This is a genomic window from Aeromonas sp. sif2416 (genome assembly GCF_019218665.1).
Lineage (GTDB): Bacteria > Pseudomonadota > Gammaproteobacteria > Enterobacterales > Aeromonadaceae > Aeromonas > Aeromonas encheleia.
Genome location: NZ_JAHUXC010000002.1, coordinates 115,344 through 228,410 on the forward strand (window position 1 = coordinate 115,344; position 113,067 = coordinate 228,410).

Here is a 113,067-nt window from a genome sequence, read left to right on the forward strand (position 1 = left end):
CCTTCGCCGAAGACAAGGAGGTGCCGGTGCAGTTCCGCGCCACCCTGGCGGACTACAAGGGATCGGGTTATGACAGGGGTCATCAGGCGCCGGCGGCGGACATGCGCACCAGCGCCACCACCATGAAGCAGAGCTTCCTGCTGACCAACATGACGCCGCAGTTGCCGGCGCTCAATCAGGGGGCCTGGCGCATCCTGGAGGAGAAGACCCGCCAGTGGGCCATCGCCTATGAGGAGGTTCAGGTGATCACCGGTCCCATCTTCACCAACTCGGATGCCGCCATCGGCAACGGCGTGACCGTGCCCCATGCCTATTACCGGGTGGTGATGGACGTGGCCAATCGGGAGGCCATCGCCTTCATCCTGCCCCAGGAAAACGTGTCGGCCAGCCGGCTTGCGGACTACATAGTGACGGTGGATGCGGTGGAGGAGCAGACCGGGCTGGACCTCTTCGGCGAGCTGCCGGATGAGCCGGAGGAGGCCATGGAATCCCAGCTGATGGCGATGTGGTAATGGTCAGTCGCAGCTAACACAACAGGGGCCAAGGCCCCTGTTGTCATTTACTGATCTCATCGCCCACCTTCTTGACGGTATCCCGGGTGCCGTGACCGATCTCCCGGGTCACGTCCCGGGTGGTGTGGCCAATCTCGCGGGTCACATCGCGGGTGGTGTGCCCCACAGTCCGGCCCGCCTCCTTGATGTCGGCACAGCCGCCGGTCAGGGCGCCAAGGGCCAGGCAAAGTGCCAGCAGTGCCTTCCAGTTACGCATCATGCCGTACTCCTTCTCGTGTCATAGATGCTGCCATTCCGATGGGGCATTATGGCCAGCTGGGCAGCGGATGGGCAACCAGCAGGGTGTGGCCGGGCCCCGGGATCTCGTGCTCGGCCTCCACGTGGAAACCCGCCTCGCGCAAGCACTGGTACATCTGCTTGGAGTGGTAGAAGCGGCTGTCGCCGTTGGCGATGGCGGTGAAGTAGAGGGAGGTGGCGTTGAGACAGAAACTGGCGGCCTCGAAGCTCTGCCTATCCCAGAACAGCTCTAGGATGCAGACCCTGGCCCCTGGCTTCATGTGGCGGCGAATGCGTTTGAGGATGGCGACTATCTGCGGGTGGCTGAAGCAGTCGAGGAACTGGCTCATCCACCAGATGTCCGCCTCACCCGGCAGCGGCCCGTCGGCGTCGAGCATGTTGACGGCATGGCCGTCGACCCGCTCCGCCAGCCCGGCCTCTGCTATCCGGGGCTGGGCTAGGGCGAGCTGCTCCGGCAGATCCAGTATGGTGACGCTGAGTGCAGGATCCCGGGCCGCGCAGGAGAGGGCCCACTTGCCGGTGTTGCCACCCACGTCATAGAGCCGCCGCGGCCGGTAGCTCAGCACATGATCCTGAGCCTGGCGGAAGGCCCAGTCGGAATAGAAGTGATCGAAGGCAAACCAGCTGGCCCGCGCCGGCTCCGGCAGCTCATCGAGGTGGGGGTAGATGGTGGCCCAGTCGGGGTTGAACAGCTTGAGCCCCTCGGGCTTTCCCTCGCGAATGGCACTGAGCAGGTGGGCGAGGGGCTGATAGCAGACGTGCTGGGTGAAATCCATATTGACCCGGGTCATGGGGTCGTTCTGCAGGTACTTGCCGACCCTGCCGAGCACGTAGCGCTCGTCGGCCAGATGACAGAGCCCGCCGCCCAGCCCCATGTCCAGCAGCACCGAGACCGCATATTCGCTGAGCCCGCAGTGGCCGGCTATCTCGGCCGTGGTGGCGCCCGCCTTGCCGCACTGCTCCAGGTAGGCCAGCACGCCGGTCTCGCGCAGGCACCAGCTCGCCTGGAACAGCATGGGGGCGAAGGCGATGCGCTGGGCCTGACTGATGGCGTCGAGGGCATCATATTGCTCGCACTGATAATGTTTCACTGGGCGGCTCTCGTGGTGGGTGATGGGTGGTTGGGGCGAAACAGCCCGGCCTGGCTCGGGCCGCCATTGATGATTGTTCCGCGGTGCTGCTTCTTATTAACTGGAACAATAAGACATCATTATCTGGCGGCTTTCAATAAAAGGCGACTACAAACAAAGGGTTATATTTTATGCTGCCTACTCTTTCTGAAAAATAATGCTATGATGGCCGGCATCATCAATGGTGGTAATAGGTTGGCTATTCGCTCGGCATGGACTCGCTGTACCCTGTCGCCGGCTGAACCGCTTATTGCTCATGATCCCTAACGCCGCAACAGGACGGAGCGTCGCTATCATGCTCTCATTTTCACTCCTCGATGCACAGGCGCTCTCCCCCGGTCTGGACCAGACAGGCCAGTGGCGGCAGTGGGCCGAGCAGGGCCGCTGGCCCGCCGACGCCTCCATGCCGCCGACCCCGCTGCTGCCCATGATGATGGCCCGCCGCCTCAGCGCCGGCGCCCGGCTCGCGGTGCAGCTGGGGCTGGAGATGCTGGCTCGTCACCCCGTCGACAGCGTCATCTTCGTCAGTCGCCACGGCGAACTGGCCCGCTCCATGACGCTGTTGCAGGGGCTGGCGGCGGGCAAGCCCCTCTCCCCCACGGATTTCTCCATGTCGGTGCACAACACGGCGGCCGGGATCTGCTCCATTCAGGGCAAGGCGGCGCTGCCCATGAGCTCGCTCGCCGCGGGGGAGGGCAGCCTGATGGCGGGGCTGACCGAGGCGGTCGCCACTCTGAGCGTCAACAACGGTCGTGTGCTGCTGGTGGCCTTCGAGGGCGAGATCCCGGCCTTCCATCGGCGCTGGCTGCCGGCAACCCCGCCCTATGCGGTCGCGCTGGTGCTGGCGGACGAGCCGGGTGGGGAGCGCTGGCGTTGCGACAGCCGGCGGGCCGAGACCCGGCCTCCCGCATTGACCCAGCCTCTGGCATTCTGGCGCGCGCACCTGTTGCAACAAGCCGGCTGCCTGCTCGGGGATGGGCGCCAGGAGTGGTCATGGCGGCGCGACTGAACCGGCTCTGGCGGCTGGCGGGCACCGCCCTCGGCTTCACCCTGTTTGGGCTGGGCGGTCTGTTGCTCAGCCTCTGCTGGTTCCCGCTATTGGCGATCTGCCTGCGGGGGGAGCGGCGCCGCACCCTGGCCCAGGCCAGCATCAAGCAGAGTTTCCGGCTGTTTATGGGGCTGCTCAGGGGGCTGGGGGTGCTCGACTACAGGGTGAGTGGCCTGCCGGACTCCCTGCGCGGCGTGCTGGTGGTGGCCAACCACCCCAGCCTGCTGGACTATGTGATGCTGGCCGCCGAGCTGCCGGCCTGTGACTGCATCGTCAAGCAGGCTTTGTGGCATAATCCCTTTCTCGGTGGCGTGGTGCGTGCCGCCGGCTACATTCCCAATGTGGAGGCCGAGCAGCTGCTGCCGCGCTGCATCGAGCGGGTACGCCAGGGGGGGCTGCTGCTGGTGTTCCCTGAAGGCACTCGCACTACCCCGGGCCAGCCGATCCGGCTGCAGCGGGGCGCCGCCCAGCTCGCGCTGCGTGGCCAGCTGCCACTGCAGCCCGTGCGGATCCAGTGCAGCGAGCGCTTCCTCACCAAGCAGGACAAGTGGTACCGGACCCCGGCCAACAAGCCCTGCTTCACCCTGGAGTTTCTGCCGCAGATCCATGCCGCAGAGGTGGTCGACGGCTCGCAGCACGGCGCCCTGGCCGCCCGCCAGTTAACCCGGTTTCTTACCCGGGTCCTGCAACCCGGGACCCCATGACAGCCTATGGAAGAGCAATGCAAGACCTGCAACAAGAGATAAAACGACTCATCATCGACAGCCTCAACCTGGAAGGGCTGAGCCCGGACGACATCGACAGCCAGGCGCCGCTGTTTGGCGACGGTCTGGGTCTGGACTCCATCGATGCGCTGGAGCTGGGGCTCGCCATCAAGGGGCGTTACGGCATAGTGCTCTCCGCCGATGACGAGAACACCCGTCGCCACTTTGCCAGCGTCGATGCCCTGGCGGCGCTGATCCAGGCGCAGGCCGGATCCCGTCCCCTCGTGGAGAAACCGTGATGAACAGAGACGACATCTTTGCCCAGGTGAAGGCCACCCTGATCGACTTGTTCGAAGTGGACGAGGCCGCGGTCACCCCTGATGCCCAGCTCTATCAGGATCTGGAGCTCGACAGCATAGACGCCATCGATCTGTTGGTGCACCTGCAGAAGCTGACCGGCAAGAAGATCAAGCCGGAGGAGTTCAAGTCGGTGCGCAGCGTCGGCGACGTGGTCGATGCGGTCCAGCGCCTGATGGATGAGGCCTGAGCCGGCGATGAGACCCAAGCCGCACGGAGCACGGCCATGAGGCGTCAGCTCTCCCGTCTGAGTCGGCCATGATGCTGCTCTCCCTCCTGAGTCGGGGGCGGCCGTCATGATCCGGCTGCTCTCCCTGCTGAGTCGGGGGCGGCCGTCATGATCCAGCTGCTCTCCCTCCTGAGTCGGGGGTGGCCATCATGATCCGGCTGCTCTCCTTACTGGCGGGCGGCCTGCTGCTGCTCTATCCCCTCGCCGTGTACTGGGGGCTGACCCATTGGGGCGGCTCCGCCCTGCTCGTCATCCTGCTGGTGACCTTCGCCCTGCGGCTGCTGCCCGGGGTTGCCCCGGTGCGCGAGTGGCTGCTGCTCGGTCGCCTGCTCGCCTGTGTCGGCCTGCTGCTGACGGGGCTCAGCGCCCTCTTCTCGGCCCAGCACTGGCTGCTCTACTACCCCCTCGTCGTCTCCCTGGCGCTGTTCGGCCTGTTTGGCTGGAGCCTGAACCAGCCCATGACGCTGGTGGAGCGGCTCGCCCGCCTGACCGATCCCGACCTGCCCCCGGCCGGGGTGCGCTACACCCGCACCGTGACCCGGGTCTGGTGCGGTTTCTTCGTGCTCAATGGCACGCTAGCCGCCGCCACCATCTGGCACGGGGATCTCGCCCTCTGGAGCCTCTACAACGGCCTGGTCAGCTATCTGCTGATGGGCTTGTTGATGGGGGCCGAGTATCTGGTGCGCCTGCGGGTCAAGCGGAGCTTTGCCTCATGAGGGGGCCAGCGAACCTGCTCGCCGCCATCTGGGGGCGGGGGGACGAGGAGCCGGTGGCGTTCGGCCCCCAGGGGGATTGCCGCTTCGGCACCCTGCGCCTTGACAGCGAGGCGCTGGCCAGCCGATTGGCGAGCCTGCCCGCCCGGCGCTGGGCGCTCTGTTTCGACGACAGCCTGCTGTTTGCCCAGGCGCTGCTGGCCTGCGCCCTGACGGGGCGCGAGGTGGTGCTGCCCGGGCACCAGCGACCGGCCGCCCTGGCCGAGCTGCAGGATCACTTCGATGGGGTGCTGACCGATAGCCAGCCGCTGGGGGAGGGGATCGCGAGCCCCTGGCTGCGGCTGCCGCTGTCCGGTGTGACCGTCTCTGAGGGCGCGCAGCCCTCTCGCTGGCCGGCCCCCACATCCCTGCAATTGACCCTGTTTACCTCGGGCTCCACCGGCGCCCCCAAGGCGATCCCCAAGGCCTGGCACCAGCTCGAGGCCGAGCTGCGGGTCTTGAGCGAACTCTGGGGTGAGCGGCTCGGCGGCGCCCGCCTGCTGGCGAGCGTCAGCCATCAGCACATCTACGGCCTGCTGTTTCGCATCCTGCTGCCCCTGGTGCTGAGGGTGCCCTTCGCCCGCACCCTGACCCTCTATCCGGAGCAACTGCTTGATCGGCCGGGCAAGTGGGGGCTGATCGCCTCCCCAGCCTTCCTCAGCCGGCTCGATCCCGGCCTCGGGGCGAGGGGCTGCTGCCTCATCGTCTCCTCCGGCGGCCCCCTGGCCCCGGCGGATGCAGCCAAGGCCCGCGAGCTGCTCGGCCAGTTGCCGGTGGAGATCTTCGGCAGCAGCGAGACCGGCGGCATCGCCTGGCGCCAGAGTCCGGTGCCGGACACCCCCTGGCGGCCCATGCCGGGTGTCCGGGTCGCGCTGGCGGACGAGGATGGCCTGCTGCTGCACTCCCCCTTCCTGCCCGATGACGCGCCGCTGCTCTGCGCCGATCGCATCCGGCTGACCGACAGCGGTTTTCATCTGCTGGGGCGAGGGGATCGGCTGGTGAAGATCGAGGAGAAACGCATCTCCCTCGATGAGGTCGAGAGCCGGCTCATGGTGCTGCCCTGGGTGGCGGCGGCGGCCGTGCTGCCGCTGACGGTAGGGAGCCGGCAGCTGCTCGGCGCCGTGCTGGTGTTGACGCCAGAGGGCCAGGCCCGGTGGCAGGCGCTGGGACCAGGCCGCTTCCTCATCGCCCTGCGCGAGCGGCTCAGACCCTGGCTCGAGCCGGTGGCGCTGCCGCGCCGGGTGCGCATCCAGCCGGCGCTGCCCCTCAACAGCCAGGGCAAGCGGCCCTGGGCCGAGCTGAAGGCGCTGTTTGACGAGGCGCCAGCTGATGTACAAAACACGGACTCGCCACAGGCTGATGTGCAACATAAGGACAAGATGGATCGACAGGGATCCGTCCCCATGCAGAGAAGCGGGCTACCCACCCTGCTCGAGCAGCGCTGGCTGGACGGCACCCTGGTGCTGCGCCTGCGGCTGGAGCCGGACTTGCCCTGGTTTGTCGGCCATTTTCCCGGCGCCCCCCTGCTGCCCGGGGTGACCCAGGTGCACTGGGCCATGCACTATGGCCGCGCGCTGCTCGGCCTGACCGGCGCCTTCGGCGGCATGAGCCAGCTCAAATTTCAGCGCCCCTTGCGCCCGGATCAGGAGTGCGAGCTGCACCTGAGCTGGCAGGTCGAGCGGGAGCAACTGCTGTTCAGCTACCGGCTCGGGGATGAGCATGCCAGCAGCGGTCGGGTGCGGCTATGTCCCTGAATCCCTGCCTCCTCATTCCCTGCTACAACCATGCGGCCCCCCTGGCCGGGGTGCTGGCCAGGCTGAAACCCCTGGGGCTGCCCTGCCTGCTGATCGACGATGGCAGCGAGCCCGTCGCGGCGGCGGCCCTCGATGCCCTGGCAAAGGAGCATGGGGATTGGCTCAGCCTGCTGCGCCATCCCGAAAATCTCGGCAAGGGGGCCGCCGTGATGACCGGGCTCAGGGCCGCACTGGCACGCGGCTTCAGCCATGGGGTGCAGATAGACGCGGACGGCCAGCACGAGCTGTCCGACGTGCCTCGCCTGCTCGCGGAGGCGGCGGCTCACCCGGCTGCCCTGGTGTCGGGTCGCCCCCTCTATGACGACTCTGTGCCCAAGGGGCGCCTCTATGGCCGCTATGTCACCCATGTCTGGGTCTGGATAGAGACCCTCTCCTTCGCCATCGAAGACAGCATGTGTGGCTTCCGGGTCTACCCCTTGGCGGCGAGCTGCGCCCTGTTTGACGAGGTGCGCCTCGGCCGGCGCATGGATTTCGACACCGAGGTGATGGTGCGCCTCCATTGGCGCGGGGTGCCGGTGCGCTTCGTGCCGACCCGGGTCATCTATCCTCAGGACGGCAGCTCCCACTTCCGGCTCTGGCGAGACAACCTGGCCATCTCCTGGATGCACACCCGGTTGGTGTGCCGCCTGCTCTGGGATCTGCTGTTGAAGGTACTGAGCTGGCCGGTCCGGCTCTGGCAACAGGGCAAGCGTTATTGGTCGGACTCCCCAGACAGGGAGGGCTCCCGCCCCCCTGGAATGGACGGTTCTCATACCGGTGTAAAAGGCTGGCTGGCCTGGGGCAAGCGCCACTGGTCACGCACCCCCGAGCGGGGCTCCTGGCTCGGCATGCAGATCATGCTGGCCAGCTATCGGCTGCTCGGTCGGGGCGGCTTCAAGGCGCTGCTCTACCCCGTCATCGGCTACTTCTGGCTGACCGGGCGCCGCCAGCGGGCGGCCTCGGAGCAGTATCTGGCCCGGCTCGAGGCGTTTGCGGCGGCCAATGACATTCCACTGCCCGCGGGACCGAGATCCAGCTTTCGCCACTTCCTGCGCTTTGGTGAGGCGGCGCTGGACAAGCTGGCGGGCTGGCGCGGCGACATCCCCCCGGATCAGGTCGAGCTGGTGGGGCGCGAGCATTATGAGGCGGCGCTCGCCTCGGGCCGCGGCCTGCTGCTGCTCGGCTCCCACCTCGGGGATCTCGAGCTGTGCCGGGCGCTCGGTACCCGGGACGGCCAGGTGCGCATCAATGCCCTGGTGTTCACCCGCCACGCGGCGCGTTTCAACGCCCTGCTCAAGCAGATCAACCCGGGCGCCAGCCTCAATCTCATCCAGGTGCAGGAGATGGGGGCCGATACCGCCATCCTGCTCAAGGAGAAGATAGAGGCGGGGGAGTGGGTGGTGATCGTCGGGGATCGCACCTCGGTGACGCGGGAGAAGCGGGTAGTCTGGGCCGATTTTCTCGGCCAGCCGGCCCCCTTTCCCCTCGGCCCCTTCGCCCTGGCCAGCGTCTTGGCCTGCCCCGTCTACCTGATGTTCGGCCTCAAGGAGCAGGGGCGTTTTCGCGTCCATTTCGAGCCCTTCGCCGAGCGCCTGCTGCTGCCCCGTGCACAGCGGGAGGCGGCCCTGCGCCACTGGGTGCAGGCCTATGCCGACCGCCTGCAGCACCACTGCCTGCAGGCGCCGCTGGACTGGTTCAACTTCTTCGACTTCTGGCAGCTGACTCATGATGAACCCTGATACTCCCCCCTCCCAGCAGGCCGATGAGGCCCTGGTCACCTTTGGCGCAGGCCGGCTCACCATAGAGCAGGTGGTGGCCCTGGCCGAGGGGCATGCCAAGCCGGTGCTCAACCCGGATCCCGCCTTTATGGCCCGCATCCAGCGCGGCGCCGACTTTCTCGACCGGCTGCTGGCGGAGGAGGGGGTCATCTACGGGGTGACCACCGGCTATGGCGACTCCGTGACCCGGGCCGTGCCGCCGGCCCTGGTGGCCGAGCTGCCCCTGCACCTGACCCGCTTCCATGGCTGCGGCCTGGGGGAGGATCTCGATGTGACGGCCGGGCGCGCCGTGCTGGCGACCCGGCTCTGCTCCCTGGCCCAGGGGGTCTCCGGGGTCAGCCCGGCCCTGCTGGAGCGGCTCTGCTGGCTGCTGGAGCAGGATCTGATCCCGCGCATCCCCGAGGAGGGGTCGGTCGGCGCCAGCGGCGATCTCACCCCGCTCTCCTACGTGGCCGCCGTGCTGGTGGGGGAGCGCGAGCTCTATCGGGACGGGCGGCTGGCGAGCACCGCGGAGGTCTATCAGGCCCTGGGTGTCAGCCCCCTGACGTTGAGACCCAAGGAGGGGCTGGCGCTGATGAACGGCACCTCTGTGATGACGGCGCTCGCCTGCCTGGCCTACGTCCGCACCGACTACCTGATGCGGCTGGCGACCCGGATCACCGCCCTGGTCAGCGTCGCCATGGCTGGCAATGCCTTCCACTTCGACGAGCGGCTGTTCGCCGCCAAGCCGCACCCCGGCATGCAGGGCATCGCCGCCTGGCTGCGCGCCGATCTGCAGGGCGGTGAGTTGCCGCGCCACAGCGACCGGCTGCAGGACAGATATTCCCTGCGCTGCGCGCCCCACGTCATCGGCGTGGTGGCCGACAGCCTGCCCTGGTGGCGCCAGCTCATCGAGAACGAGCTCAACAGCGCCAACGACAACCCGCTCATCGATGGTGAGGGCGAGCATGTGATGCATGGCGGCCACTTCTATGGTGGCCACATCGCCATGGCCATGGACAGCATGAAGACGGCGGTGGCGAACCTGGCGGATCTGCTCGATCGCCAGCTGGCGCAGCTGGTGGACACCAAGTTCAACGGCGGCCTGCCGAGCAACCTCTCCGGCGCCAGCGGCGAGCGGCGCATGATCAACCACGGCTTCAAGGCGGTGCAGATCGGGGTCTCCGCCTGGACCGCCGAGGCGCTCAAGCTGACCATGCCCGCCAGCGTCTTCTCCCGCTCCACCGAGTGCCACAACCAGGACAAGGTGAGCATGGGCACCATAGCGGCGCGGGACGCCCTGCGGGTGCTGACCCTCTGCGAGCAAGTCGGCTCCGCCTGCCTGCTGGCGGCGGTGCAGGGGGTCGAGCTGCGCCTTGGCGTGCAGCAACGCAGCCTGGAGGAATTGAGCCAGCCGTTGCAAGGGATGGTGCTGGCGGTGCGCGTCCATCACCCGGCGCTGGTGGAGGACAGGGCGCTGGAGCAGGAGCTCAGGGCGCTGATCGCCCGACTGCAAGCCCGCTATTATCCGCTTTATGGAGATGAGCCCCATGCAAAATGAACCCTGGATGCTAAGCCACAGCATCGACATCGACATCGAAATCCCGTTCCACGACATCGACATGATGGCTGCGGATGTCTGGCACGACCCGATGGAGAACCTGTATGCAGCATGAACCCTGGATGCTGAGTCACAGTATCGAAATCGAGATCCCGTTTCATGACATCGACATGATGGCGGTGGCCTGGCATGGCCACTACGTGCGCTACATCGAGCTGGCCCGCTGCGCCCTGCTCGAGCGGATCGACTACAACTACCCCCAGATGGCGGCCTCCGGCTACCACTGGCCCGTGATCGACCTGCGGCTCAAGTACATGGCGCCGCTGCGCTTTGGCCAGAGGGTGCGGGTCGAGGCCAGATTCAGCGAGTACCAGAACCGGCTCAAGATCGAGTACCAGCTGTTCGATGCCATCAGCGGGGTGCGCACCAGCAAGGGCTACAGCATCCAGGTGGCGGTGAACCAGGAGAGCGGCGAGATGTGCCTCGCCTCGCCCAGGGTGCTGCTCGACAAGCTGGGAGTGAGTGAATGAGGCGGCTCTTGATGAAGGGAATGCGCGGCTGGCTCTGTGCCTGTCTGTGGCTGATGTTGCCGGGGGTGGTGCAGGCTGCCTCCATGACCCAGGCCGAGGTGCGCGAGCTGCTGAGTGCGCAGCCGGCCCAGCGAGCTCGCTTCGAGCAGGAGAAGCAGGTGGCCGGGCTGGCCCAGCCCCTGAAAGCCAGCGGCGAGCTGTTGCTGGCGCGCGGCCAGGGGCTCTGGTGGCATCAGTTGCAGCCCTTTGAACTGGCGCTGAGTCTGACTGCCCAGCGCATGCGTCAGCAGGTTGGCCAGGGCCAGGCCGAGGTGATCGACAATCCCCAACTGCTCGAATTCAGCGGCATGCTGCTGGCCCTGTTCGGTTCGGATGAGCAGGCGCTGACCCGCTATTTTGCCCTCGACTTCCAGTCCACCGAGCAGAGCTGGACCCTGGTGCTGACGCCGCTGGCGGCGCCACTGAACAAGGTATTTGCCAGTCTGACGTTAGGCGGTGGCAAGCAGCTGGATCGGCTCGTGATCGCCGATCGCCAGGGGGATGAGACCCGCATACGCTTCTCTCACTGGCAGGCGGTGAGTCTCCCCCTCTCTGCCGAGGAGCAGGCCCATTTTGTCCCCTGAAAACCCTGGCGACGCCGCATCCTCTCCCACACGGCCATCCCTCGCCTTGGGCTGGAGCGAGCCGACCTGGCGCCGGCTCTCCTGCCTCTGGCTGCTGCTCAGCCTGTTGGCGCTGGCGCTGCTCGGCTGGCAGCTCTCTCACAGCCGCATCAATACCAGCCTGATGGATCTCCTGCCCCACGAGGAGAGATCCACACTGGATCCGGCCCTGCGCGGTGGCCTGCTGCGCCAGCTCGACAAACAGCTGGTCTGGATGCTGAGCCTGCCGGCGGGGCAGGATGGTCGCGTCGCGGCAGAGGAGTGGGCAACGGCCCTGAGCGCCTTGCCCGAGCTCAGCGCGGTGCGCGGTGCCCAGCCGGAGCTGGCCCCCGCCTGGCAAGGCTTCATCTATGACTATGCCTGGCAGCGCCTCGATGAGGGCAGCCGGGCCAGGCTGGCCGCAGGGCCCGAGGCCTGGAGCCAGTGGGTGCTCGGCCAGATCTACAGCCCCTTCGGTGGCGTCTCCCGCCCCGAGTGGCAAGCCGATCCCCTGCTGCTGACCCGCGCCGGCGTGCAGGGTCAGGCGGCCACGGCCCTGCGCCTCGATCAGGGCTGGCTGCTGAGCCGGGACGAGGCGGGGCGGCAGTGGTTTCTGCTGCGAGCCGAGCTGGACCTCTCGGCCTTCGATCTCTCTCGCAATAGCGAGCTGCTGAACCGCCTCAACGCGGCGGAGCAGAGCCTCAAGACCCAGTATCCCGGGCTGGAGCTGCTGCGCCGTGGCACCCTCTTCTACAGCCAGCATGCCAGTGACCTGGCTCAGGAGGATATCTCCACCATAGGGCTCGGCTCCACGTTCGGGGTCTTGCTGCTGATGTGGTTGGCGTTCCGCTCGGGTCGTGCGCTCTGGATCTCCCTGCTGCCCATCGCCATCGGCCTCGCCTGGGGGGTGTTGGCCGTGCTGCTGTGGTTTGGCGAGGTGCACCTGTTCACCCTGGTGATCAGCTCCAGCCTGGTCGGCGTCATCGATTACGGGATCCATTTCCTGACCGAGCGGCGCCTGCACGGGGACCAGGAGAGCCCCCACCAGACTCGCGCCCGCTTGCTGCCAAGCCTCTCGATGGCGCTGTTCGCCACCCTGGTAGGCTATGGCCTGCTCTGGCTCGCTCCCTTCCCCGGCTTGCAGCAGATGGCGCTGTGTGCCCTGGTGGGGCTGACGGCCTCGTTTATTACCGTGCTCTGCCTGTTCCCGCTCTGGCTCGGTGACTTGCCCCAGCGGGAAGCGCGCATCCTGGTGCCGATGGCGCTCTGGCTCAAGTGGTGGCGCGAGATCCGTGCCTTGCGCTGGGGCGTCCCACTGCTCTGCCTGATCCTGATAGGGGTGGGATTGAACCGGCTGGAGGTCGATGACGACATAGCCCGGCTGCAGCCGCTGCCCACCGAGCTGCAGGCACAGGAGCGGCAGATCCAGCACCTCACCGGCCAGCAGGGGGGCATGACGGGCTTCCTGGTGACGGCGGCGGATGGCGAGACCGCCTTGCAGCGGCTCGAAGCCATGAGTCATAAGCTGGCTCAGGCCAGGGCGCAGGGTCAGCTGGCAGGTTTCGTTTCGCTGGCGCAGTGGCTGCCGTCCCAGGCGCAGCAGCGGGCGGATCATGCCGCCCTCACTCGGCTGTTGCCCGAGGTGGTGGCGCGGCTCAATCAGGCCGGCGTGCCGGTCGAGGCCAAGCCGAGATCCTGGCATCCCCTGACTCCCGAGCACTGGCTGGCCAGCCCGGTCAGCGAGGGCAGTCGACTGCTCTGGCATGGGTTGCCAGATGGTCGGGTGGCGCTCTGGCTGCCGGTGAACGGGGTGACGGAGGTTGCCGCCGTGGCAAAGCTGGCGCAGGGGCAGGAGGGGGTCTTCTGGCAGGATCCGCGCAACCAGTGGAGTGAGCTGTTTGCCCACTACCGCATCAAGCTGACCGAGCTGCTGCTGGTGGCCATCGCCCTGGTGGGCCTGCTGCTCTGGGTCCGGTTTGGCTGGCGCAAGAGCGTGCGGATCCTGCTGATCAGCGGATTTTCGCTGGGGGCCGGTCTGGCCCTGCTCGCCGCCTGTGGCCAGCCGCTCACCCTGTTCGGGGTGCTGGCCATGAGCCTCATCTTTGGCATCGGCATCGACTACAGCCTCTTCTTCGCCTACAGCGGCGGGGATCCCCTGCGCCAACGCTCGACCATGTTCGCCATCTTGCTGGCGAACCTGACCACCCAGCTGTCGTTCGGCCTGCTGGCGCTGAGCCACACCTCGGCCATCGCCGGCTTCGGTCTGGTGCTCAGCGGCGGTATCTTTACCGCATTCCTGTTCTCACCACTGGTACTGGAGAGGCGATGACCCCATGACCACCAGCCACCACAGCTCTTCGGGAGCCATGATGAAGTTGTTCTTGTCCCTGTTGTTCGCCACCTTGCTGAGCGCCTGCGCCAGTCAGCCCGTGCCCGATAATCGAGCCTTCCTGAGCCCGGACACCAGCCTGCTGCTGCCGGCCCCGCTGCGGGCTCAGCCGCTCTATCGCCAGCAACTGCTCAGCGCCCACAGCAAGGGCGGCCAGCATCAGCTGCTGACCGTGCTGGAGGCCGACGGCCACCGGCTCACCCTGGTGGGGCTGACCCCCAGCGGGATCCGGCTGTTTCGGCTGAGCTATGACGGCGAGCGGATCCAAACCGAGCAGCTCTCCAGCCTGCTGGGAGGGGCGGCCCTGCCCCCGGTGGCCCAGGTGCTGGCCGACGTGATGCTGAGCTACTGGCCCATCGCCGCCTGGCAGCCACAGCTGCCCAAGGGCTGGCGACTCGAGGACGAAGGCATGGTGCGCCGTCTGACCGATCCCGATGGCAAACTGGTGAGCGAGATCCACTACCGGCAGATCGCCGGCGAGCGCGAGCCGGTGCGGCTGATCCAGCACGCCTTCGATTACCAGCTGCAGATGGAGAAATTGGCGCCATGAGCCCGAATCGGAAGGATCGCCCGCCGGTTGCCCCCTGCTACATCCGGGACTACGGCCTGATCTGCGCCCTGGGGGAGGGCAAGGCGGCGGTGTCTGCTGCCCTGGCCCGCTGGCAGGGGCAGGGCATCAGCCCACTGGATGCGGAGTCGCAGGCCCTGAGCGATGGCCGGCTCACCCCGGTCGGCCGGGTGAGCGCGGCGCTGCCCCCAGTGCCCGCGGCGCTCTCGGCCTACGACTCGCGCAACAATCGGTTGCTGCTGGCGGCCCTTACCCAGATCCGGCCAGGGTTCGATGAGCTCAAAGCCCGGCTGGGGGCGGATCGCATCGCCATCGTGCTGGGCACCAGCACCTCTGGGATCGCCGAGGCCGAGGTGGCGGTCGCCGCCGCACAAGCTGGTCAGCCGCTGCCGGCCGGGTTTGACTATTGCCAGCAGGAGCTGGGCTCACCGAGTGAATTTCTGGCGCGCCATCTGGCCCTGACCGGCCCGGCCTACACCCTTTCCACCGCCTGCTCCTCGAGCGCCCGCGCCTTCATCAGCGGCCAGCGCCTGCTGGCGGCCGGGCTGGCGGATGCGGTCATCGTCGGCGGCGTCGACAGCCTGTGCGGCCTGACCCTCAACGGCTTCGACAGCCTGGAGTCCCTCAGCCTGGCGCGCTGCCGCCCCTTCGCCGCCGAGCGGTGTGGCATCAACATCGGGGAGGGGGCCGCCCTCTTCCTGCTGAGCCGGGAGCGTGCCGGACTCGCCCTGCTCGGCACGGGCGAGTCGTCCGATGCCTGGCATATCTCGGCGCCCCATCCTGAGGGGCTGGGGGCCGAGGCCGCCATGCGCATGGCGCTGCTCCAGGGGGGCATCGAGGCCAAAGCGCTCGACTACATCAACCTGCACGGCACCGCGACCAAGCTCAACGACGAGATGGAGAGCAAGGCGCTGGCCCGGCTGTTTGGCGCGGGCGAGACGGCGCCCTGCAGCTCCAGCAAGATGCTGACCGGCCACACTCTTGGGGCGGCCGGCGCCATCGAGGCGGCGCTCTGCTGCCTGCTGATGGAGCAGGCACTGCCGCCGCCCCCGCAGGGGGAGGCACAGGATCCGGCCTTGGCCCCCATCCGGCTGGTGCGGGCAGGGGAGGCGGGCAGACCGCTGGCCCGGGTGCTGTCGAACTCCTTCGCCTTCGGTGGCAATAACGTCAGCCTGCTGTTGGGGCGTATCATCTCGGGGAAGGAAGGAGAACCGCCCCATGAATGAGATAGCCATCGCCGAGCTGCTGCCCCATCAGGCGCCCATGCTGCTGCTGGATCGGCTGCTCGAATACCGGGGGCAGCGGGTGCGCTGCGAGACCCGAGTCGGTGCGCGCCACGGCCTGCTGCTCGATGAACAGGGCAACCTGCCCGCCTGGGTCGGCCTGGAGCTGATGGCCCAGACCATAGCCGCCTGGGCGGGGATGCGGGGGCGTGAGCGGGGCGAGCCGGTGCGCATCGGCATGCTGCTCGGCAGCCGCCAGTATCGCTGCCAGGTGCCGGCGTTCGCGGCCGGGGAGCTGCTGGTGATCGAGGCCGAGTGCCTGCTGGAAGATGGCGGCATGGCCAGTTTTGAGTGCCGGATCCTGTGGGGAGACGAGCCCTGCGCCGAGGCGCGCCTCAGCACCTACCTGCCCGGCGATGCCGAGCTGGCCGAGTTGCTGGCACAGCCTTAGGTCCCGGCCAAAGCGCTGGGCGAAGAGACCGATTATCTGAATCTGTTAGAGAAGGATCGAATATGAGTTCCACCGTATTGGTGACGGGCGCCAGCAAGGGCATAGGCCGCGCCATCGCCCTGAAGCTGGCCGCCGATGGCTTTCACATAGTGGTGCACTATCACGGCGACAGCGCCGGCGCCGAGGCGACCCTGGCCGCCATAGTGGCGGCGGGAGGAGAGGGGCGGCTGATCCAGTTCGACATCTCGGATCGGGCGCAGTGCCGCAGCCGGCTCGAGTCCGACATCGAGGCCCATGGCGCTTACTACGGCGTGGTCAGCAACGCCGGGGTGATCCGCGATGGCGCCTTCCCGGCCCTGACCGACGAGGACTGGGATGGGGTGCTGCACACCAACCTGGACGGTTTCTACAACCTGCTCAAGCCCTGCATCATGCCGATGATAGGGCTGCGGCGGGGGGGCCGCATCGTCACCCTGTCATCGGTGTCCGGCATCATGGGCAATCGCGGCCAGGTCAACTACAGCGCCGCCAAGGCGGGCATCATAGGGGCCAGCAAGGCCCTGGCGCTGGAGCTGGCCAAGCGCAAGATCACGGTCAACTGCGTGGCCCCCGGCCTCATCGATACCGGCATGGTCAATGCCGAGGTGGAGGCCGAGGCCATGAAGATGATCCCCCTCAAACGCATGGGCCAGGCCGAGGAGGTGGCGGGGTTGGTCTCCTACCTGATGTCTGATATCGCCGCCTATGTGACCCGCCAGGTCATTTCTATTAATGGAGGCATGGCATGAAGGGTATGAAGCGAATGGGACTGGTCTCCTACCCGCAGTCAAATTCAGACATCGCCGGCTATGTCACCCGCCAGGTGATCTCGATCAACGGGGGCATGGTATGAGCGGGGATGTGAGACTATGGGGCCAAATTGAGCAGGCAGAGTGGAGCAGAGCAGCATGAAGCGTGTCGTAGTCACCGGCATGGCCGGGGTGACCGCCTTCGGTAACGATTGGCAGAGCGTGGGGCCCCGCCTGCGGCAGGAGCACAACGCCGTGCGCCAGATGCCGGAGTGGGATGTCTATGAGGGGCTCAATACCCGACTGGCGGCGCCCATCCTGGATTTCGCGCTGCCGGCCCATTACCCGCGCAAGAAGACCCGGGCCATGGGGCGGGTCTCGGAGCTCGCGACCGTGGCGACCGAGCTGGCCCTGACCCGGGCCGGGCTCATCGATCATCCGGTCCTGACCGGCGGTCGCACCGGCATCGCCTACGGCTCCTCCATCGGCAGCACCGGGCCCATCAGCGACTTTGGGGCCATGCTCAACGACAAGACCACCGCCAGCATCACGGCCACCACCTATGTGCAGATGATGCCCCACACGGCGGCGGTCAATACCGGCCTCTTCTTCGGCCTGCGCGGCCGGGTGATCCCCACTTCCAGTGCCTGCACCTCCGGCAGCCAGGGCATAGGCTACGCCTACGAGTCCATCAAGCACGGCTATCAGGATCTGATGGTGGCCGGGGGCGCCGAGGAGCTCTGCCCCTCGGAGGCGGTGGTATTCGACACCCTGTTCGCCACCAGCCTGATGAATGACAGCCCGGCGCTGAGCCCGCGGCCCTTCGATCGGGACCGCGATGGCCTGGTGATCGGGGAGGGGGCGGGCAGCCTGATCCTGGAGGAGCTGGAGCATGCCCTAGCGCGGGGGGCCCCCATCTTCGCCGAGCTGGTGGGCTTTGCCACCAACTGCGACGCGGCCCATGTCACCCAGCCCCAGCAGGAGACGATGCAGCTCTGCATGGCACTGGCGCTGGCCGATGCCGGCCTGCAGGCCGGGGACATCGGCTACATCAGCGCCCATGGCACGGCCACCGAGCGGGGCGACATCGCCGAGAGCCACGCCACCTCGGCCCTGTTCGGGGACAAGACCCCGATCTCCTCCCTCAAGAGCTACTTAGGCCACACCCTGGGGGCCTGCGGCGCCATCGAGGCCTGGCTCTCCCTCGAGATGATGGCCGAGGGCTGGTTTGCCCCCACCCTCAACCTGAACGAGCCGGATCCCGCCTGCGCCCCGCTGGATCATATCCGCAGCGGCGGCCGGGAGCTGAAGGTGGACTATCTGATGTCCAACAACTTCGCCTTTGGCGGCATCAATACCTCCCTCATCTTCAAGCGCTGGCCCTAGCCGCCGGCCAACAGGCTGGAAATAAAAAGAGGCGCCCAGGGGCGCCTCTTTTTATGGGTGATGAGCAGAGCTCATTTCTTGGGACGAAATGGCTTGATGACGCTCTCGTCGCACTCGAGATAGGGGCCGTCCATCAGATCGATGCAGTAAGGAATGGCGGGGAAGACAGCGTCCAGACACTCGCGGATCGACTTGGGTTTGCCCGGCAGGTTGACGATGAGTGAGCCGCCGCGCAGGCCGGCGGTCTGGCGGGAGAGGATGGCGGTGGGCACGAACTTGAGGGACTCGGCCCGCATCAGCTCGCCAAAGCCCGGCATCATGCGATCGCACACCGCCTCTGTGGCCTCCGGGGTGACATCCCGCTTGGCCGGCCCGGTGCCGCCTGTGGTGACGATGAGGCAGCACTGCTCCTCATCCGCGAGTGCAATCAGGGTGGCCTCAATCTGATCCTGCTCATCCGGGATGAGCCGATAGACGGGCTCCCACTCAGAGGTCAGGTAGCTGCCCAGGGTGTCTATGATGGCCTTGCCGGACAGGTCTTCGTAGATGCCCGCGCTGGCGCGATCGCTGACGGTGACGATACCGATTCTTGCCTTGCTCATGCTCTGCCCTTGCTCATTCGAAAAAGTGGTAAATAAAATAACATAATCAGATAGATATGTTAAATCAGCGGGGCGGGTATAGGGAGGGTCGCCAGAATGGAGAGCCGAACGAAAAACCGATCCGCCGCCACCGATGAATAGGGAATAAGGGCGGGTATATAAACATGTAAAATTTATAAAAAAACTGACGCAGGCCAGATACCGATAATTACATGAATCATAAAGAATAAATGTTCAGCCTCGCCAACATATCGCCCCACTGATAGGGAAATGGACTCCTGTGGCACGGGGCAGGCCGAACCAGAATCGCCGTCATCTTATATAACCATCCTTACGGACAGTGAAATTATGTGCTGAGCGTAGTCGTGGAAGTGTCACACATGAGGCTTCTGGCCAGGAGGGCATATGGAGCTGCCTGATTTCGATACTCTGAAACACTGGGCCCTCGACGAGCCGGAGCGGCTCGATGAGTTGCTGCACCAGCAAATCGATGCCCTGATCGCGCAGGTCGGGCCGGATCGGCAACGGCGGCTGCGGGGCCTGCAATTTCGCATCGATTGCCAGCGGCGTCTGGCCCGGAATAATCTGGATAGCTGCATCCGGATCGCCAACATGATGCACGACTCTTTCTATGCCATGCGCCGTCATATGAGCCAGCTGCAGGAGGAGTCATCGGCACGGGAGGAGGAGCGGCCGCCGCTGAATAATGTGATTCAACTGTCGGATCATAGGCGCAATAAATAAGGTATTGGCACCCGGCTCTCTTTATTCCCCCGCATATTCTTGCAGGCAAACCACCCGATGTTAATTAGTTGGGTGGTTTGTTTGTTATTTGCTGCCAAGCGGTGCTGGGCACCGGATAAATAACATCTGGGCTGGCTAAATCATCAGATATGGGTGAAGGACTATACCGTTTGGGGTAGTATCTCGGCACATTTCATCTTGCTACGACTCTAAGGGATTATGAGAAGTATCACGCCAAGAAGGGTGCTGTCACCGGAACAACAGACAGAGATCACCCGGATCATCGTCAAGGTTGGCCAGCTGCTGGCTCAACATGGGGCCGAGGGGCGCATCATAGAGCAGACCACGGTCCGGCTCGGGTTGGCACTTGGGTTGGAGAGCGTCGAGATGGCGATCTCCGCCAGCGCCATAGTGCTGACCAGCCTCTATCAGGGCAACTGCGTCACCACCACCCGCCGGGTGCGGGATCAGGGTATCAACATGCAGGTGGTGTGCGAGGTTCAGCGCCTCTGCATACTGGCGGAGAAGGAGCTTGTCGGGGTGCGGGAGGTACGCCAGCGGCTCGATGGCATAGTGCCATTCCACTATCACCCCTGGCTGGTGGTGCCCATGGTGGGGCTCTCCTGTGGGGCCTTCAGCCTGCTGTTCGGTGGCGACTGGCCCATCTTCCTGGTGACCTTCGTCGCCTCTGCGGTGGCGATGCGGGTGCGTCAGCTGATGGCCCGCCATCACCACAGCCCGCTCATCAACTTCGCCGTGACCGGGTTTGTCGCCACCCTGATCGCCTCCAGCGCCACCTACTTCCAGTGGGGAGACCAGCCCTATCTCACCATGGCGGCCAGCGTGCTGTTGCTGGTGCCGGGCTTCCCGCTCATCAACGCCGTGTCCGACATGGTGAAGGGCTACTTCAATCTGGGGCTGGCCCGTTGGGGCACGGCGACCCTGCTCACCGTCAGCGCCGTCATCGGCATAGTGCTGGCCATGTCGGTCACCGGGATCTGGGGCTGGAAGCTGTGGTGGGACTCGATATGAGGCGAAATGAAAGGGCCTGCGGGCCAGGGCCATCCCCCCTAGGTGCAGCGCTTATCCGCCGCCCGCGGCCGTCGGTCCGGCTGGGGGTTGCGCCATGATGGATCTGCTCCTGTTGCTGGCCAGGGATGCGTTCTGGTCGGCCATCCCGGCGGTGGGCTTCGCCATGCTGTTCAACGTGCCGCCGCGCATGCTGAAGTATTGCGCCATGGGCGGTGCCCTGGCCCACAGCCTGCGTACCCTGCTGATCCATCATGGCATGCCCATCGAGTGGGCCACCCTGGCGGCGTCCACCACGGTCGGCTTTGTCTGCGTCTACTGGTCGCAGCGTCTGCTGGCCCCCCGGCCGGTGTTCAGCGTCGCCTCCATCATCCCCATGATCCCCGGCAGCTATGCGTTCAAGACCATGATCGCCGTGGTGGAGCTCAACATCTCGGGGGTGACCACCGAGCTCATCCATCATGCGGTGACCAATGGCCTCAAGGTGTTGTTTATCGTGGGGGCGCTCAGTTTCGGTTTGGCGATCCCCTCCCTGGTCGTGTACCGTAACCGGCCCATTGTCTGAGACAGGCTGCAAGAGGCTGAACCCATGCAAATTTCCATGATTGCCGCCATGGCGCAGGATCGCGTTATCGGGCTGGACAACCAGATGCCCTGGCACCTGCCCGCCGATCTGGCCCACTTCAAGCGGGTCACGCTGGGCAAGCCGGTGCTGATGGGGCGCAAGACCTTCGAGTCCATCGGTCGGCCGCTGCCCGGGCGCCGCAACCTGGTGATCAGCCGCAACCCCGATTACCGGGTCGATGGGGTGGAGGTGGTCGATTCGGTCGAGGCCGCGCTGGCGCTGCTGGCGAGCGGCGAGGCGGTGGCGGAACTGATGGTGATCGGCGGTGGCCATCTCTATGCCCAGCTGTTGCCGAGGGCGGATCGCCTCTACCTGACCCGGATCGAGCTGGCGGTCCCGGGGGACACACGTTTCCCCGCCTTCGACGAGGGGGAGTGGCTGTGCCTCGAGCGCGAGGCTCATCCGGCGGACGAGAAGAACCCGCACCCCTACCGCTTCGAGACCTGGCAGCGACGTTAGTCCACTCGCACCAAGCAGGCCCCTCCCGTTGCGAGGGGCTTTTTTTTTGCGGCTTGGCCGTCGCACCCGGCATCGATTCTCGCTCTGCCCAACCCCCTCCGAGTGTTCCCCTTATAGCGATTAAATATAGTTAGTATTGTAATCATTTAAGGGCCCTTCATGGGAGGCAGCCATCCACCCGGGAATGGCCCTCCGCCATGACCTTCATTCGCTTGATTTTGCTCATCAAATGGAATGGTTATGGATTTTCATTGCAAGAACCTCATGTTTCTTCGGTGTTATTCGGTCATCTGTTGAATTTTTGTTGCTGTAAATAAGTTATAAAAATCAGTTATTTATGACTGTAGTGATTTCTTGGGACTCTTATGGTTCTTTTGTTGTTCATGGAAATTGTTTAGTGTGGAAAGTAATTGGTTCGCGTTCGGCAGGCTAATCACCCAGATGTCGACCATGAAAAAAGGACAGTATGACAGTCAAACTCGAAGTCAAATCACTCTATAAAATCTTCGGAGAACATCCGGAAAAGGCCTTCAAATTGCTGGCGAAAGGCCACGACCGCGCCAGCATCCTGCACAAGACAGGACAGACATTGGGGGTGCAGGGGGTCGATCTGGCCATCCACGAGGGGGAGATCTTCGTGGTGATGGGCCTCTCCGGCTCGGGCAAATCCACCCTGGTGCGCCTCTTCAACCGCCTCATCGAGCCGACCCGTGGTCAGGTGCTGATCGACGGCGAGGACATAGCCGCCATCTCGGACAGCGAGCTGCGCCAGGTGCGGCGCAAGAAGATCAGCATGGTGTTTCAATCCTTCGCCCTGATGCCCCACCTGAGCGTGCTGGAAAATACCGCCTTTGGCCTGGAACTGGCCGGGGTGCCGCTGGCGGAGCGCCAGCAGAGTGCCCGTCAGGCACTGCACCAGGTGGGCCTGGGGCAGTGGATTGACGCCTACCCCGATGCCCTCTCCGGCGGCATGAAGCAGCGGGTCGGCTTGGCCAGGGCGCTGGCCAATGACCCCGACATCCTGCTGATGGACGAGGCCTTCTCCGCGTTGGATCCGCTGATCCGCACCGAGATGCAGGACGAGCTGCTCAAGCTGCAGGCCAGCCAGCAGCGCACCATCGTCTTCATCTCCCACGATCTGGACGAGGCGATGCGCATCGGCGATCGCATCGCCATCATGCAGGATGGCCAGGTGGTGCAGGTCGGCACCCCGGACGAGATCCTGAACCAGCCCGCCAACGACTATGTGCGCGCCTTCTTTCGCGGGGTGGATCTCGCCAACGTGTTCAGCGCCCGGGATGTGGCCAGTCGCAAGCAGACGCCGCTCATCAAGAAACACACCACGGACGGGCCGGGCAACGCCCTGCGCCAGCTCAAGGAGCTGGAGCGGGAGTACGGCTACGTGGTGGATCGCAGCCGCCACTTCATCGGGGTCGTCTCGGTCGAGTCGCTGAGTCAGGCGGTGCGTGACAGGGGGAGCCTGGAGCAGGCGCTGCTGGCGGACATCCAGCCCATCCTGGCCGACACCTCCCTCAACGAACTCATCAGCCAGGTGGCCGCCGCACCCTGTCAGGTGCCCGTGGTCGAGCAGGATGGCACCTATCTTGGGCTCATCTCCAAGGCCAACCTGCTGAACACCCTGGACAGGAGTACCCCGCTATGAATTTGATCCCTCACCGTCTGCTGGCCGGCTTGCTGGCACTGTTGTTATTGGCGAGCGGCCCGGCCTGGGCCGACGAGGCGCAGGCCGATCCCTGGGGCGCCACGGCCACCACCGCCACCAGCGATCCCTGGGGCAGCACCGAAACCCAGGCCGCCGACTGGCAGAACCAGATCGCCACGGCGGATACCGGGGCGTCCATCGACTGGCTGGATCCCTTCCAGCAGGCCTTGGTACCGCTGGACCGCTGGGTCGAGAGCGGCATCGGCTGGCTGGTGGAGAACCTGCGGCCGGTGTTCCAGCTGGTGCGGGCGCCGGTGGAGCTGACCCTCAACGCCATGACCCACGTGCTGCAGACGGTGCCCTCCGCCCTGATGATAGGCCTGCTGACCCTGATCGCCTGGCAGCTGGTCAACGGCCGCATGGCGCTCGGCACCCTGGTCTCCCTCATCGGGATAGGCCTCATCGGTGCCTGGTCCGATGCCATGGTGACCCTGTCGCTGGTGCTGACCTCGCTGTTCTTCTGCGTCCTGATCGGGCTGCCGGTCGGCATACTGCTGGCCCGCAGCGAGCGGCTCTCCACCTGGACCCGGCCGCTGCTGGATGCCATGCAGACCACCCCGGCCTTCGTCTACCTCATCCCCATCGTCATGCTGTTTGGCATCGGCAACGTGCCCGGGGTGGTGGTGACCGTCATCTTCGCCCTGCCGCCCATGATCCGGCTGACCATGCTGGGGATCCGGCAGGTGCCCGCCGATCTGGTGGAGGCGGCCCACTCGTTCGGTGCCAGCCCCTCCCAGCTGCTGTTCAAGGTGCAGCTGCCGCTCGCCATGCCCACCATCATGGCCGGGGTCAACCAGACCCTGATGCTGGCGCTCTCCATGGTGGTGATCGCCTCCATGATCGCGGTCGGCGGCCTGGGCCAGATGGTGCTGCGTGGCATCGGCCGCCTCGACATGGGGCTCGCCTCCATCGGCGGCCTCGGCATAGTGCTGCTGGCCATCGTCCTCGACCGCCTGACCCAGGCGATGGGGCAGCCGGATCGCAGCCGGGTCGGCCGCTGGTATCAGCGTGGCCCCCTGGCGCTGCTGCTGCGCCTGTGCGGTCGCAGCAAATCCATTCATTGCAAAGGAGTAACCTCATGAGACGCATCACCAAGAGCCTGACCCTGGGCACCCTGTTGCTGAGCACGGTCGCCATGGCCAGCACCGAGCTGCCGGGGGAGGGCGTCAAGGTGCAGCCCCTGCAGAGCTCCTTGCCGGAAGAGGCGTTCCAGAGCCTGCTGGTCAGCAAGCTGATGACGCGGCTGGGTTATGAGGTGCGACCCGCGCAGGAGGTGGACTACAACGTGGCCTATGCCTCGGTGGCGCAGGGGGATGGCACCTTCCTGGCCTTTAACTGGATCCCGTTGCAGGACAACAAGTACGAGCAGGCGGGGGGTGACAAGGTGTTCTTCCGCCAGGGCACCTATGTGGCCGGCGCCGCCCAGGGCTATCTCATCGACAAGCAGACCGCGACCCAATACGGCATCACCAACCTGGGTCAGCTCAAGGATCCCAAGCTGGCGGCGCTGTTTGACGGCGACGGTGACGGCAAGGCGGATCTGGTGGGCTGCAACCCGGGCTGGGGCTGCGAAGGGGCGATCAACCAGCATCTCGACGAGTTCGGCCTGACCCCGACCGTCAGCCACAAGCAGGGCAACTACGCGGCCCTGGTCGCCGATACCCTGGCCCGCTACCAGAGCGGCAAGCCGGTGCTCTATTACACCTGGACCCCATACTGGCTCAGCAGCGAGCTGGTGCCGGGGCGGGACGTGGTGTGGCTGGAGGTGCCTGCCGATGCCAGGGGGGCGGACCAGACCCGCTTGCCGAACGGCAAGAATTACGGCTTTGCCGTCAATACCATGCACATAGTCGCCAACAAGGCCTTCACCGATACCAACCCGGCGGCCGCCAAGCTGTTCAGCATCGTCAAGCTGCCCCTCAACGACATCAACATCCAGAACGGGCTGATGAACAAGGGGCAGAACAAGCCGGCGGATGTGGAGCGTCATGCGGATGCCTGGCTCAAGGGGCATGAAGCCCTGGTCAATGACTGGCTGACTCAGGCGCGTGCCGCAGCGGCACAAGGCAACTCTGCGGGCTAAGGCCCCCTCGGCGCGGCCCAGCCCATGGATGTCAGCAAGCAAAACGCCCGGCCATTGCCGGGCGTTTTTTATGGTCGGAACGCAGCAACAGGCTGCGCTCCAGGCTCAGATGCCGGAGCCGTCGTGCTCGCCGCTCTCTTCGTGCAGGCCGCACTCGCGCTTGAGGCCGAAGAAGCGGGTCTGCTCCTCGCTCATGCCCGGCTCCCACTTGGTGGTGGTGTGCACATCGCCTACCGAGAGGTAACCCTGCTCCCACAGGGGGTGGTAGGGCAGCTCGAACTCCTTGAAGTAGTAGAAGACGTCCTTGTTGCTCCAGTCGATCACCGGCAGGAACTTGAAGCGGCCGCGCTGTATGGCCAGTACCGGCAGCTTGCCGCGGCTGCCCGCCTGCTCCCGGCGCAGGCCGGAGAACCAGGTGCGGGCGCCGAGCTCCCTCAGGGCGCGGTCCATGGGCTCCACCTTGTTGAGCTGGTTGTAGCGGGTGATCCCCTCCACTCCCTGCTCCCACAAGAGGCCGAAGCGGGCCTCCTGCCAGGCCGGGCTGAGCTCGGCCCGGTAGATCTTCAGGTTGAGGCTGAGGCGCTCGGTCAGCTGGTCGATGAAGTGGTAGGTCTCGGGGAAGAGATAGCCGGTATCGGTCAGCACCACGGGCACATCGGCCCGCTCGCGGCTCACCAGGTGCAGCATCAGTGCCGCCTGGATGCCGAAGCTCGACGACAGCACATGCTCTCCCGGCAGATTCGCCAGCGCCCAGCGCACCCGCTCGGGTGCGCTCATGGCGTCCAGCTCTCGGTTGAGGGGGGCCAGCGCCTCGCTCTGCTCCTCCCGGCCGAGGGAGAGCAGGGCGTCGAGGTCGAGCCTGCCATCGGCGGTCAGTGTCAGCCGCCCGCTATCAATGAGTTCAGGCTGCATAGAAGTCCCTCGCGGAGTCGATGACGGGGGCAATCACCCCAACCCGGATCACGAAGTCGCCGAAGCACTCGTTCGAGTTGCGCTCCTTGGCCCAGCGGCCGATCAGGGCATCGAGTTCGGCCAGGATCTGCGGCTCCGTGATGTTTTCCTGATAGAGGCGGGGGATCCGGGTCCCCTCCAGGTTGCCCCCCAGGTGCAGGTTGTAGCGACCAGGGGCCTTGCCCACCAGACCCACTTCCGCCAGCATGGCACGGCCGCAGCCGTTGGGGCAGCCGGTGACCCGGAAGATGATGGCGTCATCAGCCAGCGCGTGTTTGGCCAGCAAGGCTTCGATGTCGGTGACGAAGGCCGGCAGCATGCGCTCGGCCTCGGCCATCGCCAGCGGGCAGGTGGGCAGCGCCACGCAAGCCATGGACTGCTTGCGTTGCTCGCTCACGCCGTCGTCCAGCAGGCCATACTGGCGCGCCAGGGCTTCGATGCGCGCCTTCTCGCTGGCGGGGACGCCGGCGATGATCAGGTTCTGGTTCGCGGTCAGGCGGAAATCCCCCTGATGGACGCGGGCGATCGCCAGCATGCCGGTCTTGAGCGGCTTGCCCGGGAAGTCCAGCAGGCGGCCGTTCTCGATAAACAGGGTGAGGTGGTGCTTGCCGTCTATCCCTTCCACCCAGCCGAAGCGATCCCCACGGCTGGTGAACTCATAGGGGCGAACCGGCCCGAACGGGATGCCGGCGCGGCTCTCCACCTCGGCCTTGAAGGCCGGGGCGCCGACGCGCTCGAGGGTGTACTTGGTCTTGGCGTTCTTGCGGTTGACCCTGTTGCCCCAGTCACGCTGGGTACTGACCACGGCGGCAGCCACTTCCAGCACGTGGGAGAGCGGGATGAAGCCGAAATCGCTCGCCTTGCGCGGGTATGTGCTGGTGTCGCCGTGGGTCATGGCCAGACCCCCGCCCACCAGAACGTTGAAGCCCACCAGCTTGCCGTGATCGCTGATGGCCACGAAGTTGAGATCGTTGGCGTGGATGTCCACATCGTTGTGGGGCGGGATCACCACTGTGGTCTTGAATTTGCGCGGCAGGTAGTTGGAACCGAGGATCGGCTCCTCGTCACCCCCCAGCTTCTCGCCATCCAGCCAGATCTCCACGTAGGCGCGGGTCTTGGGCAGCAGGTGCTCGGAGATCTTCTTGGCCCACTCGTAGGCTTCCTGGTGCAGCTCGGACTCCACCGGGTTGCTGGTGCAGAGCACGTTGCGGTTCACGTCGCCGGCGGTGGCTATGCTGTCGATGCCGGTGCTGTTGAGGGTTTGGTGCATCAGCTTGATGTCGCGCTTCAAGACCCCGTGGAACTGGAAGGTCTGGCGGGTGGTCAGGCGGATGCTGCCGTACAGGCTGTGCTCCTCGGCGAACTTGTCGATCACCTGCCACTGGGCCGGGGTGATGATGCCGCCCGGCAGGCGGGCGCGCAGCATGACGTTGTGCAGCGGCTCCAGCTTCTGGGCGGTGCGCTCGGCGCGGATGTCTCTGTCATCCTGCTGATACATGCCGTGGAAGCGGATCAGCTGGAAGTTGTCGCCGTTGAAGCCACCGGTGAGGGGATCCTGCAGATCCTGCTCTATGGTGCCGCGCAGGAAGTTGCTCTCGCGCTTGAGGCGCTCGTTGTCGGACAGTGGCCCTTCAACCGGTCCTGCTTCTTGTTTCGAGATTGTTTGCTTGCTCATCAATAGACATCCCTTTGATAACGTTTGGCACGACGCAATTCGCTCAGATACTCTTCTGCTTCCTCATGGCTCTTGTGACCATGTTCGGCAATCACCTCCAGCAGGGCCTGCTGCACATCCTTCGCCATGTGGTTGGCATCGCCACAGACGTAGAAGTGGGCACCGGCTTCCAGCCACTGGAACAGCTCGGCCCCCTGCTCGCGCAACTTGTCCTGCACATAGATCTTGTGGCCCTGATCCCGGCTGAAGGCCAGGGAAATTTTCGACAGCAGGCCGGATTTCACATAGCGCTGCCACTCCACTTGATAGAGGAAGTCCTGGGTGAAGTGGGGGTTGCCGAAGAACAGCCAGTTCTTGCCCTCTGCCCCTGTGGTTTCCCGCTCCTGCAGGAAGGCGCGGAACGGCGCTATGCCGGTGCCCGGGCCCACCATGATCAGCGGAGTCTGCGGGTTCGCCGGCAGGCGGAAGTTGTCGTTGTGCTCCACGAACACCCGCACCTCGGCCTCTTCCGGCAGCCTGTCCGCCAGATAGGAGGAGGCGCCGCCGCTGCGCAGGGTGCCATCGGCCTGGGGATGGCGCACCACGCCCACGGTCAGGTGCACCTCCTCTTCCACCTCGCTCTGGGCGGAGGCGATGGAGTAGAGGCGCGGGGTGAGCGGGCGCAGCAGCGCGACGAGTTGTTCGGCGCCGAGCTTGGCGGGGAAGCGCTTGAGCACATCCACCACCTGGGCCGCGGCGACCAGGGCATTGACCTGGGCCTTGTCCCCCGCCAGGTCCTTCAGGGCGGCGTTGCCAGAGATGTCGGCCAGGCCTGTGATGAAGCCGCCGTGCAGCCGGGTCAGCTCGAAATGCTGGGTCAGCGCGGTGCGCAGCGGGCCCTGGGCGGTGGCTTCATCGCCATTGAGGCCGGTCAGGGTCAGCACCTCGCTCACCAGCGCGGCATCGTTGTCGAACCAGATCCCGAGGGCATCCCCCGGCTGGTAGCTGATACCGGACTCCGCCAGGTCGATCTCGATGTGACGGATATCCTTGGTGGAGTCGCGGCCGGTGATCTTCTGGTTGAGTGACAGCCGGGCCGGGAAGGGGTTCTCCTTGTGATACTGGCTGTGACCGACGGCACTTTGTACCGCACCGGCCAGGCTGGCGCTGGCCGTGCCGGCCTTGAGGGTAGTAGCGGCGGCATTGACCGCCTGCTCGCCCCAGGCCTTGGCGGCCGCCTGGTAGTCCACGTCCAGGCTGGCGAGTTCATGCAGGCGCTCGGCGCCCGCCTTTGCCAGGAAGTCGTCGAAGTCCTTGCCGGTCTGGCAGAAAAATTCGTAGGAGCTGTCGCCCAGCCCCAGCACGGCGAACTTGAGCCCCTCCAGCTTGCCTATCTTGCCCTTCTTGAGCTGCTCGAACAGATCCACCGCGCTCTCCGGCGGCTCCCCCTCCCCGTAAGTGCTCACTACCACCAGCAGGTGGCTCTCTTTCTTGAGCTGCTTGGGCTTGTAGTCGGCCATGGAGATCAGGGTGACGGGCAGGCCGAGGACCTGCGCCTGTTGCTGGATGACGCACGCCACGCCCTTGGCGTTGCCGGTCTGGGAGCCGTAGAGGATGGTCAGGCTGCCACCCGCCGCCGGGCTGGCCGCGGCGCCGGTGACCGGCTGGCTGCCGGACTGGGAGAGGCCATAGAGATAGCCGCTCACCCAGGCCAGTTGCTGGGTGTTGAGGGTCGCGAGGACCTGATTCAGCTGGCGTTGCTGGTCGCCAGAGAGGGGAGAGATATCCGTAAGTTGCATCACACACGTCTTCCATGGTCTGATTTTTGGTCAGGTTAAGGGGCGCGATGGATAACAACAAAGAATAAAAATGTCTTCTTTATGCGATTTGTGAATTTATAAAGTCAGGATCCGGCTCAAGCCGCCCTTGACCCGTGTTATAAAAGCGCAGTGATGAGTCCTCCCGCCAGCCACACAGGATAGATGTCGATGACCAGATTGTTTCATGTCAATGCTTTCAGCCAGCGCCCCTTCGGTGGCAACCCCGCCGTGGTGGTGCTGGGGCCCGAGCGGTCCGATGCCGAGCTGCAGGCCATGGCGGCGGAGTTCAACCTGTCGGAGACCGCCTTCCTCAGCCCCATCGGGCCCGCGCACTACCGGCTGCGCTGGTTCACCCCGGCGGTAGAGGTGGATCTGTGCGGCCACGGCACCCTGGCGGCCGCCCATGTGCTGTGGCAGACAGGGACGGTGGCCCGTGCGCAGACCCTGCGCTTCGAGACCCGCAGCGGCGAGCTGCAGGCTTGCCGTGAGGGGGAGTGGATCCGGCTCGACTTCCCGCGCATCCCGCTGGCCCCCCTGACGCTGGATCCGGCCTACGCCGCAGCGCTCGGTTGCCGGCCGCTGCAAACCCTGGCGGCCGGCGCCAAGTTCCTGCTGGAGCTGGGGAGTGAAGAGGAGGTGAGGGCCCTGGCGCCGGATTTCCACGCCCTGCGCGCGCTGCCCGGTCGCGGCCTGATGGTGACGGCGCCGTCCAGCCGCACGGACGATGACTTCGTCTCCCGCTACTTCGCCCCCTGGGTCGGGGTGGAGGAGGATCCGGTCACCGGCTCCAACCACTGTGCCCTGGTGCCGTTCTGGGCCGAGCGTCTCGGCAAGACGCAGCTGAGGGCGCGCCAGATCTCCGCCCGGGGCGGGGAGCTGGTGCTCCAGTTGCAGGGGGATAGGGTGTGGATGTCGGGTCAGGCGCTGACCCTGTGGCAGGGGGAGTGGCTGCTGCCACCCGGCGCGTAAGCCGCAAGCCGGCAGTTTCTCTTCGCCATAAAAAACGCCCCGCAGTTGCGGGGCGTTTCTAGTGCTATCGAGCATTCAGGCCAGGCCCGAGGCGATGGCTTATTTCTGTTGTGGGCGGAGGGCCGGGAACAGGATGACGTCGCGGATGGTGTGGCTGTTGGTGAACAGCATCACCAGACGGTCGATACCGATACCCTGACCGGCGGTCGGCGGCAGACCGTGTTCCAGCGCGGTCACGAAGTCGGCGTCGTAGAACATGGCTTCGTCGTCACCGGCTTCTTTCTGGTTCACCTGATCCTGGAAGCGCTTGGCCTGATCTTCCGCATCGTTCAGCTCGGAGAAGCCGTTGGCCAGCTCGCGGCCACCGATGAAGAACTCGAAGCGGTCGGTCACGTCAGGGTTCTGGTCGTTGCGACGGGCCAGCGGGGAAACGGCGGCCGGGTACTCGGTGATGAAGGTCGGTTGCAGCAGCATGTGTTCCACCGTCTCTTCGAAGATGGCGGTGATCACGTGACCCAGCTCCCAGCCCTTCATCAGATCGATGTGCAGACGCTTGGCGACGGCCTTGGCGCTCTCCAGGGTAGACAGATCTTCCAGCGTCACGCCCTCGGCGTACTTCAGGATGGAGTCCACCATGGTGAGGCGCTGGAACGGCTGACCGAAGTCGATGGTCAGGCCCTCTTCGCCCTCTTTGGCGTAATGGATCTTGGTGTCACCCAGGATGTCCTGGGCCAGGGTGCGCAGCAGCTCTTCGGTCAGGTCCATCAGATCGATGTAATCGGCATAGGCCATGTAGAACTCGATCATGGTGAACTCGGGGTTGTGACGCACCGAGATGCCTTCGTTACGGAAGTTGCGGTTGATCTCGTACACGCGCTCGAAACCACCGACCACCAGCCGCTTCAGATAGAGCTCGGGGGCGATACGCAGGTACATGTCGATGTCCAGCGCATTGTGGTGAGTGACGAACGGACGCGCGGAGGCACCACCCGGGATGACCTGCATCATGGGGGTTTCCACTTCCATGAAGCGCTTCTCGTTGAAGAACTTGCGGATGCCGGAGACCACCTGGGTGCGGATCATGAAGGTCTTGCGGGACTCTTCGTTGGCGATCAGATCCAGGTAACGCTGACGGCAGCGCGCTTCCTGATCGGTCAGGCCCTTGTGCTTCTCGGGCAGCGGACGCAGCGCCTTGGTCAGCAGACGGATGGTGGAGACGTGGACGGAGAGCTCGCCGGTGTTGGTGCGGAACAGGGTCCCTTCCACGCCGACGATATCGCCCAGATCCCACTTCTTGAACTGCTCGTTGTAGAAGCCTTCCGGCAGATCGTCACGGGTCACGTAGATCTGGATCTTGCCAGCCATGTCCTGCAGGGTCGCGAAGGAAGCCTTACCCATGATCCGACGGGTCATGATACGACCGGCAATCTTCACCCGTTTACCCAAGGCCGTCAGTTCGTCGGCGCTCTTGTCGCCAAACTCGGCGTGCAGATCGCCGGACAGGCTGTCACGACGGAAGTCGTTGGGGAAGGGATTGCCCTGGGCGCGCAGGGCGGCCAGCTTGGAGCGACGCTCGGTCATCTCGTTGTTCAGTTCGAGCTGATTCTCGACTGCCGGAGTGGTGGTTTGTTCAGACATGGTGATTCCTGCTGCTCTGTTTACAGGCCTGATTTCAGGCTGGCTTCGATAAACTTGTCCAAGTCGCCGTCGAGTACCGATTGGGTATTACGGGTCTCGACGCCGGTGCGCAGATCCTTGATACGGGCATCATCGAGCACGTAAGAGCGGATCTGACTGCCCCAGCCGATATCGGACTTGGTCTCTTCGAGGGCTTGCTTCTCAGCGTTCTGCTTCTGAATTTCCAGCTCGTAGAGCTTGGCCTTCAGCTGCTTCATACACTGATCTTTGTTCTTGTGCTGGGAACGGTCGTTCTGGCACTGCACCACCACCCCGGTCGGGATGTGGGTGATACGCACCGCGGACTCGGTCCGGTTGACGTGCTGACCACCGGCGCCGGAGGCACGGTAGACGTCGATGCGCAGATCGGCCGGGTTGATGTCGATCTCGATGTCATCGTCGATCTCGGGGTAGACGAACACCGAGCAGAACGAGGTATGACGACGGCCACCCGAGTCAAACGGTGATTTACGGACCAGGCGGTGCACGCCGGTCTCGGTGCGCAGCCAGCCGAACGCATACTCGCCGGTGAACTTGACGGTGGCGGACTTGATGCCGGCCACGTCGCCGTCAGACAGCTCGATCAGCTCCGGCTTGTAGCCGTGGGCATCGCCCCAGCGCAGGTACATGCGCAGCACCATGTTGGCCCAGTCCTGGGCCTCGGTGCCACCGGAACCGGACTGGATGTCGATGTAGCAGTCGGAGCCATCGTGCTGGCCGGAGAACATGCGGCGGAACTCGAGATCCACCAGCTTGGCTTCCAGCTGATCGGCTTCGGCCACGGCTTCGTTGAAGGTCTCCTCGTCTTCGCCTTCGACCGCCAGGCTGACCAGCATCTCGACGTCCTCAGCACCTTGTGTCAAGACGTCTATGGTGTTGACCACGTTGTCCAGCGACACGCGCTCTTTACCCAGCGCCTGTGCGCGCTCTGGCTCATTCCAGACATCCGGCTGTTCCAGCTCGGCATTGACCTCTTCTAGACGCTCTTTCTTGGCGTCATAGTCAAAGGTACCCCCTAAGCAGCTCGGTCCTCTCAGACAGCTCCTTAAGCTTGTTTAATACAGGATTGACTTCAAACATCGTGAAAACTCTCGGGGTCGATGTGATTTAAAAACGGGATATTCTAGCCAATTGCGGAAGGAATAGACAGGGTTGGCTGCCCCTGACCGGCTTTGGAGGCCGATTTCCGCGCTCATTTGCCCCGCATCAGCGGAAAATATCGCCTGTTACCACATTCTCAGCTTCAGTTTCGACTGGATTGGCCGCTAACAATACATGGTGCTATGCGCCGTCCTGGTAATCCTGTTCCTGACTCACAAGAAGAAAACACGATGAAAAACCTATCACTCAAGCAGAAGATACTGTTGTCTGTGGTGATCGCCCTGTCGCTGGTGATCCTGCTGCTCTCCTGGCAGAGCTATACCAGTCAGAAGTCACTGCTGCTGCAAGGCAGTCAGGAGCAGGTACAACGGCTCGGCAGCCAGCAGGCCGAGCGGATCAGCGACTGGCTCTCCGCCCGTCGCGATGTCATCCAGGCGCTGGGCAACAAGGCCAGCCCCGAGCCCCTCAACGCGCTGCAACAGGCGCAGGTGTCCGGCCGCTTCCAGCTCACCTATTTCGGTGAGGGCAGTGGCAAGATGAACGACTCGGATCCCTCCATCAACCGTGACGGTTACGATCCCCGCTCCCGCGGCTGGTATCAGGAGGCCATGGGCAAGGGCGGCATGATAGTGACCAAGCCCTATCTGGACGTGGCCTACAACATCATGGTGGTGACCCTGGCCCAGCCGGCGCAGGGCGGGGTGGTCGGCGGCGATCTCTCCATCGCCTCCCTGGTGGAAGACGTCACCAAGATGAAGCTGCCCGCCGACGGCATCGCCATCATGATGCACAAGGACGGCACCGTCATCGCGTACAAGGACGCGGCCAAGGCGATGAAGCCGGCCACCGAGATCGACAATGATCTCTCCAACGCCCTGATCGAGCAGAGCAAGAGCAGCGCCAGCCTGGTGCCCGCCTATTTTGACAACGAGGGCCGCGACAAGCTGCTGTGGGCCATGGATATCCCGGACACCGACTGGGAGCTGGTGCTGGTGCTGGACAAGGCCACCCTGGAGGCGCCGCTCTCCTCCCTGCTGATGACCCAGCTCGGCCTGGCTCTGCTGGTGCTGGTGGGCAGCATCCTCGCCATCTCCTGGCTGGTCAGCCTGCTGCTGGGCCCGCTCGGCAAGGTCTCCCAGGCCCTGGCCCGCATCGCCGACGGTAACGGCGATCTGACCCAGCGCATCAAGATCGACGCCAACGACGAGGTGGGTCAGCTGGCCAACAGCTTCAATCGCTTCGTCGGCAGCCAGCATCAGCTGATCGGCAACATCCGCCAGCTCGCCAACGAGCTGAACGCGGATGCCGAGCGCAGTCTGGTGACCAACCAGGCCGCGGTGGAAGAGCTGCAGCGGCAACAGCAGGAGGTGACCATGGTCGCCACCGCGGTGACCGAGATGGCGAGCGCCACCATGGAGATCGCCGGCAACGCCGAGAACACCGCCGCCGCCGCCCAGCAATCCGCCCAGAGCAGCGAGCAGGGCAAGATGCTGGTGAACCAGACCCGTCAGTCCATCAACAGCCTGGCCGAGGAGGTGGGGCAGGCGACCGGGGTGATCGGCGAGCTGAGCCGCCATGCCCAGGCCATCTCCGGCATCCTCTCCACCATCCAGGGCATCGCCGAGCAGACCAACCTGCTGGCGCTGAACGCGGCCATCGAGGCGGCCCGTGCCGGTGAACAGGGTCGTGGCTTCGCCGTGGTGGCGGACGAGGTGCGGGTGCTGTCGCGCCGCACCCAGGACTCCACCCAGGAGATCCAGTCCACCATAGAGACGCTGCAGCAGACCACGGCCCGTGCGGTCAGCCTGATGCAGACCAGCCAGGGGCTGGCGGACAACAGCGTGAAGGACGCCGATGCCGCCGCCGCCGCGCTGGAGGAGATCACCCAGGCGGTCTCGCTCATCTCCGACATGGCGGGTCAGATCGCCACCGCCGCCGAGGAGCAGACCCAGGTGACCGGCGAGATCACCCAGAACACCACCGCCATCAAGGATGTGAGTGACGAGATCACCGCCGCCGCCATGCGGGATCTGGATCAGGCGCAGGGCCTCAAGGGCCGTGCCACCAACCTGAACCAGCAGGTCTCGACCTTCATCCTGTAAGAAAGGCTCAGGAGGCGGCGCCATTCCGGCGTCTCATGAAAAAAGCCCCGCACGAGAGTGCGGGGCTTTTTGTTGTCCGCCATCCGGCCAATGCTTTGATGGGATGCGTCCTGGCTGTCGCTGGTGGGGGGGGCTCGTCATGGGCTGCCCGCTCGGCCGCAATGGATGCCGTGTGGCGGGAGCCAGCAAGCAAAGAGCCCACCATAAGGTGGGCTCTGTTCATATAGTGTCTAGCGCGGCGCGTTACAGGAAGGGCAGTGCCAGGAACAGCTTGATCACCATGGCATTGATGATGTCGATGAAGAAGGCGCCGACCATGGGCACCACCAGGAACGCCATGTGGGACGGACCGAAGCGCTGGGTGATGGCCTGCATGTTGGCAATCGCCGTCGGGGTGGCACCGAGGCCGAAGCCGCAGTGACCCGCCGCCAGCACGGCCGCGTCGTAGTTGCTGCCCATGACCCTGAAGGTGACGAAGACGGCGTAGAGCGCCATCGCCACGGTCTGGACGGCCAGCAGGACGAAGATCGGCAGCGCCAGGCTGGCCAGATCCCACAGCTTCAGGCTCATCAGGGCCATCGCCAGGAACAGCGACAGGCTGACGTTGCCGAGCAAGGAGACTTCCCGATCGCTCACCTCGTGCCATTTCAGCAGGGAGAGCAGGTTGCGCAGCAAGACGCCGGTGAACAGCACGCAGACGAAGACCGGCAGCTCGAGGGCACCGCCCTTGAGGTAGAGGGAGATCAACTCGCCGCCCTTCAGGCAGATGGCGATCAGCGTCACCGTCTCGATCAGGCTGTAGGTGGTGATCGGGCGCTCTATTTCGGGCATCTCGAAGCCCTGGGGGGCTTCGTCCCTGTTGTGCTCCTCACCGGGCACCTGCACCTTCTTCACCAGGTAGCGGGCGACCGGGCCGCCGATCAGGCCACCCAGCACCAGACCGAAGGTGGCGCAGGCCATGGCGAGTTCGGTCGCCGATTGCAGACCGTACTTCTCGCTGAAGATGGCGCCCCAGGCCGCCCCGGTGCCGTGGCCGCCGGAGAGGGTGATGGAGCCGGCCAGCAGCCCCATCAGCGGATCCAGCCCGAGCAGGGTGGCCAGGCCAATCCCCAGGATGTTCTGCATCATCAGCAGGCCGGTCACTACCAGCAGGAAGGTGAACACCGCCTTGCCGCCCCGCTTGAGGTTGGCGAGATCGGCGGAGAGGCCGATGGAGGCGAAGAAGGCCAGCATCAGCGGTGTCTGGAATGCGGTATCGAAGCGCAGCTCCACGTCCATGCTGGCGCGCAACAGCACCAGCACCAGGGCGACGACCAGGCCACCGGCCACCGGTTTGGGGATGCTGAAGGTGCGTAGCACGCCGATCCGGTTGACCAGCGAGCGGCCGAGCAGCAGCACCAGGGTGGCTGCGACCAGGGTGGCATAAGGATCAAGTTGTATCATTCGGTACTCCCATGTTGATTGGCTGTGTCTTCGCTGATGAAGACGCACAGATTCAGCCGGGATGAAAAACAGTGTGGCTAAGACGCCAATTTCAGGAGGGGCGACAGGCCCCACCCCATGTGGATATGGGGTTTATACGAGCCTGATTCCATCAGGCATCCAGAGGTGATTTAATCAAAATCCGCCGGATAGTAGCAAAAAATACCAACTCCATCCATATTTGTCAGATTAATGGTTGTTTTTTAACATTGTTGTGATATTTATCACTTTTTAAGAAAGCCGGATCCGGCCCTAAAAAACCTGCCGGCGACGCTCCTTTTTGGGCGTCGACTTTGATGCTCAGACGGCTTAGACGCCCTCGACAAAGTGGCGATGACGAGGCCGATTGCTCACCATGCCATTTACCTGTTGCCGGCTCATCGCGAGGCGAGCGACATGATGCGAAACGGCCGCGTTGCCAGCGGGTGGCGACTCGCCGCTTTCCCGTCTGGGAGAGGAATAGGAAGTGAAGAAATCGGGTGATCCCTATATGATTTGCCGGTTTCCAGCCCATAGAGAGGAGAGGGTGTGAAGAAGTCTATCTACATCGCCTACACAGGCGGCACCATAGGGATGCAGCGTTCCGACCACGGTTATGTGCCGATGGCGGGCTTTATGGAAGACTGTCTGGCACGGATGCCCGAGTTTCATCGAGCCGAGATGCCCGATTACCACATTCATGAATATGCTCCCCTCATCGACTCCTCCGACATGACCCCGGCGGACTGGCAGCGCATCGCCGAGGACATTCGTGACAACTACGAGAAGTACGACGGCTTCGTGATCCTGCACGGCACCGACACCATGTCGTTCACCGCCTCGGCGCTCTCCTTCATGCTGGAAGATCTGCACAAGCCGGTCATCATCACCGGCTCCCAGATCCCGCTCGCCGAGCTGCGCTCGGACGGTCAGCAGAATCTGCTCAATGCGCTCTATATCGCCGCCAACTACCCGATCCACGAGGTGACGCTGTTCTTCAACAACCAGCTCTATCGTGGCAACCGCAGCAAGAAGGTGCATGCGGACGGCTTCCACGCCTTCGACTCGCCGAACTACCCGCCGCTGCTCAACGCCGGCATCGCCATCGCGCTGGAGGCGGGGGAGCTGGGGGTGCCGTCCGAGCGTGCCCTGGTGCTGCACGACATCACCCCCCAGCCCATCGGCGTAGTGACGCTCTATCCCGGCATCTCCAGCGAGGTGATCGCCAACATCTTGCAGCAACCGGTGCGGGCGCTGATCCTGCTGTCGTTCGGGGTGGGCAACGCGCCACAGAATCCGGCCATGCTGGCGCTCTTGTCCGAGGCCTCGGCCCGCGGCGTCATCATCGTCAACCTGAGCCAGTGCCTGCACGGCAAGGTCAACATGGGCGGCTATGCCACCGGCAACGCGCTCTCCCGGGCCGGGGTCATCTCGGGCTTCGACATGACCGCCGAGGCGGCGCTGACCAAGCTGCACTTCCTGCTGAGCCAGGACTTGCCGGCGCCGCGTATCCGCGAGCTGATGCAGCAATCCCTGCGCGGCGAGCTGACGCCCTGAAAAACTGTCCACGATCTTACTGCGAAGCCGTGATCAAGGCTCATGTGCTGCTCGGAATCCTCACGTATATCTATACGCTCCGGTTCCTGCGCTGCTCTTCACCTTGCTGACGTCTTCTCGCGACAGGTCGTGAACAGCTTCTGGCCTCCTCACCATGAGGGGGAGGGAAAAGAGAGGGGAGCCATTATGGCTCCCCTCTTTGCTATGGCGTGCGAGCCAGGGCTCGCGGCAAGGCTCAGTGACTGATCTCGATACGGACTATCTCTTCCTCGTCACGATACTGACGCTTGAGCTCGCCCTTGCTCTTCATGACGATCTCGCCATCGCGGCCTATGTTCATGTGCTCGGGATTGTCGAGGTGCATCGCCTGCCAGGCCATCACGGCCTGCAGGGAGGTGGCCTTCTGCTCCTCGGTGAGGGGCTGGCCGTCCGGCCACTTGCCGAGCTCGACCGCGGTCTTGAGCCGCTCGTACACTTCCTTGGGCATCTGCCCTATCACCTGTTGAAACGACATCGGCCTCTCCTTGCAAATTGAGCCATGAAGGGATCAGGCAGGCAGATCCTGGCGTACCACGCCGGCCATCTGCTCCATCACCCGTACCACCTGACAACTGTACCCGAACTCGTTGTCATACCACACGTACAGCACGCAGTGATCCCCCTCGGCGATGGTGGCCTGGGAGTCCACTATGCCCGCGAAGCGGGAGCCCACCATGTCGGAGGAGACCAGCTCGGTGCTGGCGCTGAAATCGATCTGGCGATGCAGGGCCGAGCTCAGCGCCATCTGCTGCAGATAGGCGTTGAGGCTGTCCCGGTCGGTAGCCTGCTCCAGCGACAGGTTGATGATGGCCAGCGATACGTTGGGGGTCGGCACCCGGATGGCGTTGCCGGTCAGCTTGCCCTTGAGCTCGGGCAGCGCCTTGGCCACCGCCTTGGCGGCGCCTGTGCTGGTCATCACCATGTTGAGCGCGGCACTGCGGCCACGGCGCTCGCCCTGGTGATAGTTGTCGATCAGGTTCTGATCGTTGGTGTAGGAGTGCACCGTTTCCACGTGACCGTGGCGGATGCCGTACCTGTCTTGCATCACCTTGAGCACCGGGGTGATGGCGTTGGTGGTGCAGGAGGCGGCGGAGATGATGCGATCGTCCAGGGTGATCACCTGGTGGTTGACCCCGAACACCACGTTCTTCATCTCCCCCTTGCCGGGGGCGGTCAGCAGCACCCGGGCGGCGCCGCGGGCCTTGAGGTGTTCGCTCAGGCCGGCCTCATCGCGCCAGACCCCGGTGTTGTCGACGATCAGCGCATCCTGGATGCCATAGGCGGTATAGTCGATGTCGCTCGGGCTGTTGGCGTAAATCACCTGGATGAAGGTGCCGTTGGCGATGATGGCGCTGCGCGCTGCATCCACCTCGATGGAGCCGTTGAAGGGGCCGTGCACCGAGTCGCGGCGCAGCAGGCTGGCGCGCTTCTCCAGATCCCCCTCGCGGCCGCCGCGCACTACTATTGCCCGCAGGCGCAGGGAGTTGGCGGCGCCGGTGCGCTCGATCAGCAGCCGGGCCAGCAGGCGGCCGATGCGGCCGAAGCCGTACAGCACCACGTCGGTCGCGGGGGGCACGGCGCCGTGCAGCGCCGGTGCCAGCTGGGCGCGCAGGTAGTCGTCGAGGCTGGCCTCGTCCTGGTGATCCTGCCAGTAACCGACGGCCAGCTTGCCGATGTCTATCTCGGCGGCGGTCGGGTTCAGGGCGAGGATGGCTTGCAGCAGGGGGAAGCTCTGCTGGATCGGGAGGGGAGTGCCCTGGTGGCGGCGAACGACCCTGTGGGCCTTGAGGATGTCGATGGTGGAGGCGTTTTGCAGGGGGCGTCCAAAGATGGTGATCTCTATCCCTTGCTGGCGGTAGAGACGACCGATCAAGGGTTGCATGGCTTCGGCGAGCTCCTGGCTCTCCTGCCACGCCTGCAAGTAGTGCTCGTGGGTCATTAACCAGATCCTTTATTTCACGTTGTTGAAGCAAATTGCCGGGGCAAATTGAAATTCGTCGAATGCAGATCGGTGTAGGGCCGTTCATTTCGTTATATTATTCTGCAGTCGCGGCCTTATACGGCGCGCGCATTGTAATGGATATGTAGCCTGTTTGCTAGTTGGCGGTGGCCATGGCGGGTTGCGATTGTTACCAATCAGAAGTGAGCCATGACCCCATTTTCCCTGCGTCCGTTACTGCTCGGCCTGTCCTGTTGTCTGACGCTGATGGCCTGCGACGGCGACCGGACCAACGACATCTGTGCCAAGAATCAGCAGCTCTGCGTGGATCTGGTGGACGACGGCTGGTGTCGCCCCGAGCGCGGTGAGGTCATCCAGGCCCGCTACCGTCTGCAGGAAGAGGGTTCGGACCGGGACAGCTACGCGCTGATGCTGGGTCTGGAGCGCTACCTGCAGTGCGCCGAGCACTCCACCAACGTCGAGTACAAGCGGGCAAGGGAGCAGAAGAGCCCCAGGGTGGAGGGCATGCTGGCCGCCGGCACCCAGCTGGAGCAACTGGCGGTGCAGACCCGGGCCTCCCGGGATCCTTACCTGCTGCTCTGGCACTGGACCCATCATCGCAACCCGCAGGCGCGGGCCAGCTTCCTCGCGCTGGAGGGCAGCCCCGCGCTGGAGGAGCCCGAGCTGCAGCTGGCATTGGGGGGCATCTATGCCCAGCGCGAGCCGCGCAAGGCCATCGCGCTGATGCACCACGCTCTCAGCCTCTATCGGGAGGGGGACAAGGTCAACGGCCGCATCCTCACCTCCCTCAGCACCCTCTACATGAGGCAGCAGGAGTTCGGGCTGGCCTATCAGTGGGGCAAGGTGAGCGAGTCGTTTCAGGACAGCCCCGAGCTCTCGGCCAACCGGCTCGGGCTCTACCACGCCATCGGCAAGGGTGAGCAGGATGCCGGCGATCGGCTGGCCGCCACCATAGTCCAGCAGCTCCAACAGGGGGTCTACCGTCCGCTATGAACGTGCTTGAGTCATCACAGGAGTGGAGCGATCCCTTCGACATTCGTCTGTTCCATGCGCAGGTCGGCGGCGACGGGCGGGTGCTCGAGCGCACCACAGTCCGGGCCGTGGTGCTGCGCGGCGATGAGCTGCTGCTGGTGCACTCCAGGGTCAATGGCGATCTCATGTTCCCGGGCGGCGGCGTCGAGGCCGGGGAGTGCCACGGCACCGCGCTGGCCCGCGAGCTGCGCGAGGAGTGCGGCGCCGAGCTGCTGGAGGTGGGGGTGCTGCTGGGGGAGACGCGGGAGTTTCGCGCCGCCCGCGAGGCGGATTATGACGCCTACTGCATCCACTCCTTCTACTACCTCTGCCGCTTGGGGGAGGCGTGGAGCGAGCCGCGGCCCCAGCCCTACGAGATCCGGCTCGGCTTCACCCCCGGCTGGTTCGCGCTGGATGAGGCGCTGCAGCGCAACAAGACCCAGCTGGCTGGCCCCTGTCCCCAATGGACGGTGCGGGAGACCCGGGTGCTGGCCGAGCTGCAGCACTGGGTCGACGCCGGCCTGTTGTGAGCCGGGCCGCCTGGCCCAAGTTCGCAGATAAAAAAACCGCCAGAAGGCGGTTTTTTTGTTGTCGCTGCCGGCTCAGGGCTGGCAGACCGGGCAGAAGGCATAGGTGCCTTGCGGATCGTTGAAGCGGGTCAGCGGATCGAGACCCCGGTTGAGCTCCAGCATGGCCTTGCCCAGACCGGCGGGCAGCCAGCTCTGCAGATGGGGGGCCAGCGCGCGGGCGCTGCTGTCGAACAGCTCGCGCAGGAACCTGTCCCTCGCCGACTCTTCCTGTTCGATGGGGGTCACCTGCCAGCTCTTGAGGTTGGCCAGCTCGGCGGCGGCCTTGAGGGCGTCGTCCAGATTGCCGAACTCGTCCACCAGGCCAAGATCCTTGGCATCCTGGCCGGTCCAGACCCGGCCTTCGGCGGCTTTCTCCGCCTCTTCCGGGCTCAGGCCCCGGCCCTTGCCGACCAGGCCGACGAAGCGCTGGTAGGTGTCTTCCACACTCAGCTGGATGGCCTGACCGACGTGCTCCGGCAGGGCCCGGGTCAGGCCGACGCCGGCGAAGTCGGTGGTGCCGACGCCGTCGGTGTGCACCCCGTACAGGGAGAGCGCCTTGTCGATGGTGGCGAACATGCCAAACACCCCGATGGAGCCGGTGAGGGTGGTGGGGGAGGCGAAGATCTTGTCCGCATCGGCGGAGATCCAGTAGCCCCCGGAGGCGGCATAGCTGCCCATGGAGATGACCACCGGCTTGCCCGCCTGTTTCAGGGCCAGCAGCTCGGCGCGGATCTGCTCGGCGGCGAAGGCGCTGCCGCCGGGGCTGTCGACCCGCAGCACCAGGGCCTTGACCTGATCGTCGCGGCGGGCATCGGCCAGCAGATCGGCCAGGCTGTCACCGCCTATGGTGCCGGCAGGCTGGACCCCATCCATGATGGCGCCGCTGGCGACGATGAGGCCCACCTCATCCTTGCCGCTCTGGGGATATTGCTCGGGGAGGGCGGCCAGATACTCCTTCAGGCCGACCCCTTTCCAGCCGTGCTCCTCGTCTTCCCCCACTTCCTTGATGACCGCCTGGGTCATCTCGTCGCGGGTGGCGAGCTGATCCACCAGGCCGTTGTCGAGGGCGTAGCTGGCGGCATTGCCACCGGCCTTGCGCAGCAGCTCGAGGAAGCGATCCTTGCTCGGGGCGACGGCGTCGGGCTCTATCTCCCGCTGCCCGGCCACGTCGGTTACATAGGATTGCCACAGTTGATCCAGCCAGCGCTGGTTCGCCTCCTTGCTCTCCGGGGACATCTCATCGCGGATGTAGGGCTCGACGAAGGACTTGTAGGTGCCGACCTTGAACACGTGGGGGGTGACGTTGAGCTTCTCCAGCGCCGACTTGAAGTAGGTCTGGTAGACGCCGAGCCCCTCGATCAGCACGGCGCCGCTCTGGTTGAGCAGCACGTGATCGGCGTGGGCGGCGATCAGGTAGGCACCCTGGCTGTAATAGTCGGCCATGGCGATGACCGGCTTGCCGCTCTCCTTGAACTCGTCGATGGCGTTCGCCACCTCCTGCAGCTTGGAGAGGTTGGAGCCTTGCAGCCCCTGGGGCTTGAGCACCAGCGCCTTGATACGATCGTCATCCTTGGCGCTGTGAATGGCCCACAGCAGATCGGCGAGGACGATTTCGCTCGGCTGATCGTCGCTCTTGTCCACCTGCTTGAGCAACTGCACGGTCGGATCGGTTTGGGTGCGCTGTTCGACCAGCACGCCGGCGAGATTGAGGGTGAGGGCGCCCTCGATGGGGGTATTGGGCGCCTCTGTCTGGCCGACGCTGAAGACGATAACCAGCACTATGATGAGAAACAGCAGATTGACCAGCATCAGCCGGGTAAAATTGAGCAGACGCCAGAGGCTGCGAAACAGCCACCCCAGACCTTTGAAAATAGACATAGCCGCGTTATCGCCCTGTTAATGGGTAGAGAAGGGCCATTATTAACCAGTTGGCCCGTCAATTGCCATTTCCGCTTGGGGGCGATCCACACCCCACTCTTCGGAACACGGCTGTTCGCTGAAAAAATGTCCAAACATTTGTTTGAAAAAGAAATTTCGATTCTTTACTCTAGCCTCAGTTTGATAACAAAAAATTAACTGGAGGCCCTGTGAGCCGCTACCCGACGTTGCCGACCCCCCTAGATCCAGCTTGTACCCCCTCGCGTCGCAGCGTGCTCGCGATCCCCTGTGCCTCGGTCTTGCAAGGAGCCGCATCATGAGCCGCTACCCGAACCTGCTGGCCCCCCTCGATCTCGGTTTCACCCAGTTGCGCAACCGGGTGCTGATGGGCTCCATGCACACCGGCCTCGAAGAGGAGAAGGGCGGCTTCGACAAGCTGGCCGCCTTCTATGCCGAGCGGGCTCGCGGCGGCGTCGGCCTCATCGTCACCGGCGGCATAGCGCCGAATCTGCGCGGGCGCCTGGTGCCGCACGGCTCGCAGCTCAGCTTCCCCTGGCAGGTCGCCAAGCACAAGAAGGTGACCGCGGCCGTGCATCAGGAGGGGGGCAAGATAGCGCTGCAGATCCTCCATGCCGGGCGCTATGCCTACCATCCGTTCAGCCTGGCGCCGAGCGCCCTCAGGGCCCCCATCTCCCCGTTCAAGCCGCGCGCCATGAGCGAGCGCCAGATCCGTGGCACCATCCGCGACTTCGCCACCACCGCGGCCCTCGCCAAGGCGGCGGGCTATGACGGGGTCGAGGTGATGGGGTCGGAAGGCTATCTCATCAACCAGTTCATCTGCGAGCGCACCAACCAGCGCAGCGATGGCTGGGGCGGCAACAATGACAACCGCATGCGCTTCCCGCTGGAGATAGTGCGCGCCATTCGCGAGCGGGTCGGCACCGACTTCATCATCATCTTCCGCCTCTCCATGCTGGATCTGGTGGAGAAGGGCTCCTCCCTGGAGGAGGTGATTGCCCTGGGCAAGGCGCTGGAGCTGGCCGGGGTGAGCCTCATCAACACCGGCATCGGCTGGCACGAGGCGCGCATCCCCACCATAGCCACCAGCGTGCCGCGCGGTGCCTTCAGCTGGGTGACGGCTGAGCTCAAGAAACATCTGAGTGTGCCGCTTATCACCACCAACCGCATCAATACCCCCGAGGTGGCCGAGCGCATATTGGCCCAGGGGGAGGCGGACATGGTCTCCATGGCGCGTCCCTTCCTGGCCGACCCCGAGTTCGTCATCAAGGCCGCCGAGGACAGGGCGGACGAGATCAACACCTGCATCGCCTGCAACCAGGCCTGCCTCGATCACGTGTTCAAGCAGAAACGCGCCTCCTGCCTGGTCAATCCCCGCGCCTGCTTCGAGACCGAGCTCAATTTCGGTCGGGTGCCCCAGCCCAAGAAGCTGGCGGTGGTGGGCGCCGGCCCGGCCGGGCTGGCGTTCGCCTGCTACGCCGCCGAGCGCGGCCATCAGGTGAGCCTGTTCGATCAGGCGCAGACCATCGGCGGCCAGTTCAACTTCGCCAAGCAGATCCCGGGCAAGGAGGAGTTTCACGAGACCCTGCGTTACTTCGCCAGGCGGCTGGAGAAGTGCGGCGTCGAGCTCTATCTCGGCCAGCGGCAGAGCGCCGAGAGCCTGCTCGGTGGCGGCTTTGACGAGGTGATCCTCGCCACCGGCATACGCCCGCGCACCCCCAACATTCCCGGCATCGATCATCCCAAGGTACTGAGCTATATCGATGTGCTGCGGGATCACAAGCCGGTGGGTGACAAGGTGGCGGTGATCGGGGCCGGTGGCATCGGCTTCGATGTGGCGGAGTACCTGGTGGAGGGCAAGGGGGATCGCAGCCGGGATCACTGGCTCAAGGAGTGGGGCATCGACAAGAGCCTCGGTGAGCGTGGCGGTCTGATGACTCCGGTGATCGACGCCCCCGAGCGTCAGATCTGGCTACTGCAGCGCAAGGAGAGCAAGGTGGGGGATGGGCTGGGCAAGACCACCGGCTGGATCCATCGCACCGTGCTCAAGAACCGCAAGGTGCAGATGCTCTCCGGCGTGCAGTACCTGCGCATCGACGACGAGGGGCTGCACATCCAGGTGGGCGAGGCCCAACAGTGCCTGCCGGTGGATCAGGTGATCATCTGTGCCGGTCAGGAGCCCCTCAAGGAGCTGCAGGCCGGGTTGCAGGCGGCGGGCAAGCCGGTGCACATCATCGGCGGTGCCGACGTGGCCGCCGAGCTGGATGCGAAGCGGGCCATCCGCCAGGGGGCCGAGCTGGCCGCCGTCATCTGAGCCGACTCATCGGGTAAGGAAGGGACCAATGGGTCCCTTTTTTTATGGCTCACCCCGGCCCGGGCAGTTTCACCGGGGACTGTATTGTTGTATTTGTGGTATTCAAACGTTCTCTGTTTGTATCCATTGCATGGGCGAATGCCATTGGGGCAGGGCGCAGATGGGAATGTCGGCCAGATCCCGGCGAGCCCCGGAAGCGGGCAATGGGCGCCGTCTATCAATGGGAACTCTCTGTCGGGTGTCGGATGCACCTGGATTTGGTAAAGGAAACCAAGCAAATGAGCCTAGCTAAATCACGGATGCCTACTCAGGCGTCGGGTCGTCGCCTGAGTGCCATCGCCTTGGGCATGGCGATGACTCTGCACGGCACCACCGCCAGCGCCGACCCTGCGGGACGGCTCATCTTCCTCGGCTGGACCGCCGATCAGCAACATTCCGTCTGGCTCTCCGCCATCTCCCCCGGCCAGTTCGAGGTCGAGTCTGCCAAACAGAGCCAGGTCTATGACAGCTGGCGGCAGGATCACAAGGGGCTGCACCTGACCGTCTCGCCGGAGGCGCAGAACGGGGGCACGCACAAGCTGTATGCCTACGTCGACTCGAGCGGCAAGCGGGTCCTGCTCGACACTGATAACCAGCAATCCGGCCACTTCACCTTCCCGGACCACTTCACCCCGCCGAACTTGCCCTCCAGGCCGACCTCACCACCCCAGGGACTAATGCCGACCCGGCCCCCCCTCGGTGGCATCAACCGACCCGGTGGCGTGCAGCCGCCGATCGGCACCCTGCCACCTCAGGGGGTGATGCCGACCCGGCCCCCCCTCGGTGGCATCACTCGGCCCGGTGGCGTGCAGCCGCCGATCGGTACCCTGCCGCCTCAGGGGATGATGCCGACCCGGCCTCCCCTCGGTGGCATCACCCGGCCCGGTGGCGTGCAGCCACCGATCGGCACCCTGCCACCCCAGGGGATGATGCCGACCCGGCCCCCCCTCGGTGGTATCACTCGACCCGGTGGCGTGCAACCGCCGATCGGCACATTGCCACCCCAGGGGATGATGCCGACCCGTCCCCCCCTCGGTGGCATCAGCCGGCCCGGTGGCGTGCAGCCGCCGATCGGCACCCTGCCGCCGCAGGGCGTGATGCCGACCCTGCCCGGTGGTGTACAGCCGCCGATCGGCACCCTGCCGCCGCAGGGCGTGATGCCGACCCTGCCCGGTGGCGTACAGCCGCCGATCGGCACCCTGCCACCCCAGGGGGTGATGCCGACCCTGCCCGGTGGCGTGCAGCCGCCGATCGGCACCCTGCCACCCCAGGGTGTGATGCCGACCTTGCCCGGTGGCGTACAGCCGCCGATCGGCACCCTGCCGCCACAAGGTGTGATGCCGACCCTGCCCGGTGGCGTGCAGCCGCCGATCGGCACCCTGCCGCCTCAGGGGCTGATGCCGACCCTGCCGGGAGGCGTGCAGCCGCCGATCGGCACCCTGCCGCCTCAGGGGCTGATGCCGACCCGGCCCCCTCTTGGCGGCATCACTAGACCCGGTGGCGTGCAGCCGCCGATCGGCACCCTGCCGCCCCAGGGGCTGACGCCGACCCGCCCGCCTCTGGGGGAGCGGCCCTTTATTCCCCTCCCGGCTCCCGTCACCTTGCCGGGCCGGATGACGGCGGGCCAGCAGGCGAGCGAGCGAGCCCTGAACGAGCGCACCCTGTGCGTGATGGCCGACGAGCGGGACCAGCTGACTCCCGAGCAGCGAGATCAGTATCCCGCCTGCCCCTTCACTCGTGCCGAGCTGGCGGCGGGCCAGGTGGCCAGCCAGAGCCAGCCCGTCCCCTTGCCGGAGGGACGGCGTTGGAACCTGTGGGCGGACGAGGTCTATTACGACATCTCGGATCACCGGGAGGGGCTGGACATGTCGGGCTCGACCAATGTGTTCAGCCTGGGGGCGGATACCCGGCTCGACAACGATCTCATCCTCGGCCTTAGCGTCGCCCGGGTCGACAGCAAGGTGGACTCCTTCAATGGCGGCATGCGGCTGTCCGCCGGCGGTTACAACATTGGCCCCTATCTGGCGTATCCGGTATCGGCTAGCTGGATGCTGGATGGCAGCCTGGTGTACGGCTGGATGGATAACAATCAGGACCTCCTGTTCCTGTCCGGCGACTACGGCTCGACCTCCGTTGGCGGCAGCCTGGGGGCCACCGGCCAGTACTTCTGGGAAGAGACCTCGGTGCGCCCGCGGCTGGCCGTCAACTACAGCCACAACCGCAGCGATGGCTACCGGATGGAGGGAGATTACCAGGGGCTGGCACTGCGGCTGAACCAGGACAGCGACAGTTACAACCAGGGCAACATGACGGGGACGGTCGAATTCAGCCGCGTCTATTACACCAGCAAGGGGCTGCCGCTGATGCCTTATGGGGAGCTGGGGCTGGATTATGGCTTTGAGCGGCCGAACGATGGCTATATCCTGACGGGCGATCTCAGCTCGGCCCGCACCGAACCGCTCAGCGGCACGGTGCGACTGGGGATGCGTACCCTGATCGGCGGCGAAGCCACCCTGACCACCAGTGCCGGATACACCAGCATTGGGCAGGATGGGCTCAACATCTGGGAATGGCGTATCAACCTATCCAAGCCGTTCTGACCCTATCGACAGGGCGGTTCACCGCCCTCATGACCAAGAAGGAGCATCGAATGGATGCACTGACACTGCTGCTCAACCGCCACTCCTGTGGCCGCCTGACCACCCCGGCGCCGAGCGGCGAGGTGCTCGACAACATCCTCAAGGCGGGCCTGCGCGCGCCGGATCACGGCACCCTGACCCCCTGGCAGTTTATTCTGTTTGAAGGGGAGGGGCGTGAACGGCTGGGGGCCGTGCTGGCCGAGGCCGCCCGTGCCCGTGGCGAAGACGAAGAGAGCATCAAGAAGAGCCGGGAGGCGCCGCTGCGGGCCCCCCTGCTGGTGGCGGTGGCGACCCGTCATCAGGATCACCCCAAGGTGCCGAAGCTGGAGCAGGAACTCTCCGCCGGTTGCGCCCTGATGGCGATGCAGATGGCGGCCCAGGCGCAGGGGTTCAACGGCATCTGGCGCTCCGGCTGGTTCATCTTCGATGAGCGGGTCAACGCCGGGCTGGGCTTGGCACCGGCGGATCAGCTGGTGGGCTTCCTCTACCTCGGCACCCCCATGCTGGAGGCGCGCAAGCTGCGCGAGCTACCGCTAAACGAGTTCATCCGGCACTTCTAAACGAGGCCTGTTGAAGCAAAAAGCCCTGATCAATCAGGGCTTTTTTCATCTACTGACAGGACCATCAGGCTGTGCGCATAAATAGGCGCTTGCCAAGGGGGGAAAAGAGGTTGGCTGGGAATTTTTTGAATAGTGAGAGGCCGTTCTCAATCCTGGTCGATTACGCTACGTAAAACGTTTGCGCCCCGTTATTATCCCTCTCGCCAGTTTAGAAGGCGACCCCTTCTAATTTTCTGCGATGAGAGTCGCAATTCCGTAGCACCTTTTTATAGCCCAACGTCTTGATGACATTGGGCTTTATTTTTATGGGCGTTTTTTGACCTGTGTCCCTGGCATCCGGCAGCCCCTTTTTACAGTCCAATGTGGCTCATGACATAGGGCTCTATTTTTATGGGCGGATTTTGAGCTGTTCCCCTAGGTCACTGGCATGGCTGCCTTGGCGGGCAGGATGCGGGCCGGGTTGCCCACCACTCGTGCGCCGGCCGGCACGTCCCGGGTCACCACGGCACCGGCACCGACGATGGCTTCCCGGCCTATGGTGACCCCCGGCAGCAGTATGGCGCCGCCGCCGATCCAGACCCTGTCCTCTATGGTGACCGGCAGCGCCGTCTCCACCCCCTGGATGCGCTCATCGGCCGCCAGGGCGTGGGCGGCGGTGTAGATCTGCACGTTCGGCCCTATCATGACCGCGGCCCCGATGCGGATCGGGGCGTTATCCAGCAAGGTCGCCCCCATGTTGATGTAGGAATCTTTCCCCAGGCTGATGTGGCGGCCATAGGTGCAGTAGAACGGCGGGCAGATGAAGGCCCCCTCCGCCAGCTCGCCGATCAGCGCCCGCAGCAGGATCTGCTGTTCTGCCTCCTCCTCGGCCCGGTTGAAACGACGGTACAGGCGGGCCGTCTCCCGGCGCAGGGCATCCAGCTCCGGCGCCATGCAGTTATAGGGCTGGCTGCTGATCATCTTCTGGTAGTCGCTCATATCTGGCCTCCGGTCGGGCTGGCATGGCTGCCGGCTGATGCCTCATCTCTGGCTCCGGAATGGGAGCGGATGGGGCACCATCGGCTGTCGGGAAGGGCATTCTACGCGGTTATGGGCGAGAGAAGAGTGAGCCCGGGCTCAGCCTTGGCATCCTCATACAGCTCCGTGGGGGGGAGGGCAGAGGAGCCGAGCCGGAAAACGACAAGGGCACCCATGGGTGCCCTTGTCGTTTCAGAGATCTCAGCGCCTTGCCGGCGGCGCCCTAACCATCAGCCCTGCTTGCGGCCGCAGAGTTGATTCAGTATCAATCAGCCGTGCTTGCGGCCGGAGAGGCGGCACCACTCCTCTTTCACCGCGGTCGGGTCCATGTCGAACCACTGGCCGTAGATGGTCTCCAGCTCCGGGGCCTGGCTCTCCAGCACGCCGGAGAGGGCCATCAGGCTGCCCGCTTTGCCGTGGCCGGCGATAAGCGGCGCCAGCTCGCGCAGCGGGCCGGCCAGGATGTTGGCGACCACCACGTCCGCTTCGACATCTTGCGGCTGATCAGCCGGCAGGTAGAGTTCGATCTGGCCGGCGACGCCGTTGCGTTCGGCGTTGTCATGGCTGGCCTGGATGGCCTGGGGATCGATGTCGATACCGATGACACGGGCGGCGCCCAGCTTCAGGGCGGCGATGCCGAGAATGCCGGAGCCGCAACCGAAGTCGACCACCGTCTTGCCGGCCAGATCCAGCCCGTCCAGCCACTGCAGGCAGAGCGCCGTGGTGGGGTGGGTGCCGGTGCCGAACGCCAGGCCCGGGTCCAGCATGACGTTGACCGCATCCGGGTTGGGCACATCGCGCCAGCTCGGGCAGATCCAGAGCCGCTCGCCGAACTGCATGGGGTGGAAGTGATCCATCCACTCGCGCACCCAGTCCTTGTCTTCCAGCTGCTCGACCTTGTAGCCCACGTCTTCCCCGAAGATCTGCTGGAAGAAGGCGATGGTGGGGGCCGGGTCAGTTTCGGCGTCGAACAGACCCATTACCTCGGTCTCACCCCAGAGCGGGGTCTCGCCGGGCAGGGGCTCGTAGACGGGAACATCCTGGGCATCCATAAAGGTCACGGCCTGGGCTCCACGCCCCAGCAGCATGTTGCTCACCTTGTCCGCGGTCTTGGCGGTGGCGTTGATTCGAATTTGTATCCAGGGCATGGCGTCGACTCTTCATAAATGTGAAACCGCGGGAGTCTATCATCATGGGCCTGTGCTGTCGTGGTTTGCCCATGTCGGCATGGCGCAGGAAGAGAACTCTGCCGAGTTGGCACGGTTAATGTATTCCTCATTGGGTGACGGGAAGCAACCTGTTCCCGCTGAATGCTTTGCTCTATGAAAGTTCCGTCATCTTTTTTCAGCCACCTTCGGGTGGCTTTTTTTTGATGGGCGCTGATGGCCGGGAAAGGAGGGCGATCGGGCGGGATAGCGGCGGGTTGGCACGCAAGCTGCAACGCTTAGTCTGTCCTGCTTAAGGATATGTGTGTGATTGTTACCCCAACGTTCAGGTATTTAGGGCCATCCCGGCGGGATGGCCCCTTTTTATGCCGCTTTCGCGGGGAGGCTGGGTGGTGAGGGTCTGGCGCTAGGCCGAGCTGTGCACTCTTGGGGCCTGCCACTGGTGAATCCACCCCATGATGGTGCAGTTTTTACCCATTAGGGATTAGTCTGCAAACCCGGCCATGTCGATCACCAGCTTGCCCACCATGCGACCCGCCTCCACCTCGGCATGGGCCTGAGCCAGGGTAAGCGCGGTCAGCTCGGGGATCGTCTTGGTGAGCGTGGTCTTGAGCGTGCCGTCATCCAGCAGCGCGGCGACCCGGCCGAGCAGATGGTGCTGCTCTATCATGTCCGGGGTCTGGAACAGGGAGCGGGTGAACATGAACTCCTGGCTGAAGGTGGCGCTCTTGGGCTTGAGCAGGCCGAGATCCCAGGGCTCGTTGGACTCGGCGATGGTGCAGATGTGGCCGAACGGGCGAATGAGACTCGCCATGGCGGCCCAGTGCTGCTCGGTGGCGTTGGTGCAGAAGATGGCATCGAGCTGGCTGATGCCGAGCCCCGCCAGCTCCGCCTGCAGGTTGTGATGACTCACTACCTGGTGGGCGCCCATGGCCAGGCACCAGTCACGGGTTTCAGGCCGTGAGGCGGTGGCGATCACCTCCATCCTGGTGAGCTGGCGAGCGAGCTGGATGGCGATGGAGCCGACGCCGCCGGCGCCGCCGATGATCAGCAGCCGTCCCTCGCTCTCGCGGTTGAGGCCGATGCGCTCGAACAGCGCCTCCCAGGCGGTGATGGCGGTCAGCGGCAGGGCGGCGGCCTCCACATCGGTCAGGCTGGTCGGAGCCATGGCGACGATGCGCTCATCGATCAGCTGCAGCGCACTGTTGCTGCCGGGGCGGCTGATGTCGCCGGCATACCAGACTCTGTCGCCGGCCTTGAACAGGGTCACCTCGCTGCCGACGGCCACCACTTCTCCCACCGCATCCCACCCCAGCACCCGCGGGTTCGCCTCCACCTTGGCCTTGGGGGCGCGCACCTTGGTATCGACCGGGTTGATGGAGGTGGCCTTGACCCTCACCAGCAGATCCCGTGGGCCCGGGGTCGGGGTGGGCAGGTTGGCCTCGATGAAGCAGTGGGGGTGATCGCTGGGCAGATAATGGGTGAGGGCGATGGCTTTCATGGCAATTCCTTTCAAATCGGTATGAGTGGGATTGCTTGCCAGTCTAGTCTGGTTAATTATCCTCATTAAGATGGGTAATCAAGAAAGACTGTTTGAATATATGAACAATGTCGAACTGGAGTTGATGGGGCTGTTCGCCACAGTGGTGGAGCAGGGCAGTTTCACCGGGGCGGCCGAGGTGCTCGGCATGCCCAAGTCGTCGGTGAGCCAGAAGATCTCGCGCCTCGAATCTCAGCTGGGGGTGCGCCTGCTGCAGCGCACCACTCGCAGGCTCAGCCTGACCCCGCAGGGGGAGCTCTATGTGGAGCACTGCCGGGGGCTGTTGACCCTGGCGCGCAGCGCCAATCTCGCCATGGCCAGGCTGCGCAGTGCGCCGGCCGGCCGGGTGAGGGTCACGGCACCGGAGGCGACCGGCACCCTGCTGCTCGGCAAGATACTGGCGGAGTTTCGCGCCCTCTACCCCGAGGTGGTGCTGGAGCTGACCCTGAGTGACGAGCAGTTGGATCTGGTGGGGGAGGGTTACGATCTGGCGCTGCGGGCGGCGCCGCTGAAAGACTCCAGCCTCATCTGCCGGCGCATCGGCCAGGTGGCGCGCCATCTGGTGGCGGCCCCCGGCTACCTGGCCAGCCACGGTGCGCCGCAGCAGCTGGCGGAGCTGGGGCACCATGCCTGCCTGGTGCACTCGGCGCTGCCGGTGTGGCCGCTGCAGGAGGGAGGCTGGCGGCCGCAGGGGGCCTGCATCAGCAACAGCCTGCTGGCGCTGCGGGAGCTGGCCCTGCATCAGGGGGGAATAGCCTTGCTGCCGGATCACGTCTGTCGGGACGATCTCAGTGCGGGGCGGCTGCTGAAGGTGCTGCCGGATCACCCCATACCGCCCAACCCCTTCTACCTCATCTACCCCAGCCGGGAGCACCTGGCGCCGGCCCTGCGCAGCCTGATGGACTTCGTCGCCGAGAGGCTGCCCTTCGCCTGATCAGAGGCTCTGGCTGAGGGGAGCCTGGCTGGGCTCGAGGCCGAGCGGCACCGACTGACGCTCGGCCAGCATGCGGATCTGCCCCTCGATCAGGCTGGCGTTGGGGCCCAGCACCAGCACCAGCTGATGCTCGTTCAGCTCGATCCAGGAGAGGCAGCCGAGCCCGGTCAGGCGGAGCTGATCCACCAGCGTCATGTCGCGCACCCGCAGGCTGAGACGGGTCAGACAGACGCTCATGGCCTGCAGGTTGTCCATCCCCCCCAACACCTTGAGGTACTGGATGGCCAGCATCTGCGGGTCGGTCGGTGCCACGTTGGCGAGCCGTGGTAGCTCGTCGGCGATGGGCTTGCTCGGCAGGCTGAGGGGTGCGTGATCCAGCAGCAGGGAGAAGATCAGGGCATAGGCGACGAAGAACAGGATGCCGAGCGGGATCAGCCAGAAGCTGTGCTCGCCGGCAGAGTAGCTGAGCACCAGATCCAGCAGCCCGGCGGAGAAGTAACTGCCCACCTTGATGCCGAGTGAGCTGCAGATGCCCAGCGAGATCCCGGTGAGCAGGGCATGGGTCAGAAACAGCCAGGGTGCGACGAAGGCGAACAGGAATTCGATGGGCTCGGTGATGCCGACCAGGGCCGAGGTGAGCGCCAGGGTGAGCAGCAGGCCCCCCTGCGGCAGCCGCTGCAGGCGCTTGCGGTGCAGCCAGATGGCGAAACAGGCGCCGGGTAGACCAAACATGATGACGGGATAGAGACCCGCCACATAGCCCTCGTGCAGGGGCTGGGCGGTGGCGAGCGCCTGCAGATTGCTCTCGCCGAGACCCACCAGACTGCCCAGTACCTGGTGCAGACCGAGGGGGATCAGCAGCCGGTTTAGCACGCCGTAGCAGAAGGCGCCAAACGGCGTGGTGAGCAGATCGGAGGCGACCAGTGTGATGCCCTGCTCCAGCAGCGGCCAGAGGAGCGAGAGGGGGATGACCAGCAGCAGGCAGATCAGGGCCGAGAGTAGCAGGCCCGGCAGCTCCCCCTGCAACTGTTGCAGCCAGGCGGGCAGGGGCAGGCTGCGGGTCCAGGAGCAGACCAGCGCCGTGGTCAGCCCCGCCAGCAGGCCGCAGATCATGTCCGCATGCAGGCCGGGGGCCAGGGTCGCCAGGGCCGAGCTCAGCAGCAGGAAGTTGACCGCCCCGGCCATCGCCTGGGCGCCTTGCCCCTGTCGGCTCAGACCGAAGGCGATGGCCACCGCATAGATGAGCGGCATCTGGCTGAACAAGGCGCGACCCGCGAGGGAGAGCACCGCCAGATCCAGCACATCCGGCTGGCCGAGCCGATAGAGCAGGGCGGCCAGCGGCAGGATGGAGACCGGCAACAACAGGGCATAGCCGAGTCGTTGCAGGGATTGAGTCAGGATCTGTCTGGCGTTCTGTACGGGCATAAACGGGCGCTATTTTGTGATGCAGCGCACAGTTTACCTGCAAGGCACCCATTTGGGGATAGGTGCCTGCCTTTTATCGAGCCATTTATTATTTCTGATCAAATAAACGGCGCACGGCCTGATCCGGTGGCGGCGTCAGCAGGCTGACCAGGATGAAGGCGACCAGCCCCAGCCCCAGGCTGGGCACTATGGCGTGCAAGCCGGCCAGCTTGATCCCCCACTGGCTCAGGCCCCCATAGCAGAGGATGCCGCTCAGCATGCTGGCCAGCGCCCCCGGGCCATTGGCCCGCGACCAGTAGAGGCCGAGCACCAGCGGCCAGAGGAACACCGCCTGCAGGCCGCCGAAGGCGAGCAGGTTGAGCCAGATGATCATCTCGGGCGGCTGCAACGCCGCCATCAGCACCAGGGTGCCCAGGATCAGGGTGCAGAGCAGGGAGAGGCGTGGAATGCGCACCTCCAGCTTCTCTTGGCGAGGATTGAGGTAATTGAGGTAGAGATCCTTCACCAGGGTCGCCGAGGCCTGGATCAGCTGGGAGTCGATGGTGGACATGATCGCCGCCATCGGCGCCGCCAGGAAGACCCCCGCCAGCCAGGGCGGCAGCACCTCCATCATCAGCGAGGGCATGATCTTGTCCGGGCTATCCATGCCGGGCAGGATGGCGCGCCCCAGGGCGCCGGCCAAATGCATGCCGAACATCAGCAACGCACTGACCACGGTGCCGATGAGGATGCCTCTGTGCAACGCCTTGCTGTCCCGGTAGCCGAAGCAGCGCAGGGCCGAGTGGGGCAGGCCCACCACCCCGATGCAGACCAGCACCCAGAAGCTCAGCATGAAGGGCTGGGTCAGCATGTCGCCTGCCCCCTGCGGGCTGACCAGCTTGGGATCGATCACCTTGAGTTGATGGATGAGGTTCGGCAGGCCGTCACCGGCGATCAGGATCCCGGCCAGCAGGGCGCCGGTGCCGATCAGCATGATGATGCCCTGCAGCGCATCGGTCATCACCACGGCGCGAAAGCCGCCGATCACCGTGTAGAGCAGCACGCAGCTGGCAAACAGGAAGAGTCCCTGCTGATAGCTCAGGCCGGTGGCGGTCTCCAGCAGGCGGGCCCCGCCGATGAACTGCACCACCATGGTCGCGATAAAAGCGAGGATGATGGTCACCGAACCCAGCACCACCACCCACTTGCTGCGGTAGCGGGCCCACAGCATGTCGTTGATGGTTACCGCATTGACCCGGCGGGCAATGATGGCGAATTTCTTGCCAAGCACCCCCAGGGTGAGCCAGACGGTGGGCAGCTGGATCATCGCTAGCAGCACCCAGCCTAGGCCTATCTTGTAGGCGGCGCCGGGCCCGCCGATGAAGGAGGAGGCCGAGGTATAGGTGGCCACCAGCGTCATGGCCAGCACCAGGCCGCCCATGCTGCGGTTGCCGATGAAGTACTCCTGCACGAAGTCCCCGTTGCTGCGATGGCGGCTGGCCCAGAAGCCGACCCCCAGCACCAGCACCAGATAGATGACGAGGGGGAGCATCAACTCAAGATTCATGTGATGACTCCTCGGTATCCAGCGGGATTTCGATGAACAGGCGATCCACCATCAGCCCGCACAGGCCGATGAACAGCAGTGGCATCAGCATGCAGCTGAGCAGGAACCAGAGCGGCATATCCCAGAGTTCTATCTCTTCCGGGATGAAGTAAGCGGTGCCATACCAGGCAACGAAGTAAAGCAGGGTGAGCAGCAGGCAGAAGGCTGCTTCCCGACGGGCGAGAGCGAAACGGTTCACCTTGGCCTCCGACGATTGAGAGGGGCGCAAGAATAACAAAAAAGGGCCATGTCGCCATGGCCCTTTTTCAGTTGCGGATCCTTGAGGAGCCGAGTTCCGGCACAGTGCGGCGCAGAGTGCCTGCCGCCGTGCCGGAAATGGGAGGTTCTTACAGACCCAACTTCTTGTGCAGATAGTGGATGTTGGTGCCACCGTGCTGGAAGTTTTCGTCCTTCATGATCTCTTTTTGCAGGGCGATGTTGGTCTTGATCCCTTCCACCACCAGCTCGTCGAGGGAGTGACGCATGCGGGCGATGGCGATGTCGCGGTTCTCACCGTAACAGATCAGCTTGCCGATCATGGAGTCATAGTAGGGCGGCACCTTGTAGCCCGCATAGATATGGGACTCCCAACGCACGCCCAGACCACCCGGCGCATGGAAGCGCTGGATCAGGCCGGGAGACGGCATGAAGGTGGCCGGATCTTCGGCGTTGATCCGGCACTCGATGGCATGGCCACGGATGCGGATGTCCTGCTGGGTGATCGACAGGGGCTGGCCGGCGGCGATGCGCAGCTGCTCCTTGATCAGATCCACGCCGGTGACCATCTCGGTGACCGGGTGCTCGACCTGGATCCGGGTGTTCATCTCGATGAAGTAGAACTCGCCGTTCTCGTACAGGAACTCGAAGGTACCGGCACCGCGGTAGCCGATCTCGAGACAGGCACGCACGCAGCGCTCACCGATGAACTTGCGCATCTCTTCGGTGATGCCGGGAGCCGGCGCCTCTTCCACCACCTTCTGGTGACGGCGCTGCATGGAGCAGTCCCGCTCACCCAGGTAGAGGGCGGTGCCCTGACCGTCCGCCAAGATCTGGATCTCGATGTGACGCGGGTTCTCCAGGTACTTCTCCATGTAGACCATGTCGTTCTTGAAGAACTGGCCTGCTTCGGATTTGGTCAGGGCGATGGCGGCGGCCAGTTCGGCCTCATTGCGCACCACGCGCATGCCACGACCACCACCGCCACCGGCGGCCTTGATGATCACGGGGTAACCGATCCGCTTGGCGATGGTGGCGTTGCGCTTGGCATCGTTGTCCACCGGGCCGTCGGAGCCGGGTACGCAGGGCACGCCCGCCTTCTTCATCGCCTCGATGGCGGAGACCTTGTCACCCATCAGGCGAATGGTCTCGGCGCGCGGGCCGATGAAGATGAAACCGGATTTTTCGACCACTTCGGCGAAGTCGGCGTTCTCGGAGAGGAAGCCGTAGCCAGGGTGAATGGCGACGGCACCCGTCACCTCGGCGGCGGCGATGATGGCCGGCACGTTGAGGTAGGAGTCCCCACTGGCAGGCTTGCCGATGCAGATGGTTTCGTCGGCCAGCAGCACATGTTTGAGCTCCCGATCGGCGGTGGAGTGAACGGCCACTGTCTTGATCCCGAGCTCTTTGCAGGCGCGCAGGATCCGCAGGGCAATTTCACCTCGGTTGGCGATGACTACTTTGTCCAACATGGGTGGCGTCTTCCCTTATTCGATGATGAACAGCGGTTCGTCAAACTCGACGGCCTGACCATTTTCAGCCAGGATCGCTTTGATCACACCGGCCTTGTCAGACTCGATTTGGTTCATCATTTTCATGGCTTCGACGATGCACAGGGTATCGCCGACATTGACGTGCTGACCAACTTCCACGAACGGCTTGGCTTCCGGGCTGGAGGAGCGATAGAAGGAGCCAACCATGGGGGAGCGCATCAGATGACCACTCGGGGTGGTATCGGCAGCCGGAGCGGCGGCCGCTGCAGCTGTAGCGGCAGGGGCGGCAACCTGTTGCATGGGCGCCTGCTGCATCATCATCTGCGGGGCAACGCTAACCTGGCCGGAGAAATTACGGCTGATGCGAACAGATTCTTCCCCTTCGGAGATTTCCAGCTCGGCGATGCCGGACTCTTCAACCAGTTCAATCAGCTTCTTGATTTTGCGGATATCCATTAGCATTCTCTTTCTTCTTTATCTGATCAGTGATTATCAAGCCGCGCGCAACTGATGCACGGCCGCGGTTAAAGCGAATTGGTAGCCATCGGCACCCAGCCCACAGATCACCCCCTTGGCGACATCAGACAGATAGGAGTGATGACGGAAGGGCTCCCTGGCGTGCACGTTTGACAGGTGCACCTCGATGAAGGGAATGGCGACACCCAGCAGGGCGTCGCGCAGGGCGACGCTGGTATGGGTGAAGGCGGCCGGGTTGATGATGATAAAATCCACCTGGCCCATGGCCTGGTGGATGCGGCCGACCAATTCATGTTCGGCGTTGGATTGCAGGTGATCCAGAGTGACACCGAGTTCGCTGGCGCTTAGCTGCAGATCGGCGACGATCTCATCGAGCGTCTTGCTGCCGTAGATACCCGGTTCCCGCTTGCCCAGCAGATTCAGATTGGGACCGTTGAGCAGGAGAATTCGGTGATGTTGCGACATATTGAGTACATCCTCGATGATAATGCTGCTATCTATCAGCTATCTTGCGGATGACCAGAAATCTAGCCATTTTCTGCGCAATTCGGTGTGCACTGGCACACAGATTTCGCAATTATATTGATTTCGTGAAAATTAGCAGCACTTTACTGGTCTAATCTCTACATCTGTCTATTTTTTGAGCTTTTTGGCGCCTACCGGCAAAGGTGGGCGGCAGGGATGACAAAGCCGGCGCAAGGCCGGCTTTAGGGGTCGTAGGCAGGGACCTGCGTCAGGCCGCTTCGGACTTCTCGCGGATGAGCTTGTCGACTACGCCCGGATCCGCCAGGGTGGAGATATCCCCCAGGCTGTCGGTCTCGCCGGTGGCTATCTTGCGCAAGATCCGGCGCATGATCTTGCCGGAGCGGGTCTTGGGCAGCCCCTCGGCCCAGTGGATCACGTCCGGGGTGGCGATGGCGCCTATCTCCTTGCGCACCCACTCCTTCACCTCTTTATGCAGCTCGCGGCTCGGCTCTTCCCCGGCGATCAGGGTGACATAGGCGTAGATGCCTTGGCCCTTGATCTCGTGGGGAACGCCCACCACCGCCGCCTCGGCGATCTTGGGATGGGCGACCAGCGCCGATTCGATCTCGGCGGTGCCCATGCGGTGACCGGAGACGTTCAGTACATCATCCACCCGACCGGTGATCCAGTAGTAGCCATCCTCGTCGCGACGGGCGCCGTCGCCGGTGAAGTAGCGACCGGGGAAGGTAGAGAAATAAGTCTGCTCGAAGCGATCATGATCGCCGAACACGGTGCGCATTTGGCCCGGCCAGGAGTCGGTGATCACCAGGTTGCCCTCGGTGGCCCCCTCCAGCGGCTCGCCCAGATTGTCCACCAGCGCAGGTTGCACGCCGAAGAAGGGGCGGGTGGCCGAGCCCGGCTTGAGATCGGTCACGCCGGGCAGCGGGCTGATCAGGATGCCGCCGGTCTCGGTCTGCCACCAGGTATCGACGATGGGGCAGCGCTCGTCGCCTATGGTGCGGTAGTACCACTCCCAGGCTTCCGGGTTGATGGGCTCGCCCACAGATCCCATGATGCGCAGGCTGGAGCGGGAGGTGCCCTCGATCGCCTCCTTGCCCTTGGCCATCAGGGCGCGGATCGCGGTCGGCGCGGTATAGAGGATGCTGACCTGGTGCTTGTCCACCACCTGGCTCATGCGGTTGGTGGCCGGGTAGTTCGGCACCCCTTCGAACATCAATGTGGTGGCGCCGTTGGCGAGCGGGCCATAGACCAGGTAGGAGTGACCGGTGACCCAGCCCACGTCGGCGGTACACCAGTAGATGTCTTCTTCGTGATAGTCGAACACGTATTTGAAGGTGAGGGCGGCATAGACCAGGTAGCCGCCGGTGGTGTGCAGCACCCCCTTCGGCTTGCCGGTGGAGCCCGAGGTGTAGAGCACGAACAGCGGATCCTCGGCGCCCATCGCCTCGGGCGGGCAATCCGGGCTGGCCGTGGCGATGGCGTCGTGCCACCAGATGTCCCTGTGACCGTGCCAGGCGACGTTGCCGCCGGTGCGTTTGAGGACGATCACCTTGCTGATCCGGGTGTCCGGATTGGTGAGCGCCTCGTCCACGTTCTTCTTGAGCGGGATGGGGCGACCGCCGCGCAGCCCCTCGTCGGCGGTGATGACGACGGAGGAGCCGGAGTCGATGATGCGGCCGGCCAAGGCCTCCGGCGAGAAGCCGCCGAAGACGATGCTGTGCACGGCACCGACCCGGGTACAGGCCAGCATGGCGATGGCAGCCTCAGGCACCATGGGCATATAGAGGCAGACCACGTCGCCACGCCTGACCCCTTGCGCCTTGAGCACGTTGGCAAACTTGCACACCTCGCCATGCAGCTCGCGGTAGGTCAGCTTGCGATCCTCGGCCGGGTTGTCCCCCTCCCAGATGATGGCCACCTTGTCGCCGCGTTCCACCAGATGGCGATCCAGGCAGTTGGCCGAGACGTTGAGCAGGCCGTCCTCATACCACTTGATGGAGACGTGGCCCGGATCGTAGGAGGTATTCTTGACCCTGGTGTAGGGCTTCATCCAGTCGAGGATCTTGCCCTGCTCCCCCCAGAAGGCGTCCGGATCCTGTACCGACGCCTGGTACATGGCCTCATAACCCGTCTTGTCCAGCAGGGCGCCCTTGCTGATGTGGGCCTTGACCGGGTAGACCTTGTGCTCGCTCATCTGTCACTCCTTTGAATACATTCTCGTCATGATTAGATAACAACTTATACCTTTGGTGTGTGAGGGCAATTAGACTTTTGGATAGCGACGAGAGGATGAGGAGAGGGGCCCCTGGGCCAAGCGGGATGACAGCAGAAAGGGAGCCAGGGGCTCCCTTTTTCGCGCCATGGGGGCGCTAGCAGCAGAGGCCGCCGTCTGGGGCCAGCTTGCTGGCCAGGTGGGACTTTGACAGCGGGTGGCTGAACAGATAGCCCTGGCCCTCCTCGCAGCGCAGTGACTGCAAGAACTGGCGCTGGGACTGGGTCTCGATGCCTTCGGCGGTGACCGCCATGCCGAGGCTGCCCGCCAGATGGACTATGGTGCGGCACAGCTCCCGGCTGTGCTTGTCATCGGGCAGGGCCTGGACGAAGGTCCTGTCTATCTTGATGCGATCGATGGGCAGGCTTTTCAGCAGGCTCAGAGAGGAGAAGCCGGTGCCGAAATCATCGATGGCGATCTGCACCCCCAGCGCCTTGAGACGGGTAAACAGCTGCAGGCTCTGATCCACGCTCTGGATGATGCTCTCGGTCACTTCTAGCTCCAGCAACGCCGGCGGGAAGCCGGTCTCCGCCAGGATGGCGGCTACCCGCTCCACATAGTCGAGGGCGCGCATCTCCCTGACCGACACATTGACGGACAGGCGGGGCACCGAGAGGCCGTTCGCCAGCCAGCGCTGACCCTGCTGACAGGCGGTGCGCATCACCCACTCGCCGAGCCGCTCTATCAGGCCGCACTCCTCCGCCACCGGGATGAAGCGGGCGGGGGAGATGACGCCCTCGCTCGGGTGTTGCCAGCGCACCAGGGCCTCCAGCCCACTGAGCCGATCGCTGGCCAGATCCGTCATGGGTTGATACAGCAGGCGAAACTGCTGCTGGGCCATGGCCTTGATCAGCCCCTGCTCCAGCAGCATGCGCTCTCTGCACTGCTCGGCCATGGCGGGGGAGTAGAACAGATGGCCATTATGGCCCTGGCGCTTCGCCTCGTGCATGGCGCTGTCGGCCGCGCTGATGAGGGCGTCCGCGCTCTGGCCATGATCCGGGTAGAGCGCTATGCCGATGCTGGCCGAGACGGCCACCTGCTCCTGCCCCAGCTCGACCGGCTCGTGCAGGCTGAGCAGCAGCTGCTCGGCCAGGGCCACCAGGCGCTGTGGCTGCTCGACCCCGGGGATCAGCAGCAGAAACTCATCCCCGCCGAGCCGGGTGGCCAGATCGCCGGGGCGCAGGCGATGGCGGATGCGCCGGGCCAGTTGCTTGAGCAGTTGATCCCCGGCGTCGTGCCCCAGGTTGTCGTTGATCAGCTTGAAGCCGTCGAGATCGATAAACAGCAGGGCAAACTGGTGCTGGTTGAGCCTGGCCGCCTCGAGCTCCAGCGCGAGCCGCTCCTGCAACAGGCGGCGATTGCCGAGATCGGTGAGGGGATCATGGTAGGCGAGGTGCTGGAGTCGGGCCTCGGCCTGCTGCAGCCGCGCTTCCTGGCTGCGGCAGACGGCCTCCTGGTCGATGTTGCGCATGGTGACGAGGAGGCTCTCCGGGGCACCCCTGGCATCCAGCATGGGGCTGCAACTGGCCTGCCAGTATCGCGACCACGCCGGATGGAGGGGGTTGCTCCCCTTCAGGATCAGTGAGGAGTGCGGTAGCGCCTGAGTGATGGGGGGCGTCTGCAGGGGAGCGAAACCGGGGTTTATCTCGAGCAGGCTCTTGCCGAGCAGTTCCGCCAGGGGAAGGCCATGGATCTCGGCGAAGGTCCCATTGACGCTGCGGCATCTGAGCTCACGATCGAATACCCCTATGCCAAACGGCGCCAGATCGAACAACTGCTGCAATTCATGGAGGGACAGCTGCGGGAGACAGGGATCCTGAACCGATTCGGGTAGCGCTTTTGCCATGGAGGCTCCTGAATTGATGTTGTTGTCATTTACTGCTGAGAGTCAGTATGGCAGGAAGTCACCGGAGGGAAAGCAAGCCAGGGAATGGAGTCAAATCAAGGGGATGTCAGCCTTTCTGGCGACCGAATGCCTGGATGCCGCGCACCAGTACCAGCAGGCCCAGCAGGTGAAAAGGCAGGGCGAGGGCGAGCAACAACAGCCAGTGGGCGGTGCTGCCGCTGCAGTTGATGAAATCGAACCAGGCCACCAGCAGGGTGAGCATGCCGGCTATCTGGAAGCGGCGGCGCAGCACGACCTCCACCCCCAGGTTGGCGAGATAGAGGGTCAGCAGTATGCCGGCGAAGCCGGTGAGCTGGGCGGCGCCGTAGAGCTCCCTGTCCGGGTTGAACAACAGGGCCGCCAAGGGAAGCAAGCCCTGGTCCATCGGAATAAAGGTGAGCAGCCAGCAGGCGATCAACAGCAGGGCCGTCTTCATGGCATCGAGCGCCGGCAGATCATGAGCAGCGGAGCCCTCTTCATCCGATCAGTCGGCGGCTTGCGCCGGCTTGATCAGGTTGAGGTAGTTGGCATCCATGCCGAGGAAGACCCCCAGCAGGCGGGCACTGGCGCCGTAGAAGCCAAACCGGTCGGCCTTGCGGCAAGCCTGCTCGAAGTCGGCAAACCAGCCGAGCAGGTGTTGATGTAGCAGCGCCTCCTGCTCCTGCAGCCACTGCGCTCGCTCGGCCGCGGTGCTGGCCTCGGCGGCGCGGATGATGAGACTGCCCATCAGGTCCAGCTCGATGGCCAGGTGATCGGCAGGTTCCTTGTACTTGTCGCTGACGTCTATGCCCAGCCGCTGCAGGCGAGCCTGCATCTCGGTCATGGGCGCCTGCATCAGCAGCCTGGCATCGCCCCGATAGAGGGACTCGTAGGGCAGGGCCCCCTGCTTGGGATCGACCAAGAACAGAGCGGCGAAGTCGGCGGCCAGCTCCCGCTGGCGATCCGGGCGCACCAGCAGGCGGGCGATGGCGTCGTTGAGCTCGGCCACGGCGTCGCGCATGGGATCCAGCGTGGAGAGACTCTTCAGGAAGCTGCGCACATCGTAGCTGTCATACTCGGCGATCTGATCATCGTTGAGCTCGGCGGCAAACAGGGTGGAAAACCACCAGTAGAGTTCGGCCCGGCGTTCGCTGGTAGCCATAAATTCCTGCATTTTTCCTCCGTGGATGACAATCGGGAGCCTGGATGGCCCCCGATTCTAACGACTTTAAAAATAAAGGAAACTCAAGGGGCGGTTTTGACCGGTACCGCTCACAGTGCCGGGAACATGGGATCGATGCCGGTGCGCCGATACTGGTGGGGGACTGCCGGCGCCTGGCCCTGGAATTGCTCGATAGCCTGGTGTGGGCCCTGGTGGTCTGGGCCACCAGGGCGCTTGTCCCAGAACATCGAAGCGCAGACGGGATCAGGCCGGTGGCCGGCTCTCGAACTGCGGGCAGTCGTCTCCGATCTGGTGCCAGGGCGCCTTGGAGCCGACGAAGATGTGAAAGGCCGGTTGCTGGCTCGGCACATCATCGAGCACGCCGAGCCGCAGGTTGATCTTGCCGCTGCTGTGCTTCTGGCTGAACAGGCTGGAGCCGCAGTGGCGGCAGAAGGCGAGGGAGGTCTCCGCCGACTTCTGGAAGCGCGCTATGGCCTCGGCTCCCCGCACTATGGTCACCTTGTCCCCGTCCAGCCCGCCGACCGAGGCGTAATCCGACCCCGAAAACTTGCGGCACTCGCTGCAATGGCAGTTGCCCATGTAGTCGAATCGATCCGGCAGGCTCAGGCCGACGGCCCCGCACAGGCAACTGGCGTGTAGCATCCTCATCTCTCTTCCTCGTATTGGGTTGGTGGCTCAGGCCATGTTAGTCGTCCTTCGCGCGAAACAGGACCCGCTTGCACTTGGCGCAGGCCCACTCGCGCCGAAAGTCGGCCAGATGGACCAGACCGACCTCCAGCTGCTTGTGGTGACCGCAGTGGCAGCAGAACACTATCTTGCCGTCCACCGCGTCCGGATGGGCCGCCAGGTATTGGGCCCGGGTGGGCAGCTCCTCCCAGTGGGTGCTCGGGACGCGCTTGCGTTGATGGGTGTAGTAGACCCAGTAGAACAGAAAGAAAGCAACCAGGATGATGAAGGTCAGCAAATGATCCATCGCGATGTTCCCCGTGTCGGTGTGCCCAGTATTCAATCAAAATTCGATTCGAATGAATATGTTACAAGAGCGGGTCTGCCCTGGTTGTGATCCGCTTCGGATTTTGACTCAGGGAGCGCCCGCCGCCGTGCCGACCCGCTAGACGGGGCGGAAGCCGCCATCGGAGCGGGCGTCGCCGGGTTCGCTCAGGGGGGCTGGATACCGATCTGGCCCTGCTCGGCCAGCCGAGGTCCGGCAGTTGATCGCGCTGGTGTTGTTTGCCGAACACTTCGTAAAACTGGAGACGAGCGGGTCTGAAACGGGGGCGCCAGCGCCACAATTTGCGGCTGAGGTGGGGGAGTGGCACGACGGGCTGGCAGGGAAAATGGCGTCGCCGACCTAAATTACTTTGCATTTTATAACATGGATTCAACATTTTTTTGGGTGGTCGGACTGTCTCTTTGATCCCGCTCCGGTTACAATGCGCGGGCCCACTTCATCTATCGCGCAAACGATTTTCAGGAGATAAACGGATGTTGAAACGTGACATGACCATCGCCGGCTACGATCCCGAGCTGTGGCAGGCCATCACAGACGAAACCCGTCGTCAGGAAGAACATATCGAGCTGATCGCGTCTGAGAACTACACCAGCCCCCGCGTCATGGAAGCCCAAGGCTCCCAGCTGACCAACAAGTACGCCGAAGGCTATCCGGCCAAGCGCTACTACGGTGGTTGCGAGTACGTCGATGTGGTTGAGACCCTGGCCATCGAACGCGCCAAGGAACTGTTTGGTGCCACTTATGCCAACGTGCAGCCGCACTCCGGCTCCCAGGCCAACAGCGCCGTCTACATGGCCCTGCTGCAGCCGGGCGACACCGTGCTGGGGATGAACCTGGCCCACGGCGGTCACCTGACTCACGGTTCCCCGGTGAACTTCTCCGGCAAGCTGTACAACATCATTCCCTACGGCATCGATGAGTCCGGCAAGATCGACTACGAGGAGATGGAGCGTCTGGCAGTCGAGCACAAGCCTAAGATGATGATCGGTGGCTTCTCCGCTTACTCCGGTGTGGTCGACTGGGCGCGCATGCGCGAAATCGCCGACAAGATCGGTGCCTGGCTGTTCGTCGACATGGCCCACGTGGCGGGTCTGATCGCCGCCGGCGTCTACCCGAACCCGGTGCCCCACGCCCACGTGGTCACCTCCACCACCCACAAGACCCTGGCCGGTCCCCGTGGTGGTCTGATCCTCTCCGCCGCCGATGACGAAGATCTGTACAAGAAGCTGAACTCCGCCGTCTTCCCGGGCGGCCAGGGCGGCCCGCTGATGCATGTCATCGCCGGCAAGGCCGTGGCGTTCAAGGAAGCGCTTGAGCCGGAATTCAAGACCTACCAGGCTCAGGTCGTCAAGAACGCCAAGGCCATGGTCGAGGTGTTCCTGGCCCGCGGTTACAAGATCGTCTCCGGCGGTACCGACAACCACCTCATGCTGGTGGATCTGATCGGCCGCGAGCTGACCGGCAAAGAGGCCGATGCGGCCCTCGGCAAGGCCAACATTACCGTCAACAAGAACTCGGTGCCCAACGATCCGCGCTCCCCCTTCGTGACCTCCGGCGTGCGCCTGGGGACCCCGGCCATCACCCGCCGCGGTTTCAAGGAAGCCGAGAGCAAGCAGCTGGCTGGCTGGATCTGTGACGTGCTGGACAACCCTGCCAACGACGAAGTGCTGGCCAACGTGCGTGAGCAGGTGCTGGACATCTGCCGCCGCTTCCCGGTCTATGCCTGATAAGTCGGTTGTGCCGATGTGAGACCAATGCCACCCTCGGGTGGCATTGTTTTTTGGGTCTCGGTGCCGCCATGGGCCGAGCGTCATAGGCAGACAGAGGAGGCCCCATGTCCCATGCCACCGATGAGGAGTCGATCCTCTCCATCCGTGCCCAGTACCACTTTCGCCCCGCGCCTGAGGGCCTGCTGGCGTGGGACGTGCGCAGGCTGGTGAGGCTCAGCCGTGAGCTGCCAGTGCGCCCTGTCCCCCTCTCGCAGATTGCGGAACTGGACAGCGTGCACTGGTACGGACATGGGAGCGTGAGGCCCACGGTGCGCAGCATAATAGAGCACTGTCAGCTGATGCTGGCCGCCGATCTCGTCTATCCCATCATCCTGGACAGTGCGGGACGGGTCATGGATGGCATGCACAGGGTGAGCAAGGCCTTGATGCAGGGTCACACCCATATCGATGCCGTACAGTTTGGGCAAGACCCCGTTCCAGACTATGTGGATTGCGACCCCGACTCCCTGCCCTATGACGACTGATTGGCGCCGCCGTAGCGAGCCCGATGCCACCCCTCGGGTGGCATTGTTTTTTCTGGGCTTTTACCGGTTTTGGGTGGCCGTGTTACACTGGCTGACCAAGATCCTGACCCTAGTGGCAGGTGACCCTTTACTTGCCATGAGTTTGCGCCGGAGGTCCGATGCATTGCCCTTTCTGTAGCGCCGTTGATACCAAGGTGATCGATTCCCGTCTGGTGGCAGAAGGCCATCAGGTGCGCCGTCGCCGCGAGTGTTTGCTCTGCCACGAGCGGTTCACCACCTTCGAGATGGCCGAGCTGGTGATGCCGCGCATCATCAAGTCCAATGGTTCTCGCGAGCCCTTCAACGAAGACAAGCTGCGGGGCGGCATCTTGCGGGCACTGGAAAAACGCCCGGTGAGCATGGAAGCCATCGAGAAGGGGGTCAATCACATCAAGTCCCGCCTGCGCGCCACCGGTGAGCGGGAGGTGGCCTCCCAGCTGGTGGGTAACCTGGTGATGGACGAGCTCAAGACCCTCGACAAGGTGGCCTACATCCGCTTCGCCTCCGTCTATCGCAGCTTCGAAGATATCCGCGAATTTGGCGAAGAGATCGCCAAGCTGGAGAAATAAGCTTCCCCAACGTCCGATTGCGCTGCGCCAATCGAACCTACAACGCCCATTTTCTCGCTTTGAACGGGAGCCCAGATGTTTAGTCAAGATGATTACCAATGGATGAGTCGGGCCCTCGAACTGGCCCGCCGTGGTCGTTACACCACGGCCCCCAACCCCTGCGTCGGCGCCGTGCTGGTGAAGGCCGGGGTGGTGGTCGGGGAGGGCTGGCACCAGCGTGCCGGCGAACCCCACGCCGAGGTCTATGCGCTGCATGCCGCCGGTGAAGAGGCTCGCGGCGCCACCGCCTACGTGACCCTGGAACCCTGTTCCCATCATGGTCGCACCCCGCCCTGCGCCGAGGCGCTGATCAAGGCCGGGGTGACCCGGGTGGTCGCCGCCATGGTGGATCCCAATCCCCAGGTGGGGGGCCGTGGCCTGCGCATGCTGTCGGAGGCCGGCATCAAGGCCGACTTCGGCCTGCTCAGCGCCGAGGCCGAGGCGCTCAACCCGGGCTTCTTCAAGCGGATGCGCACCGCCTTCCCGCAGGTGACGGTCAAGCTGGGCGCGAGCCTGGATGGCCGCACTGCCATGGCAAGCGGCGAGAGCCAGTGGATAACCGGCCCCCTGGCCCGCGCCGACGTGCAGCGCCTGCGGGCCCGCCACGACGCCGTGCTCTCCAGTGCCGAGACGGTGCTGACCGACGGCGCCTCCCTCAACGTGCGTTGGGACGAGCTGCCCGCCTCCGTCAAGGCGGTCTATCCCAAGGAGGCCCTGCGCCAGCCGCTGCGGGTCATCATCGACTCCCAGAACCGCTTGACCCCTGACTTGCCGCTGTTCAAGACCACGGGGCCCGTGCTGTTGGCCCGTCACAAGGTCGGCGGTGACTGGCCCGACTGGGTGCAGCAGCTGGAGCTGCCGCTGCTGGATGGCAAGCTTGATCTGGTCAGCCTGTTCATGCTGCTGGCCAAGCAGAACATCAACTCAGTGTTGGTGGAGGCGGGGCCGCGGCTGTGCGGCGCCCTGTTGGGCAAGGGGCTGGTGGATGAGCTGGTGCTCTATCAGGCCCCCAAGCTGCTGGGGGATGAGGGGCGCGGCCTGTTCCATCTGCCCGAGTTGACCCGCCTGTTCCAGGCACCCAAGCTCAACATCAAGGATGTGCGGCTGGTGGGGCAGGATATCCGCATCACGGCCCGGGTGGTCTGACTCTTCAACGCTTAGCCGGGGCTGATTGGGCCCCGTCATCATCAAGGTGATCTGCATGTTTACCGGCATTATCGAAGCGATGGGCACCCTGGCCGCCTTGCGCCGCCAGGGGGAGGACATGGCCCTCACAGTGCAGGCCCCTGGCCTGGACTTCAGCGACATAAAACTTGGCGACTCCATCGCCACCAACGGCGTCTGCCTGACGGTGGTGAGCCTGGGGGACAAGAGCTACACCGCCGATGTCTCCCTGGAGACCCTGTCCCGCACCGGCTTCGCCGCGGCCAAGGTAGGCGATCCCGTCAACCTGGAGAAGGCGCTGATGCCGACCTCCCGCCTCGGCGGCCACCTGGTCTCCGGTCACGTGGACGGGGTGGGGGAGGTGAAGAGCAAGTCCAGCAGCGGCCGCGCCATCGAGTATTGGATAGCTGCGCCGGCGGAGCTCTCCCGCTACATCGCCGAGAAGGGCTCGATCGCGGTGGATGGCATCAGCCTCACGGTCAATGCGGTGCAGGGCAACCTGTTCCGCCTCACCATAGTGCCTCACACCGCCCAGGAGACCACCATAGCCCGCTGGAAGCCGGGCCATCGCGTGAACCTCGAGGTGGATCAGATAGCCCGTTATCTGGAGCGACTGATGCAGGGCAAGGCGCAGGAGAGCGGCGGCTCTAGCCTGACCCTGGAGAAGCTGGCGCAATCCGGCTTCCTGTGAGGCGGTGGCGGGCAACGAAAAGGGATTTCTGTGATCCCGCCCCGGTTGAAATGGGGGCCAGCGCCCCCATCTAGGACAGAATGACGCAGTATCAAGTCGAGCCCGCAGGCTCAATCCCCGAAGCATGTTGATGGAGTAGCCCATGGCGCTGAGCACAACCCAGGAAATCATTGCCGATATCAAGGCTGGCAAGATGGTGATCCTGATGGATGACGAAGACAGGGAGAATGAAGGGGACCTCATCATGGCCGCCTCCTGTGTCCGGCCGGAAGACATCAACTTCATGGCCCGTTACGGCCGTGGGTTGATCTGCCTGACCCTGACCCGGGATCGCTGCAAGCAGCTGGCGCTGCCGCTGATGGTTGATCGCAACAACGCCCAGTTCTCTACCGCCTTCACCGTGACCATAGAGGCCGCCGAGGGGGTGACCACCGGTATCTCCGCCGCCGACCGTGCCGTGACCGTGCAGGCTGCGGTGGCCCCAAACGCCAAGGCCGCCGATCTGGTACAGCCTGGCCACATCTTCCCGCTGATGGCGCAGGATGGTGGCGTGCTGACCCGCGCCGGTCACACCGAGGCGGGTTGCGATCTGGCCCGGCTGGCGGGCCATGAGGCGGCCTCCGTCATCGTCGAGATCCTCAACGAAGACGGCACCATGGCCCGTCGCCCGGATCTGGAAGTGTTTGCCGAGCAGCACGGCATCCGGCTCGGCACCATCGCCGACCTCATTGAGTACCGCAACCAGCACGAGACCACGGTCGAGCAGGTGGCCGAGTGCAAGCTGCCCACCGAGCATGGCGAATTCGACCTCATCACCTTCCGCGACACCATTGACAACCAGGTGCACTTCGCCCTGAAGAAGGGGCATATCCAGGCCGATACCCCGACCCTGGTGCGGGTCCACCTGCACGACGTGCTGAGCGATCTGCTGCTGACCGACCGTCACAGCGCCCGCAGCTGGCCCTTGCCCAAGTCCATGGCGCGCATCGCCGAGGAGGGCGGCGTGCTGGTGATCCTGGGGGCGGAAGCCCAGGGTGATGAGCTGCTGGCCCGGGTCAAGGCCTTCGAGGCCGCCGACAAGGGGTTGCAACCGGAAGGGGCCAAGTGGCAGGGCACCTCGCGCCGGGTCGGCGTGGGCTCCCAGATCCTCAAGGCGCTCGGCGTCGGCAAGATGCGGCTGCTGAGCTCCCCCAAGAAATATCACGCCCTCGGCGGCTTCGGCCTGGAAGTGGTGGAGTACGTCGGCGAATAAGCGCCGGACGGAGGAGGAGGCGGCTGCCGTGCCCGCCCGGGGCATGCCATGCGCTCCCCTGGCGGATCAACGTGGCGGCCGCATGAATCGCCAAACCATGCTCGCCTCGTGCGGGCATGGTTTTTGTCGTGGGTCTGTTGTGCTAGAATGTGCGCACTTTTGACTCCGGCCCTTTTTGATTGCACAGAGACAGGATTTCCAATGAAGATTATCGAAGGAAATATCGCCGCTCCCGAGGCGCGTGTTGCTATTGTCGTTGCCCGTTTCAACAGCTTCATCAATGAAAGCCTGGTGGATGGTGCGGTGGATGTACTGAAGCGTCAAGGCCAGGTCCAGGACAGCAATCTGACCCTGGTACGAGTGCCGGGTGCCGTCGAAATTCCCTTGGCTATCAAGAAGCTGGCCAAGAGTGGTCAATACGATGCCATCATCGCGCTGGGCACCGTCATCCGCGGTGGTACCTACCACTTCGAGCTGGTGGCAAGCGAGAGCAGCAAGGGCATGGCCCAGGTAATGATGGAATATGAGATTCCGGTTGCCTTCGGTGTGCTGACCACCGAAAACATTGAACAAGCCATCGAGCGCGCCGGTACCAAGGCGGGTAACAAGGGTGCAGAGGCTGCACTGAGCGCGCTCGAAATGATCAACGTCCTGAAACAGCTTGAGGAATAAATACATTGAAACCGTCCGAGCGCCGTAAAGCCCGCCATTGCGCCACCCAGGCCATCTACCAGTGGCAGATGACCAAGGCCAACGTGGGCGACATCGAAGAGCAGTTCAAGATCGATCAGGACACCAAGGGTGTGGACCTGAGCTATTTCCGCGATCTGCTGTTCGGGGTAGCCGTTCACTGCAACGAGCTGGACAAGGTGTTCTCACCTTTCCTCTCCCGTCCGCTGGAAGAAGTGGACATGGTGGACAAGGCGATCCTGCGTCTGGCGACCTACGAGCTGACCCGTCGTGATGATGTGCCGCCCCGTGTGGTGATCAACGAAGCGATCGAGCTAGCCAAAGCCTTTGCTGCCGATGACAGCCACAAGTTTGTCAACGGTGTACTGGACAAGGTGATCAAGACGCTGAGCAAGCGTTGATCCTGCCGTCCATCAGCATTAAGAGAGGAGCCAGCCTAACCGCTGGCTTTTTACTGTATGGGTGAATTTGAGCTGATTGAGAAGTACTTCAAGGTCCCCCACGCCCGCAAGGATGTGGTGATGGGCCCTGGAGATGACTGCGCCCTGCTGACCCTGCCCGCCGATACCCAGCTGGCGGTGAGCACAGATACCCTGGTCAGCGGCGTGCATTTCTTTCCCGACATGGATCCGGTGGATCTCGGCTACAAGGCGCTGGCGGTCAATCTGTCCGATCTCGCCGCCATGGGCGCCGAGCCGCGCTGGGTCTCCATGGCGCTGACCCTGCCTGCCATCAACGAGGCCTGGGTCGCCGGCTTCGCCGAGGGTTTCCTCGAGCTCGCCGAATACTACAACGTGGCGCTGGTGGGCGGGGACATGACCCGCGGGCCGCTCTCCATCACCGTCTCGGTGAAGGGATCCGTGCCGACCGGGCGGGCGCTGCTGCGCAGCGGTGCCAAGGCCGGCGACGGCATCTATGTCACCGGTACCCTGGGGGATGCCGCCCTGGCGCTGTCCCACCTGCTCGGCAAGCGGGCGCTCAACGAGAACCAGCTGGCCGCGGTGCTGCCGCGCCTCGATCATCCCCATCCCCGCATCCTGGCGGGGCAGGCGCTGCGCGGGCTGGCGAACAGTGCGCTGGATCTCTCCGACGGCCTGGCCTCGGATCTCGGCCACATCCTCAAGGCCTCCGGGGTGCGGGCGCAGATCGATCTCGGCCTGCTGCCGCTCTCGCCGGTGCTGCAGGATGCGGTGCCCGAGCGGGACGCCTGGCAACTGGCGCTGGCCGGCGGTGATGACTACGAGCTCTGCTTCACAGTGCCGGAGGATCATCGCGGCGTGCTGGACACGGCGCTCGCCAACTGTGGCGTCAAGTTCACCCGCATCGGCCGCATCCTGGCGGGCGAGCCGGGCATCGACTACGTGCGGGGCGAGCTGCCGGTCGAGCTTCACCTCAAAGGCTGGGATCACTTCGCATGATAAAACCCGAGCTGAAGAAGCTGAACCTGAAGAATCCCCGCCACCTGCTGGCGGTGGGGTTCGGTGCCGGTCTGTCACCCAGGGCGCCGGGCACCATGGGGACGCTGGTGGCCATACCGCTCTACCTGCTGGTGAGCGGGCTCTCCACCCCCTGGTTCATCGCCCTGCTGGCGGTGGGCTTCGTGGTGGGGATCTGGCTCTGTCAGGGGGCCACCGACGCCATCGGCATGCCGGATCACGGCGCCATCGTCTGGGACGAGGTGATAGGTTTCGGGGTGACCATGATAGCGGCCCCCGCCGGTTGGGAATGGGTACTGGCCGGCTTCGTGCTGTTCCGGCTGTTCGATGTGCTCAAGCCCTGGCCCATCTCCTGGTTCGATCGCCGCATTCACGGCGGCGTCGGCATCATGCTGGACGATCTGATCGCCGGCCTGTTTGCCCTGCTGTGCATGCAGCTGCTGGCACTCTGGTGCCTGTGAGTCAGCGCCCTACCAGATGAGTGCAGGCCCGGCTTCATGCCGGGCCGATTTGCCCCCCTTGTTTTGTATGCAATTATGGCCGCTTCCTGTCCCTTGGGCCGATCGGCCCTGCGGCGGAACATGCTGCTTTCCCCCTATTTACCTCTGCTTACTTTTCCTTCATCCAGATATGCTGTCGTTAAAAAATCATTTCACATAAATATTCACTACTCATTCGAGCCTCGCCAGGCCAGGTGGAATAGTTGATACGGTTGCTTGTTGCGTCATTGTTGAAATTTAAATAAGACAATCGCTCGCATCGCCATCACAATCTCTGGTAATGTGATTTATATCGACATTTTACGCCTATGGTCAGTGTGTTATCTGCGCAAAGTATTGCGAAATTGTATAACTGGATCATTTACACCCGCGGGCAAACCGACTAACTTACTCGCGGGTTATTCCAAAAAAATGCAAAAAACCCGCCCGGATCGCTGGTTTGGCTGCCTCATGGATTGAGCGTTTCTTACTCACACTAAGCACTCAAGATAAGTACCCAAGGCACAACCAGCATCTGCGGCTGATTTACGGACGAATTATTTGGGACGGATGTCCCCCGCAGAGGTAACCATGTCCTTGCTCGAAGTGAAAAACTTGCGGATCGAGTACCCCTCCCGCTATGGGGTACTGGCCGCGGTCAAAGATCTCTCTTTCTCTGTCGAAAAGGGAGAGATCGTCGGAGTGGTCGGCGAATCAGGTGCCGGCAAATCCACCATCGGCAATGCCGTCATCGATCTGTTGAGCCCGCCCGGCCGCATCGCCCGGGGTGACATCTACCTCAATGGCGAGCTCATCTCCGGCAAGAGCCAAAACGAGATGCGGGCCATCCGTGGCTCCCGTATCGGCTTCATCTTCCAGGATCCCATGACCTCCCTCAACCCGCTGTTCACCGTCGAGCAGCAGCTGGTGGAGACCATACTGGCCAATACCGAGCTCTCCCGCGACGCCGCCTTTGCCAAGGCGCTTGAGCTGATGGGCGCGGTCGGGATCCCGCAGCCGGACGTGCGCATCAAGCAGTATCCTCATCAATTCTCCGGTGGCATGCGCCAGCGGGTAGTCATCGCCATCGCCCTGTCGGGGGATCCCGAGCTCATCATCGCCGATGAGCCGACCACGGCGTTGGACGTCTCCATTCAGGACCAGATCCTGCAGCTCATCCGCAACCTGTGCAAGGAGCGTCAGGTGGGCTGCATGCTGGTGACCCACGACATGGGCGTGGTCTCCAACGTCACCGACAAGGTGGCGGTGATGTATCGCGGCGATCTGGTGGAGTTCGGCACCACCGAACAGGTGCTGGGTAGCCCCAGCCACCCTTATACCCGCAGCCTCATCTCGGCGGTGCCCCGCTCCGACGTCAAGCTGGTGCGCTTCCCGCTGGTCTCCTACATCGAAGACGCCAGCGCGCCGGATCTCAGCATCGATCTCAAGACCCACTGGCTCGGCCAGAGCCAGGACGAGCGCAGCTATGAAGGCGCGCTGCTGCGGGTGGAGAACGTGGATCTGAGATTCGTCACCAAGAATTCCATCTTCCCGAGCCGTCGCCAGTATGTGCGCGCCTGCAACAACATCAGCTTCGAGATCTTCGAGGGGGAAACCTTCGGTTTGGTGGGGGAGTCGGGCTCCGGCAAGTCCACCATAGCCCGTGCCATCACCGGCCTCTATCCGCCCGATACCGGCAAGATAGTGTTCGAGGGGATCGACCTCACCGCCCTGAAAGGGGAGCATGAGCGCCGCCCGTTGCGCCGCCAGATGCAGATGGTGTTCCAGAACCCTTACTCCTCGATGAACCCGCGCATGAAGGTGCGTGACATCATCGCAGAGCCCATTCGCTTCCATAAACTCGCCAGCAGCGAGAGCCAGATCCAAGGGATAGTGAGCGACTTGCTCGATCACGTCGGCCTCGGCCGCGGTGCCGGGGTCAAGTATCCCCACGAGTTCTCCGGTGGCCAGCGCCAGCGCATCTCCATCGCCCGCGCCCTGGCGACCCGGCCGCGTTTCCTCATCTGCGACGAGCCGACCTCGGCGCTGGATGTCTCGGTGCAGGCCCAGATCCTCAACCTGCTCAAGGATTTGCAACAGGAGCTTGGGCTCACCATGCTGTTCATCAGCCACGACCTGCCGGTCATTCGCCAGATGTGTGATCGCATCGGGGTGATGCAGCACGGTCATCTGGTGGAGGTAGCCGAGACCGAGAAACTCTTTACCAATGCCGAGCATGAATACAGCCGCAAGCTGATCTCCCTCATGCCGGAATTTAAGGGAATGTCCCGCGAGGGGCTGGAAATCGCAAGCTAGGAAAGCACCGGCTCGCCGGTCTGTTTATCAACGATAGTGTCAATAAAAAAGCCAAAAGCATGGAGAAAGACATGAAGAAAGGATTATCCAAGATTGCCATGGCGCTGTTCGCCGCTGGTCTCGCGTTTAACGTCTCTGCCGCCAACATCACAGTGGCCGTCGCCTCCGACGCCACCTCGCTGGATCCGCAGGAGCAGCTCTCCGGCCAGACTCTGGAGATGTCGCACCTGGTGTTCGATCCGCTGATGCGTTACACCCAGGATCTACAGTTCGAGCCGCGCCTGGCCGAGAAATTTGAGCGCATCGACGACAAGACAGTGCGTTTCCACCTGCGCAAGGGCGTCAAGTTCCACTCCGGCAACGCGTTCACCGCCGATGACGTGGTATGGACCGTCAACCGCCTGAAGGCCTCTCCCGACTTCAAGGCCATCTTCGACCCCATCGCCGAGGTGAAGAAGGTCGATGACCTGACCGTCGATCTGATCACCGCCAAGCCGTTCCCGCTGGTGCTGCAGACCGTCACCTACATCTTCCCGATGGACTCCAAGTTCTACACCGGCAAGGATGAAGCCGGCAAAGACAAGGCCGAGATCGTCAAGAACGGCAGCTCCTATGCCTCCACCCATGTCTCAGGTACCGGTCCGTTCAGCGTCAAGTTCCGTGAGCAGGGCGTCAAGCTCGAGTACGTTCGCAACGCCAACTACTGGGACAAGGCTTCCAAAGGCAACGTCGAGAACCTGACCGTGGTGCCGATCAAGGAAGATGCGACCCGCGTAGCCGCCCTGCTGGGTGGGGACGTGGACATGATCTACCCGGTCGCCCCGAACGATCTGGAGCGCGTGAAGAACGGCAAGGATTCCCAGCTGGTCACCCTGTCCGGTACCCGTGCCATCATCATCGAGCTGAACCAGAACACCAACCCGGCGCTGAAAGACAAGCGCGTGCGCCAGGCGATCAACTACGCCATCAACCAGGTGGGCATAGTCGACAAGATCAACAAAGGCTTCGGCACCCCGGCCGGCCAGCTGAGCCCGAAAGGCTATGCCGGCTACAACGAGGCGCTCAAGCCCCAGTATGATCTGGCCAAGGCCAAGGAGCTGATGAAGGAAGCCGGTTACGAGAAGGGCTTCAAAGTGAGCTTCATCTCCCCGGCCGCCCGTTACGTCAACGACGTCAAGATCGCCCAGGCGGTCTCCGCCATGCTGTCCAAGATCAACATCAAGGTGGATCTGAAGACCATGCCGGTGGCCCAGTACTGGCCCGAGTTTGACAAGTGCGCCTCCGACATGCAGCTGATTGGCTGGCATGCGGACACCGAAGACAGTGCGAACTTCTTCGAGTTCCTGACCTTCACCAAGGATGCCAAGACCGGCATGGGTCAGTACAACTGCGGCGGTTATGCCAACGCAGAAGCTGACAAGATGGTGATGGAAGCGAACACCGAGACAGATCCGGCCAAGCGTGCCGCCATCCTGCAGAAGGTGGAAGCCATGCTGATCGACGACGCTGCCTATGTGCCGTTGCACTGGGAAGACCTGGCCTATGGCGCCAAGAAGAACGTCGACATCAAGCCGGTGGTCAACGTGATGAACTTCCCTTACCTGGGTGACCTGGTGGTCAACAAGTAAGTAGAGTCGTAAGGAAGGACCCGGCGGGGGCAGCCATCGGCGCCCCCGCCATTAACAGAAGCCTGTGCCAAGACACAGGCCACGTAGAAGGACAAGCATGTTTACATTCCTGCTGAAACGGTTCTATCAGGCCGTGATAGTGATGTTCGTCATCAGCCTGGTCGCCTTCTCCATCCAGGACAACCTGGGGGATCCGCTGCGCGAGCTGGTGGGACAATCCGTCTCCGAGTCCGTGCGCCATGAGTTGCGCGAAAAGATGGGCCTTAACGATCCCTTTTTGGTGAAATACAGCCGCTTCTTGCAGAACGCAGTGCAAGGGGATCTGGGCACCTCCTACTTCTTCAAGCGACCAGCCCTCGAGGTCATCCTCGACAAGCTGGTGGCTACTCTTGAGCTGGTCTTTGCCGCCGCGCTGATCATCGTCGCCGTCTCCATTCCGCTGGGGGTTTACTCGGCGATAAGGCCACGCAGCTTCCTGACCAAGCTCATCATGGCGGTGAGCAGCATCGGCATCTCGATCCCGGTCTTCCTGACCGCCATCATGCTGATGTTCGTGTTCTCCATCCAGCTCGGCTGGCTGCCGGCCTATGGCCGTGGCGAGACCTACAACCTGCTGGGCTGGGAGTCGGGCTTCTTCACCTGGGATGGCATCAAGCATTTGATCCTGCCCGCGGTGTCGCTCTCCTCCATCATGCTGCCGCTGTTTATCCGGCTGGTGCGCTCCGAGATGCTGGAGCAGCTCTCCTCCGAGTACGTCAAGTTCGCGCGCGCCAAGGGGCTGGACAACAACAAGGTCTACTATCAGCACGCACTCAAGAACACCATGCTGCCGGTGATCACCGTCGGCGGCGTGCAGATCGGCACCATGGTGGCCTACACCATCTTGACCGAGAGCGTGTTCCAGTGGCCGGGCACGGGCTTCCTGTTCCTCGAGGCGATCCACCGGGTCGATACGCCGCTGATCACCGCCTACGTCATCTTCGTCGGGCTGATCTTCGTGGTGACCAATACCCTGGTCGACCTGCTCTACGGGTTTATCAACCCGACCGTTAACTTGACCGCCAAGGGGTAACACATGACTAATGCTGTGACTGTGAGCCGCTGTTTGACATGGCGCAACCATGCTGGCCGTGTCATCAACCCGGCTGTCTACCTGGCTACGAAGGGGTAAGCGCATGAGTAATGCAGTAACTGCGAGCCCAAGCCGCTGGGCTCGATTCAAGAACTCCGACATCGTCTACTACTTCCTGCGCGATAAAGTCGCCATGTTCAGCTTCGCCGTGTTCGTGGTGTTCGTGCTGGCCGCGCTGCTGTCGCCCTGGATCGCGCCGCACAACGTCTACGACCAGACCAGCTTCGATCTGATGGATGCGGAGCTGCCCCCCTCCTGGCTGAGTGGTGGCGAGGAGCGCTTCTGGCTCGGCACCGACAACCAGGGCCGCGACATCTGGAGCACCATCCTCTACGGTGCCCGCATCTCGCTGACCATAGGCCTGTTCGCGGTGGGGCTGCAGCTGGTGCTCGGCATCGTCATCGGCCTCATCGCCGGTTACTTCGGTGGCCGCATCGACAACCTGCTGATGCGCTTCGCCGACGTGCAGCTGTCGTTCTCGACCATGATGGTGGCGATCATCATCTCCGCCATCTTCCAGGCCAGCTTTGGCTCCGAGGTCTACTCCGAGTTCGCCATCGTCATGCTGGTGGTGATCATCGGCATCGCCGAGTGGCCGCAGTACGCCCGTACCGTGCGCGCCTCCGTGCTGGCCGAGAAGAAGAAGGAGTATGTGGAAGCGGCGCAGGTGATGGGTTTCCGTGCCCCGCGCATCATGTTCCGTCACATCTTGCCGAACTGCCTGTCACCCATCCTGGTCATCTCCACTGTGCAGGTGGCGAACGCCATCATGAGTGAGGCCGCGCTCTCCTTCCTGGGTCTCGGCATGCCGGTGGATCAGCCGTCGCTCGGCTCCCTCATCAGCGTGGGCTTCAACTACATCTTCTCCGGCTCCTGGTGGATCACCGCCTTCCCGGGGATCTGTCTGGTGGTGCTGGTGCTGGTGATCAACCTGCTCGGCGACTGGCTGCGGGATGTGTTCAACCCGAAGATCTACAAGGGCTGATGGCCTGATCCAGATCGCATCAAGCAATAAAAAAGGGCGCCTGTTCGGCGCCCTTTTTCTATCTGTGTGCTGGCTCGTCAGGCCTGCTGCCAGGCCTGGATGCTGGCCAGGATGCCCGCGTCGTCGAGTCCCAGCAGCGCGTAGATCTCCTCCTGGGTGCCCTGCTCGATAAAGCGGTCGGGCAGGCCCAGGTTGAGCACCGGCTTGCACTGCTTGGTGCGCATCAGCAGCTCGTTCACCGCCGAGCCGGCACCGCCCATGATGGCGTTGTCTTCCAGGGTGACAAACTGGGCGTGGGTGGCGGCCAGGGAGAGCACCAGTGCCTCGTCCATGGGTTTGACGAAGCGCATGTCCACCAGGGTGGCGTCCAGCGTCTCGGCGGCGGCCTTGGCCTGATGCAGCAGGGTGCCAAACGCCAGTATGGCGGTGCCCTTGCCTTCACGAAGGATGCGGCCCTTACCCAGCTCCAGCGCTGTCATCTCGCTCATGATCTCGGTGCCAGCGCCGCTGCCACGGGGATAACGCACCGCCGCGGGTTGGTTGCACTGGTAGCCGGTGTAGAGCATCTGGCGACACTCGTTCTCGTCGGAGGGGGTCATCACCACCATGTTTGGCACGGTGCGCAGGAAGCTGATGTCGAATGCGCCCTGGTGGGTGGGGCCGTCGGCCCCCACCAGACCGGCGCGGTCGATGGCAAACAGCACCGGCAGCCCTTGCAGCGCCACGTCGTGGATCAGCTGGTCATAGGCTCGTTGCAGGAAGCTGGAGTAGATGGCCACCACCGGCTTCTGGCCGGCGATGGCGAGGCCGGCGGCGAAGGTGACCGCATGCTGCTCGGCGATGGCCACGTCGAAGTAGCGATCCGGGTACTGCTGGCTGAACTTGACCAGCCCAGAGCCCTCGCGCATGGCGGGGGTGATGCCGATCAGCTTCTCGTCTCTGGCGGCCATGTCGCACAGCCACTGACCGAAGATGGCGGAGAAGGTCGGCTTGCCGCCGCCGCTCTTGGGCAGGGCGCAGTCGTCCGGGTTGAACTTGGGCACGGCGTGATAACCGATGGGATCCTTCTCGGCCGGCTCGTAACCCTTGCCCTTCTTGGTCTTGACGTGCAGCAGCTGCGGCCCCTTGAGGTTGCGCATGTTGCGCAGGGTCTCGACCAGGGCGTTGATGTCATGGCCGTCGATGGGGCCTATGTAGTTGAAGCCGAACTCCTCGAACAGGGTGCCAGGCACCACCATGCCCTTGAGGTGCTCCTCGGCCCGCTTGGCCAGCTCCTTGACCGGAGGCAGGCCCGCCAGCACCTTCTTGCCGCCTTCGCGGATGGTGGTGTAGAGCTTGCCGGACATCAGCCGGGCCAGATGGTTGTTGAGCGCCCCCACGTTCTCGGAGATGGACATCTCGTTGTCGTTGAGCACCACCAGCATGTCCTTGTGAACGTCACCGGCGTGATTGAGCGCCTCGAACGCCATGCCGGCGGTGATGGCGCCATCGCCGATCACCGCCACCACCTTGCGACCCAGCCCTTCGCGTTCGGCGGCGACCGCCATGCCGAGCGCCGCCCCTATGGAGGTGCTGGAGTGGCCGACGGACAGCACGTCATACTCGCTCTCGTCGCGCCAGGGGAAGGGGTGCAGGCCGTCTTTCTGGCGAATGGTGTGAATGCGTTCGCGCCGGCCGGTCAGGATCTTGTGGGGATAGGCCTGGTGGCCCACGTCCCACACCAGCCGATCGAACGGGGTGTTGTAGACGTAGTGCAGCGCCACCGTCAGCTCGACGGTGCCGAGACCGGAGGCGAAGTGGCCGCTGGAGCGGCTCACCGAGCGCAGCAGGTACTCGCGCAGCTCGTTGCACAGCACGGGCAGCCGCTCGAAGGGCAGGGATCGCAACTCGACCGGCGTATCCGCGAGGGCCAGGTTGGGGAAATTGCTTATATCAACGCTCATATTGTTACTGTTATCCAGCGTTTAGTGGGTTCGCTCGATGATGTAATCGGCAAACGCTTCCAGAATGTCGGTATTGTAGGGCAAGGATTGCAGTGCTGTTAAGGCCTTGTCATGCAGTTCGCGAGCCAGCTCACGGGCATTGTCGAGCCCGAGCAGAGCCGGATAGGTGCTCTTCTCCTGCGCCAGATCCGAGCCTTGCGGCTTGCCCAGGGTCGCGGTGTCACCGGTGATGTCGAGGATGTCATCCTGCACCTGGAAGGCGAGCCCGATGGCGGCGGCATAGGCTTGCAGCGCGGCCAGGGTGGCGGGGGCCACATCGGCCTTGCACAGGGCACCCAGGGTGACGGCGCACTCGATGAGCGCCCCCGTCTTGTGGCGGTGCACCTGCTCCAGCTCGGCGAGGCTGATCTGGCGGCTCTCGGCCTCCAGATCCAGCGCCTGACCGCCGCACATGCCGAGATAACCGGAGGCGCGTGCCAGGGTACTCAGCATCTTCACCCGGTTGGCCAGAAGCGAGTCGGGCAGGGGATGGTCCGCCAGGATCGAAAACGCCAGGGTCTGCAGGGCATCGCCGGCCAGGATGGCGGTGCCTTCATCAAACGCCTTGTGCACGGTCGGCTGGCCGCGACGCAGATCGTCGTTGTCCATGGCGGGCAGATCGTCGTGCAGCAGGGAGTAGGCGTGAATGCACTCCACCGCGGCGGCCGGCCCGTCGAGCCGCTCACTCGGCACCCCCAGCATCTCGCCGACGGCGTAGACCAGGAAGGGGCGTACCCGTTTGCCGCCGAGCAGCAGACCGTATTTCATGGCGTCCCGCAGGCGAGGCGCCATGGCGGGCAAGGCGTCAAGCTGCGCCGACAGACAGTCGTCGATGCGACGACGGTGCAGGCGGGAGAAGTCGTCCAGCGTCACTCACTGCTCTCCTTGCTCTGGTCGAAAGGGGGTCAGTTGCTCGCTGCCATCGGCCTGCGTCAACAGGATCTGGATCTTCTGCTCGGCCTGCTCCAGCTTCTGCTGACCGGCCCGGACCAGATGGATGCCCTGTTCGAACTGCTTGAGCGCCTCCTCGAGGGGGAGTGACCCCTGTTCAAGTTGATGCACTATGGCTTCCAGCTCTTCCAGGGTGGCATCAAAACTCAGACGGTCGATTTTTTTACTGGCCATGTCCATCCTCGGGGATTGAAAAAAACGGCTCATCTTAACATCGACCGGGCAGCGGGGGGAGGCAGAAAAGCGCGCCGCGCTCAAACTATCGCGACCGCGGCCGATAAGAGCGGGCCGGCAACCATGTATGGCTTGCAGGCCGTTGAGCTGTGTCAGGCTTGCCGCCCGAGGCGCAATAGCAGAAAATTCAACAAAGTATAAATAAATGGCAAGTTCGGCGACAGGAGTAGGGATGTGGATTTAGGCAGTCTGATAGGCATAGTGCTGGGGTTCGGGGTCGTGGTGTACGGTATGTCGTTGGGTGGCCCCATGACCATGTACGTGGATATGCCCTCGGTCTATATCACCATACTGGGTTCCCTGTTCATCGCCATGATGAAGTTCAACCTCAGCCAGTTCTTGATGGCGTTCAAGGTGGCGGGCAAGGCCTTCATGTACAAGGGCGACAAGCTGGATGATCTGATCACCAAGGCGGTCGAGCTGGCCGACTCGGCGCGCAAGGGGGGCTTCCTGGCCCTGGAGGCGGCGGAGATCCCCAACACCTTCATGAAGAAGGGCATCGACATGCTGGTGGACGGCCATGACGCCGACGTGGTGCGGGCCGTGATGGAGAAGGACATCGAGCTGACCTCGGAGCGTCACGTCATCGCCATCAAGGTGTTTCGCGCCCTCGGCGACCTCGGCCCCGCCATGGGCATGATAGGGACGCTGGTGGGACTGGTGGCCATGCTGGCCAACATGAGCGACCCCAAATCCATCGGCCCGGCCATGGCGGTGGCCCTGCTGACTACCCTGTATGGCGCCATCGAGGCCAACATGATCGCCATCCCCATCGCCGACAAGCTGGAGCTGCGCAGCGGCGAGGAGCGCCTGAGCCGGACCCTGATCCTTGACGCCATCATGGGCATCCAGGATGGCCAGAATCCCAGGGTGATCCAGGCGATGCTGCAGAACTATCTGCATCAGTCCAAACGCAACAACGGGCTCGAGTAGGAGGCCGCATGTCAAAGTGCAAGTGTCCGCCACCCGGCTTGCCCGGTTACATGGGTACCTTCGCCGATCTGATGTCGCTGCTGATGTGCTTCTTCGTGCTGCTGCTCTCCTTCGCCGAGATGGACGTGCAGAAGTTCAAGCAGATCGCCGGCTCCATGGAGAAGGCCTTCGGGGTGCAGAATATCCTGGAGGTCAAAGACATTCCCAAGGGGACCTCGGTCATCGCCCAGGAGTTCAGGCCGGGTCGGCCCGAACCGACTCCCATCGATACCATCATGCAGCAGACCATAGACCTGACCCAGACCGAGCTGGAGTTCCAGCCCGGTGAGGCGGATCAGGCCGGTGGCAAGGACAAGACGGATGGCAACCTGAGCGGCGGCGATACCATGCAACAGGCCCAGAAGGCGCAGGCGCAGTCCAACGAGCTGGCCAAGGTGCTGGCCGAGCAGCTGCAGGCCCAGATCCAGGACGGGGCCATCGAGATAGAGGCGCTCGGTCAGCAGATCATCATCCGCATTCGCGAGAAGGCGGCCTTCCCGGCGGGCTCGGCCTTCCTGCAACCCCAGTTCTGGCCGGTGGTCCGCAAGGTGGCTGCCCTGCTCAAGGATGTGCCGGGGGAGATCACCGTCTCCGGCCACACCGACGATGTCGCCACCGAGGACGAACTGTTCGAGTCTAACTGGGAGCTGTCATCCCAACGGGCGGTGGCGGTGGCCCATCAGATGATCAAGGTGCCCGGCTTCGACGGAGGACGCCTGGTGGTGCAGGGCATGGCGGATTCCCAGCCGCTGGTCCCGAACAACAGCCCGGAGAACCGGCGCATGAACCGGCGAGTGGAGATCGCCATCATGCAGGGAAAACCGACGGTGTCGGCACCGATCGGCGTGTCCGGCCAGAAGTAGCATTAGGCGCAAAGCTCGATCCTGCTCGCAGGGGCTGACATGGATTTTGTGGCGGCTTCATATTAAGATGCCTCATCCGAACCGATAGCTGCGGCTCTCTTTGATTGCCGCAGCTTCTCTTTATAAAGCAACCCAGGTTTCGACTATGAATCATACTCCGATGACTGTTCGCGGCGCCGAAAAGCTGCGTCAAGAGCTCGACTATCTGAAGAGCGAGCTGCGTCCCCAGATTATCGAAGCGATTGCTGATGCCCGTGAACATGGTGATCTGAAAGAAAACGCCGAGTACCATGCCGCTCGTGAGCAGCAGGGTTTTTGTGAAGGCCGCATTCAGGAGATCGAGAGCAAGCTCTCCAATGCCCAGGTGATCGATATCACCAAGATTACCAACAATGGCCGCGTCATCTTCGGTGCGACCGTAACTCTGCTCAAGAGCGAGACGGAAGAGGAAGTGGTGTATCGCATCGTGGGTGACGACGAGGCGGACATCAAACAGAACATGATCTCCGTGAACTCCCCCATCGCCCGTGCCCTGATCGGCAAGGAAGTGGACGATGTCGCCATCGTCAAGACGCCAGGCGGTGATGTGGAGTACGAGATCCTGGAGGTTGTCTACCTCTAAGCTGGAGGGGCGACTGACAGACAGGGGAGCCAGGCTCCCCTGTTGTATTTAGTCCGCCTGGTATTCCTGGACGAAGGCGTCTTGGTGACGCTGGAAGATCCAGTCTCGCAGCTGTTCCCGGTCCGTTTTGTCCAGCTCGAACTGCAGGGCCCAGTCGTGCCGCTGCTTGCGCGAGCGGATGCGCCTGATCAGGGTGCCGCTCAGTGGCAGAGGGGGCAACCCTTCGATCTGCAGGCTGCCGTTGAGGGCATCCCCCTTGGTCAGCGCCGCTGGCAGCCCTTCGACGATCAGGCCGCCGACCGACAGGCTGTGGACCGAATAGTCGCCATCGGCCGTCTGTAGGCTGGCCTTCTCATCGAGGCGCCAGGCGCGCAGGTGAGGGTAGCCCAACTCGGTGATGCTCGGGGCGGCGATGCGCAGCTCGGTGTGACCCTCCTCGTCTTCGGTGCAGTGCAGCGGAAAGCGCAGCTGATGGCCGGCGATCCGGGCCTCGAGGACCAGGGGATCGGCCCGTTGCAGCAGGCGGAGCAGGGGGAGGTTCAGATAACCGCGCAGGAACTGGCCGGCGGCCTTGTCCTCGGTGTCTCCCAAGTCCTGCAGCATGGCCAGCTCTTCTTCGGTGAGGATCTGATGCTTGTCCATAGTGGATGTCCGCAAGTATTCATCGCAGGTTAAGGGCCTGACGACTATTTTGGCAAGCGACTTGGGAAGAAGGGAAATGAAGGAAAGAGCGAATGCTCTTTCCTGTTACTTGCGCGGTAATTGGATCTTGGGTTCAGTCGCCTGACGATAGATGGTCAGCACATGGCCCATGCTCTGTACCTTGATGGAGCCGGTCTCACGGACGATGGCTTCCATCACCAGCTGTTTCATCTCACGATCTTCAGACGACACCTTAACCTTGATCAGCTCGTGGTGGTTCAGCGCCAGATCGATCTCGGCCAGCACGCCTTCAGTCAGGCCGTGTTGTCCCAAGAGGACGACCGGCTTCAGGCTGTGGGCAAGGCCCTTGAGGTACTGTTTCTGTTTATTGTTGAGAATCATGGCAATTTCTTCATAAGTCAGGGTTGAAAGGGGCGTATTCTACCCCCACTTAGCCCTTAATACTAATAACCCTTGTGGTTTTTTAAAGTCGACAATCATGACCCAGAAAAAACATTCCCCCAGTTCAACCCGCTGGTTAAAAGAACATTTTGACGATCATTACGTCAAAAAAGCCCAGAAGTTGGGACTGCGTTCCCGCGCCGTGTTCAAGATCGATGAGATCCAGGGCAAGGACAAATTGCTCAAACCGGGCATGACGGTGGTGGATCTGGGGGCGGCCCCCGGTGGCTGGTCCCAGTTCGCCATCAATCAGGTGGGTGACAACGGGCGGGTGATCGCATGCGATATTCTGCCGATGGATTCCATCGCCGGTGTCGATTTCCTGCAGGGGGACTTTCGGGAGGAAACTGTGCTCGGCGCCTTGCTGGCACGGGTGGGCCCGGACAAGGTTGATGTCGTCATGTCTGACATGGCGCCCAACATGAGCGGTACCCCGCAGGTGGACCAGGCACGCTCCATGTATCTGATCGAGCTGGCGCTGGACATGTGCAATCAGGTCCTGCGTACCAACGGCAGTTTCGTGGTCAAGGTGTTCCAGGGAGAGGGTTTTGATGCCTATCTCAATGAAATTCGTAAACTTTTTTCTGCCGTCAAGATACGTAAACCAGACTCCTCCCGTGCCCGTTCACGAGAAGTCTACATTGTGGCTACCGGTTTTAAACTGTAGTACCCTAACCCTCATCGTTAACTGTCAGTCTGCGAGGTCATTGATTTGAGTGACATGGCGAAAAACCTAATCCTGTGGCTGGTCATCGCCGTCGTGTTGATGTCGGTGTTCAATAGCTTCAGCCCCAGCGATACTACCAGTCGCCAGCTGGACTATTCCAGCTTCGTTAAAGAAGTGACCCAAGAGCAGATCCGTGAAGTGCGGATGGATGGCAAGGTCATTAATGGCGTCAAGCGCACCGGTGAGCGTTTCACCACCATCATCCCGGCGCCGGATCCCCAGCTGCTCAACGACATGCTCAATCACAATGTGAAGGTCATGGGTGAGAAGCCGGAAGAGCCGTCTCTGATCACGTCCATCTTCATCTCCTGGTTCCCGATGCTGTTGCTGATCGGTGTCTGGGTCTTCTTCATGCGTCAGATGCAAGGCGGCGGTGGCAAGGGTGCCATGTCGTTCGGCAAGAGCAAGGCTCGCCTGATGAGTGAAGATCAGATCAAGACCACCTTCGTCGACGTCGCAGGCTGTGACGAGGCCAAGGAAGAGGTCAAAGAGCTGGTCGACTACCTGCGTGATCCGACCAAGTTCCAGAAGCTGGGCGGCAAGATCCCCACCGGCGTGCTGCTGGTTGGCCCGCCCGGTACTGGTAAGACCCTGCTGGCCAAGGCCATCGCGGGTGAGGCCAAGGTGCCTTTCTTCACCATCTCGGGTTCTGATTTCGTCGAGATGTTCGTGGGTGTCGGTGCCTCCCGGGTACGCGACATGTTCGAGCAGGCCAAGAAGTCGTCTCCCTGCATCATCTTCATCGATGAAATCGATGCGGTCGGTCGTCAGCGTGGCGCCGGTCTCGGTGGTGGTCACGACGAGCGTGAGCAGACCCTGAACCAGATGCTGGTCGAGATGGATGGTTTCGAAGGCAACGAAGGCGTCATCGTCATCGCCGCCACCAACCGTCCCGACGTGCTGGATCCTGCGCTGCTGCGTCCGGGTCGTTTCGACCGTCAGGTCGTGGTCGGCCTGCCGGATGTCCGTGGTCGCGAGCAGATCCTGAAGGTGCATATGCGCAAGGTGCCGTTGGCGGATGACGTCAATGCCGCTGTGATTGCACGTGGTACCCCGGGCTTCTCCGGCGCCGATCTCGCCAACCTGGTCAACGAAGCCGCCCTCTTCTCCGCCCGTGAGAGCCGTCGTGTGGTCTCGATGCTGGAGTTCGAGAAGGCCAAGGACAAGATCATGATGGGTGCGGAACGTCGCTCCATGGTGATGAGAGACTCCGAGAAGGAGATGACGGCTTACCATGAGGCGGGTCACGCCATCATCGGTCGTCTGGTGCCAGATCACGACCCCGTCTACAAGGTCTCCATCATCCCGCGTGGTCGTGCGCTGGGGGTGACCATGTACCTGCCCGAGCAGGATCGCTGGAGCCACTCCAAGCAGCATCTGGAGTCCATGATCTCCAGCCTGTACGGCGGTCGTCTGGCGGAAGAGCTGATCTACGGTGCCGAGAAGGTATCGACCGGTGCCTCCAACGACATCGAGCGCGCGACCGACATCGCCCGCAAGATGGTCACTCAGTGGGGCATGTCCGAGCGTCTCGGTCCCATGCTCTATGCGGAAGAAGAGGGCGAAGTGTTCCTCGGCCGCAGCATGGCCAAGGCCAAGCACATGTCTGACGACACCGCCCGGGTCATCGACGCCGAGGTCAAGCAGGTCATCGATCGCAACTACGCCCGCTCCAAGCAGATCCTGCTGGACAACATGGACGTGTTGCACACCATGAAAGATGCGCTGATGAAGTACGAGACCATCGACGCCAAGCAGATCGACGATCTGATGGCCCGTCGCGAGGTGCGTGCTCCCAGCAACTGGCACGACGAGCACGGTGATACCCCGCAAGGCGGCGCCAGCGTGAGCAGCGAGCCTGAGGCCAAGAGCCCGGCCGATGACAGCAGCGCACCGCTGACCGACATCGACAAGGCCAACGACATCCCGGCCAAATAATTTGTCATGATCCAAACCCCGGGCTTGCCCGGGGTTTTTCTTTATGCGGATGCTCGGATTTTCTTTATACAAGTGGAAGCAAAGATGCAACTGAACAGCAAGGGGCGCAGCCTGTCCCTCGATCGCCCCCATGTCATGGGGATCCTCAACGTGACCCCGGACTCCTTCTCCGATGGCGGTCGCTTCAGTCAGGTGGAGCAAGCCCTGGCCCACGCGCGCCAGATGGTGGAGGAGGGCGCCACGCTCATCGACATCGGCGGTGAGTCGACCCGCCCCGGGGCGCCCGATGTGAGCGGGCAGGAAGAGCTGGACCGGGTGATCCCGGTGGTTGAGCGGATGGGACAGGAGCTGGATGTCATGATCTCCCTCGACACCTCGAAAGCTGTCGTGATGCGTGAAGGCTGCGCCGCAGGTGGCCATCTCATCAACGACGTGCGGGCCCTGCTCGAGCCTGGTGCCTTGTCCGCCGCGGCAGAGGCTGACGTGCCCGTCTGCCTGATGCACATGCAGGGGCAGCCGAGGACCATGCAGGCGGAGCCCCATTACGACGATCTGCTGGGGGAGGTGAGGGCCTTCTTCGATGAGCGGATCGCGGCCTGTCTGGCCGCGGGTATAGCGCGCCAGCAGCTGTTGCTGGACCCGGGCTATGGCTTTGGCAAGACGGTGGCGCACAACTATCGGCTGCTGGCCGAGCAGCAGAAGTTGCTCGATTACGGCCTGCCGCTCTTGGTGGGGATGTCGCGAAAGTCTATGATAGGCGCACTGCTCGGTCGCTCGGTTGATGAGCGGCTGGCTGGCAGTCTGGCCTGCGCCCTGATCGGGTTGCAACATGGCGCCAGGATCATCCGGGTGCACGACGTGCGATCCACCATGGATGCGCTGCGCGTCGGCTGGATGACAATGACGGGACAAGATTTCGTATCCAGATAAAATAACGAGAACAGACAATGACCAGAAAGTATTTCGGCACAGACGGTGTGCGCGGCAAGGTGGGTGAATTCCCTATCACCCCGGATTTCGTGATGAAACTGGGTTGGGCTGCGGGCAAGGTGCTCTCCAAGAAGGGCACCAAGAAGGTGCTGATCGGCAAGGATACCCGCATCTCCGGCTACATGCTGGAGTCGGCCCTGGAGGCGGGCCTCTCCGCCGCCGGTCTCAAGGCCATACTGATGGGGCCCATGCCCACTCCGGCGGTCGCCTACCTGACCCGCACCTTCCGGGCCGAGGCCGGCATCGTCATCAGCGCCTCTCACAACCCCTATTACGATAACGGCATCAAGTTCTTCTCCGCCGACGGTACCAAGCTGCCGGACGACGTCGAACTCGCCATTGAAGCCGAGCTGGATCACGAACTCAAGTGCGTCGAGTCGGCCGAGCTCGGCAAGGCGCAGCGCATCGACGATGCCGCCGGTCGCTACATCGAGTTTTGCAAGAGCACCTTCCCCACCCACCTGAGCCTGGAAGGGGTGAAGATGGTGGTGGATTGTGGTCATGGCGCCACCTATCACATCGCCCCCTCGGTGTTCCGCGAGCTGGGCGCCGAGGTGATCGCCATCGGCTGCAGCCCGGATGGCCTCAACATCAACGACGGGGTCGGCTCCACCGCGCCGGAGGCGCTGGCCGCCAAGGTGCTGGAGTGCAAGGCTGATCTCGGTGTCGCCTTCGACGGTGACGGCGATCGCCTGGTGATGGTGGATCACACCGGTTACATCATCGACGGGGACGAGATCCTCTACATCATCGCCCGTGATGCGCTGCGCAATGGTCGCCTCAAGGGCGGGGTGGTCGGTACCCTGATGGCCAACATGGGCCTGGAGCTGGCGCTGCAGACCCTTGGCATCCCGTTTGCGCGGGCCAAGGTGGGCGACCGTTACGTGCTGGAGATGATGAGCGAGAAGGGCTGGCGCATCGGCGGTGAAAACTCCGGCCACATCATCTGCCTGGATCAGACCACCACCGGCGATGGCATAGTCGCCGCCCTGCAGGTGCTGACGGCGGTATGCTCCGCCGAGATGCCGCTGGCCAAGCTGCGATCCGGCATGAGCAAGTTCCCGCAGGTGCTGGTGAACGTGCGCTTTGCCGAAGGCAAGGATCCGCTGACCTCGCCAGCCGTGCTCGCCGAAGTCAGCAAGGTGGAGCAGGAGCTGGCCGGTCGCGGCCGCGTCTTGCTGCGCAAATCCGGCACCGAGCCGCTGATCCGGGTCATGGTGGAAGGGGAGCATGAGCAACAGGTGCTCGACATGGCGAACCGCATTGCCCGACAGGTCGAATCGGCGTTTTAATGAGCAGAAGGGGCGGCTTTTTAGCCGCCCTGGTTGTATCTTGTTCAAACGATTCGAAAATTCAAAAATAGCGCTTGTCAGCTGACATTCCTCTGGATATTATCAGCCCGCTTTCGCAAGGGAGTTGCCGATGGGACATCGCAAGCCGATTGTAGCCGCCAACTGGAAGTTACACGGTAGTAGGTCGCAGTTAGAACAGTTTACTGGCCAGTGCCTGCAAGGCATCGATGAGCAAGTAGATGTGGTTTTGTGTCCATCCCATGTGCATCTCGACTTCACGGCTTCGCTGCTCGACGGGCAGAGGATGATGAAGTTGGGGGCTCAGAATGTGAGCCAGCACCAATCGGGCGCTTACACGGGTGAAGTCTCGTGTCAGATGCTGGTTGAGGCAGGGTGCCGTTACGTACTGGTAGGGCACTCCGAGCGCAGGCGTCTCTTTGGTGAGACCAGCTTTATCGTCGCAGAGAAGTTTGCGGCAGCCAGAGCGGCAGGCTTGATCCCCATCCTCTGTTTGGGGGAGTCAGGTGCGGCAAGGCAGGCGAGAAGAACCTTCGAGGTGATCGCCGAAGAGCTGGATATCGTCATAGAGAAAAATGGCGCGATGGCTTTCGATAATGCTATCATCGCCTACGAGCCGATTTGGGCTGTAGGTACAGGTAAATGCGCCACACCCGAGCAGGCACAAGAGGTTCATTCCTTTATACGCGGTCGCTTGGCGGAGGATACTCCGGTAATAGGTGAGAAAGTCAGGATCATCTATGGTGGGAGCGTGACACCGGCCAATGCACGAGATTTGTTTGCCCAGCCCGACATTGATGGCGGTCTGATTGGCGGTGCGAGTCTCGATGACAAGGCGTTTTTAGGAATTGTTGAAGCGGCAAAGGGTGCAAGTTAAATGTACGAAATTCTTTTAGTCGTTTATCTGTTGGTGTCATTGGCCCTGATTGGTCTGGTGATGATTCAGCAAGGTAAAGGGGCTGACATGGGCGCCTCCTTCGGCGCAGGGGCATCGAATACCGTATTCGGCTCCGGTGGTTCAGGTAGTTTCCTGACCCGAACAACAGCAATTTTGGCCACTCTGTTCTTTTTGATTAGCCTGGTATTGGGTTCCATGTCCAGCAACAAGGTGAAACAGGGTAGCGAATGGGAAAATCTGCAACAGACTCAACAAGTTGAGCAGACCAAAGCGCCAGTCAAGAAAGACACTGACGTTCCCGAGTAAAGAGTTTTTGCCGTGGTGGTGGAATTGGTAGACACGCTATCTTGAGGGGGTAGTGCTCTAGGGTGTGCGGGTTCGAGTCCCGCCCACGGCACCAATTAAGTAGTGAGCTCGGGTAACCGGGTATATTATAGCCAGTCAGTCTTGTATGACGAGAGTGAAGTGGCTATAATCTCGCACGATTTCGGACGCGGGGTGGAGCAGCATGGTAGCTCGTCGGGCTCATAACCCGAAGGTCGTCGGTTCAAATCCGGCCCCCGCAACCAAATTTCACGCATTTCCTACGCTCAGGAAGGCGGTCGCTGCGAGGCGACAATCAGGGTAAAGCGCCAAGCCCCGATTTGACATCGGGGCTTTTTGTTATGTGCGATTTACTCTGAATCGATCTCTATCTGGGCTTTATGCCCTTTTTTTGTTTTTCGGAGGGTGACTTTGGCTACGTTGGAACAACGTTTGACCGATCTGCTCGAGGCTCCGGTCGTTGCCTTGGGTTTTGAACTTTGGGGTGTTGAGTTTATCCGTGCGGGTAAACACTCGACCTTGCGCGTCTTTATCGACTCGGAGCAAGGCGTGACGGTGGAAGACTGTGCCGAGGTGAGCCGCCAGGTTGGCGCCATCATGGACGTTGAAGATCCCATCACCGAGGAGTACTTCCTGGAAGTCTCTTCGCCCGGTCTGGATCGTCCGCTGTTCAAGGTTGCCCAGTTCGAAAAATACGTTGGCCAAGAGGCGGCGGTTTCGCTCCGGATGGCAACAAACAACCGCCGCAAGTTCAAAGGCGTGATCAAAGCTGTGCAGGGCGACATGGTTACTCTGACAGTAGATGGTAAGGACGAGGTGTTGGCTTTCACCAATATCCAAAAAGCGAACATAGTGCCGAACTTTGGTTAACGAGGCTATCGGATATGAATAAAGAGATTTTGCTGGTCGTTGACGCTGTGTCCAACGAGAAGGCTGTTCCCCGCGAGAAGATCTTCCAGGCTCTGGAGACTGCGCTGGCGACTGCGACCAAGAAAAAATACGAAGGCGAGATTGAAGTTCGCGTCGAGATCGATCGCAAGACCGGTGACTACGACACCTATCGCCGCTGGGTAGTGGTGGCCGATCAGGCCTCCATGGAGAACGCTTACGGTGAAATCACCCTGGAAGCGGCCCAGATAGATGACCCCGAAATCCAGGTGGGTGAGTATGTTGAAGACCAGATCGATTCTGTTACCTTCGACCGCATCACCACCCAGACCGCCAAGCAGGTTATCGTGCAGAAAGTGCGCGAAGCCGAGCGCTCCCAAGTCGTTGACCAGTTCAAGGACAAGGAAGGCACCATCATCAGTGGCGTGGTCAAGAAGAGCAACCGTGACAACGTGATCCTGGATCTGGGCAGCAATGCCGAGGCGGTGATCTTCCGTGACGACATGCTGCCGCGCGAGACCTTCCGTCCGGGCGACCGCATCCGTGGCCTGCTCTATGCCGTACGCCCCGAAGCCCGTGGTTCCCAGCTGTTCGTCAGCCGTTCCAGCCCGGACTTCCTGAAAGAGCTGTTCCGCATCGAAGTGCCAGAAATCGGCGAAGAGATGATCGAAATCATGGGCGCCGCCCGTGATCCGGGTTCCCGCGCCAAGATCGCGGTCAAGACCAATGATCGTCGTATCGACCCGATCGGTGCCTGTATCGGCATGCGTGGTGCTCGGGTGCAAGCCGTCTCCGCCGAGCTGAGCGGTGAGCGTGCCGACATCGTGCTGTACGATGACAACCCCGCTCAATACGTGATCAATGCCATGGCGCCGGCCGATGTGGCCTCCATCATCGTCGATGAAGACAACCACACTATGGACATCGCCGTGGAAGCCGCCAACTTGGCCCAGGCCATCGGTCGCAACGGTCAGAACGTGCGTCTGGCTTCCCAGCTGACCGGTTGGGAGCTGAACGTCATGACCGTCGAGGACATGCGTTCCAAGCACCAGGCCGAGAACGATCGCATCCTGACCCTGTTCACCAGCGCCCTCGACATCGACGACGATTTCGCCGGTCTGCTGATGGAAGAAGGTTTCTCCACTCTGGAAGAGATCGCCTTCGTACCCGTCAATGAGCTGCTGGCCATCGACGGTCTGGACGAAGACATGGTGGAAGAGCTGCGCAAGCGTGCCAAGGATGTCCTGACCACCAAGGCCCTGGCCAAAGAAGAATCCTTCGACGGCGTAGAGCCTTCCGAAGACCTGCTCAATCTGGCTGGCCTCGGTCGCGACATGGCATATGCCCTGGCCGCGCGCGGTGTTGGCACCCTGGAAGATTTGGCAGAGCAAGGTATCGACGACCTTGCCGACATTGAAGAGCTGACCGCTGAGAAAGCCGGTGAGCTGATTATGGCTGCTCGCAATATCTGTTGGTTCGGAGAAGAGCAGTCTGAATAAGATCAAACGGAGGAAAATGAATGGCAGAAGTATCAGTCAAACAACTTGCCACTGACATCGACACGCCGGTTGATCGTCTTCTCCAGCAGTTTGTCGATGCCGGTATCAGCAAGAGCAAGGCCGACGACCTCGTCAGCGAGTCTGAAAAACAGACTCTGCTGGCTCACTTGAAAAAACAGCATGGAGGTGACGAGCTCACCGCACCTGCCCGCATGACTTTGCAGCGCAAGACCAAGAGCACCATCAGTGTTCAAGGGACCGGCGGCAAGAATAAAGAAGTGCAGGTTGAAGTGCGCAAGACTCGCACCTATGTAAAACGCTCGGCGCTGGAAGATGAACAGCGTCAGGCGGAAGCCGAGGAAACAGCGCGTTTGGAAGCAGAAGAAAAAGCTCGTCACGAGGCCGAAAACAAGGTCCGTCTCGACGCTGAAGAGAAGGCTCGCCGTGAGGCTGAGCAGGCTCGTCGTGAAGCTGAGGAAAAGGCGCGGATCGAGGCACAATCAAAGGCTCGACAGGCTCCACAGCCCGCCAAAGTAGCCGCTAGCACAGCTCAGCAAGAGGCAGAAAAGATGGCCAAGCGCGAAGCAGAAGAACTGAAGCGCCAACAGGAACAAACCGCTTTGCAAAAAGCAGAAGAACTCGCCGCGAAGAAAGCCGAAGAGGCTCGCGTCATGGCGGAACAGAACGGCCCTCGCTGGGCCGAGGAAGAAGCTGCTCGCGCCAAAGAGAGCAGTGATTACCATCTGACCACCAACAAGCATGCGCAAGCCGCAGAAGACGAGTTGGACCGGAAGGAAGAGACCAGTCGTCGCACTGCTGCTGCAGCAGTCAAGGCCCCGAAAAAGGCCACTCGCCGCGAAGACGACCGTGACTCCCGCAACCCTCGTGCCCGCAAAGGCAAGCGCGGCAAGATGGCCATGCCAAACGCCATGAAGCACGGCTTCAACAAGCCGGCTGCCGTGGTGAACCGTGACGTGGTGATCGGCGAGACCATTACCGTGGCCGAGCTGGCCAACAAGATGGCCGTCAAGGGTGTCGAAGTCATTAAGGCGATGATGAAGATGGGCGCCATGGCCACCATCAACCAGGTGATCGATCAGGAAACTGCTCAGCTGGTCGCCGAGGAGATGGGCCACAAGGTGTTGCTGCGTCGTGAGAACGAGCTGGAAGAGGCGGTACTGTCCGATCGTGACGAGACCTCCGAAGCCAAGCCGCGCGCTCCGGTCGTGACCATCATGGGTCACGTCGACCACGGCAAGACCTCCCTGCTGGATTACATCCGCAAGGCCAAGGTCGCCGCTGGCGAAGCCGGTGGCATCACCCAGCACATCGGTGCCTACCACGTCGAAACCGACAGTGGCATGATCACCTTCCTGGATACCCCGGGTCACGCTGCCTTTACCTCCATGCGTGCTCGTGGTGCCAAGTCGACCGATATCGTGGTACTGGTCGTGGCTGCCGATGACGGCGTCATGCCGCAGACCATCGAAGCCATCCAGCACGCCAAGGCGGCAGAAGTGCCCATCGTGGTTGCGGTCAACAAGATCGACAAGCCTGAAGCGGATCCGGATCGCGTCAAGACCGAGCTGGCCCGTTACAACGTCATGTCCGAAGACTGGGGTGGCGATAGCCAGTTCGTGCACGTCTCCGCCAAGTCTGGCGAAGGCATCGACGATCTGCTGGAAGCCATCCTGATCCAGTCCGAAGTACTGGAGCTGAAAGCGGTTGTCGATGGCATGGCCAGCGGCGTCGTGATCGAGTCCTTCCTGGACAAGGGTCGTGGTCCTGTTGCTACCGTGCTGGTGCAAGAAGGTACCCTGCGCCAGGGCGACATCGTTCTGTGTGGTCTGGAATACGGTCGTATTCGTGCCATGCGTGACGAACTGGGTCGCGAGATCAAGGAAGCGGGCCCGTCCCTGCCGGTCGAGATCCTGGGTCTGTCCGGGGTGCCGTCTGCCGGTGACGAAGCCACCGTCGTACGTGACGAGAAGAAGGCCCGTGAAGTGGCACTCTATCGTCAAGGCAAGTTCCGCGACGTCAAGCTGGCACGCCAGCAGAAGGCCAAGCTGGAAAACATGTTCGCCAACATGACCGAGGGCGAAGTGTCCGAAGTGAACGTGGTGATCAAGGCCGACGTACAGGGCTCCGTACAAGCTATCTGCGATTCGTTGGTCCAGCTCTCTACCGAGGAAGTCAAGGTCAAGATCGTGGGTTCAGGGGTCGGTGGTATCACCGAAACCGACGCCACCTTGGCGGCTGCTTCCAGCGCCATCCTGGTGGGCTTCAACGTCCGTGCCGACGCTTCTGCGCGCAAGGTCATCGAATCCGAGAGTCTGGATCTGCGTTACTACTCCGTCATCTATGATCTGATCGACGAAGTGAAGCAGGCCATGAGCGGCAAGCTGGCCCCTGAGTATCGTCAGGAGATCATCGGTCTGGCTGAAGTGCGTAGCGTCTTCAAGTCACCGAAGTTCGGCGCCGTTGCCGGCTGTATGGTTACCGAAGGTGTAGTCAAGCGTTCCAACCGTATCCGTGTTCTGCGTGAAAACGTGGTCATTTATGAAGGCGAGCTGGAATCCCTGCGTCGCTTCAAGGATGACGTCAACGAAGTCCGCAACGGTTACGAGTGTGGTATCGCGGTCAAGAACTACAACGACGTACGCGAAGGCGACCAGATCGAAGTTTACGAGACTGTTGTCATTCAACGGACTCTGTAAGCCGAGCATTAGACAAAATAGGGGGCTGCGGCCCCCTTTTATCGCAGGATAGAAATATGGCCAGAGAATTCAGCCGGACCAGCAGGGTCGGCCAGCAGATCCAGCGCGAAATCGCACTGATCTTGCAGCGTGAGGTGAAAGACCCGCGCATCGGCATGGTAACCGTCTCGGACGTGGAAGTGTCCAAGGACCTTAACTACGCCAAGATATACGTCACCTTCTTGCAGCTGGATATCGATGCCGAGCGCATCGCGGAAGGGCTCAAGGGCCTGACCGAAGCGGCTGGCTACATCCGCAGCCTGCTCGGCAGCGCCATGCGTCTGCGGGTGGTGCCCGAGCTGCGCTTCTACTACGACCAGACCCTGGTCGAGGGGATGCGCATCTCCAACCTGGTGTCCAACACAGTGCGTGACGACAAGCGTCGCATGGCCGAAGCCGGCCGTGAGGAAGACGAAGCCGCACCGGATGATACAGAGGATAAAGCCTGAGATGTCTCGTAGACGCCGTTTCAAGGGTCGTGACGTACACGGCATCCTGCTGCTGGACAAGCCGACCGGTCTGACCTCCAACGATGTGTTGCAGAAGGTCAAGCGTATCTACAACGCCGCCAAGGCCGGTCATACCGGTGCCCTGGATCCGCTGGCGACCGGCATGCTGCCGATCTGTCTCGGCGAGGCCACCAAGTTCTCCCAGTATCTGCTGGAGGCGGACAAGCGCTATGAGGTGACCGCCAAGCTGGGCGAGCGCACCAACACCAGCGACTCCGACGGCGAGGTGGTCTCCACCCGGCCGGTGAACGTGGCCCTGGGCACCCTGATCGAGTCGCTGGACCAGTTCCGCGGCCCCATCATGCAGGTGCCGTCCATGTACTCCGCCCTCAAGCACAACGGTCGTCCGCTCTATGAGTACGCCCGTGAAGGCATCGAGATCGAGCGGGAAGCCCGTCCCATCACTGTGTTCGAGCTCAAACTGCTGAGTTTTGAAGGGGATGAGGTGCGGCTGGAGGTGCATTGCAGCAAGGGTACCTACATCCGCTCCCTGGTGGACGATCTGGGGGAGGTGTTGGGCTGTGGCGCACACGTCAGCCAGCTGCGCCGCACCCAGGTGGCGAACTATCCCTATGAGCGGATGCTGACCCTGGATCAGCTCGAGTGCATCTTCGAGCAGGCCAAGGCCGAGAGTATTCCGCCGCGGGAGCAGCTCGATCCCCTGTTGCTGCCGATGGATACCGCCGTGGCAGCCCTGCCCGAGGTGAACATGCTGGCGGCGGTGGCTGCCTATGTGAACCAGGGTCAGGCCGTGCAGGTGGCTGGTGCCCCGCAAGGCGGCCAGGTTCGCATGACGGTCGGTCCTGAGCGCGAGTTCATCGGCGTCGGCGAGATCGACGACGAAGGCCGGGTCGCGCCCAAGCGGCTGGTACGCTATCACGACGAACAAGACGAGGAGTGATCCTCAGGCGGTATCGGGGCGCCTTGCCCATCGCACATCTTTCCCGTCGCGCGTCTTTCTCGTTGCGAAAGGGGGCGGGTGCGATTATGATACCGCCCTCATTTCACGGCTGAATTAGAGATTGGCTGTGAACCTTTAAACACTCTACTGGAGTAATACCATGTCTCTAAATGCTGAGATCAAAGCTTCCATCGTTGCTGACAACGCTCGTTGCGCCAACGACACTGGCTCCCCCGAAGTGCAGGTTGCCCTGCTGACTGCCCAGATCAACCATCTGCAAGGTCACTTCAAAGAGCACGCCAAGGATCACCACGGTCGTCGTGGTCTGCTGCGCATGGTTTCCCAGCGTCGCAAACTGCTGGACTACCTGAAGCGTAAAGATGTTCAGCGTTACGCTGCTCTGATCGCCAAGCTGGGTCTGCGTCGTTAATCGACCATCAGATTTTGCGAAAAAGGGGAACCGTGAGGTTCCCCTTTTTTATGGATCATTTTTATCGCGCTGCAAAGCGTTGCCTGCCTCACAGAATGTGTGCCACCGCTTACCTTTTGGTTCGAATCAAGTATACTTGCACGCGAATTTAAAGAGCCAAATTGTAAAAAGGAAATTCACGTGAATCCTATTGTAAAGTCATTCCAGTACGGTCAACACACCGTTACCCTGGAAACCGGTGTGATGGCCCGTCAAGCCACTGCGGCCGTAATGGTCAGCATGGACGATACCTGCGTATTTGTGACCGTAGTCGGCAAGAAAGAGGCCGATCACGGCCGTGATTTCTTCCCGCTGACCGTCAACTACCAGGAGCGTACCTATGCTGCTGGTCGTATCCCGGGTGGTTTCTTCCGTCGCGAAGGCCGTCCGAGCGAAGGCGAGACCCTCATCTCCCGTCTGATCGACCGTCCTATTCGTCCGCTGTTCCCGGAAGGCTTCCTCAATGAGGTTCAGGTGGTTGCCACCGTCATGTCCGTGAACCCGGCCGTGTCCCCCGACATCGTTGCCATGATCGGTGCCTCTGCTGCACTGGCCATCTCCGGCATCCCGTTCGGCGGCCCGATTGCTGCTGCCCGCGTCGGTTACATGAACGGCCAGTATGTGCTGAACCCGACCACCCAGGAACTGCCGCAGAGCGATCTGGACCTGGTCGTCGCCGGTACCGCCAACGCGGTGCTGATGGTGGAATCCGAAGCGGCCATCCTGTCCGAAGAAGTGATGCTGGGCGCCGTGGTCTATGGCCACGAGCAGATGCAAGTGGTGATCAACGCCATCAACGCATTCGCCGCCGACGTGGGTACCCAGCCGTGGGATTGGACCCCGCCAGCGACCAACGAAGCGCTGAAGGCCAAGATTGCCGAGCTGGCCACCGCCGAGCTGGGTGAAGCCTACCGCATCACCGAGAAGGCCGTGCGTTACGCCGCCATCGGTGCCATCAAGCAGCGTGTGGTCGAGCAGGTCATCGCTGCCGGCGTGGAAGAAGATGCCAAGAAGATCGGCGAAGAGTTCCACAGCCTGGAAAGCCGCATCGTCCGTGGCCGTGTGGTCCGTGGCGAGCCGCGTATCGATGGTCGCGATCCGGAAATGATCCGTGCCCTGTCCGTTGGCACCGGCATCCTGCCGCGTGCTCACGGCTCCGCCCTGTTCACCCGTGGTGAGACTCAGGCCATCGTGGTTGCGACCCTGGGTACCGAGCGTGACGCCCAGAACATCGACGAGCTGGCCGGCCATCGCGCCGACCGCTTCATGCTGCACTACAACTTCCCGCCGTATTGCGTCGGCGAGACCGGCATGATGGGTAGCCCCAAGCGTCGTGAAATCGGTCACGGTCGTCTGGCCAAGCGCGGCGTTGCTGCCGTGATGCCGAGCGCCGCCGAGTTCCCGTACGTGGTGCGCGTGGTGTCTGAAATTACCGAATCCAACGGTTCCTCCTCCATGGCCTCCGTCTGTGGTTCCTCCCTGGCGCTGATGGATGCGGGTGTGCCGATCAAGGCCTCCGTTGCCGGTATCGCCATGGGTCTGGTGAAGGAAGAAGAAGGTTTTGTCGTGCTGTCCGATATCCTGGGTGACGAAGATCACCTGGGCGACATGGACTTCAAGGTGGCCGGTACTACTCAAGGTATCACCGCGCTGCAGATGGACATCAAGATCGAAGGCATCACCAAAGAGATCATGGAGATTGCCCTCAAGCAAGCCCGTGGCGCTCGCCTGCACATCCTGAAGGTAATGGACGAAGCCATCCAGGCGCCGCGTAGCGAGATCTCCGATTTCGCCCCGCGCATCCACACCATCAAGATCAATCCCGAGAAGATCAAGGATGTCATTGGCAAGGGCGGTTCCGTGATCCGTGCCCTGACCGAAGAGACAGGCACCAACATCGAGCTGGATGATGACGGCACCGTCCGCATCTCCGCCGTTGCCAACGAAGCCGCCATGGAAGCCATTCGTCGCATCGAGGCCATCACCGCCGAGATCGAAGTGAACCGCATCTATGAAGGCAAGGTTGTGCGTCTGGCCGATTTCGGCGCCTTCGTCAACATCCTGCCGGGTAAAGACGGTCTGGTACACATCTCACAGATCACCGATGCCCGCGTGCAGAACGTGGCCGACTTCCTGAAGATCGGTGACGTGGTGAAGGTGAAGGTACTGGAAGTGGATCGTCAAGGCCGCGTGCGTCTCTCCATCAAGGAAGCGAATGCACCGACCGAAGCCGCCGCCCCGGTTGCTGACGTGGCCGTTGCCGCCGTCGAAGAGCCGACTGCCGAATAAGGCTGCCGTGCCGTCAAGAAGCCGACCTCAGGGTCGGCTTTTTTGTGCCCGCGTCTCGGCGGCGTTGTTTCTTATGAGCCCCTCTGCTACAACAGTGGGCTCCCCGTGCGACGGGTAACAAGGAGCAGTACGATGTCGTGGGCCCTCCTCAGGCAGTTTCCCCCTCTGGTCTGGACCGTGATCCTGGGCACCTTCCTGGTGCGCACCAGCTATTACATGGTCTGGCCCTTTCTCTCCATCTTGCTCTATCGGGAGTATGCGCTCTCGGCCACCAGCATCGGTGCCATGCTGGGCGCGAGTGCGGCGCTCTCGACCCTGATCAGCTTCTACGGCGGCTGGCTGTCGGACCGGCTGGGGCGGCGCAACATCCTGCTGGCGGGCTGCCTGGTCGCGCTGCTCTGCTATGGTCTGCTCGGTTTCTCCCACTCGGTGCTCTGGTTGGGGCTCGGGGTGATCGGCAGCGGCCTCGCCTCCGGGCTCATCGATGCCCCCGGCAAGGCGCTGATGGCCGATAGCCTAGATTCCCCCAAGGCCCGCGAGCTGGCGCTGCACCTGCGTTACTTCCTGCTCAACCTGGGGGCGGCGATCGGACCTCTGCTCGGGGTGACCCTCGGCATCAGCGCCCAGCAGCAGACCTTCCTGCTGCTCTCCGGCAGCTATCTGTTGCTGGGCGCAGCCTTTGTCTGGGGCTTTCGTCGGCTGAGGAAGCAAGAGGTGCGCAGCAGTGGTCTGGGCCTGCGCGATGCCATCAGGGTGCTGTGGCTGGATCGGGGCTTTCTGTTGCTGGTGATGGCCAACCTGCTGATGGTGCTGGTCTATTCCCAGTTTCATTCGCCGCTGGTGCAGTACCTGACCCGGGCCGAGACCCCCGAGGTGGCGCGGCTGGTCGCCATCCTGGTGACGATCAATGCGCTGACCGTGGTGGTGCTGCAATTCCCGCTGCTGCATCTGCTCGCGCGCTGGCCGGGCAAGGTGCGGCTGCAGCTCGGCATCATGCTGTTTCTGGGGGCTCAGGTGCTGTTTGCGCTGGGGGATCCCGCCCAGTGGTCGCACTGGATCGGGGCCGTGCTGCTGCTGAGTGTGGGGGAGACCATCTTGTTCCCGCTGCTCAACGTGCTGATCGATCAGATGTCTCCCCCTCATCTGAAAGGGAGCTATTTCGGGGCCGGCGCTTTAGCCGGACTGGGCGGCGCCATAGGGGCCGTGCTGGGAGGCTGGATCATCGAGCAGTGGAGCGGGCAGTCGCTCTACATCCTGATGACGCTGCTCTGTGTGCTGACTTCCTTGCTGTATGCCTGGGGAGCGCGGATCCCGCGCCCCGCCCTGGCGAGATCCGGCGTCGGCTCCTGACGGCTAGAAGCTCAGCACCTTGTCGGCCGCCAGGGTCCACTGGGCCAGCAGGGGAAGGGTGCCTATCTCTATGCCCTCGATGAGGGGCAGGGTACTGATGCCGCGTGCGTCTGTGCAGCTCTTGCACAGCCGGATCGCGGTGCCCTGTGCCAGCAGGATCTCCAGCATCTGGCGCAGGTTGTAGCCCTCGGCCGGCGCCTGGCTCGCCAGCGCGGCGCCGACGGCGTCGGACATCAGGAACAGTTTCAGGATGACGCCGCCCTGCTCGTTGAGGGCGATGGCAAGGCGCAGGGCATTGAACAGGGATTCGCTGCCGTAGGGGGCACCGTTGGCGATGATGAGGATCTGTTGCTTCATGTGAGACTCCATGCTGAAAGCCGTTATTGTAGCGCCATCTCGCGGGAACTGGCGTGATGTTGCGCAAACCCTGTCGTACCCTTTGAGTCTTCGGCTTGACCCGGGGAGGTGAGTCGGGTCTGATAGGCGGCCATCAAAAATGGCAGGTTCATGAGGTTGTTATGTGGAAGTTTGTCGGAATTAGCATGCTGTTGTTGGCCGGTCAGGCCTATGGCAGTGAGGAAATTGGCTGCAAGGCGCAGCATCAGGCCGTGACCGAGCAGCTGGCCTTTGCCAAGGCCCATGACAATGGGGCTCAGATGGCCGGGCTGGAGCAAGCCTTGCGCAACATCGAGGCCCATTGCACCGATGCCGGCCTGCTCAAGGAGCAGCAGCAAGAGGTCGCCAAGCAGAAGGAAGAGGTGAGCGAGCGACTGCTCGATCTGCAGAATGCCCGGGTGTCGGGCAAGCCGGACAAGATCGCCAAGAAGCAGGCCAAGCTGGAGGAGGCGCAGGCCGAGCTGCTGGAGGCCCAGCGCAAGCTGGAGGCGTTGCAGAAACTGGTCAAACCCTGACATCGCTGTTGTGTCATAAAAAAAGCCGGGATCTCCCGGCTTTTTTTATTCGTTGACGGTGCATGTCGATCAACGTCTTCAGCCACTGCTCTTCGGTTTCCACGTGGGCGGGATCCCGGAGGATGCAGTCCACGAGCCACAGACGCTGATGCAAATTTTACTGCCTGTGCATGCCGACAAACTTCTCCAGCAACTGCTCTTCGGTTTCCACGTGAGCGGGATCCCAGATGATGCAGTCGATGGGGCAGACGCTGATGCAGGTGGGCTTCTCATAGTGGCCGACGCATTCGGTGCAGCGATCCGGGTCTATCTCGTAGATCTTGTCCCCCAGGCTGATGGCCTGGTTCGGACACTCGGGATCGCACATGTCACAGTTGATGCACTTGTCGGTGATGAGCAGCGCCATCTCAGGCCGCCGAGTGCGGCTGGCGGGTATCCTGACGATCGCCGAGGTTGCGCAGCAGTATGCCGTAGTTGATGTCGATCTCTTTCGGGACCGGCACATAGACCACGTGACCGTTGCCCGGCGCGGTGTCGATGAGCTCACCCTTGCGGTTCTGCATCTGCTCCAGGTTGAAGCTGACGTTGCCCTGGGGCGTCATCAGCTCCAGGCTGTTGCCCACCAGGAACTTGTTCTTCACTTCCACTTCCACCATGTCGCCCTGACGGCCGGTGATCTCGCCGACGAACTGCTGGGTGTCGGAGACGGAGTAGCCGTAGTCGTAGTTCTGGTACTCGCTGTGGTTGTGACGACGCAGGAAGCCCTCGGTGTAGCCACGGTGAGCCAGGTTCTCGAGGGTGCCCATCAGGGTCGGATCGAACGGACGACCGGCGACCGCATCGTCGATGGCCTTGCGATAGACCTGGGCGGTGCGGGCACAGTAGTAGAAGGACTTGGTGCGGCCTTCGATCTTGAGGGAATGCACACCCATCTTGGTCAGACGCTCGACGTGCTCGACGGCGCGCAGGTCCTTGGAGTTCATGATGTAGGTGCCGTGCTCATCCTCGAACGCCGTCATGTACTCGCCGGGACGGTTGGACTCTTCCAGCAGCACCAGCGCATCGCTCGGTTTGCCGAGGCCCAGGGTGTTGTCCGGACGCACGGCGATCGGCTCCTGACGGTGGACTATCTGGCCCACGTCATCTTCCTTGCCCTCGTGCACCTTGTACTCCCAGCGGCAGGAGTTGGTGCAGGTGCCCTGGTTGGGGTCGCGCTTGTTGATGTAACCGGAGAGCAGGCAGCGGCCGGAGTAGGCCATGCACAGGGCGCCGTGGACGAAGACTTCCAGCTCCATCTCTGGCACCTGCATGCGGATCTCTTCGATCTCGTCAAGGGAGAGCTCGCGGGACAGGATGGCGCGGGTCAGGCCCATCTGATGCCAGAACTTCACCGTGGCCCAGTTGACCGCGTTGGCCTGCACCGACAGGTGAACGGGCATGTCCGGGAAGGCTTCGCGCATCATCATGATGAGACCGGGGTCGGACATGATCAGCGCATCCGGCTTCATCTCCACCACCGGGCGCATGTCGCGGATGAAGGTCTTGAGCTTGGAGTTGTGGGGCTGGATGTTGGCCACCACGTAGAACTGCTTGCCGAGAGCGTGCGCCTCGTTGATGCCGAGTTGCAGGTTCTCGTGATCGAATTCGTTGTTGCGAACCCGCAGGCTGTAGCGCGGCTGGCCCGCATAGACGGCGTCGGCGCCATAGGCATAGGCGTAACGCATATTCTTGAGGGTGCCGGCGGGGGAGAGCAATTCTGGTCTGAACATGTTGGACTCTTTCTATCTGATTGCAAATCAGGACGGCGCCACCTGATGGCGTCGTATAGGTTGATGGCGTTGCGCGACCGTACTCGACGCACGGCCACCCAAAGCGGGTACACCCTGAGCACTAAATGGCTCGATACTGCGGATATACGGGGTGCGAGATTGTACTCGTCACAGGCCCATCATGCAATTTGAGCCGGCGGGCAGGATGAGTATCCTTGTTCATTTTACGCTCAGACAGCCGATGCTAGCGTGTCAGGGACCCGGTACGGGACATAGTTGGGCGATAAATAGATCTTTTCCTCTAAAAAGCCCATCTCCAAGTTGAAATTTTGTCCGACTCGGGAAAGAATGCGCGCTCGGTATTGGCCTCGGGCGAGAGCGACTCGTGACAAGGGACAGACCGAGGATGAACCGGCTTCAGGCCAACAGGTACAGGAAACCATACAGGAACTTTATGAATCCCCTTCGCTTTGCCGCTTCGGCCCTTTTATGTACTCTGACCCTGGTCAGCCAGCAGGCCGCAGCCGTCGAGTACGCGCTGCCTGCCGACAACAGCCGTCTGATCGGCGAGAACCAGGAGTACGTAGTGCCCGCGGACAATCGCCCGCTGGAGCAGATCGCCTCCGACTTCCAGTTGGGCCTGACCAACATCATGGAAGCGAACCCGGGCGTCGACCCCTATCTGCCGACCCCGGGCAGCAAGCTGACCATACCCCATCAGCTGATCCTGCCGAATGCGCCCCGTGAAGGGATCGTCATCAACGTGGCCGAGATGCGGCTCTACTACTACCCGAAAGGCCAGAACGTGGTGCAGGTGCTGCCCATCGGCATCGGCCAGCTGGGGGTGAATACCCCGGAGAACTGGATCACCAAGGTGGAGCGCAAGCGTGCCAACCCGACCTGGACCCCGACCGAGAACATCCGTCGTCGTTACGCCGCCCAGGGCAAGACCCTGCCCGCGGTCTGGCCGGCCGGTCCCGATAACCCCATGGGCCTGCACGCCCTCTACATCGGCAACCTCTACGCCATCCACGGTACCAACGCCACCTTCGGCATCGGTCTGCGGGTGAGCAGCGGCTGTGTGCGCCTGCGCGCCGACGACATCAAGTACCTGTTCGACAAGGTGCCGGTCGGTACCCGCGTCCAGTTCGTCAACCAGCCGGTGAAGTCCACCATCGAGCCGGATGGCGGCCGCTACATGGAAGTCCATGAGCCGCTCTCTCGCAACGAGGCGGAGTTCAACTCCACCGAGTCGGTGCCATTGCCCATGACCCCGGCCATCAGCCGCTTCATCGCCCACGCCGAGAGTGACTCCAACGTGGTCAAGCAGGTGCTGGAACAGCGTAGCGGCATGCCGACCCGCCTCAACCCGCAGGTCTGAGCGTCTCGTCAAGAGACCCGATAACAACAACGGCGACCCCAGGGTCGCCGTTGTTGTTTGTCAGGCCGCTCAGGCTGCGGGCGGGGCATAGAGCGCGAGCCGGTTGCCCTCGGTGTCTTCGATGATGACCCGGGAGCCGTGGCCGCTGCCGATGGCGTGCAGGGGCTCGAGCACCCGTCCGCCGAGCCGGGGGATCATCTGTTCTGCTTCTTTTATCCTATCCCCGAGGGCGAGATAGATGAGGGGGCCGGTGCCACCCGGCTGGTGGTACTCATCCATGGGGCCGAGGCAGGCCGCCGCGTTGTTGCCATCGTGGCGCAACATGGCGAAACGCATCTCCTCCTCCTGTATTGGCGTGACCGGCACGTCGAGCAGGGCCGAGTAGAAGGCCATGGCACGATCCAGATCCCTTGTCGGAATGTCGGCCCAGACCAGAGTGTTGTCCATCTTCGTATTCTCCAGACGTTCCCGGCCGATGCGGCCGGTGGCTCTTAGAGGGTAGGAGCGGCCGCAGAGGGGCGCCAGCAGTGAAAAAACGGCGCCTGATGGCGCCGTTTTTGGGTGGGGAAGTGAAGTCTTTTCCCCTCGATATACAGTTACTTGCCTGCGATGTTCAGGCCACCTAAGCGGCTCTGCGCCGGCGCGTAGTAGCCCTCTTCATCCTGGACGTAGTCACTTGCCGGCGATGCTCAAACCGCCGAAGCGGCTCTGCGCAGGCGCGTAGTAGCCCTCTTCATCCTGGGCATAGTCATTTGCCGGCGATGCTCAACCCACCGAAGCGGATCAGCGGGGCGTAGAAGCCCTTGCCATCGTCGTGGTGCAGTCGGTCGCCGACTGCCTCCAGCTCCCCCAGCAGGCGATAGAAGTTACCCGCCACCGTGATGCCACGCACCGGCTGGATGCGCACGCCGTCCCGGCACAGGAAGCCGGAGGCGCCGAACGAGAAGTCGCCGCTCACCGCATCTGCCCCCGAGTGCAGGCCATCGAGTTTGACCAGCTCCAGATACTCGCCCGCCTTGACCTCGGCCTCGCTGTGGGGACCTGTGCCAAACACCAGGTGGCGTGGGCTCACGTCCAGCGCGCCGCGGGCGCTGCGCGCCGCCGCCCCGTTGCTCTGAAGGCCGAAGTGGTGGGCGGTGGCGCTGTTGTGCAGCAGGGTCTTGAGCTCCCCCTCGCCAATCAGCAGCAGATCCCGGGTGGGGGCGCCTTCACCATCGAAGGCCTTGATCTTCATTCCGCCCGGCATATGGACCCGGCTCTCCAGGGTGAGCCAGCGGGAGGCCACACCCTGGCCGACCTTGTCGCGCCAGGGGTTGATCCCCTGCTGGGCCCACTTGCCAGACAGCGCGGCCTGGAAGCAGCCGAACAGGCTGGCCAGGCAGTTGAGGGTGAAGAGGGCGCTGTAGCGGCCGCTCTGCACGGCTTCCCCCAGCAGCAGGCCATCGGCCACGGCATGGATCTGCTCGATGAGGGGAGCCGCGTCCAGCTCGTCGAAGCGGCGCGCATACTGCCCCTGATAGTGCATGGACTGGCGGCCATCACGCTCGAGCAGCGCCGAACTGTGGCAACCGACGCTGAACTCCCGATGCTGGCAGAGGCTGCCCTGGCTGTTGGCGAGCCAGAGGCGGCTCTCCCCTTCGAAGAAGCCGTTGTAGGGGGCGCCGGTGACATCGGGAAAGGCGAGCATGTCCGCCTCGAGCCGCAGGGTCAGGGCTATCTTCTCCTCCACCGGGGTGCTGTCGGGCTGGTTGATCTCGGCGCAGTCGGTGTGGAGGTGGCTGTTGCTCACCCGGATAGCCTGGTCTGCATCGACCTTGGCGAAACGGCTGGCGTCGAGCGCATCCTGCAACATGGCATCGAGGGCGACCTCATCCAGGGATTCCGAGTAGGCGATGCCGACCCGGCCATCCTTGATGAGGCGGATGCCGAGCTGCTGGCTGCTGGTGACCTTGTATTCCCCCAGCTCACCCTTGTCGGCCTTGAGGGAGAAGGCCTTGTCCTGGTTGGCGATGAGGTCCGCCTCGGCGCCAAGATCGGCAACCTTGTTGAGCAGCTGGCCGAGCAGATGATTCATATCGAGTTGGCTCATCAGGCGTTACCTCCGACCAGAATATTGTCCACTTTGAGCTGTGGCTGGCCCACCGAGGCGGGAATGGAGCCGGAGACGGAGCCGCACATGCCGGCGGAGATGGCGAGATCGCGGCCCACCATGGAGATCTCTTTGAGCACCTGAGGGCCTGTGCCGATCAGGGTCGCCGACCTGAGCGGTTTGGTTATCTTGCCGCGCTCGATGAGGTAGGCCTCCTGCACGTTGAAGTTGAACTCGCCGGTGCCCGGTTGCACCGAGCCGCCGCCCATCCGCCTGGCATAGATGCCGTGCTCCACCGTCGCCAGCATCTCCTCGAGGCTGTGGTTGCCCGCCTCGATATAGGTGTTGCGCATGCGCGAGGCGGGGGCGAACTTGTAGGACTCGCGCCGGCCCGAGCCGGTGCGGGCATAGCCGGTCTTCAGTGCCCCCATGCGGTCGGCCAGGAAGCCGGTCAGCACGCCGTCCTTGATGAGCTGGGTGTGCTGGGTCGCCATCCCCTCGTCATCGACGTTGATGGAGCCCCAGGCATTGCCCTGCAAGCCTTCGTCCACCGCGTTGACCACGGGGTTGGCGATGAGTTGCCCCATCTTGTCGTGGAACACAGAGGCCTTCTTGGCGACCGAGGTGGTCTCCAGCAGGTGGCCGCACGCCTCGTGGAAGATGACGCCGCCAAAGCCGCTCTCTAGGATGACCGGCAGTTTGCCGCTCGGGCAGGGGGCTGCGCCCAGCTTTACCAGCGCCTGACGGGTGGCGGAGAGGGCCAGTTCGCGCGGATCGATGAGGGCGGCATGCTCCCAGCCCATCATGGCGCCGGGGGCCTCATAGCCCACGCTCTGCTCGCTCCCTTCCATGGCTATGGTCTGGGCCGTGATACGGTTGTAGTGGCGACGATCGGCCACCTGCAGCCCTTCGCTGTTGAAGATCTCCACCTCCTGCTCCCAGCCCAGCGCATTGGCGGAGAACTGGCTCAGTTTGCTGCTCTCGGCGCGGGCTGCGGCATCCATGGTGTGCAGATAGGCAATCTTCTGCTCCAGCAGCTTGTCCGCCGACAGCGGCAGGGCGATGGGGTGATGGTCGGTGAGACGGCTGAAGTCGAAGGCGGTGGCGGTCACCACCGGATCGCGCCTGTCCTTGGCCGCCAGCAGGGTGACGATGCGCAGCAGCTCATCGCGATCGGCCAGGTTGGTGTAGCCGTAGAGCACCTTGTGGCCGTAGCACAGGCGTACGCCTATGCCGAAATCGAGGCCGCCGCTGATGGATTCTATCTGGCTGGAGAGCAGGCTGAGCTGGCTGCGGCGCTTGCGCTCCACAAACAGCTCGGCGAAGTCGGCGCCCAGCGCCAGCGCGTGGTCGAGCACGTCGCGGGCAATGGTGGACGCCAGCAGAGAAATCTGGGTCATGGAATATCCTTTTCTGGTCTGTTTCCTGTTTGCTTCCGACACCCTTCTGATTGTGTTATTGGGGTCGAAGTCATTGTTGCAGACCGGCACAAAAAAGTCGCTATAGCGTCATTGAATGATACCGATTGGGGTAATCGGTTCGATAACTGCGCCCGGCAGCCCAGATATAGGCCGCCGGCAGGGGAGATGAAAGCAGCTAGTGGAGCTCGCTTAAGGTCTGATCGACCCAGGGCTCGATCTGGTCATCCTGGCTGGCATCGCCCAAGGCCAGCCGACGACATAGTCGTTTCGCTTCTGGAGGAGCCGGGCAGGCGAGATCAGAGCAGCTCGTGGATTTCGCTCAGAATCTGATCGACCCACTGCTCGATGCGAGGCTCGGTCTGGTCGTACTGGTTGGCGTCATCGAGGGCCAAGCCGACGAAGTGGCGGCCATCGTCGATCAGCGCCTTGGAGGCATCGAACTCATAACCCTCGTTGGGCCAGTAACCCACCAGCTTGACCCCCTTGGGCACCAACTGATCATGCAACAGGCCGAGGGCATCCTGATACCACTCGCCGTAGCCCAGCTGATCGCCGAGGCCAAACAGGGCTATGATGCGCCCCTCCAGTTCGAGGTCGGCGATGTCTTCCCAGCGGGATTCCCAGTCTTCCTGCAGCTCACCGAAGTCCCAGGTGGAGATGCCGAGGATCAGGATGTCGTACTCCTGCATGCGGGCGAGGGGCACGTCCTTGATGTTGTGGATATCGACCAGCTCGGGGCCGATGAGGGCACGGATCTTCTCGGCAGCCATCTCGGTGTAGCAGGTGGTGGAGCCGTAAAACAAACCTATCTTCATCGCTCTTCTCTTGAATCGCAGTGGGCAACAATGTGCTGGGTAACCTAGGGGAGGGGGCCAG

Annotated in this window: 106 protein-coding genes and 2 tRNA genes (1 of these 108 cut by a window edge); 69 read left to right on the plus strand and 39 right to left on the minus strand. The window is 63.1% G+C overall.

Annotation, left to right across the window (positions count from 1 at the left end; genetic code table 11):
- Positions 1-512: the 3' portion of a DNA/RNA non-specific endonuclease gene (locus KW821_RS03865; RefSeq protein WP_218290506.1), read on the plus strand. It extends 238 nt beyond the left edge of the window; 512 of the gene's 750 nt are visible here — the last part of the coding sequence; the start codon falls outside the window, past its left edge; the stop codon is at positions 510-512.
- Between the two features lie 43 nt (positions 513-555).
- On the opposite strand, the gene KW821_RS03870 is transcribed toward KW821_RS03865, so the two are convergent.
- Positions 556-771 carry a hypothetical protein gene (locus KW821_RS03870; RefSeq protein WP_042651718.1) on the minus strand — a complete coding sequence of 72 codons (216 nt, stop codon included), beginning with the start codon at positions 769-771 and terminating at the stop codon, positions 556-558.
- A gap of 46 nt (positions 772-817) precedes the next feature.
- Positions 818-1,900 (minus strand): methyltransferase, encoded by a 1,083-nt coding sequence (locus KW821_RS03875; protein ID WP_218290507.1) that lies wholly within the window; start codon positions 1,898-1,900, stop codon positions 818-820.
- Positions 1,901-2,234: 334 nt separating this feature from the next.
- Here KW821_RS03875 and KW821_RS03880 point away from each other — a divergent pair, with 334 nt between their 5' ends.
- The 17 genes from KW821_RS03880 (at position 2,235) to KW821_RS03960 (ending at position 18,116) form a co-directional block, all read left to right on the plus strand.
- Positions 2,235-2,948 (plus strand): beta-ketoacyl synthase chain length factor, encoded by a 714-nt coding sequence (locus KW821_RS03880; RefSeq protein WP_218290508.1) that lies wholly within the window; start codon positions 2,235-2,237, stop codon positions 2,946-2,948.
- A complete protein-coding gene (locus KW821_RS03885) occupies positions 2,933-3,691 on the plus strand; it encodes a 1-acyl-sn-glycerol-3-phosphate acyltransferase (RefSeq protein WP_042651721.1) in 759 nt (252 codons plus the stop codon). Before KW821_RS03880 ends, KW821_RS03885 begins: the two co-directional genes overlap by 16 nt.
- Positions 3,692-3,708: 17 nt before the next feature.
- A complete protein-coding gene (locus KW821_RS03890) occupies positions 3,709-3,990 on the plus strand; it encodes a phosphopantetheine-binding protein (protein WP_042651722.1) in 282 nt (93 codons plus the stop codon).
- Positions 3,990-4,238 carry an acyl carrier protein gene (locus KW821_RS03895; RefSeq protein ID WP_218290509.1) on the plus strand — a complete coding sequence of 83 codons (249 nt, stop codon included), beginning with the start codon at positions 3,990-3,992 and terminating at the stop codon, positions 4,236-4,238. Before KW821_RS03890 ends, KW821_RS03895 begins: the two co-directional genes overlap by 1 nt.
- Positions 4,239-4,426: 188 nt before the next feature.
- Positions 4,427-4,993, plus strand: a complete 567-nt coding sequence (locus tag KW821_RS03900) for a hypothetical protein (protein ID WP_218290812.1) — start codon at positions 4,427-4,429, stop codon at positions 4,991-4,993.
- Positions 4,990-6,783 carry an AMP-binding protein gene (locus tag KW821_RS03905; RefSeq protein ID WP_218290510.1) on the plus strand — a complete coding sequence of 598 codons (1,794 nt, stop codon included), beginning with the start codon at positions 4,990-4,992 and terminating at the stop codon, positions 6,781-6,783. The genes KW821_RS03900 and KW821_RS03905 overlap by 4 nt, the downstream gene beginning before the upstream one ends.
- Positions 6,780-8,561 carry a glycosyltransferase gene (locus tag KW821_RS03910; protein WP_218290813.1) on the plus strand — a complete coding sequence of 594 codons (1,782 nt, stop codon included), beginning with the start codon at positions 6,780-6,782 and terminating at the stop codon, positions 8,559-8,561. Before KW821_RS03905 ends, KW821_RS03910 begins: the two co-directional genes overlap by 4 nt.
- A complete protein-coding gene (gene hutH / locus KW821_RS03915; protein WP_218290511.1) occupies positions 8,551-10,140 on the plus strand; it encodes a histidine ammonia-lyase in 1,590 nt (529 codons plus the stop codon). Before KW821_RS03910 ends, hutH begins: the two co-directional genes overlap by 11 nt.
- On the plus strand, positions 10,130-10,255 hold the full coding sequence (locus KW821_RS21655; protein WP_256353315.1) for a hypothetical protein: 126 nt from the start codon (positions 10,130-10,132) through the stop codon (positions 10,253-10,255). The genes hutH and KW821_RS21655 overlap by 11 nt, the downstream gene beginning before the upstream one ends.
- Complete coding sequence (locus tag KW821_RS03920; RefSeq protein ID WP_218290512.1) at positions 10,245-10,670, plus strand: thioesterase family protein; 426 nt, start codon at positions 10,245-10,247, stop codon at positions 10,668-10,670. The genes KW821_RS21655 and KW821_RS03920 overlap by 11 nt, the downstream gene beginning before the upstream one ends.
- 11 nt (positions 10,671-10,681) lie before the next feature.
- Positions 10,682-11,293: an outer membrane lipoprotein carrier protein LolA gene (locus KW821_RS03925; protein WP_218290513.1), complete on the plus strand. Its 612-nt coding sequence runs from the start codon at positions 10,682-10,684 to the stop codon at positions 11,291-11,293.
- A 46-nt stretch (positions 11,294-11,339) separates the two neighbouring features.
- On the plus strand, positions 11,340-13,640 hold the full coding sequence (locus tag KW821_RS03930; protein ID WP_218290814.1) for an MMPL family transporter: 2,301 nt from the start codon (positions 11,340-11,342) through the stop codon (positions 13,638-13,640).
- 40 nt (positions 13,641-13,680) lie between these two features.
- The gene (locus KW821_RS03935; RefSeq protein WP_256353316.1) at positions 13,681-14,250 is read left to right on the plus strand and encodes a DUF3261 domain-containing protein; all 570 of its coding nucleotides are present in this window, start codon (positions 13,681-13,683) and stop codon (positions 14,248-14,250) included.
- Entirely contained in the window at positions 14,247-15,494 is a 1,248-nt protein-coding gene (locus KW821_RS03940; protein ID WP_218290514.1) for a beta-ketoacyl-[acyl-carrier-protein] synthase family protein, read from the plus strand. The genes KW821_RS03935 and KW821_RS03940 overlap by 4 nt, the downstream gene beginning before the upstream one ends.
- Positions 15,487-15,942 carry a hotdog family protein gene (locus tag KW821_RS03945; RefSeq protein ID WP_218290515.1) on the plus strand — a complete coding sequence of 152 codons (456 nt, stop codon included), beginning with the start codon at positions 15,487-15,489 and terminating at the stop codon, positions 15,940-15,942. The genes KW821_RS03940 and KW821_RS03945 overlap by 8 nt, the downstream gene beginning before the upstream one ends.
- A gap of 62 nt (positions 15,943-16,004) precedes the next feature.
- Positions 16,005-16,730, plus strand: coding sequence for a 3-ketoacyl-ACP reductase FabG2 (locus KW821_RS03950; protein WP_218290516.1), 726 nt, complete (start codon positions 16,005-16,007; stop codon positions 16,728-16,730).
- A 159-nt stretch (positions 16,731-16,889) separates the two neighbouring features.
- Positions 16,890-18,116 carry a beta-ketoacyl-ACP synthase gene (locus tag KW821_RS03960; RefSeq protein WP_042651760.1) on the plus strand — a complete coding sequence of 409 codons (1,227 nt, stop codon included), beginning with the start codon at positions 16,890-16,892 and terminating at the stop codon, positions 18,114-18,116.
- Positions 18,117-18,187: 71 nt separating this feature from the next.
- On the opposite strand, the gene mog is transcribed toward KW821_RS03960, so the two are convergent.
- A complete protein-coding gene (gene mog, locus KW821_RS03965; protein ID WP_042651731.1) occupies positions 18,188-18,718 on the minus strand; it encodes a molybdopterin adenylyltransferase in 531 nt (176 codons plus the stop codon).
- Between the two features lie 405 nt (positions 18,719-19,123).
- Here mog and KW821_RS03970 point away from each other — a divergent pair, with 405 nt between their 5' ends.
- The 7 genes from KW821_RS03970 (at position 19,124) to proX (ending at position 25,381) form a co-directional block, all read left to right on the plus strand.
- A complete protein-coding gene (locus KW821_RS03970; RefSeq protein ID WP_218290517.1) occupies positions 19,124-19,462 on the plus strand; it encodes a DUF3135 domain-containing protein in 339 nt (112 codons plus the stop codon).
- A gap of 219 nt (positions 19,463-19,681) precedes the next feature.
- The gene (locus tag KW821_RS03975; protein WP_042644225.1) at positions 19,682-20,494 is read left to right on the plus strand and encodes a threonine/serine exporter family protein; all 813 of its coding nucleotides are present in this window, start codon (positions 19,682-19,684) and stop codon (positions 20,492-20,494) included.
- Between the two features lie 94 nt (positions 20,495-20,588).
- Complete coding sequence (locus tag KW821_RS03980; RefSeq protein WP_218290518.1) at positions 20,589-21,056, plus strand: threonine/serine exporter family protein; 468 nt, start codon at positions 20,589-20,591, stop codon at positions 21,054-21,056.
- Positions 21,057-21,080: 24 nt separating this feature from the next.
- On the plus strand, positions 21,081-21,575 hold the full coding sequence (gene folA / locus KW821_RS03985; RefSeq protein ID WP_218290519.1) for a type 3 dihydrofolate reductase: 495 nt from the start codon (positions 21,081-21,083) through the stop codon (positions 21,573-21,575).
- Positions 21,576-22,041: 466 nt separating this feature from the next.
- A complete protein-coding gene (proV, locus tag KW821_RS03990) occupies positions 22,042-23,238 on the plus strand; it encodes a glycine betaine/L-proline ABC transporter ATP-binding protein ProV (protein ID WP_042651733.1) in 1,197 nt (398 codons plus the stop codon).
- On the plus strand, positions 23,235-24,380 hold the full coding sequence (gene proW / locus KW821_RS03995; protein ID WP_218290520.1) for a glycine betaine/L-proline ABC transporter permease ProW: 1,146 nt from the start codon (positions 23,235-23,237) through the stop codon (positions 24,378-24,380). The genes proV and proW overlap by 4 nt, the downstream gene beginning before the upstream one ends.
- On the plus strand, positions 24,377-25,381 hold the full coding sequence (proX, locus tag KW821_RS04000; protein WP_218290521.1) for a glycine betaine/L-proline ABC transporter substrate-binding protein ProX: 1,005 nt from the start codon (positions 24,377-24,379) through the stop codon (positions 25,379-25,381). The genes proW and proX overlap by 4 nt, the downstream gene beginning before the upstream one ends.
- Positions 25,382-25,486: 105 nt before the next feature.
- Here the strand turns inward: proX and KW821_RS04005 are convergent, their stop codons facing one another.
- From KW821_RS04005 to KW821_RS04015, 3 genes are read right to left on the minus strand one after another with little or no spacing between them, the layout of a single operon-like run.
- Positions 25,487-26,293 carry a phosphoadenylyl-sulfate reductase gene (locus KW821_RS04005; protein WP_218290522.1) on the minus strand — a complete coding sequence of 269 codons (807 nt, stop codon included), beginning with the start codon at positions 26,291-26,293 and terminating at the stop codon, positions 25,487-25,489.
- Positions 26,283-28,007, minus strand: a complete 1,725-nt coding sequence (gene cysI, locus KW821_RS04010; protein WP_218290523.1) for an assimilatory sulfite reductase (NADPH) hemoprotein subunit — start codon at positions 28,005-28,007, stop codon at positions 26,283-26,285. Before cysI ends, KW821_RS04005 begins: the two co-directional genes overlap by 11 nt.
- Complete coding sequence (locus tag KW821_RS04015; protein ID WP_218290524.1) at positions 28,007-29,785, minus strand: assimilatory sulfite reductase (NADPH) flavoprotein subunit; 1,779 nt, start codon at positions 29,783-29,785, stop codon at positions 28,007-28,009. The genes cysI and KW821_RS04015 overlap by 1 nt, the downstream gene beginning before the upstream one ends.
- A 183-nt stretch (positions 29,786-29,968) precedes the next feature.
- On the opposite strand from KW821_RS04015, the gene KW821_RS04020 reads away from it, so the two are divergent.
- Positions 29,969-30,775, plus strand: coding sequence for a PhzF family phenazine biosynthesis protein (locus KW821_RS04020; RefSeq protein ID WP_218290525.1), 807 nt, complete (start codon positions 29,969-29,971; stop codon positions 30,773-30,775).
- Between the two features lie 99 nt (positions 30,776-30,874).
- On the opposite strand, the gene lysS is transcribed toward KW821_RS04020, so the two are convergent.
- Positions 30,875-32,413, minus strand: coding sequence for a lysine--tRNA ligase (gene lysS / locus KW821_RS04025; RefSeq protein ID WP_033132420.1), 1,539 nt, complete (start codon positions 32,411-32,413; stop codon positions 30,875-30,877).
- A 20-nt stretch (positions 32,414-32,433) separates the two neighbouring features.
- A protein-coding gene (gene prfB / locus KW821_RS04030) for a peptide chain release factor 2 (RefSeq protein WP_126623275.1) occupies positions 32,434-33,532 on the minus strand; the annotation gives its coding sequence in 2 pieces (ribosomal slippage) (positions 32,434-33,456 and positions 33,458-33,532; 1,098 coding nt in all).
- Between the two features lie 251 nt (positions 33,533-33,783).
- On the opposite strand from prfB, the gene KW821_RS04035 reads away from it, so the two are divergent.
- The gene (locus KW821_RS04035; RefSeq protein WP_042651740.1) at positions 33,784-35,655 is read left to right on the plus strand and encodes a methyl-accepting chemotaxis protein; all 1,872 of its coding nucleotides are present in this window, start codon (positions 33,784-33,786) and stop codon (positions 35,653-35,655) included.
- A 243-nt stretch (positions 35,656-35,898) separates the two neighbouring features.
- On the opposite strand, the gene gltS is transcribed toward KW821_RS04035, so the two are convergent.
- Complete coding sequence (gene gltS, locus KW821_RS04040; RefSeq protein WP_042651741.1) at positions 35,899-37,098, minus strand: sodium/glutamate symporter; 1,200 nt, start codon at positions 37,096-37,098, stop codon at positions 35,899-35,901.
- A 567-nt stretch (positions 37,099-37,665) separates the two neighbouring features.
- Here gltS and ansA point away from each other — a divergent pair.
- Entirely contained in the window at positions 37,666-38,673 is a 1,008-nt protein-coding gene (gene ansA, locus KW821_RS04045; protein WP_218290526.1) for an asparaginase, read from the plus strand.
- Between the two features lie 235 nt (positions 38,674-38,908).
- On the opposite strand, the gene KW821_RS04050 is transcribed toward ansA, so the two are convergent.
- Both KW821_RS04050 and KW821_RS04055 read right to left on the minus strand, forming a co-directional pair.
- Positions 38,909-39,187: a YeaC family protein gene (locus KW821_RS04050; protein WP_218290527.1), complete on the minus strand. Its 279-nt coding sequence runs from the start codon at positions 39,185-39,187 to the stop codon at positions 38,909-38,911.
- A 33-nt stretch (positions 39,188-39,220) separates the two neighbouring features.
- Positions 39,221-40,651: a glyceraldehyde-3-phosphate dehydrogenase gene (locus KW821_RS04055; RefSeq protein WP_218290528.1), complete on the minus strand. Its 1,431-nt coding sequence runs from the start codon at positions 40,649-40,651 to the stop codon at positions 39,221-39,223.
- A gap of 210 nt (positions 40,652-40,861) precedes the next feature.
- Between KW821_RS04055 and KW821_RS04060 the strand changes: the two genes are divergently transcribed.
- Complete coding sequence (locus KW821_RS04060) at positions 40,862-41,665, plus strand: DUF2989 domain-containing protein (protein WP_218290529.1); 804 nt, start codon at positions 40,862-40,864, stop codon at positions 41,663-41,665.
- Positions 41,662-42,213 (plus strand): NUDIX domain-containing protein, encoded by a 552-nt coding sequence (locus tag KW821_RS04065; RefSeq protein ID WP_218290530.1) that lies wholly within the window; start codon positions 41,662-41,664, stop codon positions 42,211-42,213. The genes KW821_RS04060 and KW821_RS04065 overlap by 4 nt, the downstream gene beginning before the upstream one ends.
- 72 nt (positions 42,214-42,285) lie before the next feature.
- On the opposite strand, the gene sppA is transcribed toward KW821_RS04065, so the two are convergent.
- The gene (gene sppA, locus KW821_RS04070; protein WP_218290531.1) at positions 42,286-44,130 is read right to left on the minus strand and encodes a signal peptide peptidase SppA; all 1,845 of its coding nucleotides are present in this window, start codon (positions 44,128-44,130) and stop codon (positions 42,286-42,288) included.
- Between the two features lie 316 nt (positions 44,131-44,446).
- On the opposite strand from sppA, the gene KW821_RS04075 reads away from it, so the two are divergent.
- The 3 genes from KW821_RS04075 (at position 44,447) to KW821_RS04085 (ending at position 49,700) form a co-directional block, all read left to right on the plus strand.
- Positions 44,447-46,462, plus strand: a complete 2,016-nt coding sequence (locus tag KW821_RS04075; RefSeq protein WP_218290532.1) for an NADPH-dependent 2,4-dienoyl-CoA reductase — start codon at positions 44,447-44,449, stop codon at positions 46,460-46,462.
- Between the two features lie 278 nt (positions 46,463-46,740).
- Positions 46,741-49,101 (plus strand): autotransporter outer membrane beta-barrel domain-containing protein, encoded by a 2,361-nt coding sequence (locus KW821_RS21660; protein ID WP_256353317.1) that lies wholly within the window; start codon positions 46,741-46,743, stop codon positions 49,099-49,101.
- Between the two features lie 50 nt (positions 49,102-49,151).
- Positions 49,152-49,700, plus strand: a complete 549-nt coding sequence (locus KW821_RS04085; protein WP_042652833.1) for an NAD(P)H nitroreductase — start codon at positions 49,152-49,154, stop codon at positions 49,698-49,700.
- A gap of 414 nt (positions 49,701-50,114) precedes the next feature.
- On the opposite strand, the gene KW821_RS04090 is transcribed toward KW821_RS04085, so the two are convergent.
- The 3 genes from KW821_RS04090 to KW821_RS04100 all read right to left on the minus strand — a co-directional run bounded on the left by KW821_RS04090 (position 50,115) and on the right by KW821_RS04100 (position 53,384).
- On the minus strand, positions 50,115-50,678 hold the full coding sequence (locus KW821_RS04090) for a sugar O-acetyltransferase (protein ID WP_218290533.1): 564 nt from the start codon (positions 50,676-50,678) through the stop codon (positions 50,115-50,117).
- 308 nt (positions 50,679-50,986) lie between these two features.
- Positions 50,987-51,865, minus strand: coding sequence for a 50S ribosomal protein L11 methyltransferase (gene prmA, locus KW821_RS04095; RefSeq protein ID WP_042039236.1), 879 nt, complete (start codon positions 51,863-51,865; stop codon positions 50,987-50,989).
- A 502-nt stretch (positions 51,866-52,367) separates the two neighbouring features.
- Entirely contained in the window at positions 52,368-53,384 is a 1,017-nt protein-coding gene (locus KW821_RS04100; protein ID WP_218290534.1) for a zinc-binding alcohol dehydrogenase family protein, read from the minus strand.
- 100 nt (positions 53,385-53,484) lie between these two features.
- Between KW821_RS04100 and KW821_RS04105 the strand changes: the two genes are divergently transcribed.
- Positions 53,485-54,357 (plus strand): LysR family transcriptional regulator, encoded by an 873-nt coding sequence (locus tag KW821_RS04105; RefSeq protein ID WP_218290535.1) that lies wholly within the window; start codon positions 53,485-53,487, stop codon positions 54,355-54,357.
- On the opposite strand, the gene KW821_RS04110 is transcribed toward KW821_RS04105, so the two are convergent.
- The 12 genes from KW821_RS04110 to KW821_RS04165 form a co-directional block, all read right to left on the minus strand.
- Positions 54,358-55,782: a PTS transporter subunit EIIC gene (locus tag KW821_RS04110; RefSeq protein ID WP_218290536.1), complete on the minus strand. Its 1,425-nt coding sequence runs from the start codon at positions 55,780-55,782 to the stop codon at positions 54,358-54,360.
- Positions 55,783-55,870: 88 nt separating this feature from the next.
- Positions 55,871-57,328, minus strand: coding sequence for a sodium/pantothenate symporter (panF, locus tag KW821_RS04115; RefSeq protein ID WP_218290537.1), 1,458 nt, complete (start codon positions 57,326-57,328; stop codon positions 55,871-55,873).
- Positions 57,318-57,566 carry a YhdT family protein gene (locus KW821_RS04120; protein ID WP_218290538.1) on the minus strand — a complete coding sequence of 83 codons (249 nt, stop codon included), beginning with the start codon at positions 57,564-57,566 and terminating at the stop codon, positions 57,318-57,320. Before KW821_RS04120 ends, panF begins: the two co-directional genes overlap by 11 nt.
- Positions 57,567-57,714: 148 nt before the next feature.
- The gene (accC, locus tag KW821_RS04125; RefSeq protein WP_042652824.1) at positions 57,715-59,055 is read right to left on the minus strand and encodes an acetyl-CoA carboxylase biotin carboxylase subunit; all 1,341 of its coding nucleotides are present in this window, start codon (positions 59,053-59,055) and stop codon (positions 57,715-57,717) included.
- 15 nt (positions 59,056-59,070) lie between these two features.
- The gene (gene accB / locus KW821_RS04130) at positions 59,071-59,532 is read right to left on the minus strand and encodes an acetyl-CoA carboxylase biotin carboxyl carrier protein (protein ID WP_042652823.1); all 462 of its coding nucleotides are present in this window, start codon (positions 59,530-59,532) and stop codon (positions 59,071-59,073) included.
- A gap of 36 nt (positions 59,533-59,568) precedes the next feature.
- Positions 59,569-60,018 (minus strand): type II 3-dehydroquinate dehydratase, encoded by a 450-nt coding sequence (aroQ, locus tag KW821_RS04135; RefSeq protein WP_218290539.1) that lies wholly within the window; start codon positions 60,016-60,018, stop codon positions 59,569-59,571.
- Between the two features lie 268 nt (positions 60,019-60,286).
- Complete coding sequence (acs, locus tag KW821_RS04140) at positions 60,287-62,233, minus strand: acetate--CoA ligase (RefSeq protein ID WP_218290540.1); 1,947 nt, start codon at positions 62,231-62,233, stop codon at positions 60,287-60,289.
- Positions 62,234-62,408: 175 nt separating this feature from the next.
- Complete coding sequence (locus KW821_RS04145; RefSeq protein ID WP_218290541.1) at positions 62,409-64,157, minus strand: GGDEF and EAL domain-containing protein; 1,749 nt, start codon at positions 64,155-64,157, stop codon at positions 62,409-62,411.
- A 106-nt stretch (positions 64,158-64,263) separates the two neighbouring features.
- Positions 64,264-64,632: a hypothetical protein gene (locus KW821_RS04150; RefSeq protein ID WP_218290542.1), complete on the minus strand. Its 369-nt coding sequence runs from the start codon at positions 64,630-64,632 to the stop codon at positions 64,264-64,266.
- A gap of 48 nt (positions 64,633-64,680) precedes the next feature.
- On the minus strand, positions 64,681-65,349 hold the full coding sequence (torD, locus tag KW821_RS04155; RefSeq protein ID WP_218290543.1) for a molecular chaperone TorD: 669 nt from the start codon (positions 65,347-65,349) through the stop codon (positions 64,681-64,683).
- A 252-nt stretch (positions 65,350-65,601) separates the two neighbouring features.
- Positions 65,602-66,006 (minus strand): GFA family protein, encoded by a 405-nt coding sequence (locus KW821_RS04160; RefSeq protein WP_042652817.1) that lies wholly within the window; start codon positions 66,004-66,006, stop codon positions 65,602-65,604.
- 37 nt (positions 66,007-66,043) lie between these two features.
- On the minus strand, positions 66,044-66,331 hold the full coding sequence (locus tag KW821_RS04165; protein WP_042652816.1) for a hypothetical protein: 288 nt from the start codon (positions 66,329-66,331) through the stop codon (positions 66,044-66,046).
- Between the two features lie 512 nt (positions 66,332-66,843).
- Here KW821_RS04165 and glyA point away from each other — a divergent pair.
- The 14 genes from glyA to KW821_RS04235 all read left to right on the plus strand — a co-directional run bounded on the left by glyA (position 66,844) and on the right by KW821_RS04235 (position 81,044).
- The gene (glyA, locus tag KW821_RS04170; protein WP_042652815.1) at positions 66,844-68,097 is read left to right on the plus strand and encodes a serine hydroxymethyltransferase; all 1,254 of its coding nucleotides are present in this window, start codon (positions 66,844-66,846) and stop codon (positions 68,095-68,097) included.
- A 107-nt stretch (positions 68,098-68,204) separates the two neighbouring features.
- Positions 68,205-68,624, plus strand: coding sequence for a hypothetical protein (locus KW821_RS04175; protein WP_218290544.1), 420 nt, complete (start codon positions 68,205-68,207; stop codon positions 68,622-68,624).
- Positions 68,625-68,782: 158 nt separating this feature from the next.
- Positions 68,783-69,232: a transcriptional regulator NrdR gene (nrdR, locus tag KW821_RS04180; RefSeq protein ID WP_042652812.1), complete on the plus strand. Its 450-nt coding sequence runs from the start codon at positions 68,783-68,785 to the stop codon at positions 69,230-69,232.
- Positions 69,233-69,307: 75 nt separating this feature from the next.
- Positions 69,308-70,417, plus strand: coding sequence for a bifunctional diaminohydroxyphosphoribosylaminopyrimidine deaminase/5-amino-6-(5-phosphoribosylamino)uracil reductase RibD (ribD, locus tag KW821_RS04185; RefSeq protein ID WP_042652811.1), 1,110 nt, complete (start codon positions 69,308-69,310; stop codon positions 70,415-70,417).
- Positions 70,418-70,472: 55 nt separating this feature from the next.
- A complete protein-coding gene (locus tag KW821_RS04190; protein WP_218290545.1) occupies positions 70,473-71,126 on the plus strand; it encodes a riboflavin synthase in 654 nt (217 codons plus the stop codon).
- Positions 71,127-71,268: 142 nt separating this feature from the next.
- Positions 71,269-72,378: a bifunctional 3,4-dihydroxy-2-butanone-4-phosphate synthase/GTP cyclohydrolase II gene (gene ribBA, locus KW821_RS04195; RefSeq protein ID WP_218290546.1), complete on the plus strand. Its 1,110-nt coding sequence runs from the start codon at positions 71,269-71,271 to the stop codon at positions 72,376-72,378.
- 201 nt (positions 72,379-72,579) lie between these two features.
- The gene (ribE, locus tag KW821_RS04200; RefSeq protein ID WP_042652809.1) at positions 72,580-73,050 is read left to right on the plus strand and encodes a 6,7-dimethyl-8-ribityllumazine synthase; all 471 of its coding nucleotides are present in this window, start codon (positions 72,580-72,582) and stop codon (positions 73,048-73,050) included.
- A 5-nt stretch (positions 73,051-73,055) separates the two neighbouring features.
- The gene (gene nusB / locus KW821_RS04205; protein ID WP_042652808.1) at positions 73,056-73,469 is read left to right on the plus strand and encodes a transcription antitermination factor NusB; all 414 of its coding nucleotides are present in this window, start codon (positions 73,056-73,058) and stop codon (positions 73,467-73,469) included.
- A gap of 57 nt (positions 73,470-73,526) precedes the next feature.
- Positions 73,527-74,486 carry a thiamine-phosphate kinase gene (thiL, locus tag KW821_RS04210; protein ID WP_042652807.1) on the plus strand — a complete coding sequence of 320 codons (960 nt, stop codon included), beginning with the start codon at positions 73,527-73,529 and terminating at the stop codon, positions 74,484-74,486.
- Positions 74,483-74,965, plus strand: a complete 483-nt coding sequence (locus KW821_RS04215; RefSeq protein WP_042652806.1) for a phosphatidylglycerophosphatase A — start codon at positions 74,483-74,485, stop codon at positions 74,963-74,965. The genes thiL and KW821_RS04215 overlap by 4 nt, the downstream gene beginning before the upstream one ends.
- Positions 74,966-75,574: 609 nt before the next feature.
- Positions 75,575-77,299, plus strand: coding sequence for an ABC transporter ATP-binding protein (locus KW821_RS04220; RefSeq protein ID WP_218290547.1), 1,725 nt, complete (start codon positions 75,575-75,577; stop codon positions 77,297-77,299).
- Between the two features lie 71 nt (positions 77,300-77,370).
- A complete protein-coding gene (locus tag KW821_RS04225; protein ID WP_218290548.1) occupies positions 77,371-78,927 on the plus strand; it encodes an ABC transporter substrate-binding protein in 1,557 nt (518 codons plus the stop codon).
- A gap of 97 nt (positions 78,928-79,024) precedes the next feature.
- Entirely contained in the window at positions 79,025-79,999 is a 975-nt protein-coding gene (locus tag KW821_RS04230; protein WP_042652803.1) for an ABC transporter permease, read from the plus strand.
- 103 nt (positions 80,000-80,102) lie between these two features.
- Complete coding sequence (locus KW821_RS04235; RefSeq protein ID WP_042652802.1) at positions 80,103-81,044, plus strand: ABC transporter permease; 942 nt, start codon at positions 80,103-80,105, stop codon at positions 81,042-81,044.
- A 77-nt stretch (positions 81,045-81,121) separates the two neighbouring features.
- Here KW821_RS04235 and dxs read toward each other — a convergent pair whose 3' ends face one another.
- The 3 genes from dxs to xseB are packed head-to-tail and all read right to left on the minus strand — an operon-like array spanning position 81,122 to position 84,151.
- A complete protein-coding gene (gene dxs / locus KW821_RS04240) occupies positions 81,122-82,987 on the minus strand; it encodes a 1-deoxy-D-xylulose-5-phosphate synthase (RefSeq protein ID WP_218290549.1) in 1,866 nt (621 codons plus the stop codon).
- 21 nt (positions 82,988-83,008) lie between these two features.
- Positions 83,009-83,899 carry a (2E,6E)-farnesyl diphosphate synthase gene (ispA, locus tag KW821_RS04245; protein ID WP_218290550.1) on the minus strand — a complete coding sequence of 297 codons (891 nt, stop codon included), beginning with the start codon at positions 83,897-83,899 and terminating at the stop codon, positions 83,009-83,011.
- The gene (gene xseB / locus KW821_RS04250) at positions 83,900-84,151 is read right to left on the minus strand and encodes an exodeoxyribonuclease VII small subunit (protein ID WP_042652799.1); all 252 of its coding nucleotides are present in this window, start codon (positions 84,149-84,151) and stop codon (positions 83,900-83,902) included.
- 234 nt (positions 84,152-84,385) lie between these two features.
- Here xseB and pomA point away from each other — a divergent pair, with 234 nt between their 5' ends.
- From pomA to greA, 3 genes are all read left to right on the plus strand, one after another.
- A complete protein-coding gene (pomA, locus tag KW821_RS04255) occupies positions 84,386-85,144 on the plus strand; it encodes a flagellar motor protein PomA (RefSeq protein WP_042652798.1) in 759 nt (252 codons plus the stop codon).
- 8 nt (positions 85,145-85,152) lie between these two features.
- Positions 85,153-86,046: a flagellar motor protein MotB gene (locus tag KW821_RS04260; RefSeq protein WP_218290551.1), complete on the plus strand. Its 894-nt coding sequence runs from the start codon at positions 85,153-85,155 to the stop codon at positions 86,044-86,046.
- Between the two features lie 145 nt (positions 86,047-86,191).
- The gene (greA, locus tag KW821_RS04265) at positions 86,192-86,668 is read left to right on the plus strand and encodes a transcription elongation factor GreA (protein ID WP_042652796.1); all 477 of its coding nucleotides are present in this window, start codon (positions 86,192-86,194) and stop codon (positions 86,666-86,668) included.
- Positions 86,669-86,716: 48 nt separating this feature from the next.
- On the opposite strand, the gene KW821_RS04270 is transcribed toward greA, so the two are convergent.
- Together KW821_RS04270 and yhbY are read right to left on the minus strand one after the other, a co-directional pair.
- Positions 86,717-87,310, minus strand: a complete 594-nt coding sequence (locus KW821_RS04270) for a PilZ domain-containing protein (RefSeq protein ID WP_218290552.1) — start codon at positions 87,308-87,310, stop codon at positions 86,717-86,719.
- A 105-nt stretch (positions 87,311-87,415) separates the two neighbouring features.
- Positions 87,416-87,712: a ribosome assembly RNA-binding protein YhbY gene (gene yhbY / locus KW821_RS04275; protein WP_042652794.1), complete on the minus strand. Its 297-nt coding sequence runs from the start codon at positions 87,710-87,712 to the stop codon at positions 87,416-87,418.
- 97 nt (positions 87,713-87,809) lie between these two features.
- Here yhbY and rlmE point away from each other — a divergent pair, with 97 nt between their 5' ends.
- The 16 genes from rlmE to KW821_RS04355 all read left to right on the plus strand — a co-directional run bounded on the left by rlmE (position 87,810) and on the right by KW821_RS04355 (position 104,620).
- Positions 87,810-88,439, plus strand: coding sequence for a 23S rRNA (uridine(2552)-2'-O)-methyltransferase RlmE (rlmE, locus tag KW821_RS04280; protein ID WP_042652793.1), 630 nt, complete (start codon positions 87,810-87,812; stop codon positions 88,437-88,439).
- Between the two features lie 45 nt (positions 88,440-88,484).
- Positions 88,485-90,437 (plus strand): ATP-dependent zinc metalloprotease FtsH, encoded by a 1,953-nt coding sequence (gene ftsH, locus KW821_RS04285; protein WP_218290553.1) that lies wholly within the window; start codon positions 88,485-88,487, stop codon positions 90,435-90,437.
- An 84-nt stretch (positions 90,438-90,521) separates the two neighbouring features.
- The gene (gene folP / locus KW821_RS04290; protein WP_218290554.1) at positions 90,522-91,367 is read left to right on the plus strand and encodes a dihydropteroate synthase; all 846 of its coding nucleotides are present in this window, start codon (positions 90,522-90,524) and stop codon (positions 91,365-91,367) included.
- A 17-nt stretch (positions 91,368-91,384) separates the two neighbouring features.
- On the plus strand, positions 91,385-92,719 hold the full coding sequence (gene glmM, locus KW821_RS04295) for a phosphoglucosamine mutase (RefSeq protein ID WP_042652790.1): 1,335 nt from the start codon (positions 91,385-91,387) through the stop codon (positions 92,717-92,719).
- Positions 92,720-92,849: 130 nt separating this feature from the next.
- Entirely contained in the window at positions 92,850-93,614 is a 765-nt protein-coding gene (gene tpiA / locus KW821_RS04300) for a triose-phosphate isomerase (RefSeq protein ID WP_218290555.1), read from the plus strand.
- A complete protein-coding gene (gene secG, locus KW821_RS04305; protein WP_025326063.1) occupies positions 93,615-93,941 on the plus strand; it encodes a preprotein translocase subunit SecG in 327 nt (108 codons plus the stop codon).
- A 9-nt stretch (positions 93,942-93,950) separates the two neighbouring features.
- Positions 93,951-94,035, plus strand: a tRNA-Leu gene (locus KW821_RS04310).
- A gap of 92 nt (positions 94,036-94,127) precedes the next feature.
- A tRNA-Met gene (locus tag KW821_RS04315) sits at positions 94,128-94,204 on the plus strand.
- Positions 94,205-94,370: 166 nt separating this feature from the next.
- Positions 94,371-94,829, plus strand: a complete 459-nt coding sequence (rimP, locus tag KW821_RS04320; protein ID WP_042652788.1) for a ribosome maturation factor RimP — start codon at positions 94,371-94,373, stop codon at positions 94,827-94,829.
- Between the two features lie 14 nt (positions 94,830-94,843).
- Positions 94,844-96,346, plus strand: a complete 1,503-nt coding sequence (gene nusA / locus KW821_RS04325) for a transcription termination factor NusA (protein ID WP_042652787.1) — start codon at positions 94,844-94,846, stop codon at positions 96,344-96,346.
- A 20-nt stretch (positions 96,347-96,366) separates the two neighbouring features.
- The gene (gene infB / locus KW821_RS04330) at positions 96,367-99,063 is read left to right on the plus strand and encodes a translation initiation factor IF-2 (RefSeq protein ID WP_042652786.1); all 2,697 of its coding nucleotides are present in this window, start codon (positions 96,367-96,369) and stop codon (positions 99,061-99,063) included.
- Positions 99,064-99,119: 56 nt separating this feature from the next.
- Positions 99,120-99,551 carry a 30S ribosome-binding factor RbfA gene (gene rbfA / locus KW821_RS04335; protein ID WP_033131613.1) on the plus strand — a complete coding sequence of 144 codons (432 nt, stop codon included), beginning with the start codon at positions 99,120-99,122 and terminating at the stop codon, positions 99,549-99,551.
- A gap of 1 nt (position 99,552) precedes the next feature.
- On the plus strand, positions 99,553-100,512 hold the full coding sequence (truB, locus tag KW821_RS04340) for a tRNA pseudouridine(55) synthase TruB (RefSeq protein ID WP_218290556.1): 960 nt from the start codon (positions 99,553-99,555) through the stop codon (positions 100,510-100,512).
- A gap of 160 nt (positions 100,513-100,672) precedes the next feature.
- Positions 100,673-100,942 carry a 30S ribosomal protein S15 gene (gene rpsO, locus KW821_RS04345; protein ID WP_005317514.1) on the plus strand — a complete coding sequence of 90 codons (270 nt, stop codon included), beginning with the start codon at positions 100,673-100,675 and terminating at the stop codon, positions 100,940-100,942.
- 180 nt (positions 100,943-101,122) lie between these two features.
- Positions 101,123-103,270, plus strand: a complete 2,148-nt coding sequence (gene pnp, locus KW821_RS04350) for a polyribonucleotide nucleotidyltransferase (RefSeq protein ID WP_218290557.1) — start codon at positions 101,123-101,125, stop codon at positions 103,268-103,270.
- A 105-nt stretch (positions 103,271-103,375) separates the two neighbouring features.
- Positions 103,376-104,620: an MDR family MFS transporter gene (locus tag KW821_RS04355; RefSeq protein ID WP_371317592.1), complete on the plus strand. Its 1,245-nt coding sequence runs from the start codon at positions 103,376-103,378 to the stop codon at positions 104,618-104,620.
- 3 nt (positions 104,621-104,623) lie between these two features.
- Here KW821_RS04355 and KW821_RS04360 read toward each other — a convergent pair whose 3' ends face one another.
- Positions 104,624-104,977 (minus strand): DsrE/DsrF/TusD sulfur relay family protein, encoded by a 354-nt coding sequence (locus KW821_RS04360; RefSeq protein WP_218290559.1) that lies wholly within the window; start codon positions 104,975-104,977, stop codon positions 104,624-104,626.
- 161 nt (positions 104,978-105,138) lie between these two features.
- Here KW821_RS04360 and KW821_RS04365 point away from each other — a divergent pair, with 161 nt between their 5' ends.
- Entirely contained in the window at positions 105,139-105,531 is a 393-nt protein-coding gene (locus tag KW821_RS04365; protein ID WP_256353321.1) for a DUF1090 domain-containing protein, read from the plus strand.
- 157 nt (positions 105,532-105,688) lie between these two features.
- Here KW821_RS04365 and KW821_RS04370 read toward each other — a convergent pair whose 3' ends face one another.
- Positions 105,689-105,937: a YfhL family 4Fe-4S dicluster ferredoxin gene (locus KW821_RS04370; protein WP_218290560.1), complete on the minus strand. Its 249-nt coding sequence runs from the start codon at positions 105,935-105,937 to the stop codon at positions 105,689-105,691.
- A gap of 1 nt (position 105,938) precedes the next feature.
- A complete protein-coding gene (gene yegQ, locus KW821_RS04375) occupies positions 105,939-107,300 on the minus strand; it encodes a tRNA 5-hydroxyuridine modification protein YegQ (protein WP_042652778.1) in 1,362 nt (453 codons plus the stop codon).
- A 454-nt stretch (positions 107,301-107,754) separates the two neighbouring features.
- Here yegQ and KW821_RS04380 point away from each other — a divergent pair, with 454 nt between their 5' ends.
- Entirely contained in the window at positions 107,755-108,681 is a 927-nt protein-coding gene (locus KW821_RS04380; protein WP_042652777.1) for a L,D-transpeptidase family protein, read from the plus strand.
- A 69-nt stretch (positions 108,682-108,750) separates the two neighbouring features.
- Here the strand turns inward: KW821_RS04380 and KW821_RS04385 are convergent, their stop codons facing one another.
- The 4 genes from KW821_RS04385 to fldB all read right to left on the minus strand — a co-directional run bounded on the left by KW821_RS04385 (position 108,751) and on the right by fldB (position 113,006).
- Positions 108,751-109,128, minus strand: a complete 378-nt coding sequence (locus KW821_RS04385) for a VOC family protein (protein ID WP_042652776.1) — start codon at positions 109,126-109,128, stop codon at positions 108,751-108,753.
- Between the two features lie 301 nt (positions 109,129-109,429).
- Complete coding sequence (locus KW821_RS04390) at positions 109,430-110,770, minus strand: TldD/PmbA family protein (RefSeq protein WP_218290561.1); 1,341 nt, start codon at positions 110,768-110,770, stop codon at positions 109,430-109,432.
- Positions 110,770-112,170, minus strand: a complete 1,401-nt coding sequence (locus KW821_RS04395; protein WP_218290562.1) for a TldD/PmbA family protein — start codon at positions 112,168-112,170, stop codon at positions 110,770-110,772. Before KW821_RS04395 ends, KW821_RS04390 begins: the two co-directional genes overlap by 1 nt.
- 317 nt (positions 112,171-112,487) lie before the next feature.
- Entirely contained in the window at positions 112,488-113,006 is a 519-nt protein-coding gene (fldB, locus tag KW821_RS04400; RefSeq protein ID WP_042652773.1) for a flavodoxin FldB, read from the minus strand.
- Between the last annotated feature and the right edge of the window lie 61 nt (positions 113,007-113,067).

What these genes read in the sequence shown, in the direction of transcription:
- KW821_RS03970 (WP_218290517.1), top strand. Translation starts at nt 19,124, where the DNA reads ATGGAGCTGCCTGATTTCGATACTCTGAAACACTGGGCCCTCGACGAG.
- KW821_RS04020 (WP_218290525.1), top strand. Translation starts at nt 29,969, where the DNA reads ATGTCGATGACCAGATTGTTTCATGTCAATGCTTTCAGCCAGCGCCCC.
- rlmE (WP_042652793.1), top strand. Translation starts at nt 87,810, where the DNA reads ATGACCCAGAAAAAACATTCCCCCAGTTCAACCCGCTGGTTAAAAGAA.
- truB (WP_218290556.1), top strand. Translation starts at nt 99,553, where the DNA reads ATGTCTCGTAGACGCCGTTTCAAGGGTCGTGACGTACACGGCATCCTG.
- KW821_RS03895 (WP_218290509.1), top strand. Translation starts at nt 3,990, where the DNA reads ATGAACAGAGACGACATCTTTGCCCAGGTGAAGGCCACCCTGATCGAC.
- acs (WP_218290540.1), bottom strand. Translation starts at nt 62,233, where the DNA reads ATGAGCGAGCACAAGGTCTACCCGGTCAAGGCCCACATCAGCAAGGGC.
- KW821_RS04270 (WP_218290552.1), bottom strand. Translation starts at nt 87,310, where the DNA reads ATGGACAAGCATCAGATCCTCACCGAAGAAGAGCTGGCCATGCTGCAG.
- tpiA (WP_218290555.1), top strand. Translation starts at nt 92,850, where the DNA reads ATGGGACATCGCAAGCCGATTGTAGCCGCCAACTGGAAGTTACACGGT.
- panF (WP_218290537.1), bottom strand. Translation starts at nt 57,328, where the DNA reads ATGAATCTTGAGTTGATGCTCCCCCTCGTCATCTATCTGGTGCTGGTG.
- fldB (WP_042652773.1), bottom strand. Translation starts at nt 113,006, where the DNA reads ATGAAGATAGGTTTGTTTTACGGCTCCACCACCTGCTACACCGAGATG.
- KW821_RS04230 (WP_042652803.1), top strand. Translation starts at nt 79,025, where the DNA reads ATGTTTACATTCCTGCTGAAACGGTTCTATCAGGCCGTGATAGTGATG.
- mog (WP_042651731.1), bottom strand. Translation starts at nt 18,718, where the DNA reads ATGAGCAAGGCAAGAATCGGTATCGTCACCGTCAGCGATCGCGCCAGC.
- KW821_RS04385 (WP_042652776.1), bottom strand. Translation starts at nt 109,128, where the DNA reads ATGGACAACACTCTGGTCTGGGCCGACATTCCGACAAGGGATCTGGAT.
- KW821_RS04075 (WP_218290532.1), top strand. Translation starts at nt 44,447, where the DNA reads ATGAGCCGCTACCCGAACCTGCTGGCCCCCCTCGATCTCGGTTTCACC.
- KW821_RS04370 (WP_218290560.1), bottom strand. Translation starts at nt 105,937, where the DNA reads ATGGCGCTGCTCATCACCGACAAGTGCATCAACTGTGACATGTGCGAT.
- xseB (WP_042652799.1), bottom strand. Translation starts at nt 84,151, where the DNA reads ATGGCCAGTAAAAAAATCGACCGTCTGAGTTTTGATGCCACCCTGGAA.
- nusA (WP_042652787.1), top strand. Translation starts at nt 94,844, where the DNA reads ATGAATAAAGAGATTTTGCTGGTCGTTGACGCTGTGTCCAACGAGAAG.
- KW821_RS04220 (WP_218290547.1), top strand. Translation starts at nt 75,575, where the DNA reads ATGTCCTTGCTCGAAGTGAAAAACTTGCGGATCGAGTACCCCTCCCGC.
- KW821_RS04100 (WP_218290534.1), bottom strand. Translation starts at nt 53,384, where the DNA reads ATGAAAGCCATCGCCCTCACCCATTATCTGCCCAGCGATCACCCCCAC.
- folP (WP_218290554.1), top strand. Translation starts at nt 90,522, where the DNA reads ATGCAACTGAACAGCAAGGGGCGCAGCCTGTCCCTCGATCGCCCCCAT.
- KW821_RS04260 (WP_218290551.1), top strand. Translation starts at nt 85,153, where the DNA reads ATGTCAAAGTGCAAGTGTCCGCCACCCGGCTTGCCCGGTTACATGGGT.
- KW821_RS03900 (WP_218290812.1), top strand. Translation starts at nt 4,427, where the DNA reads ATGATCCGGCTGCTCTCCTTACTGGCGGGCGGCCTGCTGCTGCTCTAT.
- KW821_RS03950 (WP_218290516.1), top strand. Translation starts at nt 16,005, where the DNA reads ATGAGTTCCACCGTATTGGTGACGGGCGCCAGCAAGGGCATAGGCCGC.
- lysS (WP_033132420.1), bottom strand. Translation starts at nt 32,413, where the DNA reads ATGTCTGAACAAACCACCACTCCGGCAGTCGAGAATCAGCTCGAACTG.
- KW821_RS04215 (WP_042652806.1), top strand. Translation starts at nt 74,483, where the DNA reads ATGATAAAACCCGAGCTGAAGAAGCTGAACCTGAAGAATCCCCGCCAC.
- KW821_RS03940 (WP_218290514.1), top strand. Translation starts at nt 14,247, where the DNA reads ATGAGCCCGAATCGGAAGGATCGCCCGCCGGTTGCCCCCTGCTACATC.
- KW821_RS03880 (WP_218290508.1), top strand. Translation starts at nt 2,235, where the DNA reads ATGCTCTCATTTTCACTCCTCGATGCACAGGCGCTCTCCCCCGGTCTG.
- KW821_RS04090 (WP_218290533.1), bottom strand. Translation starts at nt 50,678, where the DNA reads ATGAGCGACTACCAGAAGATGATCAGCAGCCAGCCCTATAACTGCATG.
- KW821_RS03905 (WP_218290510.1), top strand. Translation starts at nt 4,990, where the DNA reads ATGAGGGGGCCAGCGAACCTGCTCGCCGCCATCTGGGGGCGGGGGGAC.
- KW821_RS04015 (WP_218290524.1), bottom strand. Translation starts at nt 29,785, where the DNA reads ATGCAACTTACGGATATCTCTCCCCTCTCTGGCGACCAGCAACGCCAG.
- KW821_RS03935 (WP_256353316.1), top strand. Translation starts at nt 13,681, where the DNA reads ATGAAGTTGTTCTTGTCCCTGTTGTTCGCCACCTTGCTGAGCGCCTGC.
- KW821_RS21655 (WP_256353315.1), top strand. Translation starts at nt 10,130, where the DNA reads ATGCAAAATGAACCCTGGATGCTAAGCCACAGCATCGACATCGACATC.
- KW821_RS04160 (WP_042652817.1), bottom strand. Translation starts at nt 66,006, where the DNA reads ATGAGGATGCTACACGCCAGTTGCCTGTGCGGGGCCGTCGGCCTGAGC.
- proW (WP_218290520.1), top strand. Translation starts at nt 23,235, where the DNA reads ATGAATTTGATCCCTCACCGTCTGCTGGCCGGCTTGCTGGCACTGTTG.
- aroQ (WP_218290539.1), bottom strand. Translation starts at nt 60,018, where the DNA reads ATGTCGCAACATCACCGAATTCTCCTGCTCAACGGTCCCAATCTGAAT.
- KW821_RS04390 (WP_218290561.1), bottom strand. Translation starts at nt 110,770, where the DNA reads ATGAGCCAACTCGATATGAATCATCTGCTCGGCCAGCTGCTCAACAAG.
- KW821_RS03945 (WP_218290515.1), top strand. Translation starts at nt 15,487, where the DNA reads ATGAATGAGATAGCCATCGCCGAGCTGCTGCCCCATCAGGCGCCCATG.
- KW821_RS04175 (WP_218290544.1), top strand. Translation starts at nt 68,205, where the DNA reads ATGTCCCATGCCACCGATGAGGAGTCGATCCTCTCCATCCGTGCCCAG.
- folA (WP_218290519.1), top strand. Translation starts at nt 21,081, where the DNA reads ATGCAAATTTCCATGATTGCCGCCATGGCGCAGGATCGCGTTATCGGG.
- yegQ (WP_042652778.1), bottom strand. Translation starts at nt 107,300, where the DNA reads ATGTTCAGACCAGAATTGCTCTCCCCCGCCGGCACCCTCAAGAATATG.
- gltS (WP_042651741.1), bottom strand. Translation starts at nt 37,098, where the DNA reads ATGATACAACTTGATCCTTATGCCACCCTGGTCGCAGCCACCCTGGTG.
- glyA (WP_042652815.1), top strand. Translation starts at nt 66,844, where the DNA reads ATGTTGAAACGTGACATGACCATCGCCGGCTACGATCCCGAGCTGTGG.
- KW821_RS03885 (WP_042651721.1), top strand. Translation starts at nt 2,933, where the DNA reads ATGGCGGCGCGACTGAACCGGCTCTGGCGGCTGGCGGGCACCGCCCTC.
- KW821_RS04365 (WP_256353321.1), top strand. Translation starts at nt 105,139, where the DNA reads ATGTGGAAGTTTGTCGGAATTAGCATGCTGTTGTTGGCCGGTCAGGCC.
- KW821_RS04235 (WP_042652802.1), top strand. Translation starts at nt 80,103, where the DNA reads ATGAGTAATGCAGTAACTGCGAGCCCAAGCCGCTGGGCTCGATTCAAG.
- rpsO (WP_005317514.1), top strand. Translation starts at nt 100,673, where the DNA reads ATGTCTCTAAATGCTGAGATCAAAGCTTCCATCGTTGCTGACAACGCT.
- KW821_RS04150 (WP_218290542.1), bottom strand. Translation starts at nt 64,632, where the DNA reads ATGAAGACGGCCCTGCTGTTGATCGCCTGCTGGCTGCTCACCTTTATT.
- KW821_RS04035 (WP_042651740.1), top strand. Translation starts at nt 33,784, where the DNA reads ATGAAAAACCTATCACTCAAGCAGAAGATACTGTTGTCTGTGGTGATC.
- KW821_RS04005 (WP_218290522.1), bottom strand. Translation starts at nt 26,293, where the DNA reads ATGCAGCCTGAACTCATTGATAGCGGGCGGCTGACACTGACCGCCGAT.
- yhbY (WP_042652794.1), bottom strand. Translation starts at nt 87,712, where the DNA reads ATGATTCTCAACAATAAACAGAAACAGTACCTCAAGGGCCTTGCCCAC.
- KW821_RS04055 (WP_218290528.1), bottom strand. Translation starts at nt 40,651, where the DNA reads ATGACCCACGAGCACTACTTGCAGGCGTGGCAGGAGAGCCAGGAGCTC.
- thiL (WP_042652807.1), top strand. Translation starts at nt 73,527, where the DNA reads ATGGGTGAATTTGAGCTGATTGAGAAGTACTTCAAGGTCCCCCACGCC.
- KW821_RS03980 (WP_218290518.1), top strand. Translation starts at nt 20,589, where the DNA reads ATGATGGATCTGCTCCTGTTGCTGGCCAGGGATGCGTTCTGGTCGGCC.
- KW821_RS21660 (WP_256353317.1), top strand. Translation starts at nt 46,741, where the DNA reads ATGAGCCTAGCTAAATCACGGATGCCTACTCAGGCGTCGGGTCGTCGC.
- KW821_RS04190 (WP_218290545.1), top strand. Translation starts at nt 70,473, where the DNA reads ATGTTTACCGGCATTATCGAAGCGATGGGCACCCTGGCCGCCTTGCGC.
- KW821_RS04065 (WP_218290530.1), top strand. Translation starts at nt 41,662, where the DNA reads ATGAACGTGCTTGAGTCATCACAGGAGTGGAGCGATCCCTTCGACATT.
- KW821_RS04105 (WP_218290535.1), top strand. Translation starts at nt 53,485, where the DNA reads ATGAACAATGTCGAACTGGAGTTGATGGGGCTGTTCGCCACAGTGGTG.
- KW821_RS04380 (WP_042652777.1), top strand. Translation starts at nt 107,755, where the DNA reads ATGAATCCCCTTCGCTTTGCCGCTTCGGCCCTTTTATGTACTCTGACC.
- glmM (WP_042652790.1), top strand. Translation starts at nt 91,385, where the DNA reads ATGACCAGAAAGTATTTCGGCACAGACGGTGTGCGCGGCAAGGTGGGT.
- accB (WP_042652823.1), bottom strand. Translation starts at nt 59,532, where the DNA reads ATGGATATCCGCAAAATCAAGAAGCTGATTGAACTGGTTGAAGAGTCC.
- KW821_RS03870 (WP_042651718.1), bottom strand. Translation starts at nt 771, where the DNA reads ATGATGCGTAACTGGAAGGCACTGCTGGCACTTTGCCTGGCCCTTGGC.
- KW821_RS03920 (WP_218290512.1), top strand. Translation starts at nt 10,245, where the DNA reads ATGCAGCATGAACCCTGGATGCTGAGTCACAGTATCGAAATCGAGATC.
- ribE (WP_042652809.1), top strand. Translation starts at nt 72,580, where the DNA reads ATGAAGATTATCGAAGGAAATATCGCCGCTCCCGAGGCGCGTGTTGCT.
- rbfA (WP_033131613.1), top strand. Translation starts at nt 99,120, where the DNA reads ATGGCCAGAGAATTCAGCCGGACCAGCAGGGTCGGCCAGCAGATCCAG.
- proX (WP_218290521.1), top strand. Translation starts at nt 24,377, where the DNA reads ATGAGACGCATCACCAAGAGCCTGACCCTGGGCACCCTGTTGCTGAGC.
- KW821_RS04225 (WP_218290548.1), top strand. Translation starts at nt 77,371, where the DNA reads ATGAAGAAAGGATTATCCAAGATTGCCATGGCGCTGTTCGCCGCTGGT.
- KW821_RS03960 (WP_042651760.1), top strand. Translation starts at nt 16,890, where the DNA reads ATGAAGCGTGTCGTAGTCACCGGCATGGCCGGGGTGACCGCCTTCGGT.
- KW821_RS04085 (WP_042652833.1), top strand. Translation starts at nt 49,152, where the DNA reads ATGGATGCACTGACACTGCTGCTCAACCGCCACTCCTGTGGCCGCCTG.
- accC (WP_042652824.1), bottom strand. Translation starts at nt 59,055, where the DNA reads ATGTTGGACAAAGTAGTCATCGCCAACCGAGGTGAAATTGCCCTGCGG.
- KW821_RS03975 (WP_042644225.1), top strand. Translation starts at nt 19,682, where the DNA reads ATGAGAAGTATCACGCCAAGAAGGGTGCTGTCACCGGAACAACAGACA.
- greA (WP_042652796.1), top strand. Translation starts at nt 86,192, where the DNA reads ATGAATCATACTCCGATGACTGTTCGCGGCGCCGAAAAGCTGCGTCAA.
- ribD (WP_042652811.1), top strand. Translation starts at nt 69,308, where the DNA reads ATGTTTAGTCAAGATGATTACCAATGGATGAGTCGGGCCCTCGAACTG.
- KW821_RS04110 (WP_218290536.1), bottom strand. Translation starts at nt 55,782, where the DNA reads ATGCCCGTACAGAACGCCAGACAGATCCTGACTCAATCCCTGCAACGA.
- KW821_RS04360 (WP_218290559.1), bottom strand. Translation starts at nt 104,977, where the DNA reads ATGAAGCAACAGATCCTCATCATCGCCAACGGTGCCCCCTACGGCAGC.
- prmA (WP_042039236.1), bottom strand. Translation starts at nt 51,865, where the DNA reads ATGCCCTGGATACAAATTCGAATCAACGCCACCGCCAAGACCGCGGAC.
- infB (WP_042652786.1), top strand. Translation starts at nt 96,367, where the DNA reads ATGGCAGAAGTATCAGTCAAACAACTTGCCACTGACATCGACACGCCG.
- KW821_RS03890 (WP_042651722.1), top strand. Translation starts at nt 3,709, where the DNA reads ATGCAAGACCTGCAACAAGAGATAAAACGACTCATCATCGACAGCCTC.
- ribBA (WP_218290546.1), top strand. Translation starts at nt 71,269, where the DNA reads ATGGCGCTGAGCACAACCCAGGAAATCATTGCCGATATCAAGGCTGGC.
- secG (WP_025326063.1), top strand. Translation starts at nt 93,615, where the DNA reads ATGTACGAAATTCTTTTAGTCGTTTATCTGTTGGTGTCATTGGCCCTG.
- dxs (WP_218290549.1), bottom strand. Translation starts at nt 82,987, where the DNA reads ATGAGCGTTGATATAAGCAATTTCCCCAACCTGGCCCTCGCGGATACG.
- KW821_RS04165 (WP_042652816.1), bottom strand. Translation starts at nt 66,331, where the DNA reads ATGGATCATTTGCTGACCTTCATCATCCTGGTTGCTTTCTTTCTGTTC.
- nrdR (WP_042652812.1), top strand. Translation starts at nt 68,783, where the DNA reads ATGCATTGCCCTTTCTGTAGCGCCGTTGATACCAAGGTGATCGATTCC.
- proV (WP_042651733.1), top strand. Translation starts at nt 22,042, where the DNA reads ATGACAGTCAAACTCGAAGTCAAATCACTCTATAAAATCTTCGGAGAA.
- hutH (WP_218290511.1), top strand. Translation starts at nt 8,551, where the DNA reads ATGAACCCTGATACTCCCCCCTCCCAGCAGGCCGATGAGGCCCTGGTC.
- KW821_RS03925 (WP_218290513.1), top strand. Translation starts at nt 10,682, where the DNA reads ATGAAGGGAATGCGCGGCTGGCTCTGTGCCTGTCTGTGGCTGATGTTG.
- cysI (WP_218290523.1), bottom strand. Translation starts at nt 28,007, where the DNA reads ATGAGCAAGCAAACAATCTCGAAACAAGAAGCAGGACCGGTTGAAGGG.
- sppA (WP_218290531.1), bottom strand. Translation starts at nt 44,130, where the DNA reads ATGTCTATTTTCAAAGGTCTGGGGTGGCTGTTTCGCAGCCTCTGGCGT.
- KW821_RS04395 (WP_218290562.1), bottom strand. Translation starts at nt 112,170, where the DNA reads ATGACCCAGATTTCTCTGCTGGCGTCCACCATTGCCCGCGACGTGCTC.
- KW821_RS04060 (WP_218290529.1), top strand. Translation starts at nt 40,862, where the DNA reads ATGACCCCATTTTCCCTGCGTCCGTTACTGCTCGGCCTGTCCTGTTGT.
- KW821_RS04145 (WP_218290541.1), bottom strand. Translation starts at nt 64,157, where the DNA reads ATGGCAAAAGCGCTACCCGAATCGGTTCAGGATCCCTGTCTCCCGCAG.
- KW821_RS04050 (WP_218290527.1), bottom strand. Translation starts at nt 39,187, where the DNA reads ATGTCGTTTCAACAGGTGATAGGGCAGATGCCCAAGGAAGTGTACGAG.
- torD (WP_218290543.1), bottom strand. Translation starts at nt 65,349, where the DNA reads ATGCAGGAATTTATGGCTACCAGCGAACGCCGGGCCGAACTCTACTGG.